The organism is Rhodococcus sp. NPDC004095, assembly GCF_053604015.1.
Window position 1 is genome coordinate 399,814 of the sequence record NZ_JBSGGS010000005.1, and the last position, 87,789, is coordinate 487,602.

The window sequence follows — 87,789 nt, forward strand, 5'->3', positions numbered from 1 at the left end:
GTGCAACGTGGCGTTGATCGCGTCGCCTAGAGCAAGGAAGTCTCGATAGGTGTACTCCAGCTGAGCTACCACGTTCTTCTGTGTATTCAGCAGCAACGCTCGTTCGAAGTGGAGATCGAGCTGGTTGGCGAGGGCACTCCATTGAGCCTCTAACTCAGTCAGCTTGTCTCGTCCGGCATGTGGACGCGAAGCACTTGGGGCGATGATCCCTCTGTAGGCCTGCTCGATCCCGTGCTTGTAGACCGCGAAGTACCACTGACGCGTGTCTGCAACCGCGTGCCAGATCGGGAGGATTGATTCGATCTGGCGCGTCTCCTTCTGCACCTTCAGCTGTTCCTGGTGCCGCCGTTCAACGTCCGCAGTTTGTTGGCTGGCCCGCTCAAGTTCCTGTGCGTGCCGATTCCGCTCTTCCTGAAGCCGCTTCTCCGCCTTCTCGGCATCTTCGAGCGCCCTCCGCTTCGCTTCGTTGGCCTGCCATAGCGAGACAGACACGGCGGCCAGGGTGAGCGCTCCAGACACCCACGCAGCGAGCGGTCCGAACTGTCCGACGCCCCATCCGCTGACGAGGCCCACCACGGCGAACACCCCGATCACGACGACACCAACGATGCCGGCCACCCAAGCAAGAACCTTCAAGGACATCCGCACATCGTAGCGGCGCTCACCGAGACCATTTTGAAAAAGTCCTAAAATAGTTTTCCACAGGTCATTGCACGATTTCATATTGACTTCTAGTACGAAATGGCTCATAGTCATTTGTAGAAGTTAAGCAAGGAATCAAGCATGAATGTGAAACAACTGAATAGCATGATGAAATCGAGTAGAGGTTTGCAACTCATCATAGTTGCCGGACTCGTGGTAGCCGGAACATCGTCTGTCGCAGCGTTCAACGCAGTCACGAGTACCGACGCCAGCGATACCCCACTCGACGTCAAGGTCGAAGACCATGAGCAGCGGATCTCGAAAACCGAGAGCGACATCGCCCAGGCGAACGAGCGCGTAGGCCAGGTCGAGCAGAAGTCCGACGAGAACGCCGCAGCGATCCAGCAGGTTGAAGAGCGCGTGGTCGTCGTCGAGCGTGGTGCGCAGGCATCAGCCGGCCAACCTCAGCAGATCCCGCAGCCGCAGGCTACTCAGCCCTCAGCTCCAGTTGCTTCCGCTCCGGCACCGATCAACCCGCGCCTCATTGTCGGCCTGGAGGTAGGCCTCACGCCATCGAGCGACGCTCCGCTGTACCGCTGCACTTACACGCTCGAATCTGGCCGGGTGATCTCGAACCTCCAGCCAACCGGATGCCTTGGCACGGGGCAGGAGATATCCGACGACCTCGCCGCGATGCACGGGGTGGGGCGCTAGATGAACCGCGAGATCAAGTTCGACTACCTCATCCAGAGCCTCGACGGCGAGATTTATCACTGCCCGTACACCCTGGACCAACTCGAAGAGAGCACTGGCCTCGCGTCAAAGCGACTAGACGGCAGAGTAATTGCCCGACGTCAGTACACCGGACTCACTGACAAGAACGACGTGGAGATCTACGAAGGCGATATCGTCGCCTTGTGGGAGGTCGGCAGCATCTACGCGAGCGCCTTTGAGCTTTCGACCGAACCTCGTGTCATCGGGCGCGGCCAGTTCAAGTGGAATGCCGAGTCCGCAGGGTTCGTCCACTCCTGGCTCGAGTTTTCTGGTGACGAGTGTCTTGGGACGTGGAGACCGAGCAAGCGGCTCTGGCTGGCCGAGGACATCACTTGCCAGCTCGAAGTCATAGGCAACATCCACGACAACCCCGAGCTACTGGAGGTTGCGGGATGAGTGACTACAAAATCGAGACCAAACCAACGCTCTGGGAAGTAAGCCTTAACCAGGGCGCGTACAGCGACCGCACCGAGGAGCATTACTTCCTCCGGGCGAACGATCGCCTTGAGGCATGGAACCTGTTCAAGAAGTTCTGGTCGGACATCATCGACGTGAAGGACACGCACAGGTACAGCCGGGGAAACCTGCTTGTATACGTCGACGCCGACGGCGTAGAGGCTGAGCGGTTCAAGCCTGAGAAGTGGGCCGCTAGTTGGAATGACAACGATGACGAGCCGGACTACGACATCTACTACGGGAGCGCATGGGAGGTACAGCTGAACCAACTTGCCGTTGTGGAGTTCCTGCGATGACCCTCACCTTCACCCCCGAAGAAGCTCAGCGCCTCGCCTCACTCCTGCGCATCTCAGCAGACGACGATGCACGCGAGACCCACAACGTCACGGTCCAGCGAGCTGAGCAAGAGGCGCTCGACATGGTCAGAAGCAAGATGCCAGAACAGATTTGCGAGTCAGGGGGCTTTCATGACTAGTCACCGAGTGCTCGACCAGTTCGAAGGCGATAAGTCGGCCTCGTTTCTAGTGGACTACGGCGACTTCAGGAACAAGCCGGCTTCCGAGTGGAGGATCGACACGATGATCTGGTGGAACGGCGAGAAGTGGGTCTGCATGGATTCGACGTTCGAGAATGCCGTTCGAGTCCCGATCCACTACGTGATCAAGCAACAGATGATGGCCGGTGGAGATACGAAGCCATGACGGTATCGGTCTACTTCGACAAGAGAAAAGGGAAGTGGCACGCCCGCGTCTACCACAAGCGTCGGCACTTCCATGTCGGGAGGTTCGCGGATCGGCAAGAGGCAGTGACTCAGGCGGAGGCTGCGATAAAGCGTATGGATGTCATCGAACCCGTGAGAACGCCCGCTAACAACAAACTACTAGAACAGATCAGACGAGGAGTGTATGGAACGACAACAACCAAACGAACATGAACGCCGCCTTGGCGATGAAGACCTAGTCAACCTGGAAATCCAGAAGGCCGCAGAAGAAGAACGCCCCATCGGCCACGCAGGAGCGCGTGTACTGGCTTCTTTGATTCATGATGGACAACGAAGCGCGATGTACGCCTTGGCCTCGTCAGGCGCGCTCGTAGAGGGCTTAGAAGACGAAATTGCCTACGACGCTGACATAGCTGCACGACTCGGCGTCGACGAGATGCAAATGTGGATGGCTCAGCTCGCACACTACGTCGAGACGCGCGAGGACCGTGAACCGGTCGAAGGCTGGTCCGACCTATGGCTCCAACAACCTGAGACCACCTACGGCGACGAGAACCGTTGCAACGCTTGTGGATCACACGTCGCCGAACCTCATGCTGTGGGTTGTCCACTGGGGGATGAGGAAGAGCCGGCCGAAGACGCACTGGCTGCTGACCGAGCATTCAACTCGAAGCCCGACGATGAACTCACCCTAGAAGAGACGATCCGCCGCAAGTTCGTGGGTATGAGCACCGCCCGGCTGATCCAGCGTATGGAGAGGGCCGCTGATTTCTCAACAGATGACGAGGAGATCGAGCTGAACCGCCGGCTCAAGGCGAAGGGGCAGACCTGGAAGTGGTCGGAGAGCTTCTCGAGTCCGCACATCATCGTGGTTGATGTGGTGGAGGGGGAGTGATGAGCGATCGCGAAGTACTTGAAAGAGCCATACAAATCGCTATCGATGGTGGATGGACGCTATATGCGGGAGCAGGGGCCAGTTATGCAGTACAGGATGCCTTTAACTTCGGCCGAGTCGAATGTATTATCTTCAACCGCGACTTCGCCATGGCGCTGTGGGGGACTCAATCTGAGGCTCTCGATTATATCGACGGAATTTATGTAGACGGAGATGGTGAAGATTCGGCCGCGCCGGTTTATGTGAGGTGCTACGAGAAGCATTTGATGCAGATGGTCATCGCTGACGATCCGGTCAAGTACCTGGGCGAGAATCTGCCGGGGGCCGAGTCATGAGGGTGCAGGTTATTGCCAACACAGTCGATCGGCCGAATGAGTCAATGGTTGTCTGGGAGGGTGATATAACTACCATCCCACGTGAGGGCGACACTGTATTCGTCTTCGAAGGTTGGGGCGGCAGACGCGCTCAACGGGTCTACTGGTGTTTGGAATCCAAGGTCGTTGAGATTCATATTGACGACCGGACTGGGGAATATGCAAAGGAAGCCAAGCGGAGGCTAAGTGCCTAATGGCTGGCCGTTCCTTCAACAGGCCGAAAGCCGAAGTACCTCCGCACCTTGAGAACATCACCGCCGCCGAGACGCTAGAGCAGATCCTCAAGATGCCTGGCGAGGCCGGGGACACGTACAACCGCTACAAGATCCGTCTGAGCATGGGCAACATGGTGCTCCTCGCGGTCCAGGGCCTCTACGAGTTCGGCAACACCCTGCCTCGCTGGAACAACGACTTCAACCGCTCCGTGATCAAAGGCGAACGGGCGCACTACATCCGCCGTCCTGCCTTCAAGAAGGTGCTCAACGAAGAGACCGGCGAGAAGGAAGAGAAGCTGGTCGGCTTCCCGCTGACGAAGTGCTGGTTCGGAGTCAATCAGACACAGGGCGACGACATGCCACCGTGGGAGTCACCTGAGTACAGCATCCCTCAACTGTTTGAACAGAACTCGATCATCGAGGAACCGTTCATCCACGACGACGGGAATTGCCAGGGGTACAGCTACGGCAACATCGTCGCGGTCAACCCGATCGCGAAGTTCCCCGACAAGACCAGGCTGCATGAAGCGGCGCACATCCTCGCAGGCCATACCAAGCCTGAGTTCCACGAGGAGTACGTGAAGCACCGCGGTCGCGCCGAGTGGGTCGTAGACACGGCAGCTCACATCGCTCTCAAGATGGCCGGCTTGACGTACCTGATGAGCGAAGCAGAGAGCCGGGCATATGCCGACCGATGGACGGGCGGACAGAAGCCGCCGGAAGAGGACTGCAAGCAAGCGATCAGCATCGGAGAGAAACTGCTCAAGGGGATGCGAGTAATCAATGAAGATGTGCCGATCCTGGGGACGGCAGAAGGCGGAACGGCATGACCCCAACCGATAGAAAAATACTACTGAGAGGAGATTGGTAATGAGCATGTTTGACAGATACAAAGCTGGGTCACTGTACGTTTTAGAGAAGGATATGCCGCAGCTAGCTGCCGGAACGATCTTTGAACTTCGAGAGCCGACTGAAGAGCGAGGGAGTACAGCTTGTGGCTTCCTTACGAACATATGGGTAAATGGCAACTGCCAAAGTGGGTGGGCTGCCGAGACTCATGTCCTGCCGGGACAGCTTTGTGATGACAGAGAGTGGTTCACTCCGGTAAAGCGCCACAAGAGTAGCAGTCACATATTTACCGTAAATGGGGTCAGATTCAGTAGAAAGAGGGGTAAGTAATGACAGCTACAAATACCACAGAAGGTGAGCTAGACAAGATTCCAGACCAGTACTTTGCACATGGCGAAGGATGGAACGGTAACGGTAAAGAAGCTATCCTATCCTGGCATCAATCCCAACTAGATGAAGCAGCGAGAGAAGCAAAGTCAGTAGGAATTAGCCAAGTACACGAGGTACTCGCGGCCTATGGAAAAGCTTGTGAAGATGAGGGGTGCTTGTCTGATCGTGCAGTGCGAATCCGCATGGACTTGTCGGCTTATTATCACGATGTCCAACTCACCAAATCAAAGGAGGATAACGATCTATTGCCTGCCTTCGACACTATCGACTTAACACCTAGTCAAAAGAAGATACTGGATGACAATCTATTGGAGTTACTATGAGTGATACACAAGCAGAGCTACGAGAACAGATCGCGCTTGATTGGCTATGGCTAACCCATACGTGTAGTACTCACGAGCAAGTGAGCGTTGAGCGCACGCTAGATAAAACTATGCAGAACATCGCCGCCCACACCAACAAGCAAATAGGCATAGCCGAACAGCTGAACCTAGCGAAGATCAAGTTTCTCGAAGACCGCTATGAGATGAAAGTTGATGAGCTAAATATGACGCGTGCTGGTGCCGACAAGCAAATCAAAAAAGCAGAGAAACGAGCATACAAGCAAGGCTGGGATAGTGCTGGTGGTGAACTCACTGATGTGAAAGAGCAGGTGGAAGCGGTACTGGATAGGCTGGAGGAAAGCGCGGTGAAGTATGGCGGGAACAATGTGATGAACGCCGGGTCGCCAAATATTGCCGTGCCCATCGAGGCTGTCGAAGCAGAACGTAAAAAGCTACGAGGTGAGTCATGATCACATGGCTAACGATACAGATGCATCAATTCATGTTTGGGGTGCGGATCGACAGTGAAACCCTTTCATACCTACAAGGAGTCGGGTTCACTGAGATGGCGATTGAGACTATTCTTGACGGCGATGGCAGCTGTGGCTGTAACTTACTCGGTACATAAACGATTAAACGAAAGGAAGTAGTGTATGAGCAAAGAAACGCATATAGGTAGGGCACTGCGCTGGTACCTCAGTACGCAAGGTATCTCGCTACGTCAGCTATCGAAGGGTACGGGAATCCCCCACGCCTCGCTTCATCGATTCCTGAAAGACGGTGACAGTATGAATGTTCAGAATTACCTAAAACTGATGACGTGGGCTAATAGCGCGATTGATCCGCCGATCACGGAGAAGTCATGACCCAACCTAAGTCAGATGATGAAATGCGCAAGGCAATACTGCGCTTTGATCTATCGCGTGCTAAAACAGGGCGTGACTTCGTATCAGGCAAAATTACGCAAGCGCAAGCAGACGCGAGGTTTGATGCCGACGCGCAAGAGCTTCTCGACCTATTCAACACCGAAAAGAAGAAGTGGGCTGATTATGTGGTGGGCGGCAACGTAGAGTGCTATTGTTCACCGCAGCTCGACGGCGAGTGTAGTCACTGTATATTCGGCTACCTTCTGACCGAGCAGCGCAAGAGGAACGTATAGCTAGCGACCCCCGTACTTCGCCACCGACCGTTGATCCCAAAAGAAGCACCACTTCGGCTCGATCTTGAGCCGGTTGACGGTTTTCATCGCCCAACGATGATCGCCGTTAGACACGTACCAAGTCACATTCGTGATCCCGCCCCGTATCGGCGCAAGGTAGAAGGGTGTCGGGTCGAGCCCGCCTAGTGGCAGATAGAACATCGCCCAGCCCTCGACGCCGTCTCGAGTCATCCGAGCGTATCCAGCCACCACTCCACGTTGGCGAAGTTGGCTTCTATCCCAAGTGCCTGCTCATTCGACATCACCATCCGTGCGTACCTGCACATCGTGGTGATGTCCTTTGCTTTAGTTGCGATCAGTTGCACCACTGCATGATCGAGCGGACGGGGCCGTGTCCACGCGATCGCTCGTACCAGCTCCATGCGCAAGGAGAGCTCGTTCTGATTCACCGTGCCCCCTCCGATTCCAGCAGCGCCTTGATGCCAGCCGGCATAGTCGAGCACGACCCCTCGCCGCGACTGTCGGCATGATCCGCAGCGTCGTCGTCGATCCCCATCCTCTCCATCAGTGGCTTGTATCCTCCGACAAACGCCAGATCGTTCGGTGCTTTGGTGTAGACCTTCCAGTTGAACTCGGCACTCGACTTCTCGCCCAGGACATAGAGGCCACCACCAACGGCACGCCTGGCCTCGCTAGGAAGCGGCAGGATCGCCATGAGCTGTGCTGCGTGGTATTCAGTCATGTCCCAAGGGGGACTGTTGAAGTAGTACCAGGACGCGGCGCACACGCCGTAGATCCGCGGTCCGAACTGGGCGTAGTTCATGTACAGCTCCATGATCCTGCGGTCACTCACAGTGAAGCTCATAGCCATAGAGAGCAAGGCCTCGGGAGCCTTGCGCCACGCTGAACGATCCTCGCTGAGGTACATGTTCTTGACGAGCTGCTGCGGGATCGTCGAGCCACCGTCTGGGTTGTGACCGGCCATGTGTTCTCGAGCCGTATCGATGAACTTGCCGATGTTGAACGCCATCACCCGAGAGCCAAAGTCGATGTCCTCCAGCACGATTGCCGCTGCGAGTGCGTTTCGACTGATGTGGTCGAGATCCACCCACTCGTAGATGACCGGCTGCTGCGCATTGTCGCGCATGAACGGGGTGTCTTCCATCTCGTGCCAACGGTACGGAAGCGTCATTCCGACCAGGCTGACTGTCACGGTGACGAAAAGGGAGGCGATGATCCTGAGGGCGAGGAACGCCAGGTATCGAACTCGAATTCGCCGTTTGGCCGGCTGTGGGGGTGCGGGATCTGGAATATCCGGGGGAAACCACGGATCGGGCGGCTCCTGGCCGTCGAGATCGTAGTCCGGGGGAGTGTACGGGGTGCTGTAGGTAGGGTCGACTGACTCGCGCATGGCGGGACTCCGGAGTCGTGAGGAGACCGGCCACGGGATTGGGCAGGTCGATACCCCTCAATTCTCCTGTGCCCAAATTAGATTGGCAACGAGGTGCAGGTTGAGCGACAGGATAATGCGGCAGATAACAGCGGGGTGGAACACCGCGTTTCGGCTTCCCTCCGAGTCGCAGTAGAACCGCCCCGCTTGGGTAGTGACGCTACCACGGCATCGAACGTATGATCGAACGGTGGCAAGGCTCACGTGGACAGTGAAGGGGTGGATTGAACGTGCCCCTTCGCACTGCCCGAACGGGCACAAGCTCGGCGCGAACCGTGCGCTAGTCGGTACGTATCACTGCGACTGCGGGGCGATGCACCGGACACACCTATGCCGGACGTGTGAGGCGGTGGTTTACACGCCGGAGTTGGGTGAGCGGTGTAGAGGGAGATGGTTTGACGACCGTGATGTATGACCTGCGATACTGCTGCGATGCTTGGTGAATTGTGGGCGTTCCCATTTCGAGTAGAGGTTTGGGGCACTGTTGGACAGTGGATCTCGTCAATCCTCACAGCTGGCTCACTGGCGCTAGCGTGGTACGTCATCTTCCGAGACCGCCGCAGGGTCGAGCGTGAGCACGTTGTTAAGGCGATGTGCTGGATAGAAGGTAGTGACGGCCCAACCAGCTTCAGGAAGGATGTGCACTTCGTAAACGTCTCTGAACAACCGGTCATTCGTCCACGCCTAGTTCTAGTTCCGAAGCCTCGTCGCAAGCTGGACGCAATGAATGCAAAGCTCCCTCAGGCCAAGTGGATTTCCAACATGGACAGAACGTCGCTGCTTACGATGAAGTACCATTTCCGAAAAGAAGATGAGTCCGTCACCTTCCGCGAGGACGAAGGGGCTGTACGGAAGTGGATAATCCCCGAAATGCCCCTTGAGATGTACGACGGCTATCTGGTCTTCCTGGACGCTAACGGGGAGGAATGGGCAAAGACTGTTCCTGGCGGCGAAGTTATCAGCGTGAGGAAGCTTGCATCTATCAACGCGAGAATGAAGAACCTTGCGGAAACCTGGACCAACTCAGATGCGCTGAGAAGGGAGATCGAGGAGCTGAAGAGAGACAATACGGATGACATAGCTCGCGGCGCCTCTGAGGACTGAGTGAGTGTCGAGTCGCGCTCTACTTGGTAAGGATTGCGAGTAATAGAGCGAGGGGTACGAGGACCACCGCGCCTATCAGAACGATCGCAATGAGCACACTGACGATCACGGGCAGGATCTTAAGAAACAGCCACCCCAAGAAGACGACCACCGCGAGTGCTACTGCGGCCACGAGCAGAACGATCAGATTCAGCTTGGTTTCGCTTCCGGCCGGCTGATCTTGGATCGCTGGCGTACCGGTTTCGCGTACCGGCGGCCGCATGTGCGGGTTGCGCTCGTAGTAGACCTCGATAGGTGACTTCTTCGGGGTCCCGCTCGATCTCGCCACCTATTGCCTCCGTGTCCAGTTCCTGGTCTATGTGACGGTGACATCGGTAGCAGTCTGAACCGCGTTACTGGCTGTCGATTGTTTGGATGATGAGGTCGCGACAACGTGCTTCGGACCTGGCATCGTATGCGCAATGAGCGACTTCAAGTGGGGCATCCCGCGTACCTACATCAACCAGTCTGGGAACGAGACGACTGAATGGCCGGACGGTCTCAAGGTCGTTCGGATGGCAGATGGCCGCGTGAAAATCGGTCGTGAGGGTGCGCAGTTCCGAGGTGGCACCAAGGGCGTGAAGACTCAGCAGTTCGCGAGTGGCAACAACCCGACAGCGCACATTATCGCGGCATTCGACGACGTTGAAGAGGCTGAATAGCGGGGAGGCCTACCGACTGCCGGCCTGCGTGGTGAAGAAGCGATCGATCGAGTCTGCGACGTCCGATCCGTGGTCGTGAATCCATTGCTTCGTCGAGGCGATGGTTGTTTGTTTCAGATCTAGCTGATTATTTCGTGTGACTTTCATATCTATACTTACATTCTAGCATATTCCATTGACAATGTAAAGAATTTCACGTAATACTATAGAATATGAAGATACTGATAGTTCCCTATAGGCGTCGCAACAAATTGGAAAGAAACTTAGAGATTCGCCTTGATGATGATATATACGAGAAGCTAAAGAATGTCAGTATCAACGTTTCTTGCCAGCTTCGAGACGGAAAGCAAAACTACTATTTCACCCTCCGCGTCGACGGAAAGAGGCAAGCTCTCCATAGATATATAATGGGAGCCGACCGGGCCCATGTGGTTGACCATATCAACCGCGATACCTTGGATTGCGTGAGGTCGAACATGCGCTTGGCGACAGTTCAGCAAAACTGTTTCAATCGATCTACTGCAAGCAATTCGACCAAAGCGGGGGCTAGGGCGATATACAAGAATGCTACCGGCTATAGTGTCAGGTTATCGAGTTTCGGTGTTCTCTATCACGTCAAGTATTTCGATTCAGAGTCTGCTGCGATTCAATCCCGAGACGAGCTAGCTAAAGCATTATTCGGTGAGTTCAGTCCGTATGTATAAATTCTAGGGGTTTGCGCAGTCTGCGAACGCTCGGGGTCTTGACGCGCTCGTTACAACGGCGCATCTTACGAGTAGATGAATCAACCAATCATCCTCCACCGCAGTCTCATTGGCCTCGTAGCGATCCTCCTGGGTGGGCTTCTATTCGGTGCCGGCATACTTGCACTTGCCTACTGGTACGGCGAGACAAACCAGGGTGACGCCTTCATTCCTCCGCTACTGTGCCTCCTGGCGCTCATCGTGCTCTTCGTGTCGCTGCTGTGGGCGCTGGTCTATAACTGGCACACGATGACGTTGACCGATACCGGAATCACGATCAAGTCGTGGCACGGCCTGCTGTTCAGCTCGACGACAAGCTGCGACTACGACGAGATCCAGGAGCTGAACGTGCGCCGTGGGGGATTGGCAGCGATGGGCCTTGGATACGGGACGCTCGTCATCCAGACCGCATCGGCCCGGCCTGACCTGCGCTTCGACTACCTGCCTGATCCTGAGCGGTGGAAAGCGTGGATTGACGAGAAGAGCTAGCCGAGAGTTGCCAGTGGGTTGCGAGTCGTTTGGAATGGACACGATCGTGCAGATTTGCTCCCCATGGGTGGGAGGTCCAATCGAGTGTTTGTCTCTCAGGGCCTTGTCGAGTGAATAGATGAATATGATTCCAGTGCAGTGCTTTTAGCGGGATTGGTGGTACTCTGAGGCCCCTTTGCGTCTACCGCTGGAGTCCAGATGAAGCGTTTGTCCCGCTGTGCCTTCGGCTTGTTGCTGGCACTCCCTCTCGCCGCTGGGTGTGGGGAGAACTCGGCCACCGATGTGGTCTCCGATGCGCTGCCCAATTCGATCGGTGGTTCGGAATGCGCGGATGCGAACCTCGCCCAGAATCTCACCCCAGACGAGTTCGCTCGGGAGAACACGAGCCTTCAGTACGCGATCCAAGGGCCTGACTCATTCGGTCCTGATCAGGGAGGTCCAGCGAAGTCCACGCGCGCCGAGGTCGAAGCCGTCCAGCTGGCTATGTACGGCGAGCTCGTGGCTGCCACTCCAGCGGGTCAGCAGGCGAAGTTCGCTGACGTTGCATGTGCAGAGGTTCGTGACTTCTACGGCAAGCCAATGGATCACCTCACTGCGGCACTGGAGTACGGGTATGGCGAGTGCAAGGGCGCGCTGTTGACTCAGGGAGAACTGGCGAACCCTCAGCACGAGCCACTTCCACCCGTGACCGATTCTCTTGAGTCGATCATCAGCTCGGCGGAACTCGTGCGACTGTCTGGCGCGATGGATGAAGTTGTCGAATCTGGACTAGGCAAGGCGCAAGCGGCGGCATTCGAGTACCTGTGTCCGCAAGTCGAACCGCTCGCAGCGAAGCCCGGGTCGAATTGGGATGTGCGCGAGTACTGCGATGCGACCGTGGACGGAAGTGGCGGGAACCAGGGTCTTGTTCTGGTGGCCTTCGGCGATGTGAAGTGTGAAGACGCGGTGGCAGTGATAGAGGATGCCTTCGGTCAGCTTGAGCGCAACGTTCCGGGCGGCATCACGGTCAAGAACAATGGCCAGGTTCAGTACATCTGCGGAGGTCCCATCCCGACGTCGCCTCCAGTGGAAAGCCCGTGGGACTACAAGTGTGAGAGTCCGATGGGTGACACGGTCATCATCTGGAACAACACGGAGGCCTAGGCACGGCTACGAGATAAGCACAACGAAGACAGGGACCGATCCGGTGTGGATCGGTCCCTGCTCGTTTAAAGTAGTACAATTAGTACTAGGGTTATAAGGGCCTTGCTGATAACGAACTCAGCAGACCAGCTATTTGTTTTTATTTTTATCTTCATTAACTGCACGCTCGGTTGGATGTCGAGCGTGTTACCTTCCATAAGAGTCAGGCGAGAGCAAACTCGCCTGCATTACCAATTATATCAGTTATGGAAGTATCCCGCTTGCGGTCGCTGCCTCTTCACAAAAGCCCTCTAACGTGCATAAATAGGTGCACATATGGCAGACAGTGACAATCAGGAAGAGAAGAATCCAGTAGGCCGACCACTCAAGTACAAGACGGTCGAGGAGCTTGATCGCGCGATCAGCGCTTACTTCGACATGTGCGATCCTCACACGCAGCGCCGAGTTGTTGACTGCGGGATCAACGAGAAGGGCGAGACGATCTGGCGCGACCGCGAGGTCATGACCGAACAGCAGCCCTACACCGTCTCTGGCCTTGCGCGGGCACTCGGGATCGACCGTGACACCTTGATCAACTACAAGAAACGCGACGAATATTTCGGCTCGATACAGGCTGCATATGACCGCTGCCACGAGTACGCAGAGTCGCAGTTGTACGGTCGGGCATCTGCTGGCGCTGCCTTCTCCCTCAAGAACAACTGGAACTGGCGCGACAAGCAAGAGCACGATCACACCTCGGGCGGGAAGCCAATCGCACCGGTCGTGAGGATCATCGATGAGCGACAAGCCACCGGAAATCCTGATTCCGAGTGAGTACGCGCCGATCCTGGACAGGAACTACCGCGAGGCGATCGTCGAGGGTGGCCGCTACTCGCTCAAGTCGCACTCGATAGCACGCATCATCCTGATTTGGGCAGTACAGGAGAAGACCCGCGTCCTCTGTGGGCGTGAGTTCCAGAACTCCATCAGCGAGTCGGTACATCAGCTCTTCGCTGACCTGATCGAGTACTACCAACTCACCATGTTCGACATCACCCGAGACTCAATCGTCAATCGTGAGAACGGCTCTGACTTCATCTTCAAGGGTGTCCGTCACAACGCTCAGTCGATCAAGTCGATCGAGGGTGTGGACGTGTTCTGGGGCGAGGAGAGCCAGACGTTCTCGAAGGAATCCATCGACATCATCACCCCGACGATCCGCAAGCCGGGATCGCGCCTCATCTGGACGATGAACCGACTTCTCGAACTCGACCCGATCTACGAGCGCCTGGTGGTCAACCAGATGCCCAACACGCTGCACATCAAGGCGAACTACGACGTGGCCGAGAAGTACGGGTGGCTGCCAGACGAGATCAAGACGGAAATCGAGTTCGACCGCGTGAACAACCCGACCCTCTACACCTTCAAGTGGCTGGGCGAGCCGATGAGTCAGCTCGACAACGCGATCATCGGTCGCGACAAGGTCATGGAGGCGATGGGGCGGAAGGTCGACGACACTGGCGCGGTCGAGATCGGCGTGGACGTAGCGCGCATGGGCAACGACCGCACTGTGTTCTACAAGCGCAAAGGGCACAGACTGACCGACCACAAGGAGTACACGAAGCTACGCACGACCGAGGTGTGCGATCGTCTCGAAGAGTTTGCCGGCCACGACAAGAACGTAGCGATCAAGGTGGACGACACGGGGGTCGGCGGCGGCGTGACTGACGAGATGTTCCGCCGTGGCTATCGGGTCGTTCCGATCAACTTTGGAGCGACGTCCGCGGACCCCGATAAGTACCCGAACCTCATCAGCGAGGCGTGGTTCTACATGGCCAACATCATGGATCAGATACAGCTCGACCTAGACAGTGATCTCCTCATGGAGCTATCGGGACGACTCTGGAAGATGGACAGTAAGGGCCGTCGTGCAGTGGAGAAGAAGGACGAGTACAAGAAGCGTGGCTACCGGTCGCCGGACAAAGCCGACGCCTTGATCCTCTGCTTCTTTGACCGCGACGTCCAACCGTTCCCAACTGACGACACTGAAGACGAGATACGCGGTGACCCAATCACTTCCGGCCTGATCGGCAGCAACTTCTAGCGTTCACAAACCGTGCTCTCTGTGCTTAATTAGTGGTAGATATGGAAAGCACGACCAAACGAAAGTACGCAACCGAACTCGGTGATTCCGGCGTCCAGATCTTCAACGGGATCATCTCGAGCGATGAGTACCGACCTGAGCTGCGTGGCCGCTACGCCTTCAAGACGTACGACGAGATGCGCCGAGGCGATGCCACCGTGCACGCCGGCCTGATGGCGGTGAAGTACCCAATTATCTCCGTGCAGTGGACTGCTGAGGCTGGTGGTGATGACGCCGGCGATGAGGAAGCCAAGGAGCTTGTCGACTACAACCTCAAGGAGGTGCTGAACTGGCGTGAGACCCTGACCGAGATGCTGACCATGCTGGAGTTCGGCTTCTACGTGGCTGAGTTGGTCTTCGACTGGCGCACGGTCAACGGTGTCGATCGGATCGTGCTGACCAAGGTGGCCTACCGCAAGCAGACCACCATCGAGCGTTGGACACAGGAAGACGGCACTCCGGGCATCGTGCAGCGCCTCACTGATGGCAGCACCGTTTCGATCCCGTGGGACAAGTTGGTCGTATTGAGTAACCAGAAAGAGGGCGACAACTGGGAGGGGATGTCTATTCTCCGATCGGCGTATCAGAACTGGTACTACAAGAAGACCTTCTACCAAATCGACGCGGTGAAGCACGAGCGCCAGGCGCTCGGCGTCGTGAAGATCAAGTACCCGAGTGGTGCCGATACCAAGATGCGTGACGAGGCGAAGCGGGCAGCGGCCAACGTCCGCGCTAATGAGCGTGCCTACCTGGAAGAGCCAGAGGGCTGGGAGATCGACTTCATGGACATGAAGTCGAACACGACCGCCGACCCGAAGGAATCAATCGCTCACCACGACCGTCAGATCCTCAAGAACATGGCCGTCCAGTACATCGACATCGGGGCGCAGGGGAGCAGCGGCTCATTCGCGGCTTCAAATGACCAGCGCGCACTTCTAGAACAGCAGGATCAGGCCATCGCTGAGCAGATCGCCGCGGTGGTGAATGAACACGTCATCAAGAAGATCGTCGATCTGAACTTCAGCGTCACCAACTACCCGAAGTGGAAGCCGGGCCGTGTAGCCCGTGAGGACATCGAGATCCTGGCAACCGCAGTCGAGAAGTTCAAGGGCGCGGGCATTCTCACCCCGAGCGACGAGGACGAAGAGCACGCTCGCAGCGTCCTGCACTTCCCGGACATGAGCGAAGAGGCGAAGGGTAAGGACCGGCAGACAACCACCTCCGTAGCGGATGGTGACGATCTCGACGTAGATGCCCCGGAGAAGCCGGCCAAGTCTACGAAGGACGACAGCAAGACGAAGCCTGAGGACGTGAAGGTAGACGCGTCGGTTCAACTGATCGACACTGCCCGCCAACTACGCGCTGCGATCACGGAGAAGCTGTATGAATCGCCTCGCGCTGCTTGAAGCCAAAGCGGAACTCACACAGGCAATCCGAGCAAGTGAGGAGTGGCATCCGTCCTATAAGGACCATCAGGAGACGTTCAAAGCGCTTCTACTGCACGAATCCGAGCTCGAGCGACAGACTGCCGAATACCTCGCTGGACTCGCTGAGAGAGCACCTACGTACGTCGACTGGAGTGTGTACACCACCAAGCTCCTCGCCTCTGCGGATGGACAGCTCGACAAGGCCGACGAGGTCTGGAAACAAGAACACCTCGACTTCACCAAGGCCGTGCTCGACGCCATCGAGAACCTGGTCGCGACCGGCGGAGTGGCAGGCGAACTCACGTACGGGATACCTCTCGGTACGACGACGCTCAGCGAATCGGTGATCGTGGCCGCACGGGATCTCGTCGCGGAGCTGGTGAGCGGAGTGACCGACACGAACCGCAAGCTCATCCGTGAGGCGATCAAGAGCAGCCTGGCACGTGGCGAGGACATTGCAGCAGCCACGGAGCGGATCAAGAAGGTCATCAACAACCCGCTGCGAGCCGAGATGATCGCGCAGACCGAGAGCGTGAATGCGTACCAGACAGGACTCAAGAACTTTGCAGTTGAGACGGGTGCCGTGAGCAAGGAGTGGGAAGCGTTGGCCGGCGCGTGTACTCAGTGCTCTCCACTGGACGGTGAGAAGCGGAAGATTGACGAGCTGTTCAGCAACGGGAAGGATCGACCGTCGGCCCATCCTCGGTGTCGGTGTGGTGTTATATACAACTACTGACAGTGAGCTATCAGAGGTGCATGGCGACTTATCCACAGTCGCCGTTCTTTTTGGTCTTGTGCTACATGTGATACATGTGTCACAATGAGCGCAGTTCAGGGGGCATAGAGGGTTCCTATCATCATTTGAATTGACATTACCCTCCGCCCTACCTGATTGTTCATTCTGTGGGCATAAGTGGTTCCTCCTTTTGCTTTGGGAGCCCGGTGTGCAGGTTCGAGTCCTGCCCTCTCGACCATTTCGGGGGGTAGCTTAACTGGCAGAGCACGGTTTTTTACCACTCGTCCACATTGATGCGACTATAAAAACTAAGGGCATACGCGGTTCCTATCAACATCACATTGCATTTGAACTTACCGCCCGCCCATTTAAAGGATTAATACATGTTATCAACCATTCGACTATTCAAAGCTGTGCCCGTGGACGAGCTGCGTCCTGACTTCCCAGAGAAGAACGACGAGCTGACGAAGCAGACCCTCGCAAAGGGATTCGTGTTCGCACCAGAGGTGCTGCATGCCCACCGAGATGCCAGAAACCTCGTGGATCTGGTCAACCAGGCGTACGGGCGAAGCTCCGAAGAGTTGAATGCGACCTTCCACAAGTCGTTCGCCAAGGTCCGCGAGGCCTCGATTCAACAACTCGCGTTCGAGCAGATGATCCACTACCTCACCACCTACGGCGCGGAAGCCGCGGGCGTCTACAGCGAGCAGTCGGTCTTCATCCCCGGTGAAGCGCTCGAAGCTCCAGAACTGAAGGACGGTCTACGCCTGGTCGTGATCCGCGGCCTGACGAAGGATGAGCTGAAGGCCGAGCTAATGAAGCTGCTCGGTTCGGGTATCGCGTTGGGACAGCAGACACTTGACGATGCACTCGATGTTGCGCAGTTCGTCAAGCTGTCTGTCGATGACATCGAAGAGATCAGGAACAAGGAGATCAAGGCTGCGCTCTACGACCACTTCGGAGTGTTGCCAGACAAGCCAGTCGAGTTCCTGCGCTACGTGGTGTACCGAGCAACCGAGAAGTCGCTGCTGATCAAGAACCGCGAGCTGATCGATGAGATCAAGGCGCGGCGCAACACTGACATCAGCAAGTACTTCGACCTCTACGAGGAGGAGTACGGGCTCCAGCGCCTGGCGGAGATCTTCTATCGATACAAACCCATCTTCCTGGCGTTCCGAACCAACCCGAAGCTGAAGAAGACGATCAACCGGATTCGTCGGCTGGCTGTCGCCAATCACAGGCCGATGGAAGAGGACCTGCTCAATACGCTCACGGCTCGGTTGCAGAAGCGCGAGACCCCTGACCTGGACAAGCTGAATGCTGCGCTCCAGGACGCAACGATCTTCCGCAAGATCCGTCTGGCGTACGCGCTGAAGTTCCGCACTACGGAGGCTGACTCGATCCTGTACCGGGTCCGCAACGGCAAGTCGTTCGCGACTGACTTCTCGTTCGACAACCAGCAGGGCGCTCAGATCATCTACGAGAAGGTGCTGGCCAGCATCATCAACGACATCAGTACCAACGTGGAAGGCAAGAAGATCTTCATCCCCAAGGGACTGAAGTACGGACTGCCGGCCACCGAGAAGCAGTTCACCGGCAACCTACCGACAGGCACCTTCGTCGAAGTCGCTGAGGACATGGTGGTTGGCGTGCACTGGGAGAACCTGCCTAACTACCGTGTCGATCTGGATCTCTCGATATCGAACGCTGGCGGCAAGGTGGGCTGGGATGGCGCGTACCGCGATAGTCAGAACGGCGTCTACTTCTCGGGTGACGTGACGGACGCTCCGAAGCCAAAGGGAGCAACTGAGGTGTTCCACATCGGTGGACAGGCTCGTGGCTCGTGGCTAATGAATCTGAACTACTACAACTTCAGTGACGACGAGGTGCCGTTCAAGATCGTCGTGGCTCACGATGAGCGATCAGCAGTCGAGAAGAACTACACGATCGATCCGAACAAGATTGTTGCCCTGTCTAATTCGTCGATCGATGTCAGGCAGAAGACGCTCGGGGTCATCGTCGCTGACGAGAAGTGCACGAAGTTCTACTTCGCTGAGGCTGAGTTCCAGAGGGGGATCAGTGCTCGTCACACTGTGGCTGCCGAGCAGGCGCGCCAGTACCTGCTGAACTACTACACCGACTCGATCGTCCTCAACGACGTCCTGGTGGCGGCGGGTGCCGTTCTCGTCGACCAGGTGGCCGAGGCTGACATCGACCTATCGCCTGAAGCTGTCGACAAGACATCGATCCTCGCGCTGTTGGAGAAGTCTGTGTGAAGCGGACGGTGATCTACGTTCCTATCGCTCTGCTGCGCCGCCTGAAGTCGAAGCTGGCGCTCGAAGGCAAGAGCGTTTCGGAGTGGTTCCGAGAGAAGGCTGAGCAGCACCTCGACGAGCAGTAGGGCTACCGCGAACTCGAAGACCCAATGTGAACTGCGTTGGGTCTTTTCATGCTCTCAGCGCACAAACCTGTCAGGCCTTGACCCGCCGGATCGGTGGATAGACGTAGCACTCGATCTTGTGCTTGGTGGCCCATTTCAACGCCTGATCCGAGTACCCGGAAGCCGCGAAGAACAGCGCCTTCTTCCGGGTGGACTGGGCGATTCCGTAGAGCCGTTGCATCTCAGCGATACCGACACGTGAAGCGTGGTGCTTCACCTGGGCGATGGAGGTCATCGACTCGATGTCGATCCCGCCGTCCGCGCCGGCCTTCGTCAGCTTGGCACCCCAGTGGCCGTTCTTCTTCATCCAGTCGCGGGCCATGATCTCCGCTGCTTGCCAGGTCATCCCGTGAAGTCCATCGGTCACCGGCGTCGTGTAGATCCGTTCGAGGTCACGTTGTAGGCCGCGCTCGACCTTGGTGGCCTTCATCTGAAGCCTGATGACCTCACGATCCTTGCGCTGGCGTAGTGCACGCTCAGCCCCACTCTGTGTGAACGTGGGCGTGCTGACCATCCCTCGGAAGACCCCTGGCTTCTTGCCGCACGTACGACACTTCCCACTGAGCAATGTCGTGTACAGCTGGTTCCCGCAGTGCTTGCACTTCACCATGGATCGGGATGGTACTGAACGCGGCCGACATCGTTGTCGACAACAGGGCATTGGCCTATTGACAATTAATTCGCGTTGCAAGATATTAGCGACAGATATGAGCAACATCACCGGCCTAGTAACAAAAGTTTCCATCAAAGCAGACGCGCAGGGCAATGTCCCTACGACTATCGAACTTCTCCGTGTAGGCGAGTGGCACACCCTCTGGCATGGGGACTTTGAGATTACTATCGCTGATCTCCACGAGTATGCGGCGAACTTCGCCAAAGGTGTTGGCTTGGTAGAGGGCTCAGGCAAAGCGCCTGTCAACTATGCCCACGAGGAGTGGGACAAGGCTGCCGGATGGATGACGGGACTATCCGTCGATGAATCACGCAATGCGCTCGTTGCCAGCGTCGAGTGGACACCGGAAGGTGAGCGGGCGATCAAAGAGAAGGAGTGGGCGTTTATCTCGCCGGAATTTAATCCACGAGACTCTTACCCGTACTTCGATCCCGAGGCTCCTGAGGATGAGCACGGCGTTCCCCGCTTCATTCAGAACGTCCTCACCGGTGCGGCGCTCACCAACATCCCATTGTTCAAGAAGCTGAAACCGATCATGGCATCCCGCCTGTCTTCAAAGAAGAAGGCGGACGTGACGTCAGGAGACGGCAACAAACCTAATCGAGAAGGAGAGAAGATGAATCTCGAAGATATTCGTAAGAAACAAGTCGCAGATCTCACCGAGGAAGAGAAGACGTTCCTGAGTGAGCACAAGGCAGATCTAACCGATGACGAACGTACGGCATTCGGACTAGAAGACGATCCAGCACCAACACCCGACCCTGAGCCAACGCCAGAACCGACTCCAGAGCCATCAAAGGTCGAGGCGAGCGCAGTCAAGGGAGTGCAGATGAGTCAGGAAGAGGCCGACAAACTCCGAGCTGACGCTGCTGCCGGTCGCGAAGCGATGGACAAGCTTGAGCGCAAGGAAGCTGACGACATCATCGGCCGCGCAATCAAGGCAGGTCAGATCAAGAGCGGCGACCGTGAGAAGTGGGTAGGCCAACTACTTGCATCACGTGGCAGTGACCGCACCAATCTCGAAGCGCTGATTGAGAGCCTTCCGAAGAACGAGAACCTCGGCAAGGAGCTCGGAGGCAAGGGCCAGGAAGTTTCGATCGAGGCATCGGTAGAGCTCGACAAACAAGTTCGCAGGATCATGGCGGACGCTCGCGACAAGGGCACGACTGTTGCTTACTCGGCAGCACGCAAACAGGTGCTCGACGAGAACCCGACGCTAAAAACACAACTCGAAGAGGAGGAAAAGTAAATGGCAGCAATCCAACCAGGTGAGCGCTACAGCGCTCCAGCAGCCGCAGATCTATCAACTAAGCGCTATCACCTCGTGAAGCTCGACTCGAACGGTGCAGTCGTACTCGCGACGGCAGCAACCGACAACATCCTCGGCGTGCTCGACAACAGCCCGAAGCTCGGCCAGACGGCAGACGTCGTACTTGTGAACGGCTCAGGCTCCTTCAAGGTGAAGCTCGGTGCCAACACCTCAGCTGGCGCGTACCTCACTGCGAACGCGGACAGTGAAGCGATTGGCACGACGGCTACCGGCAACCGCGTGATCGGCCGGCTCGTGCGTACTGGCGTCGAGAACGAGATCGCTGAATACATCAAACATAACGAGAAGTACTAGAAAGTCGAGACAACTGAATATGGCAAACCAACCAATCTACCTCGATCCAGCGTTGACGAACGTCGCTAACGCATGGGTCAACTCACAGGAGAGCTTCATCGCTGATGGCCTCTTTCCTGTTGTGTCGGTAGCGAAACCAACCTTCAAAGTTCCTCAGTACGGCAAAGAGAACCTAGAGCTGATCAGCAACACGACACGCACTGGTCTCTCAAAAGCAAAGAGCGTCAGCTACACACGCGAGTACAAGGACGCGAAGCCTCTCTCAGAGCACGCGCTGGCCGGCGAAGTGACCAAGGATGACTACGATCTGACTGACGATCCGTTCAACCCTGAGAGCGACACAACCGAGTTCATCCTCGAACGTATGGCACTCGCAGACGAGAAGCTGATCGCTGACTACCTTGGCAACCTCAGCAACGTTCCCGGTACTGCGCTTGTCGGTGCTGCTCGTTGGAGCAACCCCGACACAGATCCATTGAACGACATTCGTATCGCGTTGGGCAGCTTCCCATTCCGCAAGCCGAACACCATCGCGATGAGCCTCGATAGCTTCTTGCAGCTCTGCTCTCACCCTGCCGTACTCGACAAGTTCAAATGGGCTGTCGGTGGTGCAGTTGGCATGGAGCAGATCAAGACGTTGCTTGGCGGCTTCGGCATCACGAAGATTCTCGTCGGCCAGGCGCAGGCGAACATCGCTGTCGAAGGACTAGCTACGGACATCAACGAAGTCTGGGGAACCAACGTGGTACTCGCGTATGTCACTCCGAAGCCAGGTCTGAAAGAGATCAACGGCGGCTACAAGTTCAGTCTCACTGACGGCCGCAAAGTGACGAAAGACCACAAGCACAACCCTGAGTACACCGAGATCGTGGTCACTGACTACTACAACATCGAAGTGTTGCTCCAAGAGGCGTACTACACCTTCAAGGACGCATTCGCGGACTGGGAATAGGAGGTCTACATGGCACGCAACGAAGTTGGATTCAAAGGGGCGAAACTAGTTGGCGCGATCGTTGACACCGACGCCAACCCCGAGATTGTGGCTACGGCCAAGATCGTCACGAAGGACGTGACTGTGAACGCCAGCTCTACGAGTGGCACAGCGACGGTGGTAGCGGGATCGAAGGTACTTGGCTTCTATCCGGCTGGAAACCAGGATCAGCACATCGACAACGTGGCGATCGCATCGACGACGCTCACGGTGACCCTGGCTGCAGCGGCAACCGCCAATAATTTGTTCAAGGTAAACGTACTCGAACCGTAAGGAGGTGATTTATGGGAGTGAAAGTAGAACTAACCGCAGGAGTGAAACTCGGCGACAAGTGGCACAAACCAGGGGATGTCTTCGAAGGAGACCAGGAGACAGTTGACTACCTGATTGCATCAGGCGCAGCCCGCGATCCGAAAGCGGACGCGAGCGATGTCACAGTTGACAACAGCGTCGCAGAAGTCGAGGCGAAAGAGATCGTCGACGCCGCGAAGGCTGAAGCGACGAAGATCCTCGAAGACTCCAAGAGCGAAGCGAGCGAGATCGGTGAAACAGCGAAGGCTGAAGCCGAAGAGGTTGTCGCACAGGCGAATGCCGAGGCAGATCGCATCGTGAAAGAGGCTCAGGAAGCAGTTAAGGCCGCTCCAGCGCCGAAGACGGATACGAAGTCGAAGTAGATCCATGACCGTCACAGACCAAGCGAGAGCGCCCTACGGGGCGCTCTTTACTTCTTGAACGACACCCTTCTTCGGCATTGGGCCACTCACCGCCCCTCGCTTCTCGACGAGCTTGTCCTTCTTCTTCATCCCTTTTCCAGTGCGGGTCTTCAGTGTGGACTTCAGCTCATCATAGAAAGCCGTGTAGGCATTGTGCAGGTCAGGGAACACATGGCTAGTCGAGCGTTTTTCGTCTATCGGTTCGAGCATGTAAGCAGTTGCGGCGAAACTCAGATCTTCGGCGCGGTCATAGATGATTTTCGGAGCAACGACCCGCAGCCGTCGTAGATGCAGCTCTATCTGGAGCAACATTTCCTGGCCGTCGAACGTAGCTCGTCGCTCCGCTTCGGTCACACCGTGTACATGCACCCTCTGTGGGGCGATGATATTGACGGTGTCCATGAACTCAAGTGCGACTTCGAGTGTCCGGTCATCCCAGCGCCGGTGATGCTCACGCTTGCCTTTCCGCCACTCGATGATCGACTGCACCGAGACGGTAATCAGCCCACCGGCGAGGGTTGCCACACCCGCGATGATCGCCGTACCCCACCATGGGCCAGCGTTGACGACAGCGTCTTGAGCCTGGGCGAGCGTAGTCACGGGCGGGAGCGTAGCGGTTCGGAACGACATGTAATGACGAGGGGCATTGTCTCGATCACATGTCGAGCGGCAAGAGAGGGGAGTGCAGGTGCAGATTGTGACGCCAGCGGACGCCGAGCTGTTCGCAGCGCAGCACATGCGAGGCCTTGGGTACACCGATGCTGAAGCCAAGCCCGGTGGTCCAGATGGTGGCGTGGACGTACGGTCCTCTCGCGCTATCGCACAAGTGAAGCTGCATGCCAAGCCCTGCGGGCGTCCTGACCTCCAGCGCCTGTACGGGGCTCGTGGTGACGACCACGGCAAAGAGATGGTCTTCTACTCGCACAGCGGCTATTCGGCCGCAGCCGTCGACTACGCCAACACGGTGGGAATGACGCTGTTCCAGTTCGACCGCGCCGGCAACGTGATTCGGGTCGGGAGCGGTGGTCATCTGGGGCGGGTAGCCGGCACACCGCAGGTGAGTTCGAGTGATGACGACTGGGCTGCTGCTGAGAGGTCGGAGAAGCGCGCCGACGAGCTGAAGGCGCGGATCGCGACGAGGGATCATCGGCTGCTACTCGAGAGAATCCGCAGTGAGATGGATCAGATGTCCGAGCCGGATGCGGTTCGGCATATGGAACAGCTGAAGCCGATCTTGACACACGACGGGTACAAGACCTTCAAGAAGGAGTACTTCAAGACGCGACGGTCCCGCGAGCGATATGAGGCGAACGAGTCGGTAGACGTGGTGAAGCAGGCTCGTGCTATTGCGATCGTAGTTTCCGCAATGTTCGCGCTTGGGCTGATAGCGATGATTGTTGGAAACGATTACAGCCTGGTGGCGTTCGGTATCTTCCCAGTGATCGCATGGGGTATGTACTGGCTGGTTGCGAAGCAGTCTAATGATGAAGCTGCGTAAGCCCTGCTGGACCTGAATCGACGGAAGAGTGCGACGCCTTTGGGGTGCTCTGCGTGCTTGCTCGTCGAGGTAGTGGATGATGCGGTGCATGTCTGAGTACCGGTACGTGGGGAAGTGGTGGGTTCCGTCCAACGCCGATCACAAAGTTGGCGGTGTGCTGGAGATCGACGAATCGGGTAAGAGCCGACTTGAACTGACGGACGAGTTGATCGGTGCGGCGGATGTACCGGTGCTGCACGGTGCGGCGGATGGTCGTCACATCACCCTCCTCGATGCCATCCGGACTAACGGCACTAAGAGAGTGATTGGTCAGCACTCGACGACAGTTGAGGTGATTCAGGCTGAGACCGTTCTCGTGGGAATCGCGCTGAATGACGGCGAGGACGTCGTGTTCGATGGGATCGAGGTCAACATCTCCCATCTGACGATGTGGGCTAATCGGACGGGCATGAGCACGAAGCTGGTGCCGAAAGAAGGCGGCAAGGGGTTCACCCGCACGATCGCGGGATTTGACGTACTTGATTCCCTCATCTCTAGAGTGGAATCCGCCAGCGCCGAAATTTCGCTCGACTGGATTCTCACAATGACGGGTCCTCGCAACGAGGCTTGGAACCGTTCGTATCACGTCGATGAGAGAGTGCGACTGAAGATTGTTAGTGATCATCCTCGATCATTGGGGGGATTCGATGATCTAGTTCAGGCGGTCCAGGATCTGGTTACTCTTGGGGTCCAGTCGGGCTGTGCCGTAACGGACCGCGTCCTCATTATTCGTCGTGACGGTACGAGAGACTATCCGGTAAAGATCTTCTTTCAGGCTGGCAGGTTGATCACTAAAGACGTCATCAGGACTCGCGACGTCCTCTTCGGGCTGGACGATATCGAGGACTTTGGTGCCGCGATTGAGTCGTGGCTTTCGCTGCGAGAGCAGATTGGTCTCCCGTTGCATGTTCTGTTCGGCCTCGACTATGAACCAGGGGGCTACTACGAGAACCAGATTTTCAACGCCGCCTCGGCAGCCGAGGGATTTCATACCGCGTTGTGTCCAAAGACGAAAGCTATCTCGGACGAAGATCATGTAGCCATCAAGGCGAAGGTTGACGAAGTATTCGAAGGTGTGCAGAAGGCTTGGCTGAAACAGCTCATCGGGAACAATCGCCCCGGTCTCAAGACTCGATACATGGAGCTTGCTGAGCTCGCTGACCCGGAAGCCGTGGGCGAACTTCTTGGTAACGTCGACACGTGGGCGAAATGGCTAAAGGACGCCCGTAACGCGATTGGACACCTCAACACCGATGAGCTTGAAAAGAAGATTCCCGAGGATGCGCGGTTTCGACTGACGGATATCACCAAGGCTCTGCTTCATCTGATCCTAATCGATCGGCTGGGAATCGACGTCGCAGTGCAACGCAGGGCGGTCGAGGTTCCCTTTAGCTACTCGTCTAGGGAGTTCCGTGCGGCCGTCGAGGAAGCGAACTTGTAGTTGGTCTGAGCTGGAAGGTTGAACTATAGAAAACTCAGCGGGCGTGTGCTTTATTAGAAGTAGATAATGAGCACAACGTTAGTCATACCGTCATTCAATCCAGTGAATATCCGCGAGCGAACCAAGCTCACGGCTAGCGCGAGTGTTGGCGACGAGACACTGACGGTCCAGAGCACGCAGGGCTACCCGGATGGCGAGATCGTCTATGTTGGCGAGCTGTCCCGGGAAGGCTGCGAGCGGGGCGTTGTTGAGTCGATCGACGATGAGACGACGATCAGCCTGGTTGATCCCCTCGAACTACCGCACACCCGCTTCAGCGACGTCATAGCCGTGCTTGGCGACACCATTCGGATCTACCGCACAGACAACGTGGATGACCGAGTGCCGGCCGACGACGCGTTCACACTTCTTGCGACCCGCTCAATCGATCCCGACCAGCTCTCGACCTACTACCGTGACAGCGAGGGCACGTCGGCGCACTGGTATCGCTGGACCTACTACAACGCCACCACGAGCGAAGAAACTGACCCTTCGACTCCGATCCGCGGTGACGACTTCGGGCACTACGCGAGCATCAGCGAGATCCGGCGTGAGGCTGGATTTGAGAACGCCCACAATCTGTCCGATCTGAACATCGACGAGCAGCGTCGCGCAGCGGAGGCCGAGATCAACACTCGACTTGCGGGCAAGTTCAAGACTCCGTTCAACCCGGTCCCAGAGATCATCCGCATCCGCACAAGGCAGCTTGCAGCCGCGCTCCTGAAGGCGAAGTACCTACCTGGCACGACCAGCGAGAAGGAGCTGAAGACCATCCGTGCACTGATCGACGGTATGAAGACCGGCGACGACATAGTCACGGACGACGAGGGCAACAACGTCTCGACGAGTGAAGGCATTTCAAGTTGGCCCGACGAGACCGCACCACGAGCGTTTGAGATGGGGATGAAGTTCTGATGGCGGACGGGACGACGCGCGTCAGGGTGAAGATCTCCGGTGACAAGCAGGTTCGCGAGATGCTGCACGGGATCGGTCTGGACATCGACGACCTACATCCCGCGATGCAAGACGTGGGCAAGTACCTGAAGGGCTTCTATGGCGGTGAGGTGTTCGCATCGCGTGGACAGGTGATTGGTGAGCCGTGGCGGCGACTGTCTGAGCCCTATGCGAGCCGCAAGGCGAAGCGCTACCGCAAGGGCGTACTCGTCGCGACTGGTGCGATGCAGAAGGCGTTCACCTACTCGACGACCAACACGAGCGCCACAATCACCAACAAGGACAGGAAGTTTGAGTGGCATCAGGCAGGGACGAACACGATCCCCGCCCGCGTGATGATGAAGCTCGAGGACGGTGACGCGCAGTACAACAAGCTTGTCGCGATCATCGAGGCGTCGCTCGCGAGCAGCATCAAGAAGCGAGGCGGTGTGTGAACGGTGAACTTGACTATGTCCAGGTCGTTCTCGACCTGATGCGTTCGACACTGGGGGAGAAGATCGCCAGGTACTACTACGGCGACCCCGAGCAGATCCCGACGTTCGATCTGCCGGCTCTGATCGTCGAGTCCCCGGAGGACGACTTGGCGCGAGATGGCATGGGCGATGATCAGGACACTGAGAGCGTCGTGATCAAGGTGGTCCTCAACAAGGTCGACGACTGGGCAGCTGAGGCGACCGACAAGGACATGACCCTCTACAAGCTACGCCGGATAGTGGGGCTGAAAGACCTTGCCACCAAGGGATACCAAGAGGGAACGATCAAACACGCGATCCGCAACTCGTCGACACAAGGCATCTCTGCTATCGCCCGCGACGTCACAGTGCGGTATGAGACGGTGCTGCGCTCGGGGGGTGAAGAACCACTGGTAACTGCTGAAGCTGTTATTACCGTGCCGATCATGTATGACGTCCAGGTGGATGAATTCGATTCAATCGAGCAGATGTAGTGTTTATTTATTCGTGGGCATATCTTATATTGAAGCCATGAGTAAGAAAGAATCTCAAGATAAACCAGCATTGATGAAGTTTCTCGTGCCAGCCGTCGGTGAGGTGGAAGCCGAAGACTTCGATGACCTGGCCAAGAAACTAGATAGCATGAAAGATGAAGAGGTAGGTGATGAGCACGACAACTAACCCTGAGATTGCCCGCCGTGGCGCGATTGGCATAAGCATCGGTAGCAACACGGCTGCGCAGGCATGGGTGCCGTGGCGCGCAGGTATTCCACAACTCAAGACAACGGTAATCGAGGACGATAGCGCGGTCGGGGTAGTCGAAGAGACTAGCGATTCGGAAGTCGTCGGTCAGTGGGTTGAGAACAGCCTAGAGGGGATCGTCACTGCCGAGTCATTCGGCTTTGTCATGCTGAACCACTTCGGATCGGTGTCTACCGGCACGGCGACCGGAGGCAAGTATCCACATACATTCAGCGTCAATCAGACGAGCCTCGCCCCTGCGATGAACCTGAGCTATAAGAGTCCGCTCCAAAGCAAGCGTTACACGAAACTGACGATTGACACGCTTGAGATCAACGCTGAAGAGCAAGACTGGGTGACATTCTCCAGCGGCTACAAAGCGACGACCGGTAGCGATCAGACTGAAACCGTGGCGTTCACCGCCGAGAAGAAGTTCAGCTGTAAGAACATCGTTATCAAGAAGGCATCAAATGTTGCCGGCCTCTCTGGTGCGACAGCGCTGCGGGTTCTCAAGTTTAAGCTCAACAGCGAGCGTCCAAGTGAGCAAGAGTTCCCTCTCGGCAACGGAACTGACCCTGACTTCGTACGTGGCGAGTACAAGGCCAACGCGGAGATCGTGGTCAACTACCAGAACACCGACATCGACGACGACATGCTGGCCAACACCATATACGCCATGAGCATCACAATGACTAACGGCACGGACATCCTGGCTTTTACTGGCTCGAAGGTGCGCACCCGCGAGATCGAACGATCCGAGGACAAGAATGAGAAAGTGACAGCCACCCTGCAATTGTTCTTTGAGTACGACGCGAGCGTTGGCCGAGCAATCCAGCCCGTGCTGACGAACTCTCGCACCGGCTACGTTGCAGCCTAGTCTCCATTGACTAATAGATATGCCCTTGCTTAACTAAGGGCATACTTTAATTGGAGACTACTGAATGATAGACATCACTACAAAGCGGCGCGTCGATATCTCGGGGTACGGCGAGGGATGGGACGGCTGCTACCTCACGATGAAGACGATGAGTCCGAAAGACTTCGCCAAATGGTTTGAGGTTAAGGGTACGGATGAGGGGGCAGAGACGGCAACCCTGAATGATCTGTACAGCGACCTAATGAAGGAACTGCTGATCGGCGGAGTGATCATCAACTCGGCTTCTGGTGAGGCTGAGAAGTACACGCTGGCCGACAAGGACTTACCCGACCTCATCGAGCAACTAGACGTCACTCACAAGCAAGATGCACTGCGGGTTGCGGCTGGAACCTACGGTTTAAAAGGCCTCTAGCTGACGAACTTGAGGATATCGAGTATCAACTCGAATTGTTGCTCCTGCATGGCCTTACAACCTCGGCGGAGGTCGATCCTGATCTGATGGAGCAGGTAGCGGATCTTCGCTATCGACTTGAGATGAAAATGTCAGTCGAGGAGTTTGAGAAGCAGCCTTGGCAAGAGATATGGCTGACGAGAACTGTATGGTCACTGGATGCGCGACGTGCTAATTTAGAAGCAGAAAAGCGGCAACAGAACTAATCCGCCGCCGGAGCTTTCAACTCAGTGTCAGCCAACAAAATCAAGATTGAAATAGATGTCGACAACAAGTCGGCTGTTGCTGAGTTCGATGAAACGGCGAAGTCCGTCGACAGGCTGGGTGCGAAGTCGAACGATGCCGATGCGGCGTTCGCTGGGTTCGCTCGAACGGTGGGGACTGGTGCACTCGTAGTTGGTGCTGCTGTTGCCGCTGGTATGGGTGTCGCGATCCACAGTGCGGGGAACTACGAATCGAGCCTGTCCCAGCTACGCCAAGCATCCGGCGCGACCGCCAAAGAGATGGACGCGATGTCGCAGCTCGCGCGTGAGCTGGGCCAGTCGAACGATCTTGCTGGTGTCTCGGCGGCGGATGCAGCCCGCACGATGGTTGAGTTGTCCAAAGCCGGACTGTCGGTGAAAGACACGATGGACAGTTCCAAGGCAGTGATGTCGCTTGCCAAAGCCGGCAACATCGACTTCGCCGAGGCAGCAGTCATTGCGGCTTCGGCACTCAACGCCTTTGGACTGCAAGGAAATCAGGCGATACAGGTGGCGGACATGCTCGCCGCTGGAGCGAATGCCTCGCAGGCAGAGCTTGGGGACTTGGCGCTCGGGCTCCAGCAGTCAGCGACCGTGGCGAAGCAGTTCAAGCTCTCCCTCAACGAGAACGTCACCGCTCTTGCTCTGTTTGCCAACAACGGCATCAAGGGATCTGACGCAGGTACATCACTGAAGACGATGCTCATCGCCCTCGCCAGTCCGTCTGTCGCTGCGGCCAAGGAAATGAAGAAGATGGGCTTCTCTGCGTACGACGCGCAAGGTCAATTCGTAGGTCTAGAAGAGATGTCGAAGCGTCTTGCCAAGGCGACAAGCAAGATGACCGACGAGCAGAAGCAGAACGCTCTTGCGACGATCTTCGGTACGGATGCCTTTCGTGCAGCTTCTGTCCTCGCAGACAATGCGGGTGACTCGTACACCAAGATGTCGAAGGCTGTCGGACAAGCTGGGGCCGCGCAGAAGGCCGCTGCTGCACAGATGGGTCCGTACGAGAAATCCACCGAGGGTCTGCGGAACGCCATGTCAGAACTTGGCCTCACTATCGGTAGCAAGGCGTTGCCGTACGTCACGCGCTTGACCAACGCCGCCGGTGACTTTGTCCGGGGCGTGAACGGAGCAGTGCCGGGAGCGATTGCGACGTTTAACCAGCTCCTGCCAGTGATCACGCAGGTGAGCGCGGGACTTGTCGCGTTTACGGTCGTCCAGAACGCGGCCGGCGTCTCGACGAAGGCACTGACGATCGCGCAGGGTGCACTCAACTTCGTGATGCGGGCAAACCCTCTTGCCCTGGCCGCCGCTGGTGCCACAGCCATAGTGGTCGCCTACGTCCAGGCGGTACAGCAGACGAACAACAACACCGTAGCTGCCGAGCGGCTGAAGGTTGCGCACGACAACCTGGCCGCTGCGACACGCAACGCGAAGGCGGCGCAGGACGAACTGACTGGCGCGCAGCGAACAGCTGAGGGTGCGGCACTCGCCGTCGAGCGTGCCCAGGTGAACTTCAATAACGCAGTGGCGCAGTATGGTCCAAGCTCGCTCGAGGCGCGTGAGGCCGCATTCCAGTTGAAGGGCGCGCAGGATGAGTTGGCGAATGCCAACGCACGCGTAGCCGACAAGACGCGAGACGCACAGAAGGCGCAAGAAGAGCGAACCAAGGCAGTGGAGGCGGTTAAGGCTGCCTCCCGAGATGTCGCTGGAACTGTCTCGAACGAGGCCAATGCCTGGAAGACCCTCAGTACTCGAATCAACGAGGCCGCGGATGCTCGCTCCAAGGGCGACTTCAAGTCTCCAGTACTCAACCTGACGGGTAACCCGCTCAACAAGCACGCGACTGGTACTGCCTACTCGCCTGGGGGACGGTCTGTCGTTGGTGAGAACGGCCCGGAGATCGTCGACATGCCGCAGGGTGCGCAGGTGACCCCTGCGTACCGCACCCGCAATGAATTGGCTGGGGGCGCTGGCAACACGATCAACGTGACGCAGCACATTTACAACCAGATGGACTACGACCGTGGCTTCGCAGAACTAGGATTTAGATGGAGATTTGGATAAGTGAAAGAGTTTAGAATCGGTGATCTGACCCTGATAACCGGCAGCGTTCCGGCAAAGGGCTTCATGCTGCAAAAGCCGGTGAAAGGGCTTGAGAGTCCCAAGCATCGGACGACCAGCTATTCGTTACCGGGCCGGAACGGTGTATCGGTATCGAGCAAGTTCCTGGATGGCCGTTTGGTCGAGTTGACCGGCACGATCCGCGCTACGGCAGGCGAGACGGCAGCTGAGTACGAGGCGAGACGGCAGGCGTTCATCGCGGCAATCACGAACGAGACCGGCAACAACGGCCTGCCGATCCCTGTGCGGATCAGCTTCAGGACGCTCGCCGGACAGCGCTACTACCTCGACGCCTACTTCAACGATCCGATCATGCCGCTCGAACAGCCGATGAGCACTCGGTTCATGGTGACGGCGATCGGCAATCTGATCTACGGCGACGACACGGTGACGTCCGGCAACATCAGCCGTCCGTCAGGCGGCGGCTTCCTGATTCCGTTCAACATCCCTTTCACGGTCGACGCGTCCACTGGCGGCACGATGATCTTGTCGAACGTCGGGACAGCGACGAGCTACCCAACCATCGACGAGGCCGGCAACGGCGGCATCATCCTGACGGGCGAACTCCACAACCCGATCATCTCGAATCTGACCACCGGCCAGTACATCGAACTGAACTACACGATCGGCGCGGGTGACTACGTGCAGATCGACATGATGAACCAACTCATCCTGCTCAACGGATCGTCGTCACTGATCCACGCCAAGACGATCACCTCGGACTGGTGGGGACTTGTGCCTGGCCCGAACAGCGTGAGCATCAGTACGTCCAGTGCCTCGGATGGCGGCTACGCGACCGTGACGTTTAACCCGGCATTCGTAGGTATCTAGCGATGAAGTGGTCATCCAAATACAGCATCGAGTTCTGGGACAAGCACGGCAATCAGTTGGCCGACTACAGCGGGCGGGCGTACAACCGCCGCGTCACCCTGAGTCGCAACAGGCCGGATGAGATCAAGTTCAGTCTCGACCTCAACAACTTCGAGGAACACTGCCGGAAGGCCCACACCGACCCACGCCAGATCTTGAAGACGGCCAGTACCGAGGTACGCGTCCGCCGACTTGGTAGCTACCTCGCTGGTGGTCAGCTCGTGTATGCCGAGGCGGTCATCGACGCCAACAGCCAGCGCATCGACTGCGTGGTGTACGGCTTCTTGTGGCTGTTCGGCAAGCGCTATACCGGAGAATCCAATGCGGGTCAGGTGCTTGAGGTGCATACCACGGCCAACGGAAATGCTAAGAGCCGTAAGGATCTTGCTTGGTATCTGATCAACACCAGTCAGTCACTGACTAATGGCGGCTTCGGGATCACTCGTGGCCTCACAGGTGGATCAGCTACCACTTACGACAAGCAGTACAGCCGGACCAACCTCCGCAACGCGCTGGAGAACATGACGGAACTCAGCACCGAGCCGATCGACATTGAGATCACGCACGACAAGGTGTTCAACACCTACGCCCAGATCGGTTCGAACCGTCCCGACATCGTGTTCGAGTGGCCGTACAACATCCTGACCCTCAACGCTCCAGATGACGCCACCGACATCTCCAACGAGGTGATCGGCATTGGGTCAGGTGCGGCAGACGGTACGCAGGCCGTCGCTGTGGCAGAAGATCTGATATCCCAGACCGACTACGAGTTGCGTCAGGAAGTGTTGCAGACCAACGGAACAGACAACAGCGACGGCGGTATCACCGATGCAGCCGAGGCGCACCGCGATGCCAAGAGCCGGCCGATCCGCGTTCCGAAGTTTACGGTGGACGGCAACAAGCCTCCGTTCGTGACGGACTACCGGATTGGCGACCGTGTGTCGGTGAAGGTCAACAACCATCCGTACCTGGCGGACATCAACGGCACCTACCGCATCGAGAAGCTGACACTCGAGATCGACGACAACGATTCTGAGGTGGTCACCCCGGAGGTAGTGGCATGGGCATAAATATGGCCGAGGATCGACCGGAGTATGCGCTGGTTGCTGAGATGCAACGCTTGCGGGCCGAGTTCGATGAGTACCGCACCACCCCGCAGCGCATCGGCAATGGCTCATTGAACTACGCCGTATTCGTACCGTTCACGCTGGGGCCGTTCACGATCCCATCCGGCTTCACAGCGAACATCGGCGTCACCTTCATGGATCACACCGCACCGTTCACGTACGACGGCAAGCCTGCGATCAACCGCAGCACGCTCATCGAGCCGAACTACAGCATCGCCGTCGACGTCAACGACAGTGATCACCTGGTGCCCTACGGCCCAGCGCTGACACCGCAGCAGCGCATGGTGCGGGATAGCTGGCGCTGGGACTACTGGCAAAGCAGCTTCACCGAAACGAACGGCCAGCGCTACGTCAATATCCAGCTGACCAACTATGACGCTTCGTCACACAGTTACTGGGTCATCGGCACTGCGCTCATCCCACGACCAGCATTAAAACCCCAATAGGAGGAACATGGAGAATCTAAGCCACAAAGTATTCGTAACAGAGCAGGGTCAACAGATACCGGTGCAGTTGGGGGATGGGATCGACGTCATCTTCACTGTCGATGGTGACGAAGTGGTCGATACCGTTCCAATAGAGGCCACGCCCCAGGAATTTGAACAAATCCAAATTCAAGCACTGACAAATGAAATCCCTGCTGATATATTGAGGGAAAAGAAAGACGAATAATCACATATGGCACGATACGTTTCATTCCTGAATCCCTCCCGAGTAGACCAAGAAGGACTGCTCAAGTACCTCAATAGGCTGTTCGGGCCAGGTGTCGCCACGGCGTTCAATGCTAACGGCTGGAAGGTGTCGCAGCGTGGTGCGGGCGCGAACATGTCGGTCGACGTTGCCGTAGGAGATGGCCTACTCAACCTGCCAACCAATGCCTATGGATTCTGGGGTTGGACGGATGCGACCGAGAACGTGGTTGTGACAGCTGCAAACCCGACTAATCCGCGCATCGACGTGGTTGTGGCATGGGTGGATACGACGGTGACAAGCACCGGGTCGTCGAACTCGCCTAGTGCCTTGAAGTTTCAGATCATGGCTGGCACGCCAGCAGGATCACCAGTCGTCATGAATGACGCCACGATCCAGTCGACACTCGGATCGGGAGTGGCGTGGATCAAGCTCGCGACGATTGCGGTCGCTGCGGGATCGACGTCTGTAGTGACGGCGAACATCACGGATCAACGAACAGGAATTACATCACTGCCGCAAGTAGCGGATGGATCGATCTCGGCAGCGAAGTACGCAGACAATTCGGTTACTGCGCCCAAGTTAGCGGCCAGCGCAATCACTCTCGACTATCAGCAGATCACGTCTTCGGTTGTGTCGAGCACTACCGGAACAATCGCAACTGGCCTATCGCGGACTGTAGTGATTCCTAGTAGCACCAGGCGGGTGCGTATCACCGCTGAGGGCGAGCGTGTGCGAGGTAGCATTTCCGGTGCTCTCTATGGCATTAGCATTTGGGACGGGACGGCAGGTAGCGGTACGTTGCTAAAGGCTTGTTATGCGTCGGCGCCTGGTGCTGACAAGAGTGTTCCAGCAAGGGCAACCGCAATAGTCGGGCCATTTACAGCTGGCACGTCGAAAACCTGGAGCGTCGGACTTTACGAAGACGGAGGGTCGTGCTCCCTCGACGCATCGGCAACTTCTCCGGTATTCATCCATGTGGAGCACATATGACGCGATTGCAAGAGCCAAGTCAAGAGTGGGGAGTCAGCCGCAGATTCGGTGCTGGGCACAACGGTGTCGATTACAAGTACCCGTCGAGTACGCCCGTATATGCCGCCGCTGATGGAGTCGTGGATTTTGAGGGCGAGGGAAAGTATCATCCGTGGATAACCTGGATGGGCGGCACTAGCATTCTGCTGAAACATGAGAGTCTGTATTCTGGGTACTCGCATCTATCTAGCACGGTGGTGAACATCGGAGACCGTGTCAGGAGGGGCCAGCTTATCGGCTACTCGGGAAGCACTGGAAACAGTACAGGACCCCACCTGCACTTTGATGTGCTGCCGCTGAATCCGGACTTCAAGAACGGCTACTCGGGAAGGATTGATCCTGATAGATACTTCGCAACTAACATCAAAGGAGGTGATATGCCAGATTTAGTAAACAAAGATACTGCTCGAATCTTAGCAGCTTCGATCGGAACAAGTGACGGACTCGACGGCCGGCCGAACGCACACAAGGGCGACCGCGACGTCGACCTGGAGAAGAACATCATTGGTAAGGAGCTGACCAATGAATTCATTCGCAACTGGTGGGCCTCTGCTGAGGGTGCGCAGAAGATCGCCATCATCAACAGCGCCTACGAATCGCGAAACAACGCCCTTGGCAAAGTTGGTGAACTCGAGGACGAGCTAAAGAGGCTTCCTGGTGATACTTCGGAGGCGGAGAAGCGACTTCAAGCAATACGGGATGCTCTTGGCATCAGGTAGGTGACGTATGACTGCACCCCGCCAAACCCAAGTCGAGTCCGAGAAGCCAGCGAAGGTCTGGCAGGTTCAAGAAGTGTCAAACAAGGTCGACACCCTCTCTGAGGCGGTGGCCGAGGTGAAGGGCATGATTGCTGCTCAGAATGCGACGTACATGAGTCGCACGGAGATCGCCCTCGAGTTTGAGAAGCGGGACAACAAGATCATCTCTCTGCAAGCTAAACAGAACACGGCTAGCAAGGTCATGTGGTCGGTGTGGTCGGCGCTGATCCCGATCATCTTGGCGGTGATCTGGAGTGTGATCGTCAACAACGCCAAAGTGGAGCCGTAGCGTGACGAGCTACATAGCCGACCCACATCAGGCCGAACTCAACGCCGAGCGCGTCATGAAATCCTGGGGCTTCATCGACGCCAAGGCGACAACCGGGGGAGCAGATGGCGGGATCGACGTGCGGTCGTCAAGGGCACTCGCTCAGGTGAAGTGGAAGAACGGTGCCGCCGGCCGACCAGAGATTCAACAACTCTATGGTGCGCGTGGGAACGATCATGAGAAGCAACTCTTCTTCTTCGCTGCGTCAAGCTACACCAAGGAGGCTGTCACGTACGCCGATCAGGTGGACGTGAAGCTGTTCATCTACGACCCACTAGGTGCGGTGGAACCGGCTAACCAGCGCGCTAAGGACTTCGTTCCTGCCGAAGCCGGCCAGCCTGCGAAATCTACGGCTGCGATGCCTTGGCTGATGTGGGCGGCCTTCGTTGTGGCCGCGGCACTCGCGATCGGCATGATGCTGTTCGCCATTGACCGCCTGGTCTAGTGAGCGCATAGTGAAATCACAACTTAACAAGGAACTATGAACATGGAAGAACTCTTCATCATCACGGCAGTCGCCGGTGCAACGGAACTCATCAAGCGGACGTACGATCGTGACTTTCGCGCAGCTACGATCATCGCGATGTCGGCAGCTATTGGTTTGGCAGTGGGTCTCACCGGCCTATATGGTGCGACAGTCGCGAGCGGGCTAATCTTCGGACTCGGCGCGTCGGGTCTTGTCACGGTCTCACAAAAGATCGGTACAGTGCGCACTACAAACTAGGTGGCTTTAGAAGCACTTTGCGTCGAGCGTGGCACGGGTTGCCGCGCTCTTCCGATATCCAACCCATCTCGAACATCTAAGAACTTTGCGCGGCTTCTAACTACGTGGTAGACATTGAACACAAATCTTGTTCACCTGGAGGATTCATGGCGCGTCAGCAAGTTGTTCAGTATGTAGTGACCGACGACTTCGATGGTAAGAAAGTTGACGAGAATCTGGCAGTAGCCGTCGAGTTCTCCTGGGATGGCAAGGACTACCGTCTGGACCTGCGCCCGGAAAACTACGACAAGATCAAGGGTGACTTCGAGAAGTGGATCGCGGCTGCGGCTGAGGTGAAGCCGACCCGTGGTGGCCGTGCTTCTTCCGGCACCCGTAAGTCGTCAGCATCCGGCCGCTCGAAGGAAGAGCTGGCCCAGATCCGTAAGTGGGCAGCGGAGAACGGTCACGAAGTTAGCTCCCGCGGTCGAATTGCCCAGGAGATCCAGGACGCGTACGACCAGGCGCACGCGTAGTTCACGCCGTCGACCGATACACAGAAGAGACTCCCCTACTCCATTGGAGCGGGGGAGTCTCTTGGTTTCCGACCCCTGTTAGGGGAGTGGTCGAATTGTGAGGCGGTGGGGTAGGGGAGTGGTCAGTAGTTCACCGGACCAAACGCTCAGTGATGGTAGAAGTCCATCGCCCGCCGTAGATCATCGATGCGGTTGGTCACCTCAATGATGGCTTGTCGGATATCTGCGACACCCGGCAGTACCACATCGTGCAGCCGGCCTCCACGAACAACCGAGTCCTCGTACGTGGCTTCGGTATCCACGGTTGAGTTGTCGAGCATCGCAGCATGAGACTCCAGACTGTCCCACGTCGAACCCATCTGGCTGTAGTCGGATTCAAGGCTGCGGATCTCGTCCTGTGCGACCGACACGGCTTCGCGCCATGCCTGCGCTGCGTCACTCACTGGTTCTCCTGTTCGTCGTCACGGGGCTTCGGCTCGTACGGACTAGGGCCAAAATTCGGCCTGCGCGGCCCGTCCTTCTTCGGTTTGAACTGCGTCTCGTCGCGCTTGCGCTGTTCGATCTCCTGACGCACCTCACCAGCCGGACGCCCATACTTCTGACGTGAACGATCACGCGCGAGATCGGCAACGCCAGTCGGCTCGTAAGGCTTGAGTGCCTTGATCGTGACCGGCGGTGAGACACCGTCTGAGGTTTGGATGGTAGCGATCGCGTGGTGCTTCTTGACCTGCGTGAAGTCATTCTCGCTGAACAGCTTCCGTCCACCGAATTCGGGAATCCAGGTGTTCGCTTCTGTCGAGCTGGTGGAGTAGATCACCCGTGTTCCCGTGTTGTTGATGATCCCGGTCTTCAACTCGCGCGAGATGGTCTCGATGTACTGCGTGGCGAGCGTGATGCCGAGTCCGTGCTTCCGAGCCCTTGCCAGCATGTCGTCGAGTCCGTCCTGGACGTTCGCGCTGACCTGGAACTCGTCCAAGTACAGAAAGTTCGGGCGCTTCGGCTGCATGCTCTGCGCGGCGCTCCAGATGGTCGACGTGAGCAACGAGCCGAGGAGTTCGGCCGAGTCCTTGGGTAGTCCGCTCAAGCTGACGAGCAGGATCTTGTTGTTCTCCAGCACATCTCGGATCTTGACCGTGGACTTGGTCTGTCCGATCATTGCCTTGATCTCGGGTCGGCCTGAAAGCTGCCACAGCTTGTTGTGCAGGGTCTCCGCGTAGGTCGGCCGCATACCCTTCATGCGCTCCCAGAACTCGATGAGTTCTGGCGAGGTGACATCGCGCTTCACCTTCTCCGCCCACGCTATTTCCGCCGGATTCCGTGGTGTGATGAGTGGGGCGAGATCAACGAAGGTCAGATCGCCGTGTTCGATGAGCGTCCAGAGTCCGTGGTAGAGCAAGTCTCGGACTGCAACTCCCGATCCGGTCATCGGGTACAGGGTCTCGAATACTCCGACAATCTGGTCGATAACCCCGCGACCCGCGCCCTGATCGAACAGGTTGAAGCCCACGGGATTATCCGTATCGGCAGCGACGTGAATGGTGATTACGTCATCGATACGGTGCTTCGGGATGTACTGGAGTGTGCGGTTGAACATGGTCTCGGTGGATTCACTGGAACTTGCGTCGATCACGATCACGCCGAAGTCGTTGTGCATGTCTGCGTAGGCGCTGTTGGCCATCTGAACCGTCTTACCCTGACCGGTGCGCCCGCCGATGAACATGTGCTCGGTCGCATTGTCGTAGTCGAGAGCAACCGGCCGCTCGCGGCCCGGTACGTTGCTGTGCCCCAGAATCCGACCCTGACGCGGAATGATCTCGCTCGCCGGCAACCGGCGCGGCGCACCTTGACTGACGCCAGGGATGTCGGGATCTCCGATCGGCCACCCGATAAGCGAGACCAGCTCCGTCACACTGATGAGGTTGCCGAGCTTCTTGATGGGCGTAGCCGCGTTGCTCACGTCCGGCGTGAGATTCATCCCGTTCACCGGCTTGGCGTAAATCTTGTTGTCGCTGTTCTCGCTCTGGAGCGAGCGAAGTACGTTCATGATGAGGCGCTGAGCACGCTTCTCGTCGTTGGCGACTGCGGCGATGCGTCCGGCGGCGACGAACTGCTGCTCATCGACCGGCTGAGGCGGCTTCTTGTCGGTCTCGGGGACACCGAAGATGAGTGCCCTCATGAAGCTCGGCCTGCTCGGTGGAGCGGAGTCGTACTTCGTCAGCTCGGAGTGAGTGATGACCCACTGCAAGATGACCCGTTCACCGGGTTCGTCGATCTGGACCGCCTTGAGAATCTTGGTCGAGTGATCACGGGCGTTCTTGATGCTCAAGAGCCGTTCGGGGTTCGTCTCGTACAGCCTCACCCCGAAGGTGTAGTCCGGGTCTTCGTCTTCAGGGGTCGGAGTGATGTCAATGCCGGGGACGTGCGCCTCCAGCTGCCCGATCAGGTACTCGGCGTCACGTGACGGAACGCGCAGGCGGTGCGTGATGCCGCGATCCGTCCCGATGACCTCGAACACCATGGTCGGAACACCACCGAACTTCGCCACGTCGCCTGCAAGGTTGCGGCCGATGGAGTTTGCGAATGCGATTACCCGGTCTTCGGATAGACCCTTCGGAAGAATGAGATCGTAGCTGTCGCGGCCCAGGTCGTGCTGCCGCTGGTTGGACTTCATCATTTGCCTCCAGTACATGAGTGTGGGGGTGGCGATTAGGAGTGCCAGTGAGAGGCAGATGATTATTGTTTCCATCTGCCTCTCACTGTGACACCGAAGTGGCGAATTGACCAGTGTGGCCAGTCGCTACGGGTTGTATTTCCCGGATGCGCCGAGCGCCTTGATGACGCGAGGTCCGACAAAGATCGCGAGGGTAAGTGCGATACCTACGAGTGCGATGTAGCCGACGAACGGTTCGACCACGGCCCACGCAATCTGGACTGCAACGATGAGTCCGATCATCGCCCAGATAAATGACCAGATGGACTTAGATGCCTTCTTCATTATTCTCCTAAGGGGTGATGCCCCGGGTGGTGCATCGTGTGATGTTCCACCCGGGGCGAAGGGTTAGTTGTGCTCGTTGCGGTACTGTCGAAGGGCGTCTTCATTCAGTCGCGCATCGACTTCACCCATCATGATTTGGTGCTTCCGACGCTTGACCTCCTTGTCGTACGCCTGTTCCTTCAAGCTCTTGCCGGTAAAGAGAACCGACATCCACAAGATCAAGAAGAAGACCCAGATCGGCGATGTCAGAATGACGATCGCGGCAAAATTTCCCATGGTGTTACCTTTCGTCTGTTATTTTTCCTCGATGTAGACGATCTCCTCGATCAGGATGAGCTGATCGTTGACAATGTGTACTTCGCGTCTGATTCGACGCTCTATCCGGGTTCCTCGACGCCTACCGAGTTCTTGTCCGATTCGGTAGGCGTCGAGCTCACCCTGGCTTAAGGCTCGTCGTCGTTCGTGGCTCACTTGTCCACCTGGATTATGTCGATGAAGTTTCGGTAGTTCCGAAGCCGGCAGATCATGTTCAGTCGCTGCTTCCGGGTCGACTTCGACTTCGGTGCGTGGCGAATGTTGTGTCGGTACATTTCCCTCCCTCCGTGCTGTCGTGGGATCAAAGCTGCCAGCCGTCCGGATTCAAGAGGAAGAGTCAATTGGAAACTGATCATTCAGTTGAATGACAGTCAGGAGTCACCAGCGCACGTCGTCTAAACTGAGGGTTCAATTGAACCCTTGGAGGCGGGTTGACCAGCAGGGATGAGTTCGTTGCCGCGATGGGCAAGCTGGCTGAGGGGGAGGGTGCAACAGAGCCTCGCATTGAGGCGCAACCACAGATTCTCGAAGCGCTGGGTGTCGGAGACGGGGCTAGTGCACGTGCGCGCCTCATTGAACTCGCTGATGACGTGCTCGCCGAGGCTGACCATGTAGCAGGCTGGACGGGCAATAGTCTGAGCGACTTCTTCTTGCACGCTTACGCTTTAACGCCTGAAGATTCCAAGGGCCGTCGCACAACTCTCAATGTTCGCCGCCGACGACTAGTTAATGCCCGTGGGCAATCTAGCGTTGCTCTCAATACGAGCAGGACTAAGGAGAGGGCGGCGATCAATCTTATTGCGGATCACCTTGGTCTTAGCGCGGTCGAGCCAGAATCTGGTACTGAACGCCCAGAATCGGTCGAATCTAAAGAATCCGAGCACGTGAGCATCGACGTTGTAACCCGGACTAAGAAGAGGGTCGAGCCGAGCTTCAAGTACTGGTTGTCGACGTATTCGGACAGGGTCCTTCGGTTCATGCTTAATCATATGGCGATAGGTTCGCTATTGATTTTAGCTTTGGTTATTGGTTTTCTGCTCGGCGTCCTGCTATTAAGTTCAAAGATATCTGATTCCCTAGATGAGGCCTCCTCGGAGAGGGTTGATTCAAATCCTGCAACGGGCTTATCTCATGCTGAATTCTCTCGTCTTCCTGAGGCTGAACAGATTGACGCGTGTGTCCCAATCATTAAGGGTCGTGTAGCTCATGCATGGAACGAACAGCTGAGTGAAGGATCTAAAAGTGTCGGCCGCCCAGCCTATGTAGATGAAGAGAACCCCACCGCAAACGGGTTGTTGAATCTTACTTCGGCATCACTGGCTGTCATTGCTGCTGAGCCAAATGTTGATACCGCGCAGAACCTTGTAGTGTGCGTCTACTCGCCGGCGACGCCCCAGTATCATGAAACTGTCTCGTTGCTCGCGTCTGGAGGAATCGTAGCGCCGGTATGTTCAAGTTCGAACGATGAGTTCGGTGAGGTGCCAGCCGGGCCTCTGTCGATTCCTCATGCCCCAAATCCCAACTACAAGACCGTTAATCGTGAAATTGGTGGATGGATTGAGTACGGCTTGAGTCGAGGAGACACGTGGCGAGTCTGGCGTTTCGAACGCAGCGAGCACCCTCGTGCTCAACAGGCGTCTTTAGCTTTCGCCGACGGCGAGCGTGATCTGTATAGCGTGATGTGCGAACCATTGAGGAAGTGACATTAGTGGCGCCACTCGATTCTTATTAGTTCCGGATCGAACCTGTACTTGTCCTTGAACTTCGGGTAGCGGTAACCCTCAGTCTTCGGCATTGGGTCGACGTAGATTCCGCTGATCAGCAGAGTCAGCAGCCGTCGCTTCCACTCGAGATCGGCGTGTTCCCACCGCTCCTGGATGTCGCCGCTGAGGTCGATGCTCGCAGCAGACGTGCTGGACAGTTCCCCTTCGATTGCCCTACTTAGCTCACCCAGCTTGGCGTCAGTCTGTGCCTTGGCCCGTTGAAATTCATCTCGGGTGAGCAGGTGATGCACGTAGTAGTCGTCGGTCAGTTCCGTGATGGAATCCGTGAGAGCGCGCTGTTGAGCTGTGAGCGTCTTCAAGGCATCTGCACTCGACTTTGACTTGTGGAGCGCTGTGGCGAGCTCAGGTGAGTCGAGGCGGTACATAATGCAGTCGGTCACAAGCTCGATGATCGGCTCGACCATCCGTGACACCTTCCCGCACCCATGCTGTTTACCTGTCTGGTTGTCCGTCTTCCCGCAGGCCGCAGTAGTCCGGTAGGAGCCATCACGCTGTTGCTTACTCTTGTGGAATAGCTTCTCTTCGCACAGGCCGCAGTAGAGGAATCCCTTGAGGAGGTGCTTTCGTGCGCGGCCGGGGTACTTGGATGCCCGGCGGTTGATCTCAATCGCGGCGTGGAGTTCGGCCCATTCCTCACGCGTGAAGATCGCGGGGGATTCGGACGGATACTCGACACCCTTATGTAGGACGATGCCCGCGTTGATTGGCCGGATGAGGACATTGCGTACCTTCAGCGCGTTCCAGTCTTTGCCGTGTTGGGTGAGGATGCCGCGTCGATTGAGGTCGACTGCGACTGACCAGAACGATCCCCCTGCGATGACCCGATCTGCCATCTCGCGCAGGAGTTCCGCCTCGGATTCACGAATGGCTGTACGTCTGCGCTCGAAACCAAACGGTCGCTGCCCGCCGAGGAATCGTCCCTGCGATGCCGCGTCGAGCTTGGCGTCCCGCTGTCGCTCCACCATGTGCTCGACCTCGTACCGCGCCGCAGCGCCCACGATCCGAGCTTGGAATCGTCCAGACGGGGTCGACAGATCGATGAATCCCGAGAGCACGGTGTGGGTGCCTACCCCGTTCGACTCGACCGCATCGAGGTAGGCCTCAAGCTCGGTGGGGGAGCGCTGTAGGCGGTCCTGGTGGTAGGCCAGAACGGTGCCGATAGCACCTTCCTTCACCAGCTCAAGGAGTCGTTCGTACTGGGGGCGTGGCTTCCCGCTGTATGCCGAAATGTCGTTGTCGACCAGGACGTGAGCGACGGTGAGTCCGAGTCTTGAGGCCATGGCCCGGCAGTCGCCCTCTTGCCGTTCGACGCCGGCCGCCCGACCGGTCTTGTCGGAACTAATCCGGCAGTAGATTGCCGCTGATGCGTTGGGGGACTGAGGGTTTGAAGCTTGCATATTGTACCTACTATTGTCGCAGGTTGTGGGGTGTTATGCAATGTTTCGACGAATGCGCCGAGCTCGGGGTGAAATCACTCGAGGCGCTGCGGACCCCGCTCGAAGACGGTGAGGTGCGCATCGCCCGCCGCGACGGCGTCGCACGATATCCGGCCCGCTTCCAACTGATCCTCGCCGCCAACCCCTGTCCGTGCGCGCCCCCGCGCGCCGAGGACTGCATCTGCGCTCCGACCGCCCGCCGCCGCTACCTCGGCAAGCTGTCGGGTCCGTTGATGGACCGGGTCGACCTTCGGGTGCAGATGTTCGCGCTCTCGGTCGGCGCGCTCAACGGCGACGCGGGGGAGGGCACCGCCGCGGTGCGTGCGCGGGTCGAGCAGGCCCGCGCGGCGGCGGTCGAGCGCTGGCGTGAATTCGGGTGGCGCACCAACGCCGAGGTCCCGGGACCGGCTCTGCGGCAGAGGTTCCGGCTCGGCCGGGGCGCGCTCGCCGGGATGGAGCGGGCACTGCGGGCCGGTGAGATCACCGCTCGAGGCGCCGACCGCGCGCTTCGAGTTGCGTGGACGCTGGGAGATCTGGCGGGGTTGACCGTCCCTGGTGAGGACCAGGTCGGACTGGCCCTGGGCTACAGGGACCGGTGGGCCGCGTGAGCGCGCGGACCCTCGCCTGGGCGTACCTGTCGCAGGTGGCGCTCGGCCCGTGCGCGCCGCTGGCCGAACTCGTCGCGGCCGTCGGACCGGAGGACGCGGCCCGCGCGGTCCGGGAGGCCGATCTGCCCGAGGTGCTGCGTACCCGCACCGAGGCACGAAGGCATCTCGACACCGCCGAGCGCGACCTCGAACACCTCGAACGACTGGGAGGCCGCCTCCTGACGCCGGACGACGAGGACTGGCCGGTATGGAAACTGCTGGCGTTCGACGGGATCGATGCGGTCCGGGACCGGGAGGCCGCGCCGCCGCTCGCGCTGTGGGCGCTCGGCGAAGGATCGGCGGCCGACCTCACCGACCGCGCCGTCGCCGTGGTCGGCACCCGCGCGGCGAGTGGGTACGGCGAGTATGTGACGACGCAGTTCGTCGAGGACCTGTCCGGTTCCGGGTGGACGATCGTCTCCGGCGCGGCGTACGGCGTCGACGGGGTCGCGCACCGGGCCGCGCTGGCCGCAGGCGGACCCACCGTCGCGGTCCTCGCGTGCGGCGTGGACCGGGCGTACCCGGCCGGGCACGCCCGGATGCTCAAGGAGATCGCCGCCACCGGGTTGGTGGTCAGCGAGTATCCCCTCGGGACCACCCCTGCGCGGCACCGGTTCCTGGCCCGCAACCGGTTGGTCGCGGGACTGTCCGACGCGGTTCTCGTCGTCGAGGCGGGGGCACGCAGCGGTGCCCGGAACACGGCGGCGTGGGCGGCGCGGCTCGGCCGTCCGGTGCTGGCGGTTCCGGGACCGGTGACGTCCGCGGCATCCGTGGGATGTCACCGGATGATCCGCGACGGTGCCGCTCAACTCGTCACGCGGGCCGCGGAGGTCGTTGCGGCCGCGGGACCGATAGAGGCAGGGGAGAACGAGTCCGGCCCGGCGCGACGCCTCGATGCGCTGTCCGTCACCGAATCCCGGGTGTACGAGGCGCTGCCCGCGTCGGGCGCGGTCGGGGTGCGCGAGCTGTCCGAGTCGTCGGGGCAGCCGCTCGCGGCGGTCCGGGGGGCACTGCCCACGCTCGAACTCGAGGGTCTGGTCGGGCAGGACGAGACGGGCTGGTTCCGGCGGGGATGAGCGCCGAAAGCCACGAGTGCACGAATCGAAGGGAAGGGAACGGATATGGCGATCACACGAGCGGACGTCGGGTGCTGGATCGTGAAGGGCAACCCGGCCGTGTCGGACTACTTCGGCAGTATCGGCGACGGGCCGGAACCGGAAGTGCACCAGAGCAGTTGGAGTCTGAGCGCCGCCTCCCGGCGCTCCGGCCTCGTGGAGCGGGGAGACCTGATTGCGCTGTGGATCACCGGGCCGAAGAACCCGGGCATCTACGAGGTCGGGAGGATCACCAGTGACGGCGCGCTCGACTGGCCGGACGGCTTCGACGCCCAACACGCGGTCGACCGGGAGAAGGCGTCGCGGCCGTGCCTGGGTGTCGAGTTCGATGCGGTCCGGTTGGCCGGCCCGACGTACGTTCCCCGCGAGGTGCTGCGGCAGACGCCCGCACTGCAGGGGTGCGAGCAGTTTCGGGTGCCGCGAACGGCGAATCCGAGTTACCTCACGCCGGACGAAACCTCGGCGCTGGCGGCACTGCTCGCGGACCGCGTGCCGGCCGGCCTGCTGGACCGCGTGGGGTGGCGCTGATCCCGGATTGGTTCCGGGATCAGCGCGGTCCACGCGATAGGTGACATGCCCCGGGTCGTGCGTTGCGCCGCGGGTCGCCGCCTCCGCGACGACCCGCAGCGCAACGACCTACTTCGCGTCGGGGCCGGTGCCGAACTCGGTGATCCGACCCGAGCAGTCGCCGAATCGCAGCACCGAACCGTCGTTGGCGCGTGCGGTCGCGCGAAGCGCAACCTCGTCTCCGTCCCGGAGGAATGTGAAGTCGGAACCGTCCGACAGCGTCAGGGGCTCTGCTCCACCCCAGCACAATTCGAGGAACGAGCCGCGCTGATCCTTGCCCGGCCCGGAGATGGTGCCACCGGCGAAGAAGTCGCCGGCACGGAGTCCAGCACCATTGACGGTCATGTGCGCGAGCATCTGCGCCGCCGTCCAGTAGGTCGATGCGAACGGTGGGCGGGAGACGACCTGTCCGTTGAGTACCACCTCGAACTCGACTTCGAACGACCACGGTGCCGCCGCGGCGTCGTCCAGGTACTCCGACAGCGGCACGTCGCGTGTGGGGGGAGCGACCCGAGCCGAGTCGAGCGCCGCGAGCGGAGTCACCCACGGCGAAATGCTGGTCGCGAACGACTTGCCGAGGTTGGGGCCGAGCGGAACGTACTCGTAGGCCTGGATGTCGCGGGCCGACCAGTCGTTGGTGAGGGTCAGACCGAAGATGTGGTCATCCGCTTCGTTCACAGAGACCCGGCCGCCGGGAACGGGACCGCCGAGCACGAAGCCCATCTCGGCTTCGATGTCGAGTCGGCGGGACGGGCCGTAGGTGGGGATGCCGTCCGCTTCCGGACGCAGCCCGTGCGGGCGGCGCACTTCGGTGCCGCTGACGACGATCGTGCCCGCGCGACCGTGGTATCCGACGGGGAGATGCTTCCAATTCGGCAGCAGAGGGGGCATTTCGGGGCGGAAGATGTGTCCCAGATTGGTGGCGTGATGTTCGTTGCCGTAGAAGTCGACGTAGTCGGCGACGGTGAACGGCATGTGCAGCGTCACGTCGACGATCGAGTGCAGGGCGCCGCCGATCCGCGCTGCATCGGATTCCGAGGAGAGCACGTCCTGCAGTTCGGCGCGCAGCCGATCCCAGACGGTGCGGTCGGATGCCAAGAGTCGGTCGAGGTTTGCGGTGTCGACGACGTCGCGGAGGTCCGATGCGTCGGACAGGGCGTCGGCGACGGCGACGACGTGGTCACCGATCCGGACACCGAGTTTCGGTGCCGCGTCGGGTGTCGAGAACGAGCCGTACGGCAGGTGCGCGATGCCGTAGCCCTCGGTGGAATGGCGTGCGGCAATGCTGTCGGTGTGGACGTCGGTCATGGGTGCTCCTTGAGAATTGGGGTGGCCCGCGCGGTGGGGGCGGGCGCCAGGCCGAGTTCGGCGAGCGTCTCGATCGGTTCGGCGATGCTGCAGGTACCGAAGGACTCGAACCGTGCGCGCCACGCGGTGTCCGAGACATCGAACCGTCCCGCGAGGGTGACGCCGTCGCGTTCCTCGAGGATCTCGGAGAGGGTCGCGTGGTCGGCTCCGGCCAGTGCGGCGGCGGTGGCCACGGCGATGTTGAGGAAGCCGTGGTGGGCGAACCCGGTGTACTCGTCCGTGTACCGGACGGCTCGGTGCAGTCCGGCGGTGAGCTTGAACGAGGTTCCGGTGCCGACCGCGGCCTCGATCATCGAGGCGAGGTCATCGGCGGTCGGAAACGCCTCCGGCACGAGGCCACCGGTGCGGGCCTTGAGCCGAACCGGCCCGCCCGCCAGCAGGGACACGGCCCCGCTGCGGATCCGGTCCATGGACAGCTCCACGTGGACGCCGAACCGGTCGGTGAGCGCGGCCGCCGCCGTCACCGTCCGTTCGATGTCCTTGTCGGACGTCTTGAGTTCCAGACCGGTCACCGCGATCGCCCGACCGGCGCGCTCGATCGCACCCATGGCGTCGTCCAGGCCGGCGGGCGCGACGACGACTCCGACGCGCAGCGGCTCGTCGGCCACCTCGGCCAGTCGGGCCGCCTCGTCAAGGTGGTCCGGGGTCAGCAGCAGCGGGCCGACCGAGGCTCCGAGCGCGGTGTCTCGCCGCGCCAGGTGCTCGCGCACCGCCCGGTCGAGCGGTGCGCGACCCGGCGGGAAGACGGCGGCATCGTCGAAGAACGCGTCGAAGACCGCGGGAAGTCGATCGGTGTCAGTCATCGGTCATCCACCGTCCTCCCGACCACGACGACGCGTACCCGACGTCTTCGGACGCGAGAGCGGCCTCGCCGAGCAGCAACGGCCGGAACGTGTCGACCATGATGCCGGTCTCGTCGAAGTGGTCCTTGCCCAGGCTGGCCTCGATCGCGCCGGGCTGGGGGCCGTGCGCGTGGCCCCCCGGATGCAGGGAGATCGAACCGATGCCGATGCCCGACCCCTTGCGCGCTTCGTAGTCACCGCCGACGTAGAACATGACCTCGTCGGAGTCCACGTTCGAGTGGTAGTAGGGCACCGGGACGGACAGCGGATGGTAATCGACCTTGCGGGGCAGAAAGTTACAGATGACGAAGTTGTGTCCCTCGAACACCTGGTGCACCGGCGGTGGCTGGTGCAGCTTGCCGGTGATCGGCATGAAGTCCTCGAGAGCGAAGACGAACGGGTAGAGGCAGCCGTCCCAGCCGACCACGTCGAAGGGGTGCTGGGGAACGATGTGCACGCTGCCGGTGATGCCCGTTGCGCCGCGATGCTTGATGTACACCTCGACGTCCGTGCCGTCCACGAGGAGCGGTTCGGCCGGGCCGCGCAGGTCCCGTTCGCAATAGGGGGAGTGCTCGAGCAGCTGACCGGTCGAGGACAGGTAGCGCCGCGGCGGACCGATGTGGCTGTTGGCCTCGACCGCGAACAGGCGCAGGGGTTCGGGTCCCGTCACCCGCCACCGGTGTGTGGTGGCGCGGGGGATCACCACGTACTCCTCCGCGGCGACCTCGAGTGCGCCGAAGACGGTTTCGACGACCGCCGAGCCGGACTCGACATAGACGCATTCGTCGCCGATCGCGTTGCGGTACAGCGGTGAATCACTGTCGGCAGCAACGTAGTACACGCGCACGTCGTCGTTGCCGAGGAGTAGCCGCCGGCTGCGCACGGCGTCGGTTCCGGCCGCGCCGGTCAGGTCGTGCAGGCGTAGGTGCCGGGGCAGCAACGGCTGATTGGGTACGAGGGAGTGATCCGGCAACTCCCAGGAGCGGGCGCCGACGATCGCGGCCGGGATGTGCCGGTGGTAGAGCAATGAGGAGTCCGAGGAGAACCCCTCTTCTCCCATCAGCTCCTCGTAGCGCAGGGCGCCGTCCGCGTCCCGGAACACGGTGTGGCGATGCCGAGACACCTCTCCGATGGTGCGGTAGTGAACCACTCTCACTCCTTTGCGATCCATGGTCGAGCCCGATCACGGATCGGGGACCGAGTTCGGCGGGATCCGCCGTTCGTCGAACCCACAGTGGGTCGCAGGCACCGAACTTCTCAAGTGCTCGCCCTCGGTGCGAGGTCCCGAGGCGCGGGCGGATCGCGTCCCCTCCAAATTGCTTGGCAATGGCCCTACCTGCGGCTTTCGACGCTCCTTGCGCGGCGGGGTCAGCTTCCTGGGTGCTGCCGCACCGTCGTGAGCGCTCCGATTACTGAAATGTTTTTGAAATGTTTTCCATGTCACACTTTGATTCGCAAGCGCTCGACCACCCCCTGAGCGCTCGACCTTCTTTCGCGCCGCCCGCAGTGCGCCCCCTCCCCGAACAAATTTCTCTCGAAGGAGCTCCACCAGTGAAAAAGACCGATGTCGAGGTGCTGATCGTCGGAGGCGGCGGCTGCGGACTGACCGCGTCCAGCCTTCTCGCCGACCTCGGGGTGGACTCACTCCTGGTCGAGCGGCACCCGTCCACCTCGCACCTGCCGAAGGCGCACCTGCTCAGTCAGCGGACGATGGAGATCTTCCGCCAGCACGGCATCGCGGACAGTGTGTTCGAGAAGGGTTCCCCCCTCGACAAGATGTCGAGGGTCCGGTTCGCGACGTCCCTCGGTGGCGACGGCGACCTCGATCGGCGCACCATATTCTCCATCGACGCCTTCGGCGGCGGATCGCTGCGGCATCGCTACGAGACCGACAGCCCCGTTGTGTGCACCGACCTTCCCCAGATCTGGCTCGAGCCGGTCCTGCGTGAGCACGCCGAGCGGCGCAACCCGGGAAAGGTCCTGTTCAACACCCAGGTCGAGTCGTTCTCCCAGGACGCGGACGGCGTCACCGCAGTGATTGTCGACCGCGGTACCGAGGAGCGCACCGAGGTCCGTGCAAAGTTCCTGCTCGCCGCTGACGGCGGCAAGACCGTCGGACCCGCGCTCGGCATCGAGATGCTCGGCGAGAAGAACGTGCTCGACATGGTCACCGTCTACTTCGCCGCCGACCTCTCGCCGTGGGTGCCCGACGACGGCACCTTCCAGACGTGGTTCGCCAATGTCAACGCGAAGGGCCTGTGGTCCAACGGAAATCTCGGCCCGCGCGGCCCGCACCAGTGGGGTGCGAAGTCCGAGGAGTGGGCGGTCCACTTCTCGATGCCGGTCGAGGAGGGCGCGAAGTTCGACACCACGACTGTCGAGCCGCGTATCCGCGAGCTGCTCGGCATCCCCGAGCTGGAGCTGAACGTCATCAGCGTCAACCACTGGATCATCGAGGGTGTCCACGCCGAGCGCTACCGCGAGGGACGGATCCTGCTGGCCGGAGACGCCGCGCACAAGCACCCGCCGACGTCCGGTCTGGGCCTGAACTCCGGCATCGGCGACGCCCACAACATCGCGTGGAAGCTCGCCGCCGTCCTGCGAGGCTGGGCGGACCTCGATCTGCTCGACTCCTACGAGGCGGAGCGGCTGCCTGTCGCGCAGCAGAACATCGACTGGGCGATGATGACCTTCCGCGCGCACGCGATCCTGCCTTCCGCAGTCGGGCTCGTCGCCGGTGACCAGGACAAGAACCGGCAGGTTCTCACCGACCTGTTCTCCGACGGCCGCCGCGGAGAGACCCGCCGCAGCCTGGTCGCGGAGGCGACCACGTCGCTGCGTCGCGAATTCCAGGCGCACGACCTCGACCTGGGTGTCGTCTACGACGGGGGAGCAGTGCTCGGCGACGGCACCACCGCACCGCCGCGTGACCCCGCAGGTCTCGATTACGTCCCGACCACTCGGCCCGGTCATCGGCTCCCACACGCATGGCTCGTCGACGGCGACGACCACCGGTCCACGCTCGACCTGGTCGAGCCCGGCCGCGCCCTGCTTCTCGTCGACACCGCAGGCAGCGAGTGGGCCGAGGCCGCGGGGAAGATCGCCGAACAGCGTGGCATCCCGCTCGATGTCGTGACCGTCGGCCGCCACGCCGCGATTCGTCCGGTCGGGGACCGCTGGCATGCCGTTCGTGGCGTTGGCGATCAGGGTGCGATCCTCGTGCGCCCGGACGGTCACGTCGCATTTCGTTCGGTATCAGGCGTCGCCGAACCGTTGGCCATCCTGGAGCAGGCATTCGCCGCTCTGACCGCGCAGAACTGATGGAGAGGCTCCTCCCATGACCTTGCATTCCGGCACCGCTGGGGCCCGGTCCACAGGGCCCCGCATCGACGCGCGCTCCACCGCGGCTCGTCTGGAGCGACTCCCGGTTGGAAGCTGGCACTGGAAACTGACTGCCCTGGTGGGCATCGGTGCTTTCTACGAATACTTCGAGGTGTTCCTCGGCGGCGTTCTCGCCGCGGTCCTCGGACCGATCTGGGACCTGGGCACATATGAGAAGGCGAGCCTGATCGGCTCGGTCTTTCTCGGCATGTTCGTGGGAGCAGTGACCCTCGGGCGCCTCGCCGACCGCGTCGGCCGCAAGAAGATGTTCCTGATCAATCTTGGTATCTATCTTGTGTTTTCGCTGATCGCGGCATTCTCTCCGAACGTGTGGTTCCTGATCGTGTGCCGCTTCGTCACGGGCATCGGTGCGGGCGCCGAGGCTGCGCTCATCCCGACCTACCTGGGCGAGTTCATCCCGCGGCACCGTCGCGGGCGCTACATCGGCTACGCCTTCACCCTCGCTTTCGTCGCGTACCCGCTCGTGGCGCTCGTCGGCGCACCGCTCGCGAGCAGCGAGTTCCTGATCGACGGCTGGCGCTGGCTGCTGATCATCGGTGCCAGCGGCATCATCGTGCTGCTGTGGATGCGACGCAACCTGCCCGAGTCGCCGCGCTGGCTGGTCTCCGTCGGACGCACCGAGGAGGCGGACGCCGAGCTGCGCAAGATCGAGGACGAGGTGCGGGCCCGGACCGGCGCGGAGCTGCCGGACCCCGACTACTCGGTGCTGCCGCCGGAAGCGGTGGTCGAGGAGAAGAAGGCCAAGGTGTCGGACCTGTTCCGTGGTGGCATCCGCAACTCGATGATCGCGGTCGGCGCGCTGTGGACGATCGGTGTGCTGGCGTACTACGGGTTCAGCTCGCTGGCCCCGGTGCTGCTGGTGGACAAGGGCTACGACATCACGAAATCACTCCTGTACACCGCGGTGATCGCGGTCGGCTACCCGTTCGGTGCCCTCACTGCCGCGATCGTCGCGGAGAAGGTGGAACGACGTACCCTCGCCGTCGTCACCGCGTTGGCGACCGCTGGTGCCGGTCTGGTCTTCGGCTACGGCGCCGGCGATGCGGTCATCATGGCGGCGGGTTTCGCGATGGGCTACGCGTCCAACATCCACTCCAGCTGCGTGAACATGTATGCCTCCGAGGTGTTCCCCACTCGCCTGCGTTCGACGGCGATCGGCCTGTGCTACGGCAGCGGGCGCCTGTTCGCTCTGATGATGCCGTTCCTCGGCCTGACGATTCTCGAGGCCTTCGGTGGCTCGACCGTGCTCGCACTGTCGGCGGTGCTGTTCGTGATCACCGCCGTCCTGGTGTGGATCTTCGGACCGAAGACCACCGGTCGATCCCTCGAGGACATCGTCGAGTCGGCCCCGGCGCCGCGCTGATCGGTTCCCCGGACTCCCGCCGACAGGTATCCCGCGCAACTGTCGACAGGAGTCCGGGGAAGCGGGCGGCTCGGAGTCCGGTGCACCGATCGCTTCCGTCTAATCTGCTATGGAACCTGCAAGGAGGGACGATGGTCCGTCAGCTCGAGCCCCCAGTCGGGCCCACCTCGCGCCGCCCTCGCTCCGGACCGCCCGCCGTGTTCCCGATTCCCCGACAGCGTCTCGCGATCGTCGGGGCGGCTGCGGACCATCCTTCCGTGCAGGCGGCGCAGCGGTCCGCGGAGAAGCTGGGCTGGCCGTACCTGCTGGTCACGGACCGCACGGAGGCGGTGTGGGCCATCACGGTGAACAAGCCCGCACTCGTCGTCGTGGCCGGTGGTGAGACACCCGTCTGCCTTGAGGACGTCACCGCGATTCGTAACGGTTACAAGGGTCCCATCGTGATGCTCGACAACCTGTCGCCATCCACGACGGTGTCGGCCCTGGTCACCGGCGCCGACACCGTGTTGAGCCCCGACCTGCGCGACGACGAACTCGGAGCCCGGCTGTTGGCTCTGGTGCGCCGGACCGCCGAGGGCTCGGAATCCGGCGCCCGCTTCCTCACCAGCGGCGGGCTGAGTGTCGACCTGTGGCGCAAGGAGGTCACGCTCGACCGCACGCCGCTGCGGTTGTCCTCCACAGAGTTTCGTCTGCTGGTGTGCCTGATGGAGAGTGCCGGACAGAACGTTCCGGTCAACCGGATCCTGCACCGGGTGTGGGGTTGGGCCGACGCCGACGTCAACATGCTCCGCATCTACGTCACCCGGCTGCGTAAGGCATTGGGCGAGAAGGCGTCGTCGCCGCGGTTCGTCCGATCGGTGCGCGGCCACGGCTACATGTTCGCGGGTTCGGTCATCGAGGCGGGGGACCGCGAGTCCGACGTCGTCGAGGGGGAGTTGCCGATGATGCAGCGACTCGCCGCGAAATGCGCCGAACTCGCCGCGACCACCGACGTCGGGTCGGCCGCCGAACGCATCGTCTCCGGTCTGGTCACCGAAGGCACGGTGGACGCGGTCGGCCTGCACCTGCTCGACGGTGACGTGCTGCGCCTGATCGCGCACAGCGGGTTCACCACGGCATGGGAGGACATGGCACGGGAACTCACTGTCGCCGACGGCCGGTTCGCCTCCACCCAGGCGGTGACGACGGCGGCTCCCGTGCAGGTGCTGCGACTGCGCACGCGGACCTTTCCCGGCACGAGCGAAGCCTGTGGTGCGGAGAGTCCCGGAAACTACCTGTTCGTCCCGCTGATGTACGCGGGAAAGGCAATCGGCGCGATGGGCGTACTCCGGCACTCCATCGAGCCGATCGGCCCTCTGACCCTCTCGTATCTCAGCGCCGTCGCGGCTCTGTGCGGCACATGCCTGGGTCCCCGGTGGACGGACCAGCTCATGCCGCTCACGTCAGCCGGCGCGGCGTCACCCACCCAACCCCACCAGTGATGACGGTTCGTTCGCCGAGCCGTCACCGAGGAGAGAATCCCGCATGTCTGTTCTGCACGAAACCCCTGCCGCGGCCCTGTCCGATCTGTTGTTCGACGGAATGACCATCGCAGTCGGAGGATTCGGACTCAGTGGTGTCCCCGTGGACCTCATCGATGCCGTGGTTGCCTCCGGCGTGAAGGATCTGACCGTCGTGTCCAACAACATGGGTGTCGACGGCAAAGGGCTCGGCCTCCTGCTCGAACACGGGCAGGTGCGCAAGGTCGTCGCGTCCTATGTGGGCGAGAACGCCCTGTTCGCCGAGCAGTACCTGTCCGGCACTGTCGAGGTCGAGTTCAATCCTCAGGGCACCCTCGCCGAGCGCCTGCGCGCCGGCGGTGCCGGCATCCCGGCGTTCTACACCGCCACCGGTGTGGGCACCGAGGTCGCGGCCGGGAAACCGCACGCCGAGTTCGACGGGCGCACCTACGTTCTCGAACGCGGGATCGTCGCCGATCTCTCGCTGGTGCGCGCGCACATCTCCGACACCGACGGCAACCTCGCCTACCGCTACACCGCCCGCAACTTCAATCCCGTGGTCGCGGCGGCGGGCCGCGTCACGGTCGCCGAAGCGGAGCGGATCGTCGCAGTCGGTGACCTCGCCCCCGACGCGGTGACAACGCCCGGCGTCTACGTCCAGCGCGTCGTGCGTGCATCCGAGCGAATCAAGGACATCGAACAGCGCACGGTGCGACCGCGCCGCGCCGACGTGTCCTTCTGATCGCACTCCCACCCCGAAAGGAGCGGCATCATGCCGTGGACCCGAGACGAGATGGCCGCGCTCGCGGCCTCCGAACTGAACGACGGCTCGTACGTCAACCTGGGGATCGGCATCCCCACGCTGGTCGCCAACAATCTGCCCGAGGGACGCCGGGTGATCCTGCAGAGCGAGAACGGCCTGCTCGGCATGGGACCGTTCCCCTACGACGGTGACGAGGACGCCGACCTCATCAACGCCGGAAAGCAGACCGTGACGATAGTGCCCGGCGGCAGCATCTTCGACTCGGCCGAATCCTTCGGGATGATCCGCGGGGGTCACGTCGCGGTCGCGATCCTCGGAGCGATGCAGGTATCCGCATCAGGGGACCTGGCAAACTGGAGCATCCCCGGCAAACTCGTCAAAGGCATGGGCGGAGCGATGGACCTCGTCGCCGGCACCCCGCGCGTCATCGTCCTGACCGAGCACGTCGCCAAGGACGGCGCCCCCAAGATCGTCGAGACGTGCACGCTGCCCCTGACCGGGGTGGGCGTCGTCGATCGCATCATCAGCGACCGATGCGTCTTCGACGTCGAGGACGCAGGTCTGGTCCTTCGCCGGCTCGCTCCCGATGTCACGCTCGACGAGGTCCGCGAGAGCACCGGCGCGCCGTTCACCGTCCGACTCGACGAGGAGCTGGTCGCATGACCCTGCGTGATCGCTTCGGCACCGACGTCCTCATCGCGGGATGGGGTCACACCCGGTTCGGGAAGCTCGCCGACGAGACGCTGGAATCGCTGATCGTCTCCGTCGCACGGGAGGCGCTCGACGACGCCGGCGTCGAGCCCGGCCAGGTCGACGAGGTCTATCTCGGTCAGTTCAATTCCGGCATGCACCCGTTGGGATTCGCGTCGTCGCTGGCGTTGCAGCTCTCCGATGATCTCGCCGGTGTGCCGGCCACCCGCGTCGAGAATGCCTGTGGTTCGGGAAGTGCGGCCGTGCACCAGGGAATTCGGGCCCTGCTCGCGGGGACCGCCCGAACGGTGCTCGTCATCGGCGCGGAGAAGATGACCCACGCCGGTGCTGATGTCGTCGGGGCCGCGCTTCTCGGCGCCGACTACGAAGCCGCCGGCACGGAGTCGACGACGGGATTCGCCGGGCTGTTCGCCCGCGTCGCAACCGCCTACACCGACCGGTACGGCCCGGTCGACGACACCCTCGCCCACATCGCCGCGAAGAACCACCGCAACGGCGTCCTCAACCCGTACGCGCAGCTGCGCAAGGACCTCGGCTTCGAGTTCTGCGCAACGGTATCCGACCGGAACCCGATCGTCGCGGGCCCGCTGCGCCGCACGGACTGCTCGCCGATCTCGGACGGCGCCGCGGCCCTCGTCCTGACCACCGCACCCACCCGGTCGGCGCATTCACCGGTCCGCGTCACCGGTTTCGGGCACGCGAACGACTTCCTGCCGCAGGCCAAGCGGGATCCCGTCGAGTTCGCAGGCAGCGTCACCGCGTGGCGGCGGGCACTCGACATGGCCGGTGCGGGTCTCGACGACCTCGACTTCGCCGAGGTTCACGACTGCTTCACCATCGCCGAACTCGTCATGTACGAGGTGATGGGGCTGGCCGAGCGGGGCGAGGGCCGACGCGTGATCGACGACGGAACGGTGCTCCCGGGCGGGCGCCTACCGGTGAACTTGTCGGGCGGACTGAAGTCCAAAGGCCACCCCGTCGGCGCCACCGGCGTCTCCCAGCACGTCCTCGCCGCCATGCAACTGAGCGGAACCGCAGGCGACATGCAGCTCGACTCCGCCCGCCGCGGCGTCGTCCACAACATGGGAGGGCTGGCGGTCGCGAACTACGTCAGCGTTCTCGAAGCACTCTGATCGCATCCGGCAAACGATGTTCGGAGCGCGCGACGCCTTCTCCGCGGAACGCGCCGCGCCTCCGCGCGATCATCGTGGCGGCCCTGGCGTTGTTCGCGGCACCGTGTGCGTCCTCGGGGACGCTCAACCGTGACGGCCCGGCCGGGATGTCGCGGGACGGTGTCTCGCGGACCGGGCCGTCACGGTTCGGGACGTCAGACGTCAGGCCCCGAACTGCGGGCAGAGGTGCTCGAGGGCTGCGTCGGCGAGCTGGCGGGTGCCCTCGCTGTCGTCGCCGCGCGACATCATCTCCACGTAGCCGTTCCAGTCCGACCAGGCGTCGGTGGAGACGGCCGAGGGGCGCAGCTGCTCGTAGGTGTCGCAGAAGGTGTGGCCCGTGGACACGATGGCGGCCCGCTGCGTGCGGAGCCCGGGCGTCGACGTGCCATCGGCCGACGTGTGGTCGTCCCAACGGGACTGGCCGCACACGGCTTTCGCGAACTCGGCGTCGCCACCCTCGGGCACGGCGACGAACACGCTGCTGGCCTGCATCCGCTCGATCTGCGCTGTACGGGACTCGTCGAACATGGCCGTCAGTTGCCGGTAGGTGTCGTCGGGCTCCCCGACCGGCTGCGGGCGAAGCACGTCGACGAGCTCCTCGGCGGTCGCGTTGGGCTGCGAGGCGTCAACGCAGGTGGAGTCCGCGGCCGCGTCGGCCTCGGAGGTGGACGAGCAGCCGGTCAGAACAGCGGCGGCGACGAGCAGGACGGCGGGCGCGATGCGACGTGCGAGATTCATGATCCTCCGATGGAAGCGGCTGCGACCGAAGGAGTATGCCAGCCGTGGTCGATCGGTCGGACCGAATCCTCGCCCTCGCGGCGCCACGACCCGGACGCGTACAGTTAGGTGAACCTAATAAGTGGAGGCTTGAAGCATGACGCGACCGACCGTGACGCTGACCGTGCAGCGCACCGAACAGCTCACCCCGCACCTGGTCCGGGTTCACCTCGGTGGGCCGGGGTTCGAGGAGTTCGTGCCCAACGGCTACACCGACGCCTACGTGAAGCTCGTCTTCGGCGCCGACGAGGATCCGGTGTTGCGGACCTACACGGTGCGCCGGGTTGACGACGAGAAGCGGGAGATCGCAATCGATTTCGTGGTGCACGGAGACGAGGGCATCGCCGGTCGGTGGGCCGCGGGCGCGAAGCCGGGAGAACGGCTGCGGCTGCGCGGGCCGGGTGGCGCCTACGCCCCGCGTGCGGACGCGGACTGGCACCTACTCGCCGGGGACGAGTCCGCAGTGCCCGCGATCGCGGCCGCGCTCGAGGCGCTGCCGGCCGGCGCCCGCGCGCAGGTGTTCATCGAGGTCGCGGGCCCCGAGGACGAGGTGGAGCTGCGCACCGACGCCGACGCGACGATCACCTGGGTGCACCGCGGTGGTGGCGCGAACGAGGTCGGCGACGAGCTGGCGGGGGACAACGCCCTCCTGATCACTGCGGTCAAGGCCGCCGACTGGTGGCCCGGCCGGCCGCACGTGTTCGTTCACGGTGAGGCGCACGCCGTCATGCACGGCATCCGTCCCTACATCCGCAAGGAACGCGGCGTGAGCGCCGAGTGGGCGTCGATCTCCGGGTACTGGCGCCGCGGCCGCACCGAGGAGGGCTTCCGCGTGTGGAAGTCGGACCGGGTGGCGGCCGAGCAGGGCCGCTGACCCCGGGTGGCTCCCGAACCCCGGTTCGGGAGCCACCGCACTACTCTGCCGCCACCGTCACCGGAACCGGGTGCTCGGCTCCCGCCTTCGGCCGGGTGAGGGTGAACAGGGCGAGCAGCGCGACCGCCGCGCACACCAGGATGCTCGTCGCCATGCCCGCGGCAGACCCGCCGGCCAGCGGGGACACCAGCGCGCCCAGGCCGAACTGGCCCGCGCCCATCACCGCGGATCCGGTGCCCGCGGCCTCGCGCACCTCGGACTGACCGAGCGCGGTCGCGTTGCCCATGATGAAACCGATCGCGGTGGTCGTCACGAACAGCAACGGCAACACCACGGCCCGGTTCGTGCCGCCCACCGTCACCTCCAGGAGCAGGACCGCCGCGGCGGCGGTCAGCAGCAGCACACCGAAGGCCAGCATCTGCCGGGCGTGGAACCGTCCGATCAGCCGGGTGTTGACGATGCTGCCGAGCACGATGCCGATCGAGTTGACGCCGAACACGACCGAGAACTGCCCCGAGCTCAGACCGAGCACGTCCTGCATGACGAACGGCGACGCCGAGATGTACGAGAAGAGCGCACCGAACCCGAACATGAACGTCAGCGCGTAGCCGACGAACCGCCGGTTGCCGAGCACGTACCGGGCGTTGCGGGCCAGCGCCGTCAGTCCGCCGCCGTGACGGCGCTCCGGTGCGAGGGTCTCCGGGATCAGCGCGAGCACGCCGACCACCATCACGACACCCGCGCCCGCGAGAACCCAGAAGATGCCACGCCAGCCGATAGGTCCGAGCAGCGCGCCGCCGGCCATCGGCGCCACCACCGGGGCGACGCCACCGATGATCATCATGATCGAGAACAGCTTCGCGGCCGCGTCGCCGGTCGCGCGGTCGGCGATCACTGCGCGCGCCAACACGATTGCCGCGCCGCCGCTGAGCCCCTGCAGGAGCCGGGCGGCGATCAGGACACCCGCGGACGGTGCCAGTGCGCACAGAAGGCCGCTGATCGCGAACAGGACGGTTCCGCCGAGGAGCAGTTTGCGGCGCCCCCAGCCGTCCGAGAGCGGACCGACGATCAACTGCCCGACGCCCAGACCGGCCATGAAGGTGGTCAGCGTCAGCTGGATCGTCGAGGTGGACGTCGCGAGGTCCTCGCCGAGCGTCGGCAGCCCCGGCAGGTACATGTCGGTCGCGAGGGGCGCGATCGCGGACAGCAGGGCAAGGGTCAACAGCATCGGAACGGATATCGCACGGGTCACATGAGACACCCAGCGGCGCGTGTGCTTGCTTTATTCCCGTGGCGGGGCAATCTTTTTGACCATGACCTCCGACGCGCAGGGTGACGGGCCCGACGAGCTGCCCGCGCGCCTGGCCGAACTCCTCGACGTCTACGCCGACCACCTGCGCCTCGAACGTGGACGTTCCGAACACACCGTGCGTGCCTATCTCGGGGACGTGCGCTCGCTGCTGACCCACGTCGTCGCCGCCGATCCGGAGGCCCGGCTCGAGGACCTGGACCTGGCCACGCTGCGGGGCTGGCTGTCCGGGCAGGCCGCCGCCGGTGTCGCCCGCACCACCCTCGCCCGGCGCACCGCGTCCGCGCGGACCTTCACCGCGTGGCTGACCCGTACCCGCCGCATTCCCCGCGACCCAGGGGTGCGGCTGGCGTCCCCGAAGACGCACCGCACCCTGCCGGCGGTGCTGCGGCAGGGACAGGCGGAAGAGGCGATGCGGGCTGCCGAATCCGGTGCCGCGCAGCATGACCCGGTGGCGGTGCGGGACCGGTTGATCGTGGAGATGCTGTACGCGAGCGGGATCCGGGTCGGGGAACTGTGCGGACTCGACCTCGACGACGTGGACCACGACCGGCGGGTGGTCCGGGTGGTCGGCAAGGGCGACAAGCAGCGGTCGGTGCCGTTCGGTGGCCCGGCCGCCGAGGCCCTCGACGCCTGGCTGCGAGTCGGGCGGCCCGCACTGGCGAACTCGCAGTCCGGGAACGCTCTGCTCCTCGGCAAGCGCGGCCGTCGGCTCGACCAACGCCAGGCCCGGACGGTCGTGCACGAGGTGCTCGAAGCGGTGCCGGGCGCGCCCAGCCTGGGGCCGCACGGGTTGCGGCACTCCGCCGCGACCCACCTGCTCGAGGGCGGCGCCGACCTGCGCGTCGTGCAGGAACTGCTCGGGCACAACAGCCTGGCGACCACCCAGCTCTACACACACGTGTCCGTCGCCCGGCTGCGCGCGGTGCACGACCAGGCCCACCCGCGGGCATGACGCCCCGCCCGGCGGCGGTGCGAGCGGGCATGACGCGCCGGCCCCGCAGCGGCTTCAGCCGCACCGGGCCAGATCGCACCAGGGCCAGCGGATCGAGGTACTCCTCCCGGCCACGGCGCACGCCCCAGTGCAGGCAGGTGTCCGGGCATCCGGAATGCCCGGTGACCAGGACCCCGATCTCGGTTCCCCGCGTCACCCGCTGACCGACGCGGACGCCGGCCGTCACGGGTTCGTAAGTGGTGCGCAAGCCGTTCGGGTGGTCGACCGAGACGACCGGTTTTCCCGCCACCGGACCGGCGAACACCACCACGCCGTCGCCCGCGGTGAGCACCGTTTGTCCGGGTGCGCCGCGCAGGTCCACCCCGCGGTGTCCGGGCAGCCAGTCGTGGGCGGGCGGGTCGAACCCGGTGACCACGGTGGGCCGGGGGCGCAACGGCCACCCGAAACCCGCCGCGTCGGCGGGAGGACCGCCGCCGAGCATCATCAGTCCGCACAGTCCGAGCACCACGGGCAGTCGCATGCCGACCACTCTCGGCCGCCGAGCGGCGTGCGGGGAGCCCGCCGAGTCGATCTGTGGATCCTCTCGCGCCGAACTCCACAGGCAGAGGGACCGGTTAGGTCGGGCGCCGTGGACCCCGTACACTCGACACGCGGTCTGTGTTCGCGCAGTCCGACTTCGCGCGCCCGCGCAACGAACAACGGCCCTCGGCTGGTCCTGCATTCGTGCAGGTCCGAGGGTTGGTGGGCGCCAGGGCAGGGGTCACCCGACCACCTGCGACAACCGGCAATGAAAGAGGTACACAGCCATGGCTGTCGTGACCATGAAGCAGATGCTCGACAGTGGTACCCACTTCGGGCACCAGACCCGTCGCTGGAACCCGAAGATGAAGCGATTCATCCTCACGGACCGCAACGGCATCTACATCATCGACCTGCAGCAGACCCTCACGTACATCGACAAGGCGTACGAGTTCGTCAAGGAGACCGTCGCCCACGGCGGCACCATCCTGTTCGTCGGCACCAAGAAGCAGGCGCAGGAGTCCATCGCCGAAGAGGCCACCCGCGTCGGCATGCCGTACGTGAACCAGCGCTGGCTCGGCGGCATGCTCACCAACTTCACTACCGTCCACAAGCGCCTGCTGCGCCTGAAGGACCTCGAGGCCATGGAGCAGACCGGCGGCTTCGAGGGTCGCACCAAGAAGGAAATCCTCATGCTCACGCGTGAGATGACCAAGCTGGACCGCACCCTCGGTGGTATCCGGGACATGGCCAAGGTTCCGTCGGCCATCTGGGTCGTCGACACCAACAAGGAGCACCTGGCGGTCTCCGAGGCGCGCAAGCTGAACATCCCGGTCATCGCGATCCTGGACACCAACTGCGACCCCGACCTCGTCGACTACCCGATCCCGGGCAACGACGACGCCATCCGCTCCGCCGCGCTGCTGACCAAGGTTGTCGCCTCCGCCGTCGCCGAGGGCCTGCAGTCCCGCGCCGGCCGCAACGCCGCCGACGACAGCAAGCCCGAGGCCGGCGCCGAGCCGCTCGCCGAGTGGGAGCAGGAACTGCTCTCCCAGGCCGCTCCGGCTGCTGACGCCGAGGCCGCGCCCGCCGCCGAGGCCGCTCCCGCGACCGACGCCGAGGCCCCGCAGGCCTAGTCGATCCGGCCCCGACCCCTCGCATGCACCACCGGGTCGGGGCCGTTTCGCTCCCCACCACCGAAACTCACTCGAGGAGGCTCGCCCCCGATGGCGAACTACACCGCCGCTGATGTGAAGCGGCTCCGTGAGCTCACCGGCTCCGGAATGATGGACTGCAAGAACGCGCTGACCGAGACCGACGGTGACTTCGACAAGGCCGTCGAGCTGCTGCGCATCAAGGGCGCGAAGGACGTCGGCAAGCGTGCCGAGCGTTCCACCGCCGAGGGCCTGGTCATCGCCAAGGACGGCGTCATGATCGAGCTCAACGCCGAGACCGACTTCGTCGCCAAGAACGCCGAGTTCCAGGCGCTGGCCGACACGATCATCGCCGCTGCCGCCGCCGCGAAGCCGGCCGACCTGGACGCCCTCAAGGCGGTCGAGGTCGACGGCAAGACCGTCGAGGCGCTGGTTCAGGAGCTGTCCGCCAAGATCGGCGAGAAGCTCGAGCTGCGTCGCGTCGTCTCCTTCGACGGCCCGGTCGCGACCTACCTGCACAAGCGTGCCTCCGACCTGCCGCCGGCCGTCGGCGTGCTGATCGAGTACACCGGCGAGGGTGACGCGGCGGCCGAGGCCGCCCGTGCCGCCGCCATGCAGGTCGCCGCGCTCAAGGCGAAGTACCTGACCCGTGACGAGGTCCCCGCGGACGTCGTCGAGAACGAGCGTCGCATCGCCGAGCAGACCGCGAAGGAGGAGGGCAAGCCGGAGGCCGCTCTCCCGAAGATCGTCGAAGGCCGCGTCAACGGCTTCTTCAAGGATGTCGTGCTCACCGAGCAGTCCTCGGTCACCGACAGCAAGAAGACCGTCAAGGCCCTGCTCGACGAGGCCGGCGTGACCCTGGTCCGCTTCGCGCGGTTCGAGGTCGGCGCCAGCTAGTCGCCAGGCAGTAGCTGCGAGCGGCCCCGTCACCAATTGTGGTGGCGGGGCCGTTTTGCGCACGGGCAGCAGCGCTGCTCACAGGTCGGGGAGGCCGAAGTCCAGGTTCGGGGTCTGCAGGCCGCCGTCGACCTCGAGGACCTTGCCGGTCAGATACGACCCCGCCGGCGAGCAGAGGTACAGCACCGCGGCGGACGCGTCCTCCGGTTCGCCGATCCGGTGCAGAGGGGTGGCCGCCTCCATCGCGGATTTGATCGACTCGTTCTGCGCGACCACGTCCAGTGCCGACGTGAGGACCGACCCGAGACTGACGCAGTTGACGCGGATCCGCGGGGACAGATCGGCCGCGGCCAGGCGGGTGTAGTGCGCGACGGCGGCCTTCGCGGTCCCGTAGGCGGCATACCCGCGTCCGCCGACCCTGCCGACCACCGAGGACACGTTGACGATCGCGCCGCCGCCCGCCGTCTCGAGGATGTGCGGCACCGCGGCCCGGACCAGGGCGTGCGCGGTCGAGACGTTGAAATGGAACGCCTCCTCCAGCTGTCGGGGCTTCGTCTGCAGCAGCGGCGTCGGCAGCGCGCCGCCGACATTGTTGACGACGATGTCCAGACGCCCGAACGCCTCGACGGCCGCACCGGCGAGCCCGGCGACGGCGTCCAGATCGGCGAGGTCGGCGGCGACCACGTGGGCCCGGCGACCGGCCGCACGCACCCGGTCCGCGACCTCCTCCAGCTGTTCGGTGGTGCGCGCTGCGAGTACGACGTCCGCGCCGGCCTCGGCGAGCGCCACCGCGGACGCCGCGCCGACGCCCCGCCCGGCACCGGTCACCACCGCCACCTGATCGGTCACCCGGAAACGGTCCAGAATCATGGCACTCCTTCGTTCCGGAGTCCGGGGACTCCTCGTTGTCCTCGCGCCCACGCGGTGCGCCGCGCGAGCCTACGGCCCCGAAGGTGGTCTGCGGGCCCGGATAGGGCAGGATGAAGGGGTCATCTGTGGCTGTACCGCCGAGGGTGGCCGATTCATGCTGGTCGCACCATCCAAGCGGCCCGAGACGAAAGAGAGCCATGACCGAATCCGCCCCAACCGACACCACGCCCCGACGCGACGGCTTCAAGCGCGTCCTGCTCAAACTGGGCGGCGAAATGTTCGGTGGTGGCGAGGTCGGTCTCGATCCGGACGTCGTGCAGACAGTGGCCCGTCAGATCAAGGCCGTGGTCGAGTCCGGGGTGCAGGTCGCGGTCGTGATCGGCGGCGGCAACTTCTTCCGCGGCGCCGAACTGCAGCAGCGCGGCATGGACCGGGCCCGGTCCGACTACATGGGCATGCTCGGCACCGTGATGAACTGCCTTGCGCTGCAGGACTTCCTGGAGAAGGAAGGCATCGACACCCGCGTGCAGACCGCCATCACGATGGGGCAGGTCGCCGAGCCGTACCTGCCGCTGCGGGCCCGCCGCCACCTGGAGAAGGGGCGCGTGGTCATCTTCGGCGCCGGCATGGGCATGCCGTACTTCTCCACCGACACCACCGCCGCCCAGCGCGCCCTCGAGATCGGCGCCGAGGTGGTCCTGATGGCCAAGGCCGTCGACGGTGTCTACACCGCCGACCCGCGCGTCGACCCGACCGCCACCATGTACACCGAGATCAGTCACCGCGAGGTCATCGAGCAGGGTCTGAAGGTCGCCGACGCGACCGCGTTCAGCCTCTGCATGGACAACCGGATGCCGATCATGGTCTTCAACCTGCTCACCGAGGGCAACATCGCCCGCGCGGTGTCCGGTGAGAAGATCGGGACCCTGGTGAAATCGTGACCAGTGAAGTCGTGACCACTGCCGTCGTGAACAGCACGACGGCAGGCAGCACCGCCATCCCCGCGAGCCTGGAGGAACACCGTGATCGATGAAGCGCTCTTCGATGCCGAGGAGAAGATGGAGAAGACCGTCGCGTCGGCGAAGGACGACCTCGGCGGTATCCGAACCGGCCGTGCCAACCCGGGCATGTTCAACCGCATCGCGATCGAGTACTACGGCGCGATGACCCCGATCTCGCAGGTCGCGTCGATCACGGTGCCGGAGGCGCGGCTCGTCGTGATCAAGCCGTACGAGGCGTCCCAGCTCGGGCCGATCCAGAACGCGATCCGCAACTCGGACCTGGGTGTCAACCCGACCGACGACGGCACCCTGATCCGCGTCTCGGTTCCGCAGCTGACCGAGGAGCGGCGACGCGAGCTGGTCAAGCAGTCGAAGGCCAAGGGGGAGGACGCGAAGGTCGCGATCCGCAACGTGCGCCGCAAGGCGATGGACGAGCTGAACCGCATCCAGAAGGACGGCGAGGCCGGCGAGGACGAGGTCGCGCGCGCGGAGAAGGAGCTCGACAAGACCACGGCCAAGTACGTGGCGCACATCGACGAGCTGGTCAAGCACAAGGAAGCCGAATTGATGGAGGTCTAGGCGGTGTCCACCGACAGTCCCACCGGCGCGGAGCGCCACGATGGGACGGATGGCTCCCGTGCGAACGGGACAACCGCCGCTGTCACCTCCAAGGCGGGTCGAAACCTGCCCGCCGCGATCGCGGTCGGGGTGGGCCTCGGCGCGCTGGTGATCGTGTCGCTGTTCTTCGTGCCGAAGGTGTGGTTCGGGATCGTCGCCGCGGCGATCGCGATCGCGACCTGGGAGGTGGCGTCGCGGCTGCGGGAGAGCGACGTCCTCGTCCCGTTGATCCCGTTGATCCTCGGCGGTCAGGCGATCATCTGGCTGGGGTGGCCGTACGGCACCACCGGGGTGCTGGCGGGATTCGCCGGCACCGCGCTGGTGTGCATGGTGTGGCGGCTGCTGGCGCAGGGCCTGCAATCGGCGCCGCGAAACTATCTGCGGGACATGGCGATCACCGTGTTCGTTGCGGCGTGGCTGCCGTTGCTCGCGTCGTTCGCGACTCTGATGGTCACCCACGAGGGCGGAAACAAGTGGGTGTTCGTGTTCATGATCGGTGTCGTCTGCTCGGATGTCGGCGGCTACACGGCCGGGGTGCTGTTCGGTAAGCACCCGATGGTGCCCGCGATCAGCCCGAAGAAGTCCTGGGAGGGTCTCGGCGGGTCCCTGGTCTTCGCGGTCCTCGGGTCGCTGGCGACGGTCACCCTGATCCTGGACGCCAACCCGTTCATCGGCGTCCTGCTCGGTGTCGTGCTGGTGATCACCGGAACCCTCGGCGACCTGATCGAGTCCCAGGTCAAACGCGACCTCGGGATCAAGGACATGGGCACCCTGCTGCCCGGGCACGGCGGCATCATGGACAGGCTCGACTCGCTGCTGCCATCGGCGTTCGTGACCTGGCTGGTGCTCACCGCCCTGCTCTGACGCCCGCCGAACCCATGACTCGCCGACCGCCCCCGGGCGTCCCGATCCCCAGCCCGAACATCTGGCACTGGCCGCGGATCTACGAGGTGGAGAACCGCGCCCAGGACGTGGACGGCGCGATCTTCGAGACGCTGGCCCGCGTCGCCGACTGGACCGACCGCGACGTCCTCGACGTCGGGTGCGGCACCGGTTTCCACCTGCCGGTGTTCGCGGCGGACGCGCGCAGCGTGACCGGGGTCGAACCGCATCCGCCGCTGGTCGACGCCGCCCGTGAGCGCACCGCGCGGTTGCCCGGCGTGCGGGTGCTTGCCGGCAGCGCGGAGACGCTGCCGGTGCCGGACCGCAGCGTCGACGTCGTGCACGCCCGGACCGCGTACTTCTTCGGTCCCGGCTGCGGCCCCGGGATCACCGAGGCGATGCGCGTGCTGCGGCCCGGCGGGGTGCTTGTCGTCGTGGACCTGGATGCGAGGGCGCCCGGCTACGGCGACTGGATGCGCGCGGACCTGCCGCACTACGACCCGGCGGCGGTGGAGGCGTTCTTCGCCGCGCAGGGCTTCGACCTGACGCGGGTGGCGACGCGGTGGGAGTTCGAGGACCGGCGCGCGCTGCGGGCCGTCCTCGGTATCGAGTTCACCGAGCGGACCGCGGACCGGGCGTTCGCGCAGACCTCGGGGATGTCACTCGAGGTCGGGTACCGCGTCCACACCCGGCGGGCGCCGCAGGGCCTGGTCCTGCGTTGACTCAGACCAGCTCCGGGTCGGTGGTCAGCTCCACCGTCGCCCACAGGTCGTAGGGCAGTTCCCGCAGACGGCGGGCGACCTGCCTGCGGACCTCGTCCTCGGTCGCCAGGTCCCAGGCCGTGCCCGAGACCAGGAACACCACCTCGACGTACACCTTGCGACCGACCTTGCCGATCGCGATGTCCGGCGCGGGTAGATCGAACTTGTCGCGGACCTGCTCGACCGCCCGGTGGATCGGCTCCTGGATCTGCGGTCCCGGGGCGCTCTCGAGCAGTTCGAGCATGCCGCCGCGGATCAGGGTCCACGGTTGGGGGAGCAGCACCGCGCAGCTGATGAGCACCAGCGCCGAGTCGACGTAGCGGTCGGCCGACGAGTACTCGGTCCGGCCGAGCACCCACACGACGACGCCGCCGACCGCGACGACGGCGCTGAACACCGCCGAGGATGCCCACTGGGTCGCCTCCGCCGCCAGCAGATCCGACGCGGTCGCGGCCCGGCGAACGTACAGGTACGTCGCCGTCGCCGCGATGGTGCCGATCAGGCCGTACACCAGCAGCGACCCGCCGGCGACCTCGGATCCGCCGTCGACGATCACCCGGACCGCCTCCATCGCGGCGTAGCCGAGCGTGAGGAGCAGCGCGAGACCCTGGACCACCACGACCACCGGGGTGAGGGCCTCGCGGCCGAACGGGAAGCGCGCGGTCGGCCCGCCCGCGACGATCCGGGACGCGGCCAGCGACAGCCATGTCAGGGCGGCGCCCAGCGCGGCGTAGGCGCCGTCGAGGAGGATCACCTGCGAGTTCGACGCGATGCCCCACGCCACCGCGAGCACCGCGAGGGTGCAGGTCACCGCCATCGACACCCGCAGGACGCTCCGTTCGCGACGCAGGTCGGCGGCCGTGGGTGCCACCGGTCAGTCCGCGGTGGTGGCCCGCTTGGCCAGGCGCCGGATCTGCACGATCCGCACCCCGCCCGCCAACGCCATGATCAGCGCACCCGCGATGGCGGCGAGCAGCAGGCTCACCCCGAGCGGCAGCGAGAACTCCCACAGGAAGAGGTTGAGCGTCACCGAGTCCAGGTTCTGCAGGATGAACACCAGCAGCAGGATCAGAACCAGCACGCCGATGACCAGTCCGGTCCAGGTGGCGGCCGCCTTGGTGTGACCGAGGCTGGTGTGCCGCCGGACGGCCTCGACTTCGGGTGAGGGGGTCGGCGCCGGGACGCTCGGCTGATCTGGCGGGGAGGGAACCGGGGCGGCAGGCCGGTCCGGTCGCCCGGTCGAATCGGAGGCGTCGGGGTTGGGCCCCTCAGTGGTGGACATGCTGTGATCATCACGCACCGTATGTGTGATTGCACGCGCATCCCGCCGGCGAAATTCGCATGTCGCCGGTGGTCGGTGGGACACTGGGCAACACTATGGCCGTTTCCCTGCCCCTCGTGTTCAACGCCCCGCGTCGCGGCATGCCGCCGACGCACCTCGCCGACCTCGATGCGGAGGGCCGGAAGGCGGCCGTCAAGGAACTCGGCCTGCCCGGTTTCCGTGCCGACCAGCTGGCCCGTCAGTACTACGGCCGGCTCGAGGCGGACCCCGACAAGATGACCGACCTGCCCGCCGCCGTGCGGGAGAAGGTCGGTGACGCGCTGTTCCCGACGTTGCTGACCCCGGTCAAGCACGTCGCCTGCGACGACGGCACCACCCGCAAGACGCTGTGGAAGGCGAACGACGGGACGCTGCTCGAGTCGGTGCTGATGCGCTACCCGGACCGCGCGACGCTGTGCATCTCCAGCCAGGCAGGCTGCGGCATGGCCTGCCCGTTCTGCGCGACCGGGCAGGGTGGACTGAACCGGAACCTGTCGACCGCGGAGATCGTCGACCAGGTCCGGGCGGCCGCCGCCGCGATGCGCGACGGCGAGGTGGCCGGCGGTGAGGGCCGGCTGTCGAACGTCGTCTTCATGGGCATGGGCGAACCGCTGGCGAACTACAAGCGCGTGGTCGCTGCGGTGCGCCGCATCACGTCGCCCGCGCCCGAGGGGCTCGGGCTGTCGCAGCGGTCGGTCACCGTCTCGACGGTCGGGCTTGCGCCGGCGATCCGCAAGCTCGCCGACGAGGGTTTGTCGGTGACGCTGGCGGTGTCGCTGCACACCCCGGACGACGAACTGCGCGACACCCTGGTTCCGGTGAACAACCGGTGGTCCGTGGCGGAGGTGCTCGACGCCGCCCGCTACTACGCCGACAAGACCGGGCGCCGGGTGTCGATCGAGTACGCGCTGATCAAGGACGTCAACGACCAGCCGTGGCGCGCCGACATGCTCGGCAAGAAGCTGCACAAGGCGCTCGGCTCGCTGGTGCACGTGAACCTGATCCCGCTGAACCCGACCCCGGGCAGCGAGTGGGACGCGGCGCCGAAGGACGTCGAGCGCGAGTTCGTGCGCCGCGTCATCGCACAGGGCGTCTCGTGCACCGTCCGCGACACCCGCGGCCAGGAGATCGCCGCCGCGTGCGGTCAGCTCGCTGCGGAGAACTGACGAGACCTGCCGGGGACACGGCGAAACGACGACGGCCGCGCGGCTCCGGGGGAGCGGCGCGGCCGTCGTCGTAGGTGTGTGGTTACCGCGGCTTGCGGCGACGAACGATGTCGAGCACCAGCATGACGATCATGGCGGCGGAGAGGCCGACCAGCCACAGGTCCTCGACCTTGCCCTCGTGGTTGCCGATCGTGTACAGGAGCAGGAACAGCGCGAAGAACCAGCCCAGGAAGCGGAACAGTCGCGGCGCCTCACCGCTCCAGCCCCATTCCGCAGAGGGCACCTCGGCGGTGTCGACTTTGCTGGTGACGATGGGCTCGCTGGCGGCCACGGCCGATCCTCCTGCTCGTGCGGGTGTGCATATTGCTCGCATATCGTGGCATACGACCCGCCGTCGTAGCGAGCGGGGTGGGCATGTGGGAGGGGTGTTTCGCGTGACCGTCACACCGACCGGACGAGTCGTTCGCCGCGACAGCGGTGCGGACCTCGTCATCGACCGCCGGTTTCCCGACCCGATCGAGGAGGTGTGGGCCGCCGTCACCGAATCCGACCGCACGGCAGCCTGGTTCGGTCCGTGGACCGGAACCGGGGCTCCGGGCAACACCATTCGTGTGCAGATGCTCTTCGAGGAGGGCGAACCGTGGATGGACATGACCGTCGAGGCCTGCGAGGCGCCGACCCGATACGTCGTGTCCTCGTCGGACGAGTTCGGGTCGTGGCTGATGGAGGTGCAGTTGGTCGCGGAACCGGACGGAACCCTCCTGAGCCTGATCCAGCATCTCGACGAGGCGTCGGTCGCGGTGGCCGTCGACACCGGACCCGGCTGGGAGTACTACCTCGATCTGCTTGTCGCCGCCCGCACGGGTGGATCGCGGCCGCAGTTCGACGACTACCTCGCGATGAAGGGTCATTACGAGTCGGAGGTCGCGCGGCTCGGGGAGAACCGATGACGATCCGCGTCACCGGTGCCGCCAACGCGCAGTGGCCGACGGCCCACACCGCCCGGTCCCGGTGACCGTCGGCCTGTCAGGTTGCTCTCAGGCGCCATCGGGAAGAATGGACGGCGTGTCTGACACTTCTCCCGTTCGGGTGCTCCTGCTCGGCAGCACCGGCTCCATCGGCACCCAGGCCCTCGAGGTCGTCGCCGCGAACCCCGGCAAGTTCACCGTCGTCGGTCTGGCGGCGGGCGGCGGCAACGTCGACCTGCTCGCCGAACAGATCCGGGCGACCGGAGTGACGCGGGTCGCGGTCGCCGACCCGGCCGCGGCGGCCCGGCTGGACCTGCCGGGTGTGCTGTCGGGCCCCGGTGCGGTGACCGAGCTCGTCCGGACCACCGAGGCGGACGTGGTGCTCAACGCGCTCGTCGGCTCGCTCGGACTGGAACCGACACTCGCCGCGCTCGAGTCCGGCGCCCGGTTGGCGCTGGCGAACAAGGAGTCCCTCGTCGCCGGCGGGCCCCTGGTGACCGCCGCCGCCGCGCCCGGTCAGATCGTGCCCGTCGACTCCGAGCACTCGGCGCTCGCGCAGTGCCTGCGTGGCGGGCGCGCCGAGGAGGTGGACCGGCTGGTGCTCACCGCGTCGGGCGGGCCGTTCCGCGGCTGGACCGCGGAGGCGCTCGAGTCCGTGACCCCGGAGCAGGCCGGCGCCCACCCGACGTGGTCGATGGGCCCGATGAACACCCTCAACTCGGCGTCCCTGGTGAACAAGGGTCTCGAGCTGATCGAGACGCACCTGCTGTTCGGCATCGACTACGACCGCATCGACGTCACCGTGCATCCGCAGTCGATCGTGCACTCGATGGTCACGTTCACCGACGGCTCGACCCTCGCGCAGGCCAGCCCGCCGGACATGAGGCTGCCGATCGCCCTCGCCCTCGGCTGGCCCGACCGGGTGCCCGGCGCGGCCGCCGCCTGCGACTTCACCACCGCCGCGACGTGGACCTTCGAACCTCTCGACAACGCCGTCTTCCCGGCCGTCGACCTGGCCCGGGCGGCGGGGAAGGCCGGCGGCTGCATGACCGCGGTCTACAACGCCGCGAACGAGGTCGCCGCGCAGTACTTCCTCGACGGTGCCGCGACGTTCCCGTCGATCGTGCGGACCGTGGAGCGTGTTCTCGCCGGTGGCGGCCAGTGGTCGGCGGCACCGGCTACCGTGGACGACGTGCTCGCGGCTGACTCCTGGGCCCGGGCCCGGGCACACGAGCTCGTCGAGCGGAAGGGCTAGGACGAAACGGTGTTGATCGGGGAGGCCGCGGCCGCATGTTGATTATCGGTGTGGTGCTGTTCGCGCTCGGCATCACGGTCTCGATCGCGCTGCACGAGGCGGGCCACATGTGGACCGCGCGCAAGCTCGGCATGAAGGTCCGTCGCTACTACATCGGCTTCGGTCCGAAGATCTTCTCCTTCCGGCGCGGCGAGACCGAGTACGGGCTCAAGGCCATCCCCGCGGGCGGGTTCTGTGACATCGCGGGCATGACCGTGCACGACGAACTCGCCCCCGACGAGGTCGACCGGGCCATGTACAAGCAGAAGACGTGGAAGCGTCTGGTCGTCATGTCCGGCGGCATCGCGATGAACTTCCTGCTCGGTCTGGCTCTGGTCGTGGTGCTCGCGGTCGGGTGGGGCCTGCCGAACATGAACCAGCCGCCGGAGACGCAGCTCGGCGCGATGAGCTGCACCTCGGACCAGATCGACGCGCAGACGCTGGCGAAGTGCTCCGGCACCGGCCCGGCCGAGGCGGCGGGCCTGCGTGAGGGCGACCTGGTCACCGCGATCGGCGGGGTGCCGGTCGAGACGTGGAGCCAGTTCCAGACCCAGACCCGGAAGCAGACCGGCCCGGTCGACTTCACGATCGAGCGCGACGGCCGGTCGATGACGGTGACCGTGGTGCCCGACCAGGTCCAGCGGATGGTCACGAACGCCGACGGAACGGTGACCACCACGACCGTCGGCGCGATCGGTGTGTCCCCGGACTACTACGAGCCCGTCAAGTACAACGTCGCGGCCGCGATCCCGGCCTCGGTGGCGTTCACCGGGGACCTGATGGTCGAGTCGGTCAAGGGCCTCGCCGAGTTGCCGAGCAAGGTCGGCGACCTGTGGACCGCGGTCACCGGTGGAGAACGCGCCCAGGACACCCCGGTCAGCGTCGTCGGGGCGTCGGTGATCGGCGGTCAGGCGGCCGAGCGTGGCCTGTGGGAGATGTTCATTCTGCTGCTCATCAGCCTGAACTTCTTCCTCGGCGTCTTCAACCTGCTGCCGCTGCTGCCCCTCGACGGCGGCCACATGGCCGTCGCGGTGTACGAGAAGATCCGCAACACGCTGCGCATCCGTCGCGGACTGCCTGCGGGCGGGCCGGTCGACTACACGAAGCTGATGCCGCTCACCTATGTGGTGATCGTCATCGGCGGCGCGTTCATGCTGCTGACCCTGACCGCCGACATCGTCAATCCGATCAAGATTTTCTAGCCCGGAGGACGTGCCTTCCGATCCCCTCACGGCGCCCCCGGCAAGGATCGGGAGACACGACCTAGACTTTCCTGGTACCGCAAAGAAAGAAGGCAACCGTGACCAGCCCCGTCGGTTTGGGCATGCCCGATGTTCCCGCCGTCCTCGCTCCCCGCCGCAAGACCCGGCAGTTGATGGTCGGCAACGTCGGTGTCGGCAGCGATCATCCGGTGTCGGTGCAGTCGATGTGCACCACCAGGACGCACGACGTGAACGCGACCCTGCAGCAGATCGCCGAGCTCACGGCGTCCGGATGCGACATCGTCCGGGTCGCGTGCCCGCGGCAGGAGGATGCCGACGCGCTCGCCGAGATCGCACGCAAGAGCAAGATTCCCGTCATCGCGGACATCCACTTCCAGCCGCGCTACATCTTCGCCGCCATCGACGCCGGCTGTGCCGCGGTGCGGGTCAACCCCGGCAACATCAAGGAGTTCGACGGCCGCGTCAAGGAGGTCGCGAAGGCGGCCGGGGACGCGGGCATCCCGATCCGGATCGGCGTCAACGCCGGATCCCTCGACCCACGGCTCATGCAGAAGTACGGCAAGGCCACCCCGGAGGCCCTCGTCGAGTCGGCGCTGTGGGAGGCGGGCCTGTTCGAGGAGCACGGCTTCGGCGACATCAAGATCTCCGTCAAGCACAACGACCCGGTCGTGATGGTGGAGGCGTACCGGCAGCTGGCCGCGCAGTGCGACTATCCGCTGCACCTGGGCGTCACCGAGGCCGGTCCGGCGTTCCAGGGCACCATCAAGTCCGCCGTCGCGTTCGGTGCGCTGCTCAGCGAGGGCATCGGCGACACCATCCGAGTGTCGCTGTCCGCGCCACCGGCCGAGGAGATCAAGGTCGGCACGCAGATCCTGCAGTCGCTGAATCTGCGCCCGCGCAAGCTGGAGATCGTCTCGTGCCCGTCGTGCGGACGCGCACAGGTCGACGTGTACACGCTGGCGAACGAGGTGACCGCCGGGCTCGAGGGCATGGAGGTGCCGCTGCGGGTTGCGGTGATGGGCTGCGTTGTCAACGGTCCCGGCGAGGCGCGCGAGGCGGACCTCGGTGTCGCGTCCGGCAACGGCAAGGGCCAGATCTTCGTCAAGGGCCAGGTCATCAAGACCGTCCCCGAGGCGCAGATCGTGGAGACGCTGATCGAGGAGGCGATGCGCATCGCGGAGGAGATGGGCAACGATTCCGAATCGGGATCGCCTGTCGTCACCGTGAGCTGATCGCGCACCGTATCCTGTCGGCACGCCCACCGTGAGGAACGGCGTGACTGTCCGCTTTCTTCGACGAGACCCGGGGGTGACGGGGTGCTCAAACTCCTCGGCGCCAGGCAACTCGGCGCACGGGACCGCGCTGACGTGCTGCGGGTCCTCGACGCCGACCCCGTCGCCACCTGCATGGTCGCCGCGCGGGTGCAGGACCTCGGGGTCGAGCCGCGGTCGATCAACGGGGAGTTGTGGAGTCGTGGCGGCCCCGACGAGTCGCTGTGCTTCTCCGGGGCGAACCTGGTCCCACTGCGTGGCAGCATCGGCGACCTGCGCGCGTTCGCGGATCGGGCGTGCCGGTTCCCGCGGATGTGTTCCTCCCTCGTGGGGCGTGCCGAGCTGACCATGCCGCTGTGGGAGATGCTCGAATCCGACTGGGGTCCGGCGCGGGAGGTCCGCGCCGAGCAGCCGCTGCTCGCGTTGGCGGCCCGGCCGCTCGTCGAACCCGATCCCGACGTCCGGCTCGTCCGGATGGACGAACTCGACACCTACCTCTGCGCCGCCGTCGAGATGTTCATCGAGGAGGTCGGGGTGGATCCGCGCGCCGGGGACGGCGGTCGCGGCTACCGGCGCCGGGTCGCCGGGCTGATCGCCGCGGGCCGTGCGTTCGCCCGATTCGAGGACGGCCAGGTGTTGTACAAGGCGGAGATCGGCTCCGCGTCTCGGCAGGTCGGCCAGATCCAGGGCGTGTGGGTGCATCCCGACCACCGATCCCGCGGGCTCGGCGCCGCCGGAACCGCGGCCGTCGCGGCCGCCGTGGTCCGGGGTGGGCGCACCGCCAGTCTCTACGTGAACAGCTTCAACGTGCCGGCTCGGCGGGCATACGAGCGGGTCGGCTTCACCCAGGTCGCGACCTTCTCGACCGTCCTCCTCGACTGACGCGGCAGCCGTCGGGTGCCGTGCTCCGGCTGGGGTGAATCTCACGCGTGGTCGATCGGCCGAATGTGTCGGCGGCACACCTACTATGGGCGTCGATGAACTCTCGTGTCGCCCGCCGTGTCCGCACCCCGCTCGCTCTCGCCGTGACGGGGGCGTTGACCGTGGGCCTCGCCGCCTGCACCCCGAAACCCGACGGACCCGAGCCGGCCGCGCAGGAATTCGTCTCCGCGCTCGCGGAGCGGGACACCGAGGCCGCGGCTGCCCTGTCCGACCGCCCGGACGTCGCGCAGCGGGCGCTCGACTCGGCGTGGGAGAACCTGCAGGCCGAGTCGATGACCGCGACGCTGGGTTCGGTCCGCGTCACCGGCGACACCGCGACCGTCGGCTACACCTACGAGTGGCACCTGCCGAAGGAGCGCGTGTGGACCTACTCCGGTGATCTGCAGATGGGACGCAAGGACGGGGACTGGGCGGTGCGCTGGAGTTCGACCGACCTGCACCCGAAACTCGGTGACACCCACACCATGTCGTTGCGGGCCACGCCGGCGCCGCGGGCGCGGGTCAACGAACGCTCCGGCACCGACGTCCTGGTGCCCGGCACGATCGAGCGGATCAAGCTGGACGCACGCAAGGCGGGCAACCTGGGGTCCGTCGCGGCCGCGCTCGCGAAGATCCTTGCGCCGTTCGACAAGTCGCTGACGGCGCAGTCCATCGCCGAGTCGGCATCGACCGTCAAGGGCACCTATCTGGTCGCGAGCCTGCGCCAGGAGGACTACGAGACGGTCGCCGCCTCGCTCGCCGAACTGCCGGGCGTCACGGTCGACGAGGAGGCCGACCTGGTGTCCACCGACCGCGACTTCGCGCCCGACCTGATCGGCCAGGTCAAGAAGCGGGTCATCGACGAGGTGGACGGAACCGCGGGGTGGAGTGTGGTCACCGTCAACCAGAACGGTGTCGACACCGACGTGCTCACGGACACGAAACCGCAACCGGCGCCGTCGTTCTCGGTGAGCCTGGACCGGCCGATCCAGGTGGCCGCGCAGAACGCCGTCAATGCCCGCACCGACCAGGCGATGATGGTGGTGATCCAGCCGTCGACGGGCGCGATCCTCGCCGTCGCGCAGAACAAGGCCGCCGACCGCGACGGCCCGGTCGCGTCCACCGGCATGTACCCTCCCGGGTCGACGTTCAAGATCGTCACCGCCGGCGCCGCCATCGACAGCGGTCTCGCGCAGCCCGGCACCATGGTCGGCTGCCCGGGCCGGATCACGATCGGCGAGCGGTCGGTGCCCAACTACAACGAGTTCGCGCTCGGCACCGTCTCGATGAGCACCGCGTTCGCCCGGTCCTGCAACACCACCTTCGCGAAACTGGCCAGCGAGATGGAGCCGGACGCGTTGACGAAGGCGGCGGCGCAGTTCGGCATCGGCGTCGACTACGAGGTGCCCGGACTGCCGACCGACTCCGGGTCGGTGCCCCCGGCCGAGGATCTCGTGCAGCGCACCGAGGACGGCTTCGGGCAGGGCAAGGTCGTGGTCAGCCCGTTCGGTATGGCGTTGGCCGCCGCGACCGTCGCGAACGGCTCGACGCCGGTGCCGCACCTGATCCTCGGTGACGAGACCACCGTCGACGGCGAGCGGACCGCGATCACCCCGGAAATGGTCAGCGGTCTGCGCGGCATGATGCGCGAGGTGGTCACCTCCGGCACCGCGACGCGGATCGCCGGCGAGGGCGACGTGTACGGCAAGACCGGGGAGGCCGAGGTCGACGGCGGCTCGCACGCCTGGTTCGTCGGCTACCGCGGGGACATCGCCTTCGCCACCCTCGTGGTCCGCGGCGGCAGTTCCGACAACGCGGTGGCCGTCACCAACGACATGTTCGCGGCGCTGCCCGAGGGCTACTGACCCGTCACCGTATTCGGTTGGTGAGCCATGCGTCGATTCGTATGGCCGCCTCGGGCCACTGTGGTTCGAGCATCATGTCGTGTGCCGACCCGCGCAGGATCGCGACCTCGGCGCCCCAGTCATGCGCGGTCCTCCGTGCCTCGGACGGCGGGTGGGTGACGTCGCCCTCGGCTCCGAGTACCAGCATCGGCACAGCTCGCGGTCGTGGCCGGACGAGGTCGGCGTAGATCATCCCGCGAATCGCCCGATCGCTCTCCTCCTGCAGACGTGTCGCGTACTCGTGCACTTGGGAGCCCGGCATCCGATCGGAGAAGAACGATTCCCGGGTCAGTTTCGGGGTTCGGTGGACGGTCGACGGCCGGTGTGTCGCGGTGGCCTCCAAGAAGAGAAGGGGGTGACGCCGCGCGACTCGGAGCGTCGACCGGAAGAACCTTCGTCCGGGTGCCGGCGACACCAGTACGGCGGCGGGCGCGTTGCACGACTCGAGGTACTTCTGGACGACGAATCCGCCCATTGAATGGCCCACGAGGACTGGGTGTATGGGCAGATCGGCCGCGACCGCCGCGATATCGTCGACGTAGTCGGCGATGGTCACCCGGCGGAGGGGGATCGGCGTGGCGCTGGCGCCGTGCCCGCGCAGACTGACCGCGACGGCACGGTATCCGCGTGCCGCGAACCAGTCCAGGAAGTGTTCCTCCCAGCACCACGCGGCATGGAACGCGCCGTGCACGAACAGCAGCGGTGCCGGGTGAGTGTCGGTCGACTCGCCCTTGTCGATCACTTCGAGCATCGGTCGCCCTCCCGCCTCGCATTGCGCTCCGGTCGCGGCGCCGTAATTGGTCGCTCGCCGGCTGTCGTTGGTGATGGGTCACGGAGCTGGCGGCCGTGGTGGGCGCGATGTCCACCCTCGCACCGCGAATCGTCGAATGTCCAGAACTCGTAGCGTCTCGAAGGAACTCGCGGGGGTGGTGGCGAAGTCGACGACCTTGGTCACGGTGGGAGGCCGGCGATGTCCGCTCCCGATCACACCCTTGCTCGCGCCGGTACCTCCCGGGCGAGCAGCACGGCCACGGCGCCGAGTAGCGTTCCCGTGACCCGGCGCTGCCAGGCCGCCCATGCGGGTCGCGTGGCGATCAGCGCGGCGACCGCGCCCGCCGCGATCACGATCGCAGCGTTGACGGCGACGCTGACCGCGACCTGCACGCCGCCCAGTGCGAATCCCTGTGCGACGGTGTGCCCGCGGTTCGGGTCGACGAACTGCGGGATCAGCGCGAGATAGATGATCGCCGCCTTCGGGTTGAGCAGGTTGGTGACCAACCCCATCCCGAAGAGCCTGCCGGTCGAGTCGCGGGACAGTGACGCCGGTTCGAACAGGCCACGTCCGCCGGGTTTGAGCGCCTGCCAGGCGAGGTAGGCCAGGTAGGCCGCGCCGGCCGCCTTGAATCCCGTGTACAGCCACGGAACCGCGAGGAAGACCACCGCCAGACCCAGGTTCGCCATCGCCATGTAGATCACGAATCCCGTCGCCGTGCCGGACAACGAGATCAGACCGGCCGTGCGGCCCTGGCTGATGCTGCGAGACACCAGGTACATCATGTTCGGCCCCGGGGTGAGGACCATTCCCAGTGCCGTCAACGCCATACCCAACGCCGCCGCCGTCGAAATCACCACGCCCCCAGGCTGCCCGGCAGGTGCGATGTGGTCGACAGCCAGATCGCGAACACTGGCCTGCTGCGGGCCAGGGCGCGCGTCAGGAGTAGACGACGGCCCGGATCACGCGGAGGGACCTGCGATCGAGATAGCAGCACAGCAGGGCCGGGGAGCCGTCGGCGGTGCAGGAGGCGGTGACGGCGTCCCCCGCGGCGATGACCTTGGTCAGGTCGGTCACGGTACGTCCGCCGAGGACCGCCCGGGCGTCGGCGTCTCCGCGTCCGGCGGACTCGACGAGTCGCCGCACGGACTGCTTGCCGCGTTCTCCGACGCTGCGGACCGCGGCGCCGAAGGCGAGGGATCCGCCCAGGCCCTGGTGCCGCAGCATCCGCGCGCCCATCGACATGCCGACCTTGAGTTTCGCCGGATCGACCCCCGCGACCTGCGCGAACATCGGTGCGACCGCCCAGTGCGCGGCGATCCGACGGATCCGCGGCTCGCCGTCGTCGAGGGTGGTCTCGTACAGCAGGTGCATCGGGGCCTTCGCGGCAACGCCTCCGCCGAGACGGGTCTCGATGGTGACGTCGCGGACCACGGTCAGGCCGTCGACGATGTCGTCGCGGTCGATGTGGAACCGAATGTCGTTGGGGGCGATGAAGGTGTCCCAGAACCGGGCGAGGGGTTCGCCGCCGCGGCGGAGGCTGCGCTTGTCGTACAGGCCGCCGAGGACGGGCCGCCCGCCGACCGGGTCCTCGACGACGTGCTGGCGAGCGAACAGGCCCAGCCACGCGGCCTTGTCGTGGGCGGCGACCGCGGCGGGGGAGGCGTGCGCGAGCGCGAGCAGGGTGGTGGGGTCGGCGAGCATGGCACACCTCGGATCGGTGACGGCGTCGGGCATCGCGGAGTATGCCAGAAAGTTGGAACGCGTTCTAGAAGTCAGTTGCTGGGGCCCTGCGGATTCGTGGGATCCTGCGGGGCGTCCCCGAGGTACTCGGGATGCAGTTCGCCCTTGACCCCGAGTTTCGTGTTCACCAGGTGGTTGACGAACCACAGCACCACACCGATCGCGAGCAGCACCCCGGCGATCGCGTACTGCTCGGGGTTGCGGTCGGTGAACGGAGTGGCGAGGAATGCGCAGCTCAGCGCCCCGACGACCGGCAGGGCAGTGGGTGCGCGGAAATGCTTGTGCTCCACCGGGTCCCGGCGTAGGACCAGCACCGCGACGTTCACGATGGTGAAGACGCACAGCAGTAGCAGCGCCGTGGTGCCGCCGAGCTGCGGCACCTCGCCGACGAACGTGATCAGCCCCAGTGCCAGCAGGGTGGTGAACGCGATCGCGATGTACGGCGTGCGGCGGGTGCGGTGCACCCGGCCCAGTTGCGGCGGCAGCACGTGCTGGCGGCTCATGCCGTAGAGGAGGCGGCTGGCCATCAGCATGTTGATCAGTGCGGTGTTCGCGACCGCGAACATCGTGATGAACGCGAAGATCCCGAGCGGGAAGCCGGGGGCGCCGGCCTGCACGACCTTGAGTAACGGGGTGTCGCCCTCGCCCAGTTCGTCGGCAGGCACCAGTGCGATCGCGGTCACGGACACCAGCACGTAGATCAGGCCGGTGAACAGCAGCCCGATCAGGAGCACGCGCGGGAAGATCCGGCTCGGTTCCTTGCACTCCTCGGCCATGTTCACCGAGTCCTCGAATCCGACCATCGCGTAGAAGGCCAGAGTCGTCGCGGCGATCACGCCTCCGAGCGCGGTGCGGTCGCCGGTGTCGAACGTCATCGCGCGGGAGAAGTCGCCCTCGCCGACTCCGAGCGCCCACATGCCGATGAAGATGATGATCAGCAGTCCGGACAGTTCCACGCAGGTGAGGACCACGTTGATCTTGACCGACTCGCCGACCCCGCGGAAGTTGACCGCCGCGACCACCAGCATGAACGCCACGCCGAGCAGGGTGATGCCGATGCCGGTGCGCACGTCCAGCTCGAAGGCCTCGGCGAAGTTCGCCGCGAACGCCCGGGACGCGGTGGCCGCCGAGGTGATACCCGAGCACATCACCGCGAACGTGACCATGAACGTGAGGAACTGGAGACCGAACGCCTTGTGCGTGTACAGGGCGGCGCCGGCCGCCTGCGGATACTTGGTGACCAGTTCCAGATAGCTGAAGGCGGTGATCATCGCGACGACGAAAGCGACCAGGAACGGCAGCCACACCACGCCGCCGACGTCGTTCGCGACCTGGCCGGTCAGTGCGTAGATCCCGGTACCGAGGATGTCGCCGACGATGAACAGCAGCAGCAGCCACGGGCCCATCACGCGCTTGAGGGTCGGTTCGTGCCCGGTGGTGGACGACGGTGCGGCCATGGCCCCTCCTCGCGCTGACTGGATCTATGGAAGCAGACCGAGGCGCCTCGCGCTGACCACCGCCTCGTGCCGCGAGTGCGCGTCGAGCTTGCCCATCGCGCTGCGCAGGTAGCTCTTGACGGTCTCCGGTCCCAGCGAGAGCCGGTGCGCGACTTCATTGTTCGTGCAGCCCAGGGCGATGTGCGCGAGGACGTCGAGTTCGCGCGGGGAGAGGGTGACCGCGGACGGCTCGGCGCCCTCGGCGAGCAGTCCGGCGAGCTTGTCGGCGACCGCACGCAGCCGGCCCCGCAACGCGTTGTCCGGTACGTCCTGGGCCAGGCTCCGCAGCTCCGCGTGCGCGTCCCGGATGCCCTCCGACACGGCGGCGTCCACCGGACCGGAACTGGTCTCCCGGGTCCCGAGCAGTCGCAGCCGCCGGTCCACCTCGTCCCGGATCGCGATCTCCGCGGCCAGCCTGCGTCCGGACAGCGTGAGCAGTTCCGCGGTCCGGTCGCCGATCGGGGTGGATTCGCGGATCGCGGCGTAGAGCACGGCACGGGAGACGCCGTCGACGACGACGGGGACGGCGATCACCGACCGCAGGCCCTCGCCGAGGACCGGTCCGTCGAAGTGGTGGGTGATGTTCAGGGCGCTGCGATAGTCGGGCACCGACGCCGGCCGGCGCTGGTGCGAGACGCGTCCACCGAGCCCGGACGACGACGGGACGGTGAGTCCTTTCAACCCGTTGGTTCGGGTGCCGAGGAACTCGCTGAGCAGCAGGTTGCCGTCGTGGACCTCACCGCCGAACAGGACCGGTACGTCGGTGAGGCTCGCGGTCAGTCGCAGTTCGGCGCGTAGCGCGTCCCCGTCGCGGGGACGGAGGAGCGCGTCGCGGGGGCTCGTTGGCGTCGGCATCGGTGCGGCTACCCCTTTCCGGGGGTGGTGTGGAGACCTTGTGAGCTAGATCATAAGGCGAGTGAAGTGTCCGGCGTCATGCCGGAGTGAAGTGGGAAGGAACCTCCATGGTCGACAACAGTGCCGCGACGAGTCGTGCAGATGCTGATGCGCGGGTGCGCGAGCTGCTCGGTCAGTACGACACCGCCGATGCCTGCGCGGCCGAGCTGCTCTGCGACCGGCATCCTGCCGAGGATGTCGCGTTCACCGTGATCGAGGGCGACCTGTCCTCCCGCGACCTCACCTACGGCGAGCTGCGCGCCGAGTCGACGAAGTTCGCCGCCGCCCTCGCCGACCTCGGCGTCGAGCCCGGCGACTGCGTCGCCACCCTGATGGGCAAGTCCGCGGAGCTGGTCGTCGCGCTGCTCGGGATCTGGCGGCGTGGCGCGGTGCACGTGCCGCTGTTCACCGCGTTCGCGTCCCCGGCGATCGCGTTCCGGCTCGACTCGTCCGGCGCGAAGGTCGTCGTCGCGGACCGGAACCAGCTCGACAAGCTTGCGCCCGGCGAGGACATTCCCGCCGACGCGCCGTGGACGGTGATCGTCGCTGCCGGTGAACCGGAGTCCGACGGTCAGCTGAAGCTGGCGGCCCTTCTCGCCGCGCATCGCGGGGACGACCCGAAGGGTGCCGCGGTCGCGGTCGGCGCGCAGGGGCCGATCGTGCAGCTGTTCACCTCCGGGACCACCGGAACCCCGAAGGGCGTGCCGGTGCCGGTGCGCGCGCTCGCGTCGTTCCACGGATACATGGAGTTCGGGCTCGACGTGCGACCCGACGACGTGTTCTGGAACGCGGCCGACCCGGGCTGGGCCTACGGGCTGTACTACGCGCTGCTCGGGCCGCTGGCGTCGGGCACGCGAAGCCTGCTGCTGCACGCCGGGTTCTCGGCACCCCTCACCTGGCAGGTGATCGAGAAGTTCGGTGTCACCAACTTCGCCGCCGCGCCGACCGTGTACCGCAGCCTGCGCGCCGACACCAACCCGGTCCCGGCCGGGCTGGCGTTGCGCCGGGCGTCGTCGGCGGGCGAGCCGCTTACCCCCGACGTCGTGGCGTGGTCGCAGTCCACGCTCGGGGTCGAGGTCCGCGATCACTACGGGCAGACCGAGCACGGGATGTTCATCGTCAACGCCTGGGCGGACGGACTGCGCGAGGGTGTGCCGGCCGGGTCGATGGGCCGGGCGCTGCCGGGCTGGTCGTGCGCGGTGCTGCTCGACGACGCCGACGAGGTCGCGCCGCCGCGCACCGCGGGCCGGGTCGCGATCGACACGCACCACAGCCCGATGATGTGGTTCACCGGCTACGTCGACGCCCCGGAGAAGACGAAGCAGCGGTTCAGCGAGGACGGCCGCTGGTACATCACCGGCGACGCGGGCAGCGCCGACGACGACGGGCACTTCTTCTTCAGCTCCCGCGACGACGACGTCATCATCATGGCGGGATACCGGATCGGCCCGTTCGACGTCGAGTCGGTGCTGGTGATGCACGATCAGGTCATCGAGGCCGCCGTCGTCGGCATGCCCGACCAGCTGCGCGGCGAGGTCCTCGAGGCGTTCGTCGTGCTGCGTGACGGGGTGGAGGGCACCGACGAGCTCGAGGCCGACCTGCAGCAGCTGGTGAAGAAGAAGTTCGCCGCGCACGCGTACCCGCGCACCGTGCACTTCGTGCCGTCGCTGCCGAAGACCCCGAGCGGCAAGGTGCAGCGCTACATCCTGCGGAAGGGCTGACAGCGCGTGACGGGGAGTTCGGTGGCCGGGTCGTCGGCCACCGAACTCCCGTCATCGTGTCTCGGTCAGCCGTGAGGTGAGGAACGCGAGGATCTCGTTGCGCGCGGCAATGGTCGGCTCGCCCGCGGCATCGATCAGGTGTGCCGTCACGACGCTGTGCGGGCTCGCCACCACGTCCGCGAAGAACGGCGGGGGCGTGGGGTCGGCCGCGCTGTCCGGGAGCACCGTGCCCACGAACCGGTCGCCGAGCGCTGACGCGTAGGCGGCGAAACGTTCGGCCCGGCACCACTTGTCGCCGGCGAACCGGTACGACAGCACGGTCAGGTCGTCCCGGTCGAGGCGGTCGCGTACCGCAGTCAGGTCTTCCGGTGCGATCTCCAGTCCGCCCGGGTCGTCGAGCGGGAGCGACGGCTGGCAGAGCACCGGTGCGAGGACCGACGCCTCGAGTGTCATGGTCAGCGCGAAGTTCCCGGTGAAGCACATGCCGACGGCGCCGATGCCGGGGCCGCCGCACTCCTCGTGGGCGGTTCGCGCCAGCGCGCGGAGCCATTGGGTCACGGGACTGGTCCGGTTTGCGCCGAACGCCCGGAACTCGGCGCTCACGCACGCCCGCTGCATCACGGCGCTGCCGTCCTCGGTCGTCGGCACCGCACCGTCGCGCCCGAACAGCGACGGCAGGTACACGGTGAAGCCGGCGTCGCGCACCCACCGCGCGAACCGGGCCACGTGCGGGCTGATTCCGGGCATCTCCGGCATGACGACGACGGCCGGGCCCGCGCCGGAGACGAGCACGACCTTCGTGACCGAATCGAAGGTGACGTCGCGCCGTTCGAAGTCGTCGAGCGGATCGTCCACGGTCGTGTCGTGCGGTGTCATCTGTGGGTTCCTGTTCGTTGTCGGTCACTGAACAGGTCGAGTCTCGTGGCCGGCGGACCGGGGGACGAGGGGCGGGATCGCCACCTTTCGGGTCGATCCGGCCAGGGTGGCTCGGGTGAGCTTCCCCGATGACGCCGAAAACGCGTGTTGCCGGGCAACCAATCTGGTGCCCGGCAACACGCGCAGAGGGGAGACCGGTTACGACAGGCTGGAGACCGAGCCGCCGAATTCGACCACGCCGGAGAGCAGATCGCCCGCGCCGGAAAGCAAGTCGCCGAAGTCGCCGAGCGCGCTCAGCAGTTCGATGATCTGATCGAAATCCATGAAGAGTCCTTCTCGTCGTGCATGGAACCACGCCATGCGGTGTCAGGGCAGAGCGCCTCAGTTCTAGGCGTCGAACCTGGGTTCACCCTGGCAGCCGCCTGGGAATCCGATCCCCGCCCGGGGCGGCAACCTCAACGAGCGCGGAACCGGCGGCGGAACTCGGCGGGACCGATTCCGACGCGATCGACGAACATCCGCCGCAGCGTGCCGGGATCCTGGTACCCGACCCGACGCGGGATGTCGCCGATCGGGACATCGGTGTCGGCGAGAAGCCTTTTGGCGGCAGCGATCCGTGCCTCCTGCAGGAAGGCCAACGGCGTCCGACCCTCCTCACCGCCGTACCTGCGCAAGAGGGTTCGGGTGCTGACGTGGAACGCATCCGCCAGCCGGGACAGGTTGTAGGGCTCCGTGAGGTGATCGACCAGCCAGCGCTGCACCGCGGTCGCGAAGGGGCCGGACGTCGTCGGCACCATCGACTCGACGACGTACGGCGCCTGGCTGGCCCGGTTCTCCGATACCAGGGTGATGCGGGCAGTCGCACGGGCGACGCTCGCGCCGAGGTGGTCTCGCACGATCGCGGTCGCGAGGTCGAGGGATGCACTGAACGCGGCGGTGGTGGTGACGTGGCCGTCGCCGACGACCAGCGACTCCGCGCACACCGTCGACCGCGGATATCGCCGAGCCAGCTGCGACGCGAACAGCCACGAAGTCGTCGACCGTCGTCCGTCCAGCACACCGGCCTCACCCAGCAGGAATGCGCCGACGCACACCGACGCGATCCGGGTGTTGTGGCGCGCCGCCGCTCGGAGGAAGTCGATCTCGCGGCCGCGATCGGCGAGCCGGACGTCGAGGTCCTCGGTGGGGGAGACGTCGAATCCCGGCACGACGAGGAGATCGAACCGGTGATGCCATCGCTGCGCGCCGATCGTGAACCCGCCCGCGGCGGCCACCGGGCCGTCCCCAGCGGCGACGACCGTGGTCCGGAACAGGTCGGTACGGGAGGTGCCGTTCTCGCGGGCGACCCGGTTGGCGATGCGGAGGATGTCGGAGACGGCGAACACCTCCGTCGCGAAACAGTCGTCGTACGCGAGGATTCCGATCCGCATGGCACCCACTCCCGAGACGGCCGCCGGTGGGGAGGGTCGAGCGGCCGGCGGTCTCGACACCGTAGCCTTCGGCGTTCTCCCGCAGGGATGCGTAGCGGTCGACGTCGAAGTCCAGATCGAGCGACGGGTAGTACAGG

98 protein-coding genes and 2 pseudogenes (1 of these 100 only partly in view) are annotated in these 87,789 nt (G+C 63.2%); 72 read left to right on the forward strand and 28 right to left on the reverse strand.

Annotated elements, in window-relative coordinates:
* Positions 1-750 carry the 5' portion of a hypothetical protein gene (locus ACWEPG_RS12570; RefSeq protein ID WP_452594474.1) on the reverse strand. Its footprint begins 291 nt before the window's first position, so the window shows 750 of its 1,041 coding nt (coding positions 1-750); it begins with the start codon at positions 748-750; its stop codon lies off the left edge, out of view.
* Positions 751-783: 33 nt separating this feature from the next.
* Between ACWEPG_RS12570 and ACWEPG_RS12575 the strand changes: the two genes are divergently transcribed.
* From ACWEPG_RS12575 to ACWEPG_RS12625, 11 genes are all read left to right on the forward strand, one after another.
* On the forward strand, positions 784-1,356 hold the full coding sequence (locus tag ACWEPG_RS12575) for a hypothetical protein (RefSeq protein ID WP_452594475.1): 573 nt from the start codon (positions 784-786) through the stop codon (positions 1,354-1,356).
* Positions 1,357-1,812: a YopX family protein gene (locus ACWEPG_RS12580; RefSeq protein WP_452594476.1), complete on the forward strand. Its 456-nt coding sequence runs from the start codon at positions 1,357-1,359 to the stop codon at positions 1,810-1,812. It abuts the gene before it with no gap.
* Positions 1,809-2,168: a hypothetical protein gene (locus ACWEPG_RS12585; RefSeq protein ID WP_452594477.1), complete on the forward strand. Its 360-nt coding sequence runs from the start codon at positions 1,809-1,811 to the stop codon at positions 2,166-2,168. Before ACWEPG_RS12580 ends, ACWEPG_RS12585 begins: the two co-directional genes overlap by 4 nt.
* Positions 2,165-2,347, forward strand: coding sequence for a hypothetical protein (locus tag ACWEPG_RS12590; RefSeq protein ID WP_452594478.1), 183 nt, complete (start codon positions 2,165-2,167; stop codon positions 2,345-2,347). Before ACWEPG_RS12585 ends, ACWEPG_RS12590 begins: the two co-directional genes overlap by 4 nt.
* Positions 2,348-2,354: 7 nt before the next feature.
* Positions 2,355-2,573 (forward strand): hypothetical protein, encoded by a 219-nt coding sequence (locus tag ACWEPG_RS12595; RefSeq protein WP_452594479.1) that lies wholly within the window; start codon positions 2,355-2,357, stop codon positions 2,571-2,573.
* Between the two features lie 204 nt (positions 2,574-2,777).
* The gene (locus tag ACWEPG_RS12600) at positions 2,778-3,488 is read left to right on the forward strand and encodes a hypothetical protein (protein WP_452594480.1); all 711 of its coding nucleotides are present in this window, start codon (positions 2,778-2,780) and stop codon (positions 3,486-3,488) included.
* On the forward strand, positions 3,488-3,823 hold the full coding sequence (locus ACWEPG_RS12605) for a hypothetical protein (RefSeq protein ID WP_452594481.1): 336 nt from the start codon (positions 3,488-3,490) through the stop codon (positions 3,821-3,823). The genes ACWEPG_RS12600 and ACWEPG_RS12605 overlap by 1 nt, the downstream gene beginning before the upstream one ends.
* A 232-nt stretch (positions 3,824-4,055) precedes the next feature.
* The gene (locus ACWEPG_RS12610; protein ID WP_452594482.1) at positions 4,056-4,907 is read left to right on the forward strand and encodes a hypothetical protein; all 852 of its coding nucleotides are present in this window, start codon (positions 4,056-4,058) and stop codon (positions 4,905-4,907) included.
* 348 nt (positions 4,908-5,255) lie between these two features.
* Complete coding sequence (locus tag ACWEPG_RS12615; protein ID WP_452594483.1) at positions 5,256-5,639, forward strand: hypothetical protein; 384 nt, start codon at positions 5,256-5,258, stop codon at positions 5,637-5,639.
* 80 nt (positions 5,640-5,719) lie between these two features.
* Complete coding sequence (locus ACWEPG_RS12620; RefSeq protein ID WP_452594484.1) at positions 5,720-6,109, forward strand: hypothetical protein; 390 nt, start codon at positions 5,720-5,722, stop codon at positions 6,107-6,109.
* A 392-nt stretch (positions 6,110-6,501) separates the two neighbouring features.
* Entirely contained in the window at positions 6,502-6,798 is a 297-nt protein-coding gene (locus tag ACWEPG_RS12625; RefSeq protein WP_452594485.1) for a hypothetical protein, read from the forward strand.
* Positions 6,799-7,025: 227 nt separating this feature from the next.
* Here ACWEPG_RS12625 and ACWEPG_RS12630 read toward each other — a convergent pair whose 3' ends face one another.
* Both ACWEPG_RS12630 and ACWEPG_RS12635 read right to left on the reverse strand, forming a co-directional pair.
* Complete coding sequence (locus ACWEPG_RS12630) at positions 7,026-7,247, reverse strand: hypothetical protein (protein WP_452594486.1); 222 nt, start codon at positions 7,245-7,247, stop codon at positions 7,026-7,028.
* Positions 7,244-8,209: a transglycosylase domain-containing protein gene (locus tag ACWEPG_RS12635; RefSeq protein WP_452594487.1), complete on the reverse strand. Its 966-nt coding sequence runs from the start codon at positions 8,207-8,209 to the stop codon at positions 7,244-7,246. Before ACWEPG_RS12635 ends, ACWEPG_RS12630 begins: the two co-directional genes overlap by 4 nt.
* A 471-nt stretch (positions 8,210-8,680) precedes the next feature.
* Here ACWEPG_RS12635 and ACWEPG_RS12640 point away from each other — a divergent pair, with 471 nt between their 5' ends.
* Positions 8,681-9,352, forward strand: a complete 672-nt coding sequence (locus tag ACWEPG_RS12640; protein WP_452594488.1) for a hypothetical protein — start codon at positions 8,681-8,683, stop codon at positions 9,350-9,352.
* A 19-nt stretch (positions 9,353-9,371) separates the two neighbouring features.
* Here ACWEPG_RS12640 and ACWEPG_RS12645 read toward each other — a convergent pair whose 3' ends face one another.
* Positions 9,372-9,680, reverse strand: coding sequence for a hypothetical protein (locus ACWEPG_RS12645; RefSeq protein WP_452594489.1), 309 nt, complete (start codon positions 9,678-9,680; stop codon positions 9,372-9,374).
* 133 nt (positions 9,681-9,813) lie between these two features.
* Here ACWEPG_RS12645 and ACWEPG_RS12650 point away from each other — a divergent pair, with 133 nt between their 5' ends.
* The 9 genes from ACWEPG_RS12650 to ACWEPG_RS12690 all read left to right on the forward strand — a co-directional run bounded on the left by ACWEPG_RS12650 (position 9,814) and on the right by ACWEPG_RS12690 (position 18,989).
* A complete protein-coding gene (locus ACWEPG_RS12650) occupies positions 9,814-10,053 on the forward strand; it encodes a hypothetical protein (protein WP_452594490.1) in 240 nt (79 codons plus the stop codon).
* A 407-nt stretch (positions 10,054-10,460) separates the two neighbouring features.
* Positions 10,461-10,757, forward strand: coding sequence for an HNH endonuclease (locus tag ACWEPG_RS12655; RefSeq protein ID WP_452594543.1), 297 nt, complete (start codon positions 10,461-10,463; stop codon positions 10,755-10,757).
* 75 nt (positions 10,758-10,832) lie between these two features.
* On the forward strand, positions 10,833-11,285 hold the full coding sequence (locus ACWEPG_RS12660; RefSeq protein WP_452594491.1) for a PH domain-containing protein: 453 nt from the start codon (positions 10,833-10,835) through the stop codon (positions 11,283-11,285).
* 198 nt (positions 11,286-11,483) lie between these two features.
* Complete coding sequence (locus tag ACWEPG_RS12665; RefSeq protein WP_452594492.1) at positions 11,484-12,428, forward strand: hypothetical protein; 945 nt, start codon at positions 11,484-11,486, stop codon at positions 12,426-12,428.
* A gap of 315 nt (positions 12,429-12,743) precedes the next feature.
* Positions 12,744-13,241: a terminase small subunit gene (locus ACWEPG_RS12670; protein ID WP_452594493.1), complete on the forward strand. Its 498-nt coding sequence runs from the start codon at positions 12,744-12,746 to the stop codon at positions 13,239-13,241.
* Positions 13,204-14,511, forward strand: a complete 1,308-nt coding sequence (locus tag ACWEPG_RS12675; protein ID WP_452594494.1) for a PBSX family phage terminase large subunit — start codon at positions 13,204-13,206, stop codon at positions 14,509-14,511. The genes ACWEPG_RS12670 and ACWEPG_RS12675 overlap by 38 nt, the downstream gene beginning before the upstream one ends.
* Before the next feature lie 41 nt (positions 14,512-14,552).
* Positions 14,553-15,956 carry a phage portal protein family protein gene (locus tag ACWEPG_RS12680; protein ID WP_452594495.1) on the forward strand — a complete coding sequence of 468 codons (1,404 nt, stop codon included), beginning with the start codon at positions 14,553-14,555 and terminating at the stop codon, positions 15,954-15,956.
* Complete coding sequence (locus tag ACWEPG_RS12685) at positions 15,934-16,713, forward strand: phage minor head protein (RefSeq protein WP_452594496.1); 780 nt, start codon at positions 15,934-15,936, stop codon at positions 16,711-16,713. The genes ACWEPG_RS12680 and ACWEPG_RS12685 overlap by 23 nt, the downstream gene beginning before the upstream one ends.
* A 419-nt stretch (positions 16,714-17,132) precedes the next feature.
* Positions 17,133-18,989, forward strand: a complete 1,857-nt coding sequence (locus ACWEPG_RS12690; RefSeq protein WP_452594497.1) for a hypothetical protein — start codon at positions 17,133-17,135, stop codon at positions 18,987-18,989.
* Positions 18,990-19,184: 195 nt separating this feature from the next.
* On the opposite strand, the gene ACWEPG_RS12695 is transcribed toward ACWEPG_RS12690, so the two are convergent.
* On the reverse strand, positions 19,185-19,667 hold the full coding sequence (locus ACWEPG_RS12695) for a restriction endonuclease (protein ID WP_452594498.1): 483 nt from the start codon (positions 19,665-19,667) through the stop codon (positions 19,185-19,187).
* 193 nt (positions 19,668-19,860) lie between these two features.
* Here ACWEPG_RS12695 and ACWEPG_RS12700 point away from each other — a divergent pair, with 193 nt between their 5' ends.
* The 5 genes from ACWEPG_RS12700 to ACWEPG_RS12720 are packed head-to-tail and all read left to right on the forward strand — an operon-like array spanning position 19,861 to position 23,115.
* Complete coding sequence (locus ACWEPG_RS12700) at positions 19,861-21,075, forward strand: phage protease (RefSeq protein ID WP_452594499.1); 1,215 nt, start codon at positions 19,861-19,863, stop codon at positions 21,073-21,075.
* Positions 21,076-21,450 (forward strand): hypothetical protein, encoded by a 375-nt coding sequence (locus ACWEPG_RS12705; RefSeq protein WP_452594500.1) that lies wholly within the window; start codon positions 21,076-21,078, stop codon positions 21,448-21,450. It abuts the gene before it with no gap.
* A 19-nt stretch (positions 21,451-21,469) separates the two neighbouring features.
* Positions 21,470-22,402 carry a hypothetical protein gene (locus tag ACWEPG_RS12710; protein WP_452594501.1) on the forward strand — a complete coding sequence of 311 codons (933 nt, stop codon included), beginning with the start codon at positions 21,470-21,472 and terminating at the stop codon, positions 22,400-22,402.
* A 9-nt stretch (positions 22,403-22,411) separates the two neighbouring features.
* Positions 22,412-22,714: a hypothetical protein gene (locus ACWEPG_RS12715; RefSeq protein ID WP_452594502.1), complete on the forward strand. Its 303-nt coding sequence runs from the start codon at positions 22,412-22,414 to the stop codon at positions 22,712-22,714.
* Between the two features lie 11 nt (positions 22,715-22,725).
* The gene (locus ACWEPG_RS12720; RefSeq protein ID WP_452594503.1) at positions 22,726-23,115 is read left to right on the forward strand and encodes a hypothetical protein; all 390 of its coding nucleotides are present in this window, start codon (positions 22,726-22,728) and stop codon (positions 23,113-23,115) included.
* Between the two features lie 33 nt (positions 23,116-23,148).
* Here the strand turns inward: ACWEPG_RS12720 and ACWEPG_RS12725 are convergent, their stop codons facing one another.
* Positions 23,149-23,754, reverse strand: coding sequence for a hypothetical protein (locus ACWEPG_RS12725; protein WP_452594504.1), 606 nt, complete (start codon positions 23,752-23,754; stop codon positions 23,149-23,151).
* Positions 23,755-23,842: 88 nt separating this feature from the next.
* Between ACWEPG_RS12725 and ACWEPG_RS12730 the strand changes: the two genes are divergently transcribed.
* From ACWEPG_RS12730 to ACWEPG_RS12820, 19 genes are all read left to right on the forward strand, one after another.
* A complete protein-coding gene (locus tag ACWEPG_RS12730; protein ID WP_452594505.1) occupies positions 23,843-24,652 on the forward strand; it encodes a restriction endonuclease in 810 nt (269 codons plus the stop codon).
* An 88-nt stretch (positions 24,653-24,740) separates the two neighbouring features.
* Positions 24,741-26,132, forward strand: a complete 1,392-nt coding sequence (locus ACWEPG_RS12735; RefSeq protein ID WP_452594506.1) for an ApeA N-terminal domain 1-containing protein — start codon at positions 24,741-24,743, stop codon at positions 26,130-26,132.
* A 102-nt stretch (positions 26,133-26,234) separates the two neighbouring features.
* The gene (locus tag ACWEPG_RS12740; RefSeq protein WP_452594507.1) at positions 26,235-27,086 is read left to right on the forward strand and encodes a hypothetical protein; all 852 of its coding nucleotides are present in this window, start codon (positions 26,235-26,237) and stop codon (positions 27,084-27,086) included.
* Positions 27,086-27,559, forward strand: a complete 474-nt coding sequence (locus ACWEPG_RS12745) for a phage virion morphogenesis protein (protein ID WP_452594508.1) — start codon at positions 27,086-27,088, stop codon at positions 27,557-27,559. The genes ACWEPG_RS12740 and ACWEPG_RS12745 overlap by 1 nt, the downstream gene beginning before the upstream one ends.
* The gene (locus ACWEPG_RS12750; RefSeq protein ID WP_452594509.1) at positions 27,556-28,071 is read left to right on the forward strand and encodes a hypothetical protein; all 516 of its coding nucleotides are present in this window, start codon (positions 27,556-27,558) and stop codon (positions 28,069-28,071) included. The genes ACWEPG_RS12745 and ACWEPG_RS12750 overlap by 4 nt, the downstream gene beginning before the upstream one ends.
* Positions 28,072-28,108: 37 nt before the next feature.
* On the forward strand, positions 28,109-28,258 hold the full coding sequence (locus ACWEPG_RS12755) for a hypothetical protein (protein WP_452594510.1): 150 nt from the start codon (positions 28,109-28,111) through the stop codon (positions 28,256-28,258).
* Positions 28,242-29,195, forward strand: coding sequence for a phage tail tube protein (locus ACWEPG_RS12760; protein ID WP_452594511.1), 954 nt, complete (start codon positions 28,242-28,244; stop codon positions 29,193-29,195). Before ACWEPG_RS12755 ends, ACWEPG_RS12760 begins: the two co-directional genes overlap by 17 nt.
* A gap of 64 nt (positions 29,196-29,259) precedes the next feature.
* Positions 29,260-29,607 (forward strand): hypothetical protein, encoded by a 348-nt coding sequence (locus ACWEPG_RS12765; protein WP_452594512.1) that lies wholly within the window; start codon positions 29,260-29,262, stop codon positions 29,605-29,607.
* Positions 29,608-29,876: 269 nt separating this feature from the next.
* The gene (locus ACWEPG_RS12770; protein ID WP_452594513.1) at positions 29,877-31,958 is read left to right on the forward strand and encodes a phage tail tape measure protein; all 2,082 of its coding nucleotides are present in this window, start codon (positions 29,877-29,879) and stop codon (positions 31,956-31,958) included.
* A complete protein-coding gene (locus ACWEPG_RS12775) occupies positions 31,959-32,846 on the forward strand; it encodes a phage distal tail protein (protein WP_452594514.1) in 888 nt (295 codons plus the stop codon).
* A gap of 2 nt (positions 32,847-32,848) precedes the next feature.
* Positions 32,849-33,955, forward strand: coding sequence for a hypothetical protein (locus ACWEPG_RS12780; protein WP_452594515.1), 1,107 nt, complete (start codon positions 32,849-32,851; stop codon positions 33,953-33,955).
* Complete coding sequence (locus ACWEPG_RS12785) at positions 33,946-34,458, forward strand: hypothetical protein (RefSeq protein WP_452594516.1); 513 nt, start codon at positions 33,946-33,948, stop codon at positions 34,456-34,458. The genes ACWEPG_RS12780 and ACWEPG_RS12785 overlap by 10 nt, the downstream gene beginning before the upstream one ends.
* A 7-nt stretch (positions 34,459-34,465) precedes the next feature.
* Complete coding sequence (locus ACWEPG_RS12790; RefSeq protein WP_452594517.1) at positions 34,466-34,684, forward strand: hypothetical protein; 219 nt, start codon at positions 34,466-34,468, stop codon at positions 34,682-34,684.
* Between the two features lie 6 nt (positions 34,685-34,690).
* A complete protein-coding gene (locus ACWEPG_RS12795; RefSeq protein WP_452594518.1) occupies positions 34,691-35,695 on the forward strand; it encodes a hypothetical protein in 1,005 nt (334 codons plus the stop codon).
* Positions 35,692-36,453, forward strand: a complete 762-nt coding sequence (locus ACWEPG_RS12800) for a M23 family metallopeptidase (protein ID WP_452594519.1) — start codon at positions 35,692-35,694, stop codon at positions 36,451-36,453. The genes ACWEPG_RS12795 and ACWEPG_RS12800 overlap by 4 nt, the downstream gene beginning before the upstream one ends.
* Positions 36,454-36,460: 7 nt before the next feature.
* A complete protein-coding gene (locus ACWEPG_RS12805) occupies positions 36,461-36,781 on the forward strand; it encodes a hypothetical protein (protein ID WP_452594520.1) in 321 nt (106 codons plus the stop codon).
* A 1-nt stretch (position 36,782) separates the two neighbouring features.
* Positions 36,783-37,265 carry a restriction endonuclease gene (locus tag ACWEPG_RS12810; protein ID WP_452594521.1) on the forward strand — a complete coding sequence of 161 codons (483 nt, stop codon included), beginning with the start codon at positions 36,783-36,785 and terminating at the stop codon, positions 37,263-37,265.
* Between the two features lie 42 nt (positions 37,266-37,307).
* Positions 37,308-37,544, forward strand: a complete 237-nt coding sequence (locus tag ACWEPG_RS12815) for a hypothetical protein (protein WP_452594522.1) — start codon at positions 37,308-37,310, stop codon at positions 37,542-37,544.
* 146 nt (positions 37,545-37,690) lie between these two features.
* Positions 37,691-38,056 (forward strand): histone-like nucleoid-structuring protein Lsr2, encoded by a 366-nt coding sequence (locus ACWEPG_RS12820; RefSeq protein ID WP_452594523.1) that lies wholly within the window; start codon positions 37,691-37,693, stop codon positions 38,054-38,056.
* A gap of 146 nt (positions 38,057-38,202) precedes the next feature.
* On the opposite strand, the gene ACWEPG_RS12825 is transcribed toward ACWEPG_RS12820, so the two are convergent.
* From ACWEPG_RS12825 to ACWEPG_RS12835, 3 genes are all read right to left on the reverse strand, one after another.
* Positions 38,203-38,499 carry a hypothetical protein gene (locus ACWEPG_RS12825; RefSeq protein WP_452594524.1) on the reverse strand — a complete coding sequence of 99 codons (297 nt, stop codon included), beginning with the start codon at positions 38,497-38,499 and terminating at the stop codon, positions 38,203-38,205.
* A complete protein-coding gene (locus tag ACWEPG_RS12830; protein WP_452594525.1) occupies positions 38,496-40,730 on the reverse strand; it encodes a type IV secretory system conjugative DNA transfer family protein in 2,235 nt (744 codons plus the stop codon). Before ACWEPG_RS12830 ends, ACWEPG_RS12825 begins: the two co-directional genes overlap by 4 nt.
* 123 nt (positions 40,731-40,853) lie before the next feature.
* On the reverse strand, positions 40,854-41,051 hold the full coding sequence (locus ACWEPG_RS12835) for a hypothetical protein (protein WP_452594526.1): 198 nt from the start codon (positions 41,049-41,051) through the stop codon (positions 40,854-40,856).
* 69 nt (positions 41,052-41,120) lie between these two features.
* Between ACWEPG_RS12835 and ACWEPG_RS12840 the strand changes: the two genes are divergently transcribed.
* The gene (locus tag ACWEPG_RS12840) at positions 41,121-41,498 is read left to right on the forward strand and encodes a hypothetical protein (RefSeq protein ID WP_452594527.1); all 378 of its coding nucleotides are present in this window, start codon (positions 41,121-41,123) and stop codon (positions 41,496-41,498) included.
* Positions 41,499-41,797: 299 nt separating this feature from the next.
* Positions 41,798-43,069: a hypothetical protein gene (locus ACWEPG_RS12845; RefSeq protein WP_452594528.1), complete on the forward strand. Its 1,272-nt coding sequence runs from the start codon at positions 41,798-41,800 to the stop codon at positions 43,067-43,069.
* Positions 43,070-43,071: 2 nt separating this feature from the next.
* On the opposite strand, the gene ACWEPG_RS12850 is transcribed toward ACWEPG_RS12845, so the two are convergent.
* Complete coding sequence (locus ACWEPG_RS12850) at positions 43,072-44,547, reverse strand: recombinase family protein (protein ID WP_452594529.1); 1,476 nt, start codon at positions 44,545-44,547, stop codon at positions 43,072-43,074.
* A gap of 47 nt (positions 44,548-44,594) precedes the next feature.
* Here ACWEPG_RS12850 and ACWEPG_RS12855 point away from each other — a divergent pair.
* The 3 genes and pseudogenes from ACWEPG_RS12855 to ACWEPG_RS12865 all read left to right on the forward strand — a co-directional run.
* Positions 44,595-45,194: pseudogene (locus ACWEPG_RS12855) on the forward strand (ATP-binding protein); the annotation flags it as partial.
* A complete protein-coding gene (gene dprA / locus ACWEPG_RS12860; protein WP_450116224.1) occupies positions 45,191-46,309 on the forward strand; it encodes a DNA-processing protein DprA in 1,119 nt (372 codons plus the stop codon). The pseudogene ACWEPG_RS12855 and the gene dprA, both read left to right, overlap by 4 nt.
* A 45-nt stretch (positions 46,310-46,354) precedes the next feature.
* A complete protein-coding gene (locus tag ACWEPG_RS12865) occupies positions 46,355-46,876 on the forward strand; it encodes a hypothetical protein (protein ID WP_450116223.1) in 522 nt (173 codons plus the stop codon).
* Between the two features lie 108 nt (positions 46,877-46,984).
* On the opposite strand, the gene fahA is transcribed toward ACWEPG_RS12865, so the two are convergent.
* Genes fahA through ACWEPG_RS12880 form a run of 3 tightly spaced genes read right to left on the reverse strand, consistent with a single transcriptional unit; the run spans position 46,985 to position 50,296 of the window.
* Positions 46,985-48,223, reverse strand: a complete 1,239-nt coding sequence (gene fahA / locus ACWEPG_RS12870; RefSeq protein ID WP_450116222.1) for a fumarylacetoacetase — start codon at positions 48,221-48,223, stop codon at positions 46,985-46,987.
* The gene (locus ACWEPG_RS12875; protein WP_450116221.1) at positions 48,220-49,086 is read right to left on the reverse strand and encodes a hypothetical protein; all 867 of its coding nucleotides are present in this window, start codon (positions 49,084-49,086) and stop codon (positions 48,220-48,222) included. Before ACWEPG_RS12875 ends, fahA begins: the two co-directional genes overlap by 4 nt.
* Positions 49,079-50,296, reverse strand: coding sequence for a homogentisate 1,2-dioxygenase (locus tag ACWEPG_RS12880; RefSeq protein ID WP_450116220.1), 1,218 nt, complete (start codon positions 50,294-50,296; stop codon positions 49,079-49,081). Before ACWEPG_RS12880 ends, ACWEPG_RS12875 begins: the two co-directional genes overlap by 8 nt.
* Before the next feature lie 380 nt (positions 50,297-50,676).
* On the opposite strand from ACWEPG_RS12880, the gene ACWEPG_RS12885 reads away from it, so the two are divergent.
* The 6 genes from ACWEPG_RS12885 (at position 50,677) to ACWEPG_RS12910 (ending at position 57,996) form a co-directional block, all read left to right on the forward strand.
* Complete coding sequence (locus ACWEPG_RS12885) at positions 50,677-52,446, forward strand: FAD-dependent monooxygenase (RefSeq protein ID WP_450116219.1); 1,770 nt, start codon at positions 50,677-50,679, stop codon at positions 52,444-52,446.
* Between the two features lie 139 nt (positions 52,447-52,585).
* Positions 52,586-53,890 carry an MFS transporter gene (locus tag ACWEPG_RS12890; RefSeq protein ID WP_452594530.1) on the forward strand — a complete coding sequence of 435 codons (1,305 nt, stop codon included), beginning with the start codon at positions 52,586-52,588 and terminating at the stop codon, positions 53,888-53,890.
* A gap of 131 nt (positions 53,891-54,021) precedes the next feature.
* Positions 54,022-55,371, forward strand: a complete 1,350-nt coding sequence (locus ACWEPG_RS12895; protein WP_450116217.1) for a winged helix-turn-helix domain-containing protein — start codon at positions 54,022-54,024, stop codon at positions 55,369-55,371.
* Between the two features lie 43 nt (positions 55,372-55,414).
* Positions 55,415-56,131 carry a CoA transferase subunit A gene (locus ACWEPG_RS12900; RefSeq protein ID WP_450116216.1) on the forward strand — a complete coding sequence of 239 codons (717 nt, stop codon included), beginning with the start codon at positions 55,415-55,417 and terminating at the stop codon, positions 56,129-56,131.
* A 30-nt stretch (positions 56,132-56,161) separates the two neighbouring features.
* Positions 56,162-56,815, forward strand: coding sequence for a CoA transferase subunit B (locus tag ACWEPG_RS12905; protein WP_450116215.1), 654 nt, complete (start codon positions 56,162-56,164; stop codon positions 56,813-56,815).
* Positions 56,812-57,996 carry an acetyl-CoA acetyltransferase gene (locus tag ACWEPG_RS12910; RefSeq protein WP_450116214.1) on the forward strand — a complete coding sequence of 395 codons (1,185 nt, stop codon included), beginning with the start codon at positions 56,812-56,814 and terminating at the stop codon, positions 57,994-57,996. Before ACWEPG_RS12905 ends, ACWEPG_RS12910 begins: the two co-directional genes overlap by 4 nt.
* A gap of 201 nt (positions 57,997-58,197) precedes the next feature.
* On the opposite strand, the gene ACWEPG_RS12915 is transcribed toward ACWEPG_RS12910, so the two are convergent.
* Entirely contained in the window at positions 58,198-58,773 is a 576-nt protein-coding gene (locus ACWEPG_RS12915; RefSeq protein WP_450116213.1) for a hypothetical protein, read from the reverse strand.
* Between the two features lie 136 nt (positions 58,774-58,909).
* On the opposite strand from ACWEPG_RS12915, the gene ACWEPG_RS12920 reads away from it, so the two are divergent.
* A complete protein-coding gene (locus tag ACWEPG_RS12920; RefSeq protein ID WP_452594531.1) occupies positions 58,910-59,686 on the forward strand; it encodes a siderophore-interacting protein in 777 nt (258 codons plus the stop codon).
* A gap of 40 nt (positions 59,687-59,726) precedes the next feature.
* Here ACWEPG_RS12920 and ACWEPG_RS12925 read toward each other — a convergent pair whose 3' ends face one another.
* Positions 59,727-60,914, reverse strand: coding sequence for a multidrug effflux MFS transporter (locus ACWEPG_RS12925; protein ID WP_452594544.1), 1,188 nt, complete (start codon positions 60,912-60,914; stop codon positions 59,727-59,729).
* Positions 60,915-60,999: 85 nt separating this feature from the next.
* Between ACWEPG_RS12925 and ACWEPG_RS12930 the strand changes: the two genes are divergently transcribed.
* The gene (locus tag ACWEPG_RS12930) at positions 61,000-61,950 is read left to right on the forward strand and encodes a tyrosine recombinase XerC (RefSeq protein WP_450116210.1); all 951 of its coding nucleotides are present in this window, start codon (positions 61,000-61,002) and stop codon (positions 61,948-61,950) included.
* A gap of 40 nt (positions 61,951-61,990) precedes the next feature.
* Here the strand turns inward: ACWEPG_RS12930 and ACWEPG_RS12935 are convergent.
* Positions 61,991-62,470, reverse strand: a pseudogene (locus ACWEPG_RS12935) (M23 family metallopeptidase); the annotation flags it as partial.
* A 286-nt stretch (positions 62,471-62,756) separates the two neighbouring features.
* Between ACWEPG_RS12935 and rpsB the strand changes: the two are divergent.
* Complete coding sequence (rpsB, locus tag ACWEPG_RS12940; protein WP_450116209.1) at positions 62,757-63,605, forward strand: 30S ribosomal protein S2; 849 nt, start codon at positions 62,757-62,759, stop codon at positions 63,603-63,605.
* 90 nt (positions 63,606-63,695) lie between these two features.
* Entirely contained in the window at positions 63,696-64,520 is an 825-nt protein-coding gene (tsf, locus tag ACWEPG_RS12945; RefSeq protein ID WP_450116208.1) for a translation elongation factor Ts, read from the forward strand.
* A gap of 78 nt (positions 64,521-64,598) precedes the next feature.
* Here the strand turns inward: tsf and ACWEPG_RS12950 are convergent, their stop codons facing one another.
* Positions 64,599-65,390, reverse strand: a complete 792-nt coding sequence (locus ACWEPG_RS12950) for an SDR family oxidoreductase (protein ID WP_450116207.1) — start codon at positions 65,388-65,390, stop codon at positions 64,599-64,601.
* Between the two features lie 197 nt (positions 65,391-65,587).
* On the opposite strand from ACWEPG_RS12950, the gene pyrH reads away from it, so the two are divergent.
* The 4 genes from pyrH (at position 65,588) to ACWEPG_RS12970 (ending at position 68,613) form a co-directional block, all read left to right on the forward strand.
* Entirely contained in the window at positions 65,588-66,331 is a 744-nt protein-coding gene (pyrH, locus tag ACWEPG_RS12955; protein ID WP_450116206.1) for a UMP kinase, read from the forward strand.
* Positions 66,332-66,412: 81 nt separating this feature from the next.
* The gene (gene frr / locus ACWEPG_RS12960) at positions 66,413-66,970 is read left to right on the forward strand and encodes a ribosome recycling factor (protein ID WP_387469699.1); all 558 of its coding nucleotides are present in this window, start codon (positions 66,413-66,415) and stop codon (positions 66,968-66,970) included.
* A 3-nt stretch (positions 66,971-66,973) separates the two neighbouring features.
* The gene (locus ACWEPG_RS12965; RefSeq protein WP_450116204.1) at positions 66,974-67,873 is read left to right on the forward strand and encodes a phosphatidate cytidylyltransferase; all 900 of its coding nucleotides are present in this window, start codon (positions 66,974-66,976) and stop codon (positions 67,871-67,873) included.
* 14 nt (positions 67,874-67,887) lie between these two features.
* A complete protein-coding gene (locus ACWEPG_RS12970; protein ID WP_450116203.1) occupies positions 67,888-68,613 on the forward strand; it encodes a class I SAM-dependent methyltransferase in 726 nt (241 codons plus the stop codon).
* Position 68,614: 1 nt separating this feature from the next.
* Here ACWEPG_RS12970 and ACWEPG_RS12975 read toward each other — a convergent pair whose 3' ends face one another.
* Together ACWEPG_RS12975 and ACWEPG_RS12980 are read right to left on the reverse strand one after the other, a co-directional pair.
* Complete coding sequence (locus ACWEPG_RS12975) at positions 68,615-69,523, reverse strand: cation transporter (RefSeq protein ID WP_450116202.1); 909 nt, start codon at positions 69,521-69,523, stop codon at positions 68,615-68,617.
* Between the two features lie 3 nt (positions 69,524-69,526).
* Positions 69,527-69,934 (reverse strand): lipopolysaccharide assembly protein LapA domain-containing protein, encoded by a 408-nt coding sequence (locus ACWEPG_RS12980; RefSeq protein ID WP_450116201.1) that lies wholly within the window; start codon positions 69,932-69,934, stop codon positions 69,527-69,529.
* A 95-nt stretch (positions 69,935-70,029) separates the two neighbouring features.
* On the opposite strand from ACWEPG_RS12980, the gene rlmN reads away from it, so the two are divergent.
* Positions 70,030-71,139 carry a 23S rRNA (adenine(2503)-C(2))-methyltransferase RlmN gene (gene rlmN, locus ACWEPG_RS12985; protein WP_450116200.1) on the forward strand — a complete coding sequence of 370 codons (1,110 nt, stop codon included), beginning with the start codon at positions 70,030-70,032 and terminating at the stop codon, positions 71,137-71,139.
* Positions 71,140-71,221: 82 nt separating this feature from the next.
* Here rlmN and ACWEPG_RS12990 read toward each other — a convergent pair whose 3' ends face one another.
* Positions 71,222-71,470: a DUF2631 domain-containing protein gene (locus ACWEPG_RS12990; RefSeq protein ID WP_450134434.1), complete on the reverse strand. Its 249-nt coding sequence runs from the start codon at positions 71,468-71,470 to the stop codon at positions 71,222-71,224.
* 103 nt (positions 71,471-71,573) lie between these two features.
* Between ACWEPG_RS12990 and ACWEPG_RS12995 the strand changes: the two genes are divergently transcribed.
* The 6 genes from ACWEPG_RS12995 to ACWEPG_RS13020 all read left to right on the forward strand — a co-directional run bounded on the left by ACWEPG_RS12995 (position 71,574) and on the right by ACWEPG_RS13020 (position 78,681).
* The gene (locus ACWEPG_RS12995; RefSeq protein ID WP_450116198.1) at positions 71,574-72,089 is read left to right on the forward strand and encodes an SRPBCC family protein; all 516 of its coding nucleotides are present in this window, start codon (positions 71,574-71,576) and stop codon (positions 72,087-72,089) included.
* A 106-nt stretch (positions 72,090-72,195) separates the two neighbouring features.
* The gene (dxr, locus tag ACWEPG_RS13000) at positions 72,196-73,362 is read left to right on the forward strand and encodes a 1-deoxy-D-xylulose-5-phosphate reductoisomerase (RefSeq protein WP_450116197.1); all 1,167 of its coding nucleotides are present in this window, start codon (positions 72,196-72,198) and stop codon (positions 73,360-73,362) included.
* A 35-nt stretch (positions 73,363-73,397) separates the two neighbouring features.
* Positions 73,398-74,603, forward strand: a complete 1,206-nt coding sequence (locus tag ACWEPG_RS13005; RefSeq protein ID WP_450116196.1) for a M50 family metallopeptidase — start codon at positions 73,398-73,400, stop codon at positions 74,601-74,603.
* A 98-nt stretch (positions 74,604-74,701) separates the two neighbouring features.
* On the forward strand, positions 74,702-75,856 hold the full coding sequence (gene ispG / locus ACWEPG_RS13010; RefSeq protein ID WP_450116195.1) for a flavodoxin-dependent (E)-4-hydroxy-3-methylbut-2-enyl-diphosphate synthase: 1,155 nt from the start codon (positions 74,702-74,704) through the stop codon (positions 75,854-75,856).
* A gap of 84 nt (positions 75,857-75,940) precedes the next feature.
* A complete protein-coding gene (locus ACWEPG_RS13015) occupies positions 75,941-76,777 on the forward strand; it encodes a GNAT family N-acetyltransferase (RefSeq protein ID WP_450116194.1) in 837 nt (278 codons plus the stop codon).
* 95 nt (positions 76,778-76,872) lie between these two features.
* Entirely contained in the window at positions 76,873-78,681 is a 1,809-nt protein-coding gene (locus tag ACWEPG_RS13020; protein ID WP_452594532.1) for a penicillin-binding transpeptidase domain-containing protein, read from the forward strand.
* Between the two features lie 4 nt (positions 78,682-78,685).
* Here the strand turns inward: ACWEPG_RS13020 and ACWEPG_RS13025 are convergent, their stop codons facing one another.
* From ACWEPG_RS13025 to ACWEPG_RS13045, 5 genes are all read right to left on the reverse strand, one after another.
* The gene (locus ACWEPG_RS13025) at positions 78,686-79,471 is read right to left on the reverse strand and encodes an alpha/beta hydrolase (protein WP_452594533.1); all 786 of its coding nucleotides are present in this window, start codon (positions 79,469-79,471) and stop codon (positions 78,686-78,688) included.
* A 233-nt stretch (positions 79,472-79,704) separates the two neighbouring features.
* Entirely contained in the window at positions 79,705-80,349 is a 645-nt protein-coding gene (locus ACWEPG_RS13030) for a LysE family translocator (RefSeq protein ID WP_452594545.1), read from the reverse strand.
* 82 nt (positions 80,350-80,431) lie between these two features.
* Positions 80,432-81,229, reverse strand: coding sequence for a nuclear transport factor 2 family protein (locus ACWEPG_RS13035; RefSeq protein ID WP_452594534.1), 798 nt, complete (start codon positions 81,227-81,229; stop codon positions 80,432-80,434).
* 38 nt (positions 81,230-81,267) lie between these two features.
* Positions 81,268-82,692, reverse strand: a complete 1,425-nt coding sequence (locus ACWEPG_RS13040) for an APC family permease (RefSeq protein WP_450116191.1) — start codon at positions 82,690-82,692, stop codon at positions 81,268-81,270.
* Between the two features lie 24 nt (positions 82,693-82,716).
* Positions 82,717-83,586, reverse strand: a complete 870-nt coding sequence (locus tag ACWEPG_RS13045) for a LuxR C-terminal-related transcriptional regulator (RefSeq protein ID WP_452594535.1) — start codon at positions 83,584-83,586, stop codon at positions 82,717-82,719.
* A 107-nt stretch (positions 83,587-83,693) separates the two neighbouring features.
* On the opposite strand from ACWEPG_RS13045, the gene ACWEPG_RS13050 reads away from it, so the two are divergent.
* Positions 83,694-85,346, forward strand: coding sequence for an AMP-binding protein (locus ACWEPG_RS13050; protein WP_450116189.1), 1,653 nt, complete (start codon positions 83,694-83,696; stop codon positions 85,344-85,346).
* A 51-nt stretch (positions 85,347-85,397) separates the two neighbouring features.
* On the opposite strand, the gene ACWEPG_RS13055 is transcribed toward ACWEPG_RS13050, so the two are convergent.
* The 3 genes from ACWEPG_RS13055 to ACWEPG_RS13065 form a co-directional block, all read right to left on the reverse strand.
* Entirely contained in the window at positions 85,398-86,222 is an 825-nt protein-coding gene (locus tag ACWEPG_RS13055) for a dienelactone hydrolase family protein (protein WP_450117051.1), read from the reverse strand.
* Between the two features lie 198 nt (positions 86,223-86,420).
* Positions 86,421-86,546: a hypothetical protein gene (locus ACWEPG_RS13060; protein WP_450117052.1), complete on the reverse strand. Its 126-nt coding sequence runs from the start codon at positions 86,544-86,546 to the stop codon at positions 86,421-86,423.
* A 131-nt stretch (positions 86,547-86,677) separates the two neighbouring features.
* Positions 86,678-87,652: a GlxA family transcriptional regulator gene (locus ACWEPG_RS13065; RefSeq protein WP_450117053.1), complete on the reverse strand. Its 975-nt coding sequence runs from the start codon at positions 87,650-87,652 to the stop codon at positions 86,678-86,680.
* Positions 87,653-87,789: the final 137 nt, after the last annotated feature.

Excerpts from the sequence above, each read along its gene's own strand:
- ACWEPG_RS12575 (WP_452594475.1), top strand. The coding sequence starts at position 784 with ATGAATGTGAAACAACTGAATAGCATGATGAAATCGAGTAGAGGTTTG.
- ACWEPG_RS12580 (WP_452594476.1), top strand. The coding sequence starts at position 1,357 with ATGAACCGCGAGATCAAGTTCGACTACCTCATCCAGAGCCTCGACGGC.
- ACWEPG_RS12585 (WP_452594477.1), top strand. The coding sequence starts at position 1,809 with ATGAGTGACTACAAAATCGAGACCAAACCAACGCTCTGGGAAGTAAGC.
- ACWEPG_RS12590 (WP_452594478.1), top strand. The coding sequence starts at position 2,165 with ATGACCCTCACCTTCACCCCCGAAGAAGCTCAGCGCCTCGCCTCACTC.
- ACWEPG_RS12600 (WP_452594480.1), top strand. The coding sequence starts at position 2,778 with ATGGAACGACAACAACCAAACGAACATGAACGCCGCCTTGGCGATGAA.
- ACWEPG_RS12605 (WP_452594481.1), top strand. The coding sequence starts at position 3,488 with ATGAGCGATCGCGAAGTACTTGAAAGAGCCATACAAATCGCTATCGAT.
- ACWEPG_RS12610 (WP_452594482.1), top strand. The coding sequence starts at position 4,056 with ATGGCTGGCCGTTCCTTCAACAGGCCGAAAGCCGAAGTACCTCCGCAC.
- ACWEPG_RS12615 (WP_452594483.1), top strand. The coding sequence starts at position 5,256 with ATGACAGCTACAAATACCACAGAAGGTGAGCTAGACAAGATTCCAGAC.
- ACWEPG_RS12625 (WP_452594485.1), top strand. The coding sequence starts at position 6,502 with ATGACCCAACCTAAGTCAGATGATGAAATGCGCAAGGCAATACTGCGC.
- ACWEPG_RS12635 (WP_452594487.1), bottom strand. The coding sequence starts at position 8,209 with ATGCGCGAGTCAGTCGACCCTACCTACAGCACCCCGTACACTCCCCCG.
- ACWEPG_RS12640 (WP_452594488.1), top strand. The coding sequence starts at position 8,681 with ATGCTTGGTGAATTGTGGGCGTTCCCATTTCGAGTAGAGGTTTGGGGC.
- ACWEPG_RS12650 (WP_452594490.1), top strand. The coding sequence starts at position 9,814 with ATGAGCGACTTCAAGTGGGGCATCCCGCGTACCTACATCAACCAGTCT.
- ACWEPG_RS12655 (WP_452594543.1), top strand. The coding sequence starts at position 10,461 with ATGGGAGCCGACCGGGCCCATGTGGTTGACCATATCAACCGCGATACC.
- ACWEPG_RS12660 (WP_452594491.1), top strand. The coding sequence starts at position 10,833 with ATGAATCAACCAATCATCCTCCACCGCAGTCTCATTGGCCTCGTAGCG.
- ACWEPG_RS12665 (WP_452594492.1), top strand. The coding sequence starts at position 11,484 with ATGAAGCGTTTGTCCCGCTGTGCCTTCGGCTTGTTGCTGGCACTCCCT.
- ACWEPG_RS12670 (WP_452594493.1), top strand. The coding sequence starts at position 12,744 with ATGGCAGACAGTGACAATCAGGAAGAGAAGAATCCAGTAGGCCGACCA.
- ACWEPG_RS12675 (WP_452594494.1), top strand. The coding sequence starts at position 13,204 with ATGAGCGACAAGCCACCGGAAATCCTGATTCCGAGTGAGTACGCGCCG.
- ACWEPG_RS12680 (WP_452594495.1), top strand. The coding sequence starts at position 14,553 with ATGGAAAGCACGACCAAACGAAAGTACGCAACCGAACTCGGTGATTCC.
- ACWEPG_RS12685 (WP_452594496.1), top strand. The coding sequence starts at position 15,934 with ATGAATCGCCTCGCGCTGCTTGAAGCCAAAGCGGAACTCACACAGGCA.
- ACWEPG_RS12695 (WP_452594498.1), bottom strand. The coding sequence starts at position 19,667 with ATGGTCAGCACGCCCACGTTCACACAGAGTGGGGCTGAGCGTGCACTA.
- ACWEPG_RS12700 (WP_452594499.1), top strand. The coding sequence starts at position 19,861 with ATGAGCAACATCACCGGCCTAGTAACAAAAGTTTCCATCAAAGCAGAC.
- ACWEPG_RS12705 (WP_452594500.1), top strand. The coding sequence starts at position 21,076 with ATGGCAGCAATCCAACCAGGTGAGCGCTACAGCGCTCCAGCAGCCGCA.
- ACWEPG_RS12710 (WP_452594501.1), top strand. The coding sequence starts at position 21,470 with ATGGCAAACCAACCAATCTACCTCGATCCAGCGTTGACGAACGTCGCT.
- ACWEPG_RS12715 (WP_452594502.1), top strand. The coding sequence starts at position 22,412 with ATGGCACGCAACGAAGTTGGATTCAAAGGGGCGAAACTAGTTGGCGCG.
- ACWEPG_RS12720 (WP_452594503.1), top strand. The coding sequence starts at position 22,726 with ATGGGAGTGAAAGTAGAACTAACCGCAGGAGTGAAACTCGGCGACAAG.
- ACWEPG_RS12735 (WP_452594506.1), top strand. The coding sequence starts at position 24,741 with ATGTCTGAGTACCGGTACGTGGGGAAGTGGTGGGTTCCGTCCAACGCC.
- ACWEPG_RS12745 (WP_452594508.1), top strand. The coding sequence starts at position 27,086 with ATGGCGGACGGGACGACGCGCGTCAGGGTGAAGATCTCCGGTGACAAG.
- ACWEPG_RS12755 (WP_452594510.1), top strand. The coding sequence starts at position 28,109 with ATGAGTAAGAAAGAATCTCAAGATAAACCAGCATTGATGAAGTTTCTC.
- ACWEPG_RS12760 (WP_452594511.1), top strand. The coding sequence starts at position 28,242 with ATGAGCACGACAACTAACCCTGAGATTGCCCGCCGTGGCGCGATTGGC.
- ACWEPG_RS12765 (WP_452594512.1), top strand. The coding sequence starts at position 29,260 with ATGATAGACATCACTACAAAGCGGCGCGTCGATATCTCGGGGTACGGC.
- ACWEPG_RS12780 (WP_452594515.1), top strand. The coding sequence starts at position 32,849 with ATGAAGTGGTCATCCAAATACAGCATCGAGTTCTGGGACAAGCACGGC.
- ACWEPG_RS12785 (WP_452594516.1), top strand. The coding sequence starts at position 33,946 with ATGGGCATAAATATGGCCGAGGATCGACCGGAGTATGCGCTGGTTGCT.
- ACWEPG_RS12790 (WP_452594517.1), top strand. The coding sequence starts at position 34,466 with ATGGAGAATCTAAGCCACAAAGTATTCGTAACAGAGCAGGGTCAACAG.
- ACWEPG_RS12795 (WP_452594518.1), top strand. The coding sequence starts at position 34,691 with ATGGCACGATACGTTTCATTCCTGAATCCCTCCCGAGTAGACCAAGAA.
- ACWEPG_RS12800 (WP_452594519.1), top strand. The coding sequence starts at position 35,692 with ATGACGCGATTGCAAGAGCCAAGTCAAGAGTGGGGAGTCAGCCGCAGA.
- ACWEPG_RS12805 (WP_452594520.1), top strand. The coding sequence starts at position 36,461 with ATGACTGCACCCCGCCAAACCCAAGTCGAGTCCGAGAAGCCAGCGAAG.
- ACWEPG_RS12815 (WP_452594522.1), top strand. The coding sequence starts at position 37,308 with ATGGAAGAACTCTTCATCATCACGGCAGTCGCCGGTGCAACGGAACTC.
- ACWEPG_RS12820 (WP_452594523.1), top strand. The coding sequence starts at position 37,691 with ATGGCGCGTCAGCAAGTTGTTCAGTATGTAGTGACCGACGACTTCGAT.
- ACWEPG_RS12830 (WP_452594525.1), bottom strand. The coding sequence starts at position 40,730 with ATGATGAAGTCCAACCAGCGGCAGCACGACCTGGGCCGCGACAGCTAC.
- ACWEPG_RS12835 (WP_452594526.1), bottom strand. The coding sequence starts at position 41,051 with ATGAAGAAGGCATCTAAGTCCATCTGGTCATTTATCTGGGCGATGATC.
- ACWEPG_RS12850 (WP_452594529.1), bottom strand. The coding sequence starts at position 44,547 with ATGCAAGCTTCAAACCCTCAGTCCCCCAACGCATCAGCGGCAATCTAC.
- ACWEPG_RS12865 (WP_450116223.1), top strand. The coding sequence starts at position 46,355 with ATGGCGATCACACGAGCGGACGTCGGGTGCTGGATCGTGAAGGGCAAC.
- fahA (WP_450116222.1), bottom strand. The coding sequence starts at position 48,223 with ATGACCGACGTCCACACCGACAGCATTGCCGCACGCCATTCCACCGAG.
- ACWEPG_RS12875 (WP_450116221.1), bottom strand. The coding sequence starts at position 49,086 with ATGACTGACACCGATCGACTTCCCGCGGTCTTCGACGCGTTCTTCGAC.
- ACWEPG_RS12880 (WP_450116220.1), bottom strand. The coding sequence starts at position 50,296 with ATGGATCGCAAAGGAGTGAGAGTGGTTCACTACCGCACCATCGGAGAG.
- ACWEPG_RS12895 (WP_450116217.1), top strand. The coding sequence starts at position 54,022 with ATGGTCCGTCAGCTCGAGCCCCCAGTCGGGCCCACCTCGCGCCGCCCT.
- ACWEPG_RS12900 (WP_450116216.1), top strand. The coding sequence starts at position 55,415 with ATGTCTGTTCTGCACGAAACCCCTGCCGCGGCCCTGTCCGATCTGTTG.
- ACWEPG_RS12905 (WP_450116215.1), top strand. The coding sequence starts at position 56,162 with ATGCCGTGGACCCGAGACGAGATGGCCGCGCTCGCGGCCTCCGAACTG.
- ACWEPG_RS12910 (WP_450116214.1), top strand. The coding sequence starts at position 56,812 with ATGACCCTGCGTGATCGCTTCGGCACCGACGTCCTCATCGCGGGATGG.
- ACWEPG_RS12915 (WP_450116213.1), bottom strand. The coding sequence starts at position 58,773 with ATGAATCTCGCACGTCGCATCGCGCCCGCCGTCCTGCTCGTCGCCGCC.
- ACWEPG_RS12920 (WP_452594531.1), top strand. The coding sequence starts at position 58,910 with ATGACGCGACCGACCGTGACGCTGACCGTGCAGCGCACCGAACAGCTC.
- ACWEPG_RS12925 (WP_452594544.1), bottom strand. The coding sequence starts at position 60,914 with ATGCTGTTGACCCTTGCCCTGCTGTCCGCGATCGCGCCCCTCGCGACC.
- ACWEPG_RS12930 (WP_450116210.1), top strand. The coding sequence starts at position 61,000 with ATGACCTCCGACGCGCAGGGTGACGGGCCCGACGAGCTGCCCGCGCGC.
- rpsB (WP_450116209.1), top strand. The coding sequence starts at position 62,757 with ATGGCTGTCGTGACCATGAAGCAGATGCTCGACAGTGGTACCCACTTC.
- tsf (WP_450116208.1), top strand. The coding sequence starts at position 63,696 with ATGGCGAACTACACCGCCGCTGATGTGAAGCGGCTCCGTGAGCTCACC.
- ACWEPG_RS12950 (WP_450116207.1), bottom strand. The coding sequence starts at position 65,390 with ATGATTCTGGACCGTTTCCGGGTGACCGATCAGGTGGCGGTGGTGACC.
- pyrH (WP_450116206.1), top strand. The coding sequence starts at position 65,588 with ATGACCGAATCCGCCCCAACCGACACCACGCCCCGACGCGACGGCTTC.
- ACWEPG_RS12970 (WP_450116203.1), top strand. The coding sequence starts at position 67,888 with ATGACTCGCCGACCGCCCCCGGGCGTCCCGATCCCCAGCCCGAACATC.
- ACWEPG_RS12980 (WP_450116201.1), bottom strand. The coding sequence starts at position 69,934 with ATGTCCACCACTGAGGGGCCCAACCCCGACGCCTCCGATTCGACCGGG.
- rlmN (WP_450116200.1), top strand. The coding sequence starts at position 70,030 with ATGGCCGTTTCCCTGCCCCTCGTGTTCAACGCCCCGCGTCGCGGCATG.
- dxr (WP_450116197.1), top strand. The coding sequence starts at position 72,196 with ATGGACGGCGTGTCTGACACTTCTCCCGTTCGGGTGCTCCTGCTCGGC.
- ACWEPG_RS13005 (WP_450116196.1), top strand. The coding sequence starts at position 73,398 with ATGTTGATTATCGGTGTGGTGCTGTTCGCGCTCGGCATCACGGTCTCG.
- ACWEPG_RS13020 (WP_452594532.1), top strand. The coding sequence starts at position 76,873 with ATGAACTCTCGTGTCGCCCGCCGTGTCCGCACCCCGCTCGCTCTCGCC.
- ACWEPG_RS13025 (WP_452594533.1), bottom strand. The coding sequence starts at position 79,471 with ATGCTCGAAGTGATCGACAAGGGCGAGTCGACCGACACTCACCCGGCA.
- ACWEPG_RS13035 (WP_452594534.1), bottom strand. The coding sequence starts at position 81,229 with ATGCCCGACGCCGTCACCGATCCGAGGTGTGCCATGCTCGCCGACCCC.
- ACWEPG_RS13040 (WP_450116191.1), bottom strand. The coding sequence starts at position 82,692 with ATGGCCGCACCGTCGTCCACCACCGGGCACGAACCGACCCTCAAGCGC.
- ACWEPG_RS13045 (WP_452594535.1), bottom strand. The coding sequence starts at position 83,586 with ATGCCGACGCCAACGAGCCCCCGCGACGCGCTCCTCCGTCCCCGCGAC.
- ACWEPG_RS13050 (WP_450116189.1), top strand. The coding sequence starts at position 83,694 with ATGGTCGACAACAGTGCCGCGACGAGTCGTGCAGATGCTGATGCGCGG.
- ACWEPG_RS13055 (WP_450117051.1), bottom strand. The coding sequence starts at position 86,222 with ATGACACCGCACGACACGACCGTGGACGATCCGCTCGACGACTTCGAA.
- ACWEPG_RS13060 (WP_450117052.1), bottom strand. The coding sequence starts at position 86,546 with ATGGATTTCGATCAGATCATCGAACTGCTGAGCGCGCTCGGCGACTTC.
- ACWEPG_RS13065 (WP_450117053.1), bottom strand. The coding sequence starts at position 87,652 with ATGCGGATCGGAATCCTCGCGTACGACGACTGTTTCGCGACGGAGGTG.